Source organism: Paenibacillus pseudetheri (assembly GCF_924513355.1).
GTDB classification, from domain to species: Bacteria; Bacillota; Bacilli; order Paenibacillales; family Paenibacillaceae; genus Paenibacillus_AQ; species Paenibacillus_AQ pseudetheri.
The window spans coordinates 1-115,343 of the sequence record NZ_CAKMAB010000007.1 but is presented as its reverse complement, the minus strand read 5'-3'; the positions used below and the strand labels follow the sequence as shown (position 1 = coordinate 115,343).

The following is a 115,343-nucleotide window of genomic DNA, read 5'->3' as shown; positions in this document are numbered from 1 at the left end:
TCATACGTACCTTAAGCCAGGCGGCAGCTTTATTTTTTCAGTGGAGCATCCCATTTTTACTTCTCGAAATGAACAGGACTGGTACGTGGATGACCAAGGTAATCGTCTCCATTGGCCTGTAGATCATTATCAGTCTGAGGGATTGCGTGAAACGACCTTCTTAACAGAAAATGTGATTAAATATCATCGTACAATCTCAACCTACTTCAATGACTTGATTGGAGCCGGATTTGCTATCAAAGCAGTCAAAGAACCTAAACCTTCTGATGAAATGAGCAATGATCCGTGGATGAAGGACGAGGATCGCAGACCAATGTTCCTGATTATTATAGCTGAAAAAGAAAAATCATCTCATTAACATGAGTATTGTTTGAATATAGAAATAAGGGCTATCCTCGTAGTAGTTTATTTACTACAGGGATAGCCCTATTTTCAAAATATAAGAAAGTACTCGTTTCACGCAATACATTCTCGCAAAAACGCTTACCGTCCTTTAGGGACGCTGTAGGCGTTTTTGCTTGTTGATGCAACTTACCTCTATATCATACTTGAGTTCTGCTGTGTACACGGTACTGTCTAGGGGACATGCCAAAACGACTTCGGAATACACGGTGAAAATAAGTATAATTCGCGAAACCGCAAGTTTCCGCTACTTGCTCCAGCGGCATCGGACTGAAGGTGATTCGTTCTCTTGCCATCTCTAGCCGGACATCATTTACATATTTGATAATACTGGTCCCGAAGGCCTCCTTAAATAAATGAACGGCACGGGAGACGGAAATATCTACATGTGCGGCAACATCCTCCAACAGAAAAGGTAAGGTTGCATGCTCCTCAACATATTGCTTCATTCGGTAAGCTAGATAGCCTTTAGGCGTAATCGCTGGCTGATCTGTAATGAGTCTGTCGATTTCCATACATAGGATTTGCAGATAACAGGCAGATATCGCTGGTGAGAAATCGGAAAGACGTCTGTGCTCAAGAATCAGCTGACGAAATAAGCCGAGGAAATTCTCACTAAGTGGCACACTTAAGAGTGAGGGTCTCTGAGCACGTTCCCACCATTCAACAATCCAAGTTCCTTCACAAAAAATATGATAATCTCCGCTTTCGATCCGCGGTTTACCTACAGGATACTCTTCCTTATCAATGATTAAATAGTAAGGATCATTAGGAGCAAACAGCATGATATCGCCGCTCTCCACTGGAGTCATCACACCGTCGATCATTGCTCGGCTTCGGCCCTCTGTTTGCAGACGAATTAAATAGTTCTGATTTCCATGGCTATGTGACATATGAAAAGGTTTGCGGTGAAAGGAAAATCCAGCGGATAAAACGTGACAGGTAGTTGATTGGGTCATGTGTCCTCCTTGACGTTTAGAAATGATAATCAGATTGTTCATGTTTTAATCATATTATTCATTTTATTATATACGCTTTCATATTACTATGTACCTAAGCAATAAAGAAAGAAATCGACCATCCACGCTATACGGAGACGATATTAGCTATGCAAACAAGAATGGCAGTTGAAGGAAACTAACGGGAATCAGATTAGTCAATTCTGCAACAGCATTATTGTTCAAGTGAAAGCTGCTGTTGATCTCTTTGGGGACGAGCAGCAGAAAGAAGTTTAAATGAATTAGTAAGCCAACCCTAAACCCATTGGAGTGATTAGAAAATGCTGAAGATAGGTCTGCAATTGTACACGCTTAGAGAAGAACTGGAACAGGATTTTGAAGGAACACTGCGTAAGGTAGCAGCCCTTGGATATAAAGGCGTAGAGTTTTTCCACTATTTCGGTCGTACCGCAGCAGAAGTTAAACAACTGCTAAATGAGCTTGGACTGGTCGCACTCGGCGCACATCGTCCATATGACGCATTGTTGAATGATACAGAAGCAGAGATCTCTTACAATCTTGAGATTGGAAATCCCAATTTGATTGTTCCTTATTTGTCAGAAGAACAACGTAACTATGAAGAGGTTGCCGCGAATCTGAAGGTTATTGGAGAAAAGTGCAAAGCGGGCGGAGCAGTTCTTCTGTATCACAATCATGATTTCGAGTTAACAGATAAGTTTGTTGATAGTGACCGCACTGCTTTTGATGGATTGTTTGAAGAGGTGCCGGCTGACCTGTTGCAAGTGGAAATGGATACTTGCTGGGTACATCATGCAGGCTATGATCCAGTTGAATATATTAATAAATACGCAGGTCGACTGCCGATCATCCATCTGAAGGATTTGAAGAAAAATGAAGACGGCTCTCCGGAAACTGTTGTACTAGGTGAAGGTGAAGTGAATCTTACTGCAATTTTAAATGCAGCTGTACAGGCAAATGTGGAGTGGGCGGTAGTAGAGCAGGATTTCTGCAGTCGTTCACCATTAGAAAGTGTAGAAGATAGTTTGAAATGGGTAAAAGCATACGCAAATCAAGGAGGAAAAGTTAATGTCTAATAAGTTGAAAATTGCTATTGTAGGTTGCGGTGGAATCGCAAATGGAAAACATATGCCAAGTTTATCACGTCAGAAGGATGCTGAAATGGTAGCTTTCTGTGATATCGTTGAAGAACGTGCACAAAAAGCAGCCAAGACTTATGGAGTTGAAGGTGCTGCAGTTTATACGGATTACACCGAGCTTTTGAAAGCTGGCGGATTTGATATTGTTCATGTCTGCACACCGAATGACAGTCACTCCGTGATTACTGTAGCTGCTTTGGAAGCTGGCAATCATGTAATGTGTGAAAAGCCTATGGCTAAGACCACAGCTCAAGCACAAGAAATGCTAGATGCTGCCAAACGTACGGGCAAGAAACTGTCTGTCGCTTACCAGAATCGTTATCGTTCGGATAGTGAGTACCTCAAAGCGGTTTGCGAAAACGGCGAGCTGGGTGAAATTTATTATGCAAAAGCAATCGCGCTGCGTCGTCGTGCAGTTCCTACTTGGGGCGTATTCCTAGATGAAGAGAAACAAGGTGGCGGTCCACTGATCGATATCGGAACTCATGCACTTGATCTTACTTTATGGATGATGGACAATTATAAACCACGCAGTGTTATGGGATCGGCTTTCCATAAGTTGGGTAACCGCCAAAACGGTGGTAACGCATTTGGTCCTTGGGATCCAGAACAATTTAAAGTAGAAGATTCTGCTTTTGGATTTATTACCATGGAAAACGGTGCTATAATTGTATTGGAATCCAGCTGGGCGCTTAATGTATCTGAGTATCGAGAAGCTCAAACGCTTCTGGCAGGTACAGAGGGTGGTGCGGATATGAAGGACGGACTGCGCCTAAACGGTGACCGTGGTGGACGTCTGTATGAGACCAAAGTAGATTTGTCTGCTGGCGGTGTAGCTTTCTATGACGGAGGTCAAGAGAGTGAATCCGATCGAGAAGCTCGCCTATGGCTTGAAGCGGTTAGAGATGATAAGGACCCAGTAGTTAAACCTGAACAGGCCCTCGTCGTAACTCAAATCTTGGAAGCTATTTATGAATCTTCCCGTACAGGTCGCGCTGTCTATTTTGACGGCACATCAGATAATTAATTAGGAAATAGGAGTGGAAGTCATGAGCTCAAACATACATTCCGTAGTCATTGTTGGCTTTGGAGGAATGGGGAAGTATCACGCAGAATTGATTAAGGAGAATAATTCCCTTGAAGTGGTAGGAACATACGACGTGCTTGAAGCACGTCGTACGGACTCCGCCAAAGCTGGCTACAAGGTATATGAGAGTTATGAAGAAGTATTAGCAGATCCTGCAGTTGAGATTGTTCTTATTGCCACACCAAATGATGTGCACAAAGAAATTGCTGTACGAGCTCTGCAAGCTGGCAAACATGTTATTTGTGAGAAGCCGGTCGCTATGTCGAAGGAAGAGCTTCAAGAAATGCTGGCCGCTGCAGATGCAGCAGGACGTGTATTCATGGTTCACCAGAATAGACGTTGGGATGAGGACTTCTTAACGATCAAAAAAATGTACGATCAAGAAATCATCGGTTCTTTGTTCCAGATCGAATCCCGTGTACACGGAGCAAATGGTATTCCTGGCGACTGGCGTCATGTGAAGGCACAGGGTGGAGGTATGCTGCTGGATTGGGGCGTTCATTTATTGGACCAGCTCTTATTTATGATCGATAGCAAAGTCACTAGTGTGAGCAGCAGTCTGAGCTTTATTCTTGGCAATGATGTGGATGATGGTTTTGAAGCTATTCTGCAGTTTGAGAATGGAATTAAAGCTATCGTTGAGGTGGGTACAACCAACTTTATTACGCTGCCTAGATGGTATGTGAAGGGTATTGAAGGAACGGGAATTATCGAGGATTGGTCTTTGACTGGACGTTTAGTCACTAGAAACAATGAAGGCCAAAAGATTGAGCCTAAACCTATTCGCGCAGGTGTAGGATTAACTAAAACGATGGCGCCTCCTTCGGAAGGAGCTACCATTACAGAAGCTTTACCTCAACCTGCGGCTCTAAGCTCTAGCTTCTATGACAATTTCGCAGCCGTTATTGAGGGAACTGCAGAGCCAATCGTTAAGAATTCCGAAGTATTGCGTGTTCAGAATTTGATTGAGGCTATTTTTGAATCTGCTGAGAAGAATCAAGTGCTGAAAGACTTCGATATGTATGGTGAAGGTAAGTAAACTATTTGCAAAAGAGGTGACTTACAATGAAACTTGGAGTATTTATGGTCTTGTTTGGCGGTCGCAAGCTGGAGGATGCTCTTGATTATGTAGTGTCCAAAGGATTAAAGGCGGTAGAGATTGGTACAGGAGGTAATCCTGGTAACAGTCACTGTGATCCTAAGATGCTGCTCGAGAATGAGACGGCATTGAAAGAATTCAAACATGCTGTGGAATCCCGTGGATTGACGATCAGTGCACTGAGCTGTCATGGAAATCCGCTACACCCGCAAAAAGAGCTTGCCCAGAAGGATCATGAGGATTTTGTAAATTCGGTCAAATTGGCGCAGAAGCTTGGGGTTCCTGTTGTAAATACATTCTCTGGATGTCCAGGTGATCATGAGGGTGCTAAGTATCCGAACTGGCCGGTAGCGCCATGGCCAAATGATTATCAAGAAATTCTGGATTGGCAATGGGAGAATAAAGTGATTCCTTACTGGACTGAATGGGGAGCCTTTGCCGCAGAGCATGATGTGAAGGTTGGTCTTGAGCTACACGGCGGATTCTCCGTTCACACACCGGGTACTCTACTGCGTTTGAGAGAAGCTGCGGGTGAGGTAATCGGAGCTAACCTTGACCCGAGCCATATGTGGTGGCAAGGAATTGATCCGGTGCAGGCAATTCATATTTTGGGACGCCAAGGCGCAATCCATCATTTCCACGCTAAAGATACAGTTATTGATCCAGTCAATGTCAATATGCATGGCTTAACAGATATGCAATCCTATACCAAAATGCTTGACCGTGCATGGCAGTTCCGTTCGGTTGGTTTTGGACATGATCTTAAGACTTGGGCTGACATTATGAGCGCTCTTCGTTTGGTAGGATATGATTATGTGGTCAGTATTGAACATGAAGATGGATTGATGTCTGTGGAAGAAGGTTTCTCCAAAGCTGTAAGTAATCTTCAACAAGTATTGATTGAGGAGCCACTAGCAGAAATGTGGTGGGTTTAGATTAATTAAGGGTATAGATATAAGAAATGACGTGCGCAAGCACGTCATTTTTCCTGTATTAATAATCTGAATATTAAACCATACAAATTGGAGGACGATCATGCAGCCGATAAAAATACAGAGAGAACATAAACTACAAATTACATCCAGCATTCAGGATTATTTTGAAACGGAGCTGTCTAGCGAAATTGGCCAATTAGCAAGTGAGAATCTTCTTGATTTTATGCTCAAAGAACTCTCACCTTATATTTATAATCAGGCACTGGCAGATGCCCGTAAAGTGATAGAGCAAAAGATGATTTCCATTGAAGAAGAATTGTATGCACTTGAGCAACCACTAACATCTGCTAGAAGATAGTCCGCAACATAATGTATTGTTTACCGCTGATTGGTAATTGTTACGTCTGGATCAGTCTCAGCTTCATAATCTACACCCTCAGTCTCAAATCCAAATAACTGGAAGAACTCCTGTTTGTAGCTTTCTAGATCTGTCAATTCATAGATGTTGTCTGTAGTGAGTTCATCCCAGATTTGAGTCACTTGATTCTGTACATCTGGGGACATCTCCCAGTCATCGATTCGGATACGCCCTTCTTCATCCACAGGGGTCCCTTCGATCGCATAAAGACGTTTTGCAAATAACCGATAGGTTTGCTCAATACAACCTTCATGAAGTCCTTTCTCTTTCATGACTTTGTATAGTGCAGAAGTGTACAGGGGGACGACAGGAATTGCTGAGCTAGACTGTGTGACCAGTCCTTTCGTAACTGCTACATAGGCTCGACCGTCTATACTAGATAGTTCATCATTAAGAGTGTGTGCTGTTAATTCTAGATGATCTTTTGCAAGTCCAATCGTTCCCTTCCGATATACAGACTGGGTGATTTCCGGCCCGATATATGAGAATGCAATGGTGGTAGCATGATCCGCCAAAGCTCCGGCTTGATGAAGAGCTTCAATCCAAAGCTGCCAATCGTCACCACCCATCACTCGAATGGTATCATCGATTTCCTTGTCTGTAGCGGGCTCAATAGAAATTTGACTGACTTCACCCGTATGAAAGTTTACGGTTTTATTCGTGTAGGTATCTCCTATAGGTTTAATAACGGAGTTATAAACTTCACCCGTCACAGGATCTGTTCGACGGGCAGAAGCAACGCTGTAGATGACAAGATCAACTTGTCCCAATTCACTGCGAATCAGCTGTATGGTTCTATCCTTAGTTTCCTTGGAGAAGGCATCACCGGTTACGCTGTAGGATTGAAGACCAGCTTTCTCTGCAAGTTCCTCAAAGGCTGCTGAATTGTACCATCCAGCAGAGGCTGTACGGGCTCCGTTGCTGCCGCTCTGGCGGTAGACGCCTACTGTGCTGGCTCGAGCCCCAAAGGCGGCTGTAATCCGTGAGGCGAGGCCATATCCTGTAGAGGCGCCAATGACAAGCACCTTGCGTGGTCCTTTGATCTCGGGTTGTGTCTGGATATATTCGATTTGCCGCTCTACTTGACGAGCGCAACCATGCGGATGTGCGGTAGTACAGATAAAGCCGCGTGTTCTAGGTTTAATAATCATGTTAATCGTTTCCTCTCTTTCATGAAAAGCGGGCTAATGAGACTCGTTTGTTCTAATTTTAACAATTTTCAATCAAATGGAGAAGGATTGTTTATCGTTTGATACTTATTTCATTATGGTGGTGAGATTTTGGAGAGCTTTACTAAAACAAAATTAACGACAGAGCAACAGAATGATTTGGTAGGTGCTACTTTTGGAAGTCATGTGAGCATTCATCGAAGTACTGAACTGACAGGTGGCTATTTTAACGCAGCATATGACCTTTTATTATCAGATGGAAGAGACATGATTCTAAAGATAGCACCGTCAGCTGAAACAGACACCCTTAGTTACGAGCATGATATTATGTCTGTAGAGGTTGCGGCGATGCGACTGATGAAGTCAAAAGGGACAGTACCTGTGCCTGAGGTATACGCTTATGATAACAGTAAAGAAATGATTTCAAGTGAGTTTTTTTTCATGGAGAAAATAGTTGGCCAGCCCTATAATGAAATTAAGGAAGAGCTAAGCTCGCAGCAGAGAATTAGTATTGAGGAAGAGTTAGGTCGTTATTCCCGTTTAATTAATGAAATTCCTGGTGAGCGTTTCGGATTATTTAGTGCGTCCACACCCGTAAAAGGAACTTCATGGCGGGAAACTTTTAAGCATTTGATAATGAACCTGCTTGAAGATGCACGTCGTTTAAAGGTAGAAATGCCCATTCCGTTAGAAACTGTTGAGGCAGAGATCAAAAGTCGCTTACATGTTATGGACGCAGTCGTTGAGCCTCGTCTAATACATTGGGATTTATGGGATGGCAATGTGTTTGTGCGAGAGGGCCGCATTGTTGCATTGATTGATTGGGAACGGGCACTTTGGGGCGATCCACTTATGGAATATTATTTTCGCTATATTGAGAATTCAGAGCATTTCTGCAGAGGTTACGGGAATAGCTTCGACAGCCCAAATGAACATGCCCGTAAAAAACTCTACGACTTATATATCGACTTAATTTACTTCATCGAGTGTTATTCGCGTAAGTACGATAGCCAAGGCCACCTTGAGTGGGCGCATGATAATCTGCTTGAGGGCTGGAAGCGGTTCATGAATTAACACATATTTGACACAACTACAACATGAAAGATAGGGAGACTGAACAAGAGTAGGGGAGAATTCTTATATTTGAACGGCTGAGTGTACATATTTATACCGTAAGTTTGCTGTAGCCGCTGTCGATATTACGTTTTTTTCACGATCATTTATGCACAAAAAGCGTTGTTTACTGATGCACATGACCACGTAACTTTTGCTTTGGTTGTATTATTCGTGTATATTTTGATAGTGGGGTTTAGAATCATGGCAGTATTCCTTCCATACCATTTATTGTTTTTAGCAGTACCTAGTAGTTCTTCATTATTCTCTATTTGCGTATTTTAAAGAGGAACTATCGTACCTATTGAGCACGCAATAATTAGATCTAGTACTAAAGTGTGAGGCTAGCCGTATTTTTTTCAGAAAAATCTTGACTAGAACCCTTAAAACTAGATAAAATAATACTTATTGCTTACAACATGCTGAGAATCATTATCATAATTGACGAGGAAATGAGAGGGTGACAAGATGGAGCGCCTTTTAGAGGTAAAAGACTTAGCGATATCATTCAAAACACACGGCGGAGAGGTACAAGCGATCCGTGGTGTTAGCTTCCATGTAGATAAAGGTGAAACTCTAGCGATTGTTGGGGAGTCAGGTTCCGGTAAAAGTGTAACCTCACAAGCGGTTATGAAGCTAGTTCCTACTCCACCAGGAGAATATAAACGCGGACAGATTCTGTTCGATGGACAAGATTTGATTGGCAAGACAGAGAAGCAGATGCAGAAAATCCGCGGTAAAGAGATCGGTATGATCTTCCAAGATCCGATGACCTCTCTGAACCCAATGATGAAGGTCGGCAGACAAATTACTGAAGTGCTGCTTAAACATGAGAACATCTCCAAGGCTGATGCGAATAAACGTGGGATTGAGCTCCTCAATCTTGTAGGTATTCCTTCTCCAGAACGTCGCTTTAATCAATATCCACATGAATTCAGTGGTGGTATGCGTCAACGTGTTGTTATTGCAATGGCACTTGCTGCGAACCCTAAACTTCTGATTGCGGATGAGCCGACTACTGCGCTCGACGTAACCATCCAAGCACAAATCCTTGATTTGATGAAGGAATTGCAGAAGAAGATTGATACGGCTATTATTTTTATCACCCATGATCTCGGGGTTGTAGCAAGAATGGCAGATCGTGTAGCTGTAATGTATGCCGGACAAATTGTGGAAATGGGAACAGCGGAAGAGATCTTCTACGATCCAAGACACCCATACACTTGGGGCTTGCTAGCTTCCATGCCAAGTCTAGAGAGCAAAGGATCTTTGCTAACAGCAATTCCTGGTACTCCTCCAGATTTGATCAAACCGCCTAAGGGCGATGCTTTTGCACTACGTAGCACATACGCTATGCAAATCGATATGGAGAAAGAGCCTCCAATGTATAAGGTTTCGGATACCCATATGGTGAAGTCTTGGCTAATGCATCCGATGGCTCCTAAGGTGGAACCGCCGGCAGTTGTTAAGAATAGACAGCGTGTGCTTAAGAACGCTTATCCAGAGCCAGTTCTGGTACAAGAAGGCGCTAATTAAACAGATTATTTTACGTGAAAATATAAAAGGAAACGTCAGGCCATTTCGATGGCTTGGCGTTTTTTTCATGTGTATGAATGTTTATTATTATTTAAATAAATATGAATTAATACGAACTTAATTAAATGAAAGGATTGACTATTACGGATACCTTATGGGTACCCGATGTTATCCAATTGACGAATGGCAAATACTATATGTATTACAATGCTTGTAAAGGGGATTCCCCGTTGTCTGCACTCGGCATAGCTGTGTCGGACAATATTGAGGAACCTTATAAGAATAAGGGCGTCATTCTGAAGTCAGGTATGATAGGCAAGGGTGAGGATGGAAATGATGCCACTCAAAAGCCGAATGTAGTAGATCCGGAAGTGTTCTTTGATAAAGAAAGAAAGCTGTGGATGGTCTATGGCTCTTACTCCGGTGGTATTTTTATTATGGAATTAGATGCTAATACAGGTTTCCCACTACCAGATCAAGGTTATGGCAAAAAGCTCCTGGGTACGAATCATGCTCGGATAGAAGCTCCATATATGCTATACAGTCCGGAAACGGATTACTACTATTTGTTCCTATCCTTCGGTGGTCTGGCAGCAGACGGTGGATATAACATCCGTGTAGCTCGTTCAAAGGCACCTGATGGACCTTTCGAAGATTCTGAGGGTCAGGATATGATTAATGCACAAGGATCTCCTACGGTATTGTTCGATGATCCAGCATATGCTCCTTACGGAGTGAAGCTAATGGGGAATTTCGAATTCCTAAATATGGATGACGAGCTGCCAGTGAGTGGAGAAGGATATGTATCACCAGGCCATAACTCAGCGTTTTATGATGAAGAGAATGGCAAGTATTATCTGATCTTCCATACACGGTTCCCAAATCGTGGAGAAAAGCACGAGGTAAGAGTTCATCAGTGTTTATGAACAGTAAGGGGTGGCCGGTTGTAGCCCCGCACCGCTATGGCGGAGAAACCATAGAGAAATACACAAAAGAGCAAATTTCAGACAAATATAGTCGGAGCTGACTGAATTAACTAAGAGCGGTAAGATCAAAGGAGCGGTAAAGGGGAAATGGAAGCTTATGATGATCATACTGCTAAGCTTACCATTGACGGTTCTACTTATAATGGGGTGTTCCTGAAAGAGTGGAATGAAGCAACATCTAGTAACGTTATGACGTTTACTGCGGTTTCCAAGGAAGGTATCTCTATCTGGGGGAGCCATGTATCAACGATGGAAAATAGGTTTTTTTGAAAATTGGCAATAGAAACGGGGTTCCAATTAGTCCTGAGAATGACTAAGCTGGAACCCCGTTTATGGATGAATGGTCAGTCTTCAAACTTTCGAATCACAATGACAGCATTATGCCCACCGAAACCAAAAGAGTTAGACATGCCTATAGTAAGATCAGATTTTCGCGCAATGTTCGGGACATAATCCAGATCACAGATGGAATCTTTGACCTCCTGATTAATGGTAGGGGGGATAATTCCTTCTTGAATGCTCTTAATCAGGGCTATAGCTTCTAGGCCACCGGCCGCCCCTAAGGCGTGTCCAGTCATTGACTTATTAGCGGTTACGGGAATCTGGTAGGCTTGATCACCGAATAACTTCTTTATCGCAAGGGTCTCAGAGCGGTCACCTACTACTGTACTCGTGGCATGAGCACTAATTACATCCACCTCCTCGGGCTGGATTTTAGCTTCATTTAGGGCCAGCTTCATCGCTTGATATGCACCAATTCCTTCTGGATGGGTGGCGACCATATGATAGGCATCAGAGCTGGCACCATAACCGATAACCTCTCCGTGAATCTTCGCGTTTCTACGCTGCGCATGAGAAAGTGATTCCAGAATAACTATTCCGCCACCTTCACCGATAACAAATCCGTCACGCTCCCCGTCAAAAGGTCGACTCGCCCTAATCGGCTCCTCATTTCGAGTAGATAAGGAGGTGGCATTGCCGAAACTGGCTAAGGAGATTTCAGTAATGGCTGCTTCTGATCCACCAGCAATTACGATGTCGGCACCTCCATAACGGATCAACCGGAAGGCTTCACCGATGGCCGTATTTCCAATAGAGCAGGCAGTTACTGGAGACATTGTAGGACCTAAGGCTCCTAATTTAATGCTGATCATCGCCGCTGCCATATTGGAGATCAGCATGGGAATTAAAGTGGGGCTGACCCGATCTGGTCCACGGTCCTTTAGCACACTTCCTTGCTCCATCAAGGTTTGAATCCCACCAACGCCTGATCCTACATAAACACCGAGACGTTCCTTGTCAATCTTATCAAGCTGTAGACCGGAATGTATCCATGCATCTTCAGCGGCTGCGAGGGCGAACTGACTAAATCTATCCATTCTGCGGGCTTCTTTACGACCAAATCTAGCCTCCGCATCGAAATCATGCACGATTCCCGCGATCTTTGTCTTAAAGTTAGAAGTATCAAATGAAGTGATTGGGGAAATACCCGACTCACCAGAAACTAGACGATCCCAGAATTGCTCTATTGTATTTCCAAGGGGCGAAATTAAGCCCATGCCTGTAATAACTACGCGTTCCATAAAGAACCTCCTCAACTAGTGTATATAGGTATTTTTCCACTTATTTTATCCTATTACAAGTTATCGTTTATCCTAGTATAATTTGTACTATACTAAAGAATGTAACAGAGAGGAGAGGAAGCGTATGGCTAATCAGACGAGATTGCAGGCATTATCAGATTTCTTAAAAGCACGCCGTGCTGCGATCTCACCCAGCTCTGTTGGGCTGCCAGAAGGCACACGCAGGAGAACGCCTGGACTTCGCAGGGAAGAAGTTGCACAGCTAGCGGGGGTAAGCAGTACCTGGTATACGTGGCTGGAACAGGGCCGAGATATTAAAGTATCTTCGTCTGTTCTGGACTGTATTGCGACTGCCCTAAAGTTAACTAATGATGAGCGGAAGTATCTTTTTGCATTAGCACTAGAGACTGGAACAGGGAACGTTCTATTTCAGCAAGAGGAATCCTCAGTAATAAGTCCTTCTCTACAGAAAATTTTACAGGAGCTTAAGACTTGTCCTACGATTATTTCAGACCGACGTTGCGGGATTGTAGGTTGGAATGAGGCTGCAGCACATGTGTTTCTAGATTTCTCCAAACTGCCCATCGAGGAGAGAAACATGATTCGTTTGTTATTTATTCGTAAGGAGTTCAGACGTTTAGCTGTAAATTGGGAACAATTCGTAAGTGGTTATCTATCCATCTTCAGAGCTTATTACGGACAATATGTAGAGGATCGTTGGTATGATGAATTTATAGAGGAATTAAAGGGTCTGCATCCAGCGTTTAATGAAATGTGGGAACAAAGTCGTGTAAGCTCTGCTCCAGATGTGCTATTGGAATTCAGACATGCCAAAGCAGGGAAAATGTTATTTCATTTAACCTCACTACAGGTTCAAGGCAGCACAGATTTACGTTGTAGTATTTATACGCCTGCCGCAGATTCAAATACTGAAATCAAACTGAAGCAGCTTATGGAGCAACATAAAGAATGACTTAGGTAGAAGTTCATAGAAAAAGCATCTCTAGTTGAATTATTAACTAGAGTTGCTTTACAGAGCATTGTGAAATAAATCTATTAGAAATCTGATGTTGAGATTTCAATAAATCCGAATGTTGTGCCCGAAGGAGTACTTAAAAGTGCTGCGACCAACAGTGCATGAACTTGAAGTGTAAGACTATTGAATGCTGGAAGATTAATGAGTGGCTATATTCTTTTTATTGGCGTGTTTACTTCCATAGATTCTGTACAATATCAATCCGAACAGCATACCGATAAATGACATCACGGAAATTGTTAAATAAAGGACCTTACCGCCAAAGGCTTCATATAATGCTCCACCTGCATAAGAGGCGAGAATTCCTGATACACCGAAGAACAGTAGCGCCAACACAGTTTGACCCGTAGCACGCCATTCCACAGGCACAATACTATATAGATACTGAATAGCTGCAGAGTAGAATACCGGGAAGGTAAGGATTTGTAGAATCTGTAGATAAGCTAATAAATGCGGATCCAAAATCCAGGCCGAAATAAAGAATCGAAGAAAATAAAAGGCTCCAGAAATCGAAATAATGATTAGCTCTTTTCCTTTGCGCAGCCACCAAAAGCTTAAGGCGAACACAATAATTTCACTCATTGCGGCGATAAAGAACGATTGACCAACTAATTCAGGACTGCCACCAAGCTCGCGAATATAAACTCCAAGGAAGGTATCGTTCATGCGTGCGGGAACGGAGCTAATAAAGATGAGCACTAGAAATAGCAGTGTTTCTTTGTTGCTAAGAAAATGCTTCAGGCTGTCAAGTGTGACCGGTTTACCGGTCACAGGAGCATCTGGCATGAACCAGCTGACTACAAAGCTTGTAAGACTGATCGCGACGAACAGCAAAGCCATCCCTTGTGAACCGAAATAACTCATCACATAACCTGTGAGTAAGGCCATAACACCATACCCCAACGCTCCGTATGTACGAATCGAACCATAGCTAATTCCAGCTGCCTCAGAGATCCGGAAATTCAGGCTTTCAGCTAGCGGGTCGATAGGCATTAAGAAGAAATAGAGCAGCATTGCAAAAAGAATAAGTCGCACGTAGCTGCTAGAATCGAATAAAAAATATCCCGTCACCGCAGAGCATAACAACAGAATTAACAGCACTTTGCGGATCGTTCTTGTTTTGTCGCTGATCATCCCCCATAAGGGTTGAGCAATAATGGTAACAAACCCTCCAGTACCAATAATGAATCCAATTTGCGCCGGGTTAAGACCCTGCTCCCCTAGATAGACTGGCAGAAAAGGAATAAACATAGCTAGTAGTGCGAAATACAAAAAGTTAAACCCTCGTAATAGTGTTGGTGCATTCATAAGTCTCTTTACCTCACGTATTTAATGATATTTGTATAGTGTCAATTTGGTTATTGTATCACGGATGTTGAATGATTAGGATATAAATCTATGATAAAAATATACTATTTTCCCATATGATATATCCATTCAAGGTTCAGTTCATTTTCATAGAATGTTGTATAACCTTGAAAGGAAGTGTTAAGAATGGCGTCAATTATTGATTATGGTTCTACGTTTTTAACTGTTGATGGTCCAGTATTGGCGGTTGGTGTTGGTCAAGGAATAACTACTACCTCTGTATTTCTTGATCCGGCTAATCCTGCAACTTATCGTTCGAGAGTTGAGCTAAAAGCGAGTTTCGGTGTTGATAGTTTTTCATTTACAGATGATATTCGCGTAGATATTTACAGAGGTGCTACAAAAGTATACAGTAGCCCGCTCAATCGATTCTTCGAACCTGGTAACAACCTTCAGATTGTAAATGTGCTTGCTGTGGATGGTGGACTGCCGGGAACCCAAATTTATACACTTGGTGTTCTATTTGCTAATAGTAATAATCCTGGAAGCTTAATTCAAGTAAAAGGCCCAATTACATTCACAGCTACAGCAATTGGTCTATAAGTTAGCTAGCGTATGAATTAACCAAAAGCTGCACCAATTCTCCACAATGGAGAGAGGTGCGGCTTTTGCTGCTATACATATCCCGTCAGCTCACTATAGTGATATAATAACCGCAGTAATAGTATAACTAAAGCAAAATGTAAGGAGAAAAGCCGATGATAAAGCTGGTATCATGGAATGTTAATGGCCTTCGGGCCTGTGTCCAAAAAGGGTTTAATGACTATTTCAAACAAGTAGATGCGGATATTTTCTGTGTTCAAGAAACAAAGCTTCAGGAAGGGCAAATTACACTGGAGCATGGCGAAGAATACGATCAATACTGGAATTACGCAGTGAAAAAGGGCTATTCCGGTACGGCAATATTCACTAAAATCAAGCCGATCTCTGCGAGATATGGGATGGAAGAAGATGAAGAAGCAGAAGGTCGGATCATTACCTTAGAGTTCGAACATTTTTATCTGGTCAACGTCTATACTCCTAATGCCAAACGAGATCTGTCTCGATTGGAATATAGAATGGAATGGGAGGACCGTTTCCGCAATTATCTCTTAGAACTGGACAAGTGTAAACCAGTTGTTGTCTGTGGAGACCTAAACGTTGCCCATGAAGATATTGATATCAAGAATGCAAAGGCTAACCGTGGGAACTCCGGTTTTACGGATGAAGAGAGAGGGAAAATGAGTACACTGCTAGAGTCGGGCTTCATAGATACGTTCAGATATCTTCACCCGGAGCTAGAGGGAGTGTATTCATGGTGGTCTTATATGCCGAAGGTGAGAGAGCGGAATGTGGGCTGGCGAATTGATTATTTCTTAGCTTCTTCTAGACTTGCACTTAATGTAATTGATGCTCAAATTGATTGTCAGATCATGGGTAGTGATCATTGCCCAGTCATGTTGAAGCTAGCTGATTTTTCGGAATAAAAAGTGATATAAGGCCGCTAAGTTCCTGCATAGGACCAAGCGGCCTTTCTTTTATTAATTATACCTATTGTATTCTTCCGATTATATCATCGAATTCAAGCGGTCCCATATTCACATTAATCCGCTGCTTAAGGATTAGCATGTTCTCTAGAATTTTAATATCAAGTGTAATTAAGAAAGGCATTTCAACAAATAGTAAGGACAACTGAAGTTGATCTTCTGCAGACCAAGTAAAGCTGGACATAATCCGGTTCATGAAAGGTTCCAGGAAGAGCGCAAAGCTTTCGAGCCATTGTCCTCGTCCTAATCGAAAGACATTCTTTTCACCAAGTTTAGTTATTAAAGTAACTTCAGCTTCATCATCGTTGAAGGAGATAGAGATGGTAGCTAGTGAAAATTGGTTATCCTCGAGAATATAGGTTATGCCATTACCCATGCCGAAGGAGTATAAAGCTGTGCAGACCTAAATTTTGATTCTCTACCACACTAATAAAGTTGGATATTACGGCTGATGAAATTCCCTGTGCCTATTTTCAATGTATAAACACCATATAAAAGAGAACATTTTTAAACTTCTAAAGGGCTGCTGTTTGAGTCATCGGTATGTAGTCTTTTCTCTGGCCATGAAATAACATGTGAGGTTCGGCTTAATTTCTCATAAAATAGCTGGTCATCTTTTTTGAATACCTTAATGACTAAATGAATAAAGAAAGCTAGATCAGCCAGTAGAACAAAGAGATAAGCGACCGTTCTCAATGGTGAAGATAGAAGCCCCGTCACATCAGAATCGATAACAATAGCGTGAGCTCCAAGCATTACCCAATATAGCAGACCATATCTGATCATAAGAGCCAAGAAAGAAGCCCGATTACCACTGCTCGTAACCCGAATACGTACAATCCATTTGCCTAAGGTCCGCCCACCAGTGAAAGCTGGAATCAGGATAAAGTATATCCCTGTTACAATCCAGAAAGCACTTTTTATATCGAATCCATAAAGTACACCAAACCCAATGATCCACACCATACTGTCGATGAGAAAAGCAATCCCTCTGCGGGTATAGGAGACTCTTTTGGCTGAACGATCGATATTCGTATCCAGCTGTTCTATGCGTGGCAGTAACCCGTTTATCCAGATAGCAATTCGGAATCCGAAGATTCCTCCCAGCGTGTTGGTAATAAGATCATCGACATCAAATAGACGGTAGGGATGATCAAAAAAGCCGTAGATGCCTGTAACCTGAGTGACCTCAAAAGATAACGAAAGTATGAAAGACAAGAGAATACACATTCCCCAGCGTGCTCGAAAATAGTAGCCCAGAAACAATCCAAACGGCACGGTCAAAGCGATGTTAAATATCACCTGTAAAAAAGCAGGCTCACGTAGTAACGACCAATACGTTGAAATCTGATCAGGTATGATCTTAGAGCCATCTATAATATCTTGTATGAATTGAAGAGGGACGAGCTGCATGATACTTCCCGAAGGCGCCAAATTATGTCTTGAGGATGGCATCGGAAGCAAAACGAGAAAATAAGCGTTCATCAGATAGAGCAGCAGTAAGTATAGGATTAAAGCTCTAAGCTTATGGATGTAGCCGTGTCTACGGTATTGAACGATTAGAAAAGGGAGTGTGAAGATCAATGCCGCTATAGGAAACATCATAAAGGCATAAGAAATTGGGAAAAAGTAAGAATGAAACATAAGTCACCTGCCGAATCATTGTTTTTTGTGGAATAATCTAGTCTGCTGCAAACTAGCGTTCCCGGCTCATTATAAAATTTTATGATAGGGAACTCAACTTATTTATTTAGCGCTTCCGGCATACATATGTCTATAGAGGAGCGTGAAGATGATGGAGAAAAAGGTACAGCAGTATTATCGGCTTAAGCAAAAGCAAAAGGAAATCGAAAAAGAATTGGCAGATCTTCGTCAGGACATTCTAAGCTATTGTAGTGAGCAGGGGGCAACTGAGGCTGAAATTGGAAGCTACAAAGTGAAGCTAGTGACGCAAAATCGCAAAGAATATGATGATTTGAAGTTATATGAAACCTTATCAGACCCTGAAGTGTGGCGTATGCTCTCCAAATCAGACCCCGCGAAGGTAGCAAGTTTGACCAAGCTTAACGTAATTTCTGAGGATAAGATTATGCATACCTATTCCTTAAAGACCGTAACATTGCTGCAGGTGGATAAAAAATAAAAGTTTACGTGGCGGTTCCCTTAGTGGGAGCCGTTTTCTTATCCCGAATCGCAACTCTTAGCATTTTGCGTTAAAATAAGAAGTGAAGCTGACCGTCTGCTGTTAAGGAGCTCCGGTGCTTTGGTGCGACAGTAAAGCAACCATAGAGATGGAGGAAGAGAATTCATGAAAGATTTTGATGTCATGTTAGAGAAATATGCGAACCTGGTTGTAAAAGTAGGGGTAAATGTACAACCTGGACAAGTCTTAATGGTGCATGCACCTATTGAAACGGCAGAGCTTACTCGCTTGATTGTAGGTAAAGCCTATGAAGCAGGCGCTAAATATGTAATTGTAGATTGGGACGATGAAGCGACTACACGTATTCGTTACGAAAAAGCCCCAGAAGATTCCTTCGATTACTATCCACAGTGGCAAGCAGAAATGATGGAGAAGTTTGCGGAAGAGAACGGCGCCATCTTACATATTAAAGTACCAGATCCGGAATTATTCAATGGTATTGATTCTTCCAAAGTATCAAGAGCGGTTAAAGCGGCAGCGGTTGCTCGTAAAAACTACTCCAAATATACTCGTAATAGCAAAATTAGTTGGTCCCTCGTCAAGGCTCCAACGCGAGCTTGGGCAAACAAGGTGTTTGCCGATCTCCCTGAGGAAGATCGAGTGGAAGCGATGTGGGAAGCGGTATTCCAGATGAATCGTGTTGGTAGCGAGGATCCAGTTGCCGCGTGGAGAGAACATATCGGTCAATTGAAAGAAAGTCAGGATAGAATGAACGCTAAGCGTTATAAAAGTCTGCATTACCGCGCTCCGGGAACGGATCTGCATGTGGAGCTTCCGGAAGGTCACCTATGGCGTGGCGGTGGCGGTGAGAATGATAAAGGTGTTTATTTTGTGGCTAATATGCCAACGGAAGAGATTTATTCCATGCCCCATCGTACAGGTGTGAACGGTACAGTAAGAAGTACGCTCCCACTTAATCTGAATGGACGTCTGGTAGAAGGCCTTTCATTCACTTTTAAAGATGGAAAAGTAGTAGCCTATGAAGCTGAATCCGGACGTGAGCATCTGACTTCGCTGCTGGCAACGGATGAAGGTGCATCCTATTTAGGAGAAGTGGCTTTAGTGCAGCATGATTCTCCAATCTCTCGCTTGAACCGAATTTTCTACAATACAGGGATTGATGAGAATGCCTCCTGCCATTTCGCGTTGGGAAGTGCCTATCCAGTGAATATCGAGGGTGGAACGAAGCTTTCAAGTGAGGAGCTTGTCGCAAAAGGAGCTAATGTGAGTTTAACGCATGTTGATTTCATGATTGGTTCAGCTGAGCTTGATATTGACGGAGAGTTGGCTGATGGTAAGATTGAACCGGTATTCCGTAAAGGGAATTGGGTGCTGTAAGGTATATATGTAAGGCCGAAGCTCTTTTTTCGAGAGCATTACGGCCTAACAAGGGTATTAACAAAACTCTTAGCTGTTACAATTTCGATATGATCAGGTTTAGTGGGACAATATTTCGCCCTATTTCCATCATATAAAAGATAGTAACCTTCTATTTTCTCAAAAAAACAGCCGTCGCTCTTCTAAGTAGAGAGTCCGGCTGTTTTCTATTGCCTACACTGATTATTTTTATATTGAAAAATAATTAAGGCCCATGGCCTCGCGTACTTCGGACATCGTTTCTTGTGCGATTTCGCGGGCACGCTTAGTTCCGGATAATAAGATATCCTCAACAACCTTGGGTCTGGCAGCATAATAGGAGCGTCGCTCACGCATTGGTTCAATTAGCTGGTCTAGAGCTATCGTGATAAGCTGCTTACAGGCAGAACAGCTTATACTGCCACTTTCGCAGCTATTGTGAATTTCTGGGGCGCCATGCGAACGAACAGCACGATGATAAGCATAAATGGGACAAATATCTGGATGCCCAGGATCATTTTTATGAACACGGGCTGGATCGGTTGTGGCTTTACGGATCTTGAAGGTGATCTCTTCTTTCGTAGAGTCCAGCTCGATAGCATTGCCTAGGCTTTTACTCATTTTAGCGTTGCCGTCTGTTCCTACTAGTCTTGGCGTCTCGCTGATGAGCGCTCTGGGCTCCACAAGGATAGGGCTGTACAGCTCGTTGAATCTACGTACGATTTTGCGGGTCAACTCCAGATGGGGAAGCTGGTCTTCTCCAACAGGAATAATCGTTGCTTTACAAAAGGTTATATCCGCAGCCTGGCTAACTGGATAACCAAGAAAACCGTAGTACAGTTCATCTAAACTGGAGTTTTTCGATTCGGCTTTAATGGTAGGATTGTGCCGCAACGAATTCACAGTGACAAACATGGAGAATAGGACGGTTAGCTCAGCGATCTCAGGAACCATAGATTGAATAAATAGGGTTGCTTTATCTGGATTTATACCTGCTGATAAATAGTCCAGAGTGATTTCATTTAAGTTTTGACCAAGGTGTTGTTGCCGATCAAAGTGAGTCGTTAGGGCTTGAATATCTGCTAGAAACACAAAAGTGTCATATTGCTCCTGTAGAGTCACTCGGTTCTGTAAGCTGCCCACGTAATGGCCAAGGTGCAGCTTTCCGGTCACTCGATCTCCAGTTAATACACGTTCTTTTATCATTTGAATTCCTCCTGTTTTGTCGCTTCTGATTAACATTGAGTCGCCACCACCAGCCATCATCCATGGCCATCACCTCCTTTAAATGACAAAAAAACCTCATCCAATAAGGACGAAGTTGTCGTGGTACCACCTTAAATGATCGCGCCACCACACGTTTCGTTGGCTTTACGATCTTCTCTTACCGGTACGGAGAGGGTCTAAGACAATCTCGATACAGGTCCCTTGATAACGGCGGGAACCCCGGCTTCTCCTACAGCATCCAATCAAGATGGTTCGGAAGAGCAACTCTAAAGGCCATTCGATCAAGCGCTGGACACCGGTTCGCAGCAACCACCGGCTCTCTGAAGTCCATGTTCGATTGTCTACTTACCCTTTGTCAGCGTTGTTCATGATATGTGGATTATTGTAATTCTGAAAAGTGTTAGTGTCAATAGGTGGAAATTAGATAGTGATTCAGTCCAATATATCATTTCAGATTCATAATATAATAATCGTAGGAGCGGGGTGCCCGCAAGTATCACCCTTGCTCAAGCTGCACTTGAATCTGGAAGAGGAAAGAGCGCGGTATGCAATTATAATATGTTTGGTATTAAAGCAGATAAAGCTTACAAAGGTGATTATTGCTTGGCAAAAACGCATGAGGAAGTGGATGGCGTACGTGTATCCACGACTTCAAAATTCCGGAGTTACTCTAGCGTATCAGGATCATTTGCTGATCATTCGAATTTCCTACTAAAAAACAGCCGTTACCGTTTCGCATTATCCAAAGAGAATCCTTATGAGTTTGCAAACGAACTTCAAAGAGCAGGTTATGCAACGGATAGGCCTCGGCTTGACGGCACCTTGAAATTACCTTTGAACAACAAACTCGCGAAATTCCAAGTAGGTATTTCTATATAATAGACATAAAGATGTCTCTATCGTCCGTTTCTCTGTTATATTAACTGTGGTAAATTATGGAGAGTACTTATTTAAATGTCTTAGAAGAAAATGACTAGGGGAGAAATACTTCTTGGAAACTCACTCATCCAAATATCAAATGAAAAAGAGCTATATAATATTATTGCTAGTGTTCATATTAGTTGTTTTAACCGGTTTGCGAATTTTATGGATGGAAACGTTTCATGATCCCAAACAGGCGGCAATTCATAATGGGCAATTCGATTTGCGCAATTGGAATGCAGAAGATGGCAGCATTCTCTTACTTGATGGGGAATGGGAGTTTTATCCCTCGCAATGGTTGATAGATGGTAGTAGTCAGCAACAATTGTTAGGCGATAATGCGCCAAGGCATATTCAGGTACCGGGAGGATGGAGTGAAGTTTTGCATGCTGACATGCCATCTCCATACGGGTATGGCTCTTATCGTTTGCTTCTTTATGTAGACCCGGCGAAGCATCTTAATTATAGTATTCGTGTACCCAGCGTACGCACTGCATCAGAATTATATGTAAACGGTCGATTACTTACTAAATCCGGACAGGTGGCGACAACAAAGGATGAATATATTTCGAAGGATCTACCTTATTCTACAACCTTTACAGCAGATGACAACGGTGTAATCGAACTCGTCATTCAGGCGGCAAATTATGTGGATAGTCGAAGCGGGGGCATTGTCCGATCCATTAAATTTGGTTCAGAAGAAGCCATTGCCAAAGAGATGAGAGCTTCCATTTTTATGCAGTTTTTGGCAGCGATTATATTTATTATGCATGCTGTCTATGCACTTATTTTGTATTTAATAGGAAATAAGGAAAAGAAGCTGCTTTATTTTAGTTTGCTTGCATTCTGTGTAACGATCACGAGTGTCTTTAGTACGGATGAGAAGTTGTTCCATCAGTTGTTTTACATTGGAGTTAATTGGGATTTTAGGCTGACTAATATTGCTTTCGTTATTGCAGCCTATGCTATGCTCCAGTGTACGAATCATCGCGAGCTTCCATATTGGCGTAGGATGTACCCTGTCTATAAAATAATGAATCTAGGGACTGCCGGCATCACGTTGTTTTTAAATCCAACTCAGGTGATCATGCTTTTCCCTATTTATTATGTATTAGGTGGTACTGCTGCAGTTATAACGCTGATTACGATGTTTAAAAAAGTAATTAAAGATTTAAGGAGCAATCTTTTACTGCTTTTTTCTTTTCTTGCGTTGATGAATTATGCTCTTTGGTCGTTAATCTTGCTGGATAGCGGTTTGAGTCTTGTCTACTATCCGTTCGATATGATTATTGCGATGGCTTGTTTAGCCTCTGTATGGTTTAAAGATTATTTTATTATGCATGCGAACACGAAAGAGCTTGCGACAACATTGCAAAGGATGAATGACCATAAAGATCAATTCCTAGCAAATACTTCTCATGAATTTAAAAATCCGCTTCATAGTATTCTTAATATGTCACAATCCGTTTTAAAACGGGAGCGGCATTTGTTGCAGGAAAGGAGTATCAAAGAGCTTGAAACGGTTTTATCTGTAGGACGTCGAATGACATTGATATTAGACGATTTGATTGATGTGATGAGTTTACGGGAAGGCAATCCGCGTATACACAAAAGAGTCATATTTATTCAGCCAATTGTGACCGGAGTACTTGATATGCTGCAATTAAATGCAGAAGTGAAGTCTGTAAAAATTGCAAATCAAATTCCTGAAGATTTTCCTCCAGTAAATGCGGATGAGAACCGGGTTGTTCAAATCGTTTTCAATTTACTTCATAATGCTGTGAAATATACGAATGATGGGGTCATTTCGATTCAAGCTTTTGTAAAGGATGGACGAGCCTATATCGTTATTGCTGATACCGGAATCGGAATGGATGAGAACATGCTTAAGCGACTATTCCGTCCGTACGAGCAAGCCAGTACGAGTGAGACTATGATTGATGGTGGCTTTGGGTTGGGTTTAAGTATAAGCAAGCAACTGGTTGAGCTTCATGGAGGTACGCTAGTTGTGTCCTCTGTTTTAGGAGAGGGCTCAAAATTCACATTTTCATTAAGGCTAGCAGGTTTGGAAGCGGAGGAAGAGAATGATGTGACCAACTCATTTGAACCATTACCATTACAATCCATGCCGATTCAAGAAATAGCCTCCTCAGTGTATATGGAAAAAGTGAAAATTCCGCCAGCTATGAATCAAACAACTTTAATAGAAATGAATCGTGAACGTCCGATTCTATTAGTTGTTGATGATGATCCTGTCAACCTTCAAGTACTTGAAGCCATACTACCACCAGACGAATATGATTTAACGATGGTAACGAGCGGTAAAGAGGCATTAGCTGTACTGGACACTAAGGAATGGGATCTGGTCATCTCCGATATCATGATGCCACAGATGTCCGGTTATGAGCTGACACGAAAGATTCGTGAGCGGTTTACACTCACGGAGCTCCCTGTATTGCTCCTTACCGCAAGAAGCCAACCGAAAGATATTCAGAGCGGTTTTATAGCGGGGGCAAACGATTATGTGACGAAGCCAGTGGAAGCAATAGAAATAAAATCGCGGATCGAGTCGTTAGCTACGATTAAACAATCCGTTCGAGATCAACTGCGATTAGAAGCTGCATGGCTGCAAGCACAAATCCAGCCTCATTTTATATTTAATGCGTTGAATGCTGTAACAGCTTTAAGTGATATTGATTTGGATAAGATGCGTAATTTGCTCGATGAATTCAGCAATTTTCTGAGGAATAAATTTAAATTTCAAAATATGGATGGGCTTGTTCCGATCGAAGAGGAGTTAAGTCTAGTGCGTTCTTATCTATATATTGAAAAGGTTCGGTTTGAAGGAAGGTTACAGGTTATTTGGGAGGTAGATGGCTGCGGGGACATAAAAGTCCCATTTCTTACGATCCAGCCTCTCGTTGAAAATGCGATAAGACATGGCATAATGAAGCGCAATCGTGGAGGAACGATTCTTATTCGGATTTCTGTCTATGAGGCGCATGCAGAGATAACCGTTGAAGACGATGGGGACGGAATAGACGGGGTTCAATTGCAACGAATATTAGAAAGGAAAGCAGATAGTCGTTCAGGCGTCGGATTAATTAATACGGATCAGCGTTTAAAACGGCACTTCGGAACAGGACTCCATATCACAAGTACGCTAGGTACAGGGACAAAGGTAACTTTTCATGTACATAACAGGTTGAATAGCGGGGATAAAGCTAGGTGATAAATAAGTTATTTAATGAGGAGCAACCTTGGCTGCTCTATTCTACAGGGATCTGAAAAAGTCGGCGGGTTGGAATTGTTACTGCGGCTGCTCGGAAATCGTAAGGATAGTGAATTTTTCGAAGGGAAAATAGCCGATATGTTGGAACTTGTAAGTATGATCCAAGGAACTGGTGCGATCAGCGAAGAAACATGTGGAAAGGCGGGAGACGATGAACGCAATACAGGAAGAAGCGCTGGAAGAGATGAAAGCGGCAATTTATGAGTGGTTTGAGGAACAAGAGAAACGAAAGGACGTGGAGGACGCTGTCAAGCGTACCACGCTGCAAGTGGGCATTTTTAACGACATTGTGCTGGATTATCGACCGGGTAGGACTAGCGTTGGCAGTTCGGATTTTAGAAGGAATGCTTCAGGGCGCAAGTCGATGAAGGCGTCTCCTTTTACGCAGGAGGAGGTCTTGCATGAGGTGCAGCCCCGGTTGACGAGCATCGTAAGGGAGAAGTTGGACAAATTGCATACGTCGGCCCTTATCGACTACCGGTTTACCTTGAAGGGAAGATTCGCAACGGCAGACGGACCCGTGAGATTAACGGTGTTTGACATCGTATATGAAGAGAAAAAGCGGCAGCTTCTGGAGCGGGTTGAGTCCTATATCGAGCAAAAACTGGAGAAGGGCGCTTACCCGACAAAGCCGCTAGATACCTTCTTTTTGACACGCCATCTGTTGGACCCATATTTGTTCAACGAACCGGACGTCGGACGGACGATTGCTATATTTGACCGGATTCAGGCGTTGAATAAAGAACGGGTGCAAGCGCTGAGGGAGCATCGAAGCGATATCATTCGAGCTTTAACCCACTGGGCCGAGGAAGTATTCCTACCACGTCACTATGATGTTACCCTTTCCGAATACAGAACCAATGAAAATGGAATCAAGCCGGATACGTCTCTCAAGCATATGGATGAGCCTAACCAGCCTATCGATCTGCTGTTGTACGGCGCTGTGATGATTCTTCGTTACGAGCCAAGCTACAGTAAAGCCAAGGGCATGACTTTTCTGGAACTGGCGAGGCAGCTGGGCAGCGGCAAAGCCGGACGCATGTTGAAGGAAGGTAGCGACAGCTTCGCGCGAGAAGAAGTTCATCTGCGTGACGAGTTGACTGAATGCAAGGCTAACGATGTGTTTTCCATCATTACGGTCGTTATTCGTAAAGAAGAGGCTGGGGCGTACGAACGGGCGATTTCGTTCATTCTCTCCCTACTCCGGAAGGGTTTCCCGAAAAGCTACAAAATCAAGCTAAAATCCAGCGTGAGAGAGGCATTACCCATTAAAGGACTTGCCAAATCGGATACGCATCGTTTTTTCGCGAATGCACTGGCCTATTCCGAGCTGTATCCGTTATTGGAGGAATACGCTCGTGAGGCGATGGAAGAGTTTGTGTGGTACGAGGATACGGAAGGTGAGAAAAGCGTCATGCCGGGCAGTTATGCCGTCTTTGGGCTGGGACTCGCGGACGAGCGCTATTTTCCGTTGGTAGAGATCTACATGGCCCTTGTAGACGAGGAGCATCAGCTGGTGCAGGACAAGTTCACGGCTGTTTTCGCCGAGACCCATGGCATAACCGAACGCTCGATGCCCGCCTTGGTCGCTTGCCTGCGTTGCTCTCATGATTCGCTGAAGCTGAGGATTCAGCCTGAACTGGAAAGTGAAGACAAGCTATCGCTATTGGTGCAGCATGTCGAGGCTTTGCCGGATTACGAGGCGGAACGAGTGCTGTACCCGATTTTTGGCAAGGCGGAGAAGCTGGCTGCATTGGCTCGAAAGGCGCAGGAACCGCGTAAGGAGCTGTTGCTTCGATTGCTAAAGGCAGCGGGACAAGCTTGACGATAGGATAGGGAGGCTATCCTGTGTGAAGATCATTTGCAAATTTGCATACCACGTCGACAAACCTTGAGAAGACGATCGAAGCATTAAGAGCGTTAAGCGAAGGAGCATGCCGCGGCAGCTCCTTTTACTTTTTTCGCCGCTAGCCCCGTTACGATGAACCGTATCACAAGTAGAGGTAAGTTTTTTGAAGAAAAACTCACAGGAGCCTGTGTTTACAGCAAGCCTAGTGGCGGTATCTATTTAGTACAAAGAGACGATTGCTTGTACGCCGATTACGTCTTGGAGTTGGGAAGGGAAGACTAGCTGGGGGTAGCGTAATGAAGTCTTGTTGGGTTTTGAAGATTCGTATATTCAGCTCTCCCGAAACTAAAAAAAGCTCACCCGACATTCGGGTGAACTTTTTTATAGAGTGTTTAATAATTATTGGGACACAGATACTTCACTCATTAGAGCATGTACATTTTGGTCGGGGTCATGAAAGAACGTCAATGTAGAAGCAGCGATGTTAAAAATGATAGTAGGTATCTAGGTCACAGGACTCGACTCATGTGGAGTGATTAATATTGATGGTTCTGAAAGAATAGATGAGATGTGACAGTATCGCTCAAAAGTATTGTTTATGTTAGCTGACTTATCGCAGCTGGGAGCTCATCTCGCTGGCATTGAGAAGGTCAGGGGTTTTATCCCCCTAGGGTCCATAGAAGCGAAAAAGACATGACTGGATAATCGGTCATGTCTTTTTCACTTTGAATCTACCACTTAATGATCAGAAACCCTCTAATACAATTTTTCCAATAGAGGTCCCGGATTCTAGTCTATAACCATGAAATGGAGGATGAACAATTTTTTCATGGGCGTATAATTAAAACCTCAACTTTCGCAGCATAAATCTCCAAACAAATCCCAACCAATAAGGAAGGGGTTCTTAAAAGAGTGAACTTATGGTTCCACTAATTATTTATTTAAAATGTTGTCCTCTAAAACAGCATATTTATCGCCATACTGCTTAATGATATGCTGTTCTCCCCAATTACATAGAGAAGTCAAAATGTCGCTTAAACTATCACCATACTCACTAAGCTCATATTCCACTTTGGGTGGGACCTGATTGTATACGATCCGGTTGATAATTCCATCGGCCTCAAGTTCACGTAGTTGCTGGGTTAACATTTTTTGAGTAATTCCGGGCATTAACTGCTTTAACTCGGACGTGCGTTTTTTGCCATGAGTTAAATGACACAGAATTACGCATTTCCATTTTCCTCCAATCACTTCGAGTGTGGCCTCAACGGATATATTGTATTTTTTCTTGATAGTTGTCATGATATCCTCCAATGTATGGGTACCTTTTAGTACCTATGGTACTTTTAAGTGCGTACTATTGATTTTGTCCGATTTTATCTATCATAACATTTATCGTTCTTTTTTTATAGAATGTTATAATTTTAAGTGGTCAGTCCCAAAAAAGAAAATACAAATAAAAACCGTTTCTATAACCCCCCCGTCTTAATCTATGAGAGGTTTAGGAGAGGGGGCTAAGGAAGGATATGACGATGACTAATGCAGAAATGAAGAAGGTAACGATTCTTGATTCTCGGAGCGAGACGGATTTCTACGATTCTATATTGGTACATAGAGAACAATTATACAGTATTGCCTACAGCTACTTGCGTAACCGGAATGATGCGCTTGAAGCGATGCAGGAAATGACTTGCCGGGCCTGGATCAAAAGAAAAACGTTAAAGGATCCAAAAGCGTTTAAATCATGGATCATTCGGATCCTGATTTTTGTCTGTATAGATGAACAAAGACGTAGAAAGCGTTCTATGCCGCTTGTAGACGAGAGAATAGGAGAGCGGATTACGCACATTGGCCATCATCGGATGGAAATGTTGTGGGCACTCGAACAGGTTAAACCCAAGTATCGCCATGTGCTGCTGCTTAAATACTACAACGATATGACCTTACATGAGATTGCTAACATTCTGGATAAACCTGAAGGAACGGTCAAGACATGGCAGCATAAAGGCCTCAAGCAGTTAAGAACGATCATTAAGAATCGGGGTGATTGGATCCATGAATAGTCAGGAGGAGCTTGCCATGTTAATCGATGCTGAACGGATCCCACAGGAGCACAAAATGGAGAGTGCAGCCGCACAAATCTATGCCATTCAAGCAGGACTCGAACTAGGTAAAAAGCGCGGAAAAAAGCTAATGTTCGCTAAAAGCACGATGGCCGTACTGACTGCTGCTGTTTTGATCGCAGGATTACTCTTCTTCAATCCAACCCAATTGATGCCACAACAAGCCTCTACAAGTATTAAATCAAGTGATTGGGGTGTGCTGGAATCTTTTAAGAAAGTAGCTTCGTCTGACATTGATGCTCTTACTTTAGAGTCAGCGATCCGTAATGATTACGTGCAGATCGTGAATAAAAGTACTGAGAAAAATGGGTATAAGATCACTCTGAATGCTGTGATCGCTGATGAAAATAAAATTATAATGCTGTATACAGGGACTACAAGCGATGGGCAGGAAATTTACAGCGTGAATAGTGTGTGGCTGACAGATGCTGTAACAGGGCAGAGCATAATAGATGAAAATGGCTATAGAAAAGGAATGGGGTCACATGCTGAGGATAGTATTTATACATGGCTTGGAAAAACGATTTATCCACTAGATAAGAATAAAGCATTTCCAAAAGAGGTGGTTGCTAATTTTCAGATTGCGTCAGTGGATCCAGGAATGCTAGCAAAACCAAAAACGGGAACGAATCTAGCTGAGATGCGCTATTCTGATCGTTTAAAGGTGAGCTTCGCTATTGATCCAAAATTCTGGGAACAGAAGACCGAGACAGTAGTATTAAATCAGCCTTTTATGATTGATGGGCATGAAGTGAATCTTGCACAAGTGGAGATTTCTCCATTAAGTATAGTAGTCAAATATACGCTTAGTGAGGATTTAAAGACTAATTGGGAGATCAGGAATGAGTTATTTGGAAAGACCCCCAGTGAGCTTACATCGCAGGTTGGGAAGCACGAAGTGGAAAATAATTCGATTGGTGGAAGGGGTAGTGAGGATGGATTCACAAGCTACTTTAGCAGCAACGTATTGGATCATCCGAAATCTATTCGTTTGAAGCTTGATGCGGGGCCTGATCGCGACAAAAATGCGTATATTGATATTCTGAAAAAATGAGCAACAAGTGATGAGAGTGAGAATGTGCTGGAATTCGTAATGCAGAAAAAGGTCCGCTGACAGCGACCTTTTTTTGTTTTCTAGAAGATTAAATATGATTATAAAGTCCTTTTTTTAAATAGTGCTATAATAGCTCTTTGAGTGTTCTGAGCTGTATTTTGATCTAGATGAACTAGGGGTGATAGATTTGAGCGTAATCCGTATGGAAAACGTAACTAAGAAATATGAGAATACTTTGATTTTTCGAGATATATATTTTCGAGTTAGCAAGGGTGAACGGATTGGGTTAATCGGACGAAATGGTGCGGGGAAGTCTACTGTTTTTAAACTGATGATGGGAAAAGAGGAGCCAACGGCAGGGAAAGTAGAGTTAGATCCCAATGTGAAGATCAGTTATTTCTCTCAATTCTCGGAGCTTTCCGGGTCCTTGTCTGTACAGCAAGAGTTAGAATTGTGCTTTGAGCAGGTAGCGCTTATCGAACAGGAGCTTAACCAAATCGGGGAACAGCTTGGACAAGTGACGGATGATGACCAGATGAATACTCTTTTAGAGCGGCAAGCGGCGCTTTTTGAACAAATGGATCATTTGGATGGCTGGAACGTATCCGTCGAAATCAACACGGTTCTGACCAAGTTGGGCTTCAATGAAAGATCACGGCATCAACCTGTTGATGAGTTATCAGGAGGCTGGAGGAACCGTGCGGCACTGGCCAAAGTCTTAATTGAAATGCCCGACGTCGTATTGCTCGATGAGCCTACTAACTTTTTGGATATCGAAGGGATCGTATGGTTGGAGCAGTGGCTGCACCGTTTTAATGGGGCGATGATTCTCGTCTCCCATGACCGGCAATTTATTGACAGAGTAGTCACGCGGACGATAGAAATTGAGAATTATCATTTTCAGGAATATGAAGGCAATTACACCGACTATGTTCGTAAAAAGAAGATGCGCAAAAAGGTGCTTGATCGTCAATTCGAGTGGGAAGAAGAGATTCTACTTATGGAGTCGGAAGCGATTGAAACCCGCGGGAACAAAAAGTCCTCGAAGGATCGTCTATCACGTAAACTGACAGATATGAAAAAACGTGTGGAGCCTCATCCAGTGAACGTACTGATTACCGATATCTACAGCAATTTACGGTTTCCGGACAAGCTTGGTGAAGTGAAGGGAATTGGACAAAGCTATGATGGTAGGGCGATATTCCAGAACATTAGCTTCGATATTCAAAAGGAAGATCGGATAGCTATTGTGGGGCCTAACGGAAGCGGGAAGTCGACGCTCATAAAGGTATTGACTGGGCATGAAGAGCCTGAAACGGGTGGTGTGAATTGGGAACGTGGGGTCAGTTACGCGTACTTCAATCAGATGTGGGACGAACTCGATGTTAAGGATACAGTCAGTCATGCCGTAAATGTGTATGGGCTGGGACTCGATGCTCCGCGGAAAAAAGTGAACAAATTTCTATCGATGCTACAATTCTCGGAAATGGATCTGAGCAAAACGATCGGCAGTCTGTCAGGTGGACAGCAGGCCAGAGTAGCGTTAGCGAAATGCCTTCTCTCTGGCGCGGCTGTCATTATTTTGGATGAGCCAACAAATCATTTGGATTTGACTAGTATTCAGGTGATGGAGCAGGCACTCATTCATTTCCCGGGAGCCGTAGTTACCGTCAGTCATGACCGCTTCTTCATCGATAAAATAGCAACGAAAATGCTTACCTTCGATCCTGAAGCAGGAATCACTGAACAGAATGTTTAGGATTATGCAGGTAGTCGGATGATCATGGTCATCCCTTCACCTACTTGACTGATGATTTCAATCCCATAGGCTTCACCAAAATGAAATTGAATACGATCATGAACATTTTTTATACCAATATGATCTTCATCTAGGGTGTCTGATGGTTGAGAGAGACGAAGACGTAACTGTTTAAGTTTCTCTTCATCGATACCAATTCCGTTATCTCTAACGATAATTAGCATATCATCCCCCGAAACGTAATTGTTGGATTTTTACATACAGCCGGACGTGTTCGAATTCTTCTCGCAGGGTTACGGTTATCTTTCCGGTCTGGATATGAATCCGAAACAATCTACCTACCATCCCCACCATTTCGCCAATCTCTCTTTGCCCATTAATGATGGCTTTCATTTGAATAGATTCAAGTACATTTGCAAGGAAGTGTGGATTGATTTGGCTTTTAAGGGCGCCATACTGAGCTACTTTTTGCTGTGCTTTGGCCATTGAAGATCTCTCAATATAATTTTGCAGGTCCTTCATCATTTTACGGATGCCATTATACAGAACACCAAACTCATCTTGACGATCACTATACAAATCCACATCGAAATTCCCCATCCCCACTAGCTTGACCTTACGGCTTAAGAGAATAATGGGCTTAGTGACACGCTCCGATAGGATATACATGAATAAGATTGCAGTGACAAGCGACAAAAGCGCTAAGGTTAAAATAATTTTCCCGAGAAAAGTGGCCTACTTTGTCATTTCTTTCTCATCAATATACTGAATGACCTTCCAGTTGGAATAGGGAGACGTAACAAAGAATTGATTGCTGAGACTTAAGGAGGCGGGTCCGTGTTAGAAGATTATGATCCTCTAATGGAATATGCTGTCGGAGTGGATATCGGGGGAACGAAAATTAATGCTGGACTCGTTACTCCACATGGGGACGTAGTACATACTGTAAGTCTGAGCACAAAGGCTGGGTTCACGAAGACCGTGGACCGAGCTATTCAGGCTATTCAAAAGCTAATGAATGAAGTTACAGCGATGCATGCAGGTATTCAGTTTAAAGGGATTGGTGTAGGAACGGCAGGACAAATCGATTGGGAGGCGGGGAGTATTCGCTCAGCCTCTGATCTTATTCCTGGCTATGCTGGGCCAGCTTTGAAAGCGTTGCTTCAGACTCAGTTCCAGCTTCCGGTAATCGTAGATAATGACGTGAATGTACTAGCATTAACAGAGAAATATTTAGGTTCTTGTATAGGTGTATAAGATTGTATCTGTCTTGCACTTGGAACGGGTGTAGGTTGAGCAATTATTGTAGAAGGTCGCCTTGTTCATGGTTCTTGGGGCACAGCCTACCATTTGATAACTTAGACTCACGAGAAGTGATAACGAGATGGAGGGAAGGAGAGCCTCTAGCTAGAGAAGTAATGGAAGAAACAATCGCTGCGCTTGGAGCTGCTATCGCTTCTTTTATTCATATTTTTAACCCTAAGGTCATTGTCATTCGGGGTGGAGTGGCTGAAGCAGGAGAGCTTTATCTAAATCTCTTGATTAAATAGAATAATTTACCGATAATGTTAAAGGGGATGAGAGTAAAGGTCAAATCTTTCTGGGGTCCCTAATCCGTTTATAAGGAGTGATGATGTTTGATTACCAACAACACCACAATGAAGTCCGAGAGAGGTCAGTATTCGTAAGGAAGAACACCTCTCAATGACTACGGGAGGCACTATCGGAAATGATGACTTTAATGAACATGGTACGGGGAATAGCGAACGATCTACCTGCCAAAGAGATGATCAAGTATTGGAATCATGAGCCTGGAACTTTGAAGCTGGTGAGAGCAAGTAGCAATTTTATTTATACGTTTCAATGGAATAGTAAGCACTATTATTTAAGGTTTACTCACGAAGAGGATAATAGCGCAGAGAATATTCAGGCTGAACTAGACTTTATGATGTACTTATTGGAGCAGGGCTATGAGACCGTAGCGCCAGTACGATCCAAGCAAGGGAAGTGGATTGAGACCCTTTCAACTGGAAATGGCAAATATCACGGGGTTGTTTTTGAACAAGCCCAAGGGGAGTACGTTCCACTTGAAGAGATGTCGGAGCTGCAGTTTCAACATTGGGGTCAAACGCTCGCGAGATTGCATAATTTATCCGAAACTTATGCTCCGAGCACACCCGCGCGTAAAAGCTGGGTCGATTCGCTTCAATTTATTTTATCTGTATTAAGAAGACACCCCGAGGAGCATAAAGCGCTTAAGGAATATGAACGAATTGAGGCGTGGCTAAGTGAGCTCTCTTTTGGCGTAGGACATACGGGGCTTATCCATTTTGATTTTGAGACAGACAATATCTTTTATATGAAAGAGAAATCTCGATATAGTGCGATCGACTTTGATGACTCTATGTATCACTGGTTTGCGATGGATATCACATCAGCGTTAAGAGATCTATCCAAACAGAATGATGATGAGAGCAAGAGGAACATCAATCTTTTTATTAATGGCTATAGATCTGTAAAGCGGCTGGATGATAAATATATCAAGCTATTGCCAGAATTCCAAAGATTCTCTGACTTATATGGATTCGCTAGGTTGCTTCGGAGTTTTGAGAATTTGGACGTTTCTATTTGTCCGGAATGGGCACTACAGCTTAAATCAAAATTAGATGGCGTCTGTGATCGTATTCGGGATGGCTTTCATCCTCATATGGTGCTGAAGACAATCACTGAGAATAACTGGTATGCCTGTACGCAATTAGAGGTGCCCAATGAGCAAAAGACGGTTTTTCCTGTACCGATGGTCTATTGGTTGGCAGAATCGGCTTATTGCGGAATGAATCCGTTGGCATTATACGCAGATGAAGAATTGGTAGGCTTCTCAGTATACGCCGTAGATCCTAAGGACGGAAGTTATTGGATTATGGCTTTTATGATTGATCGGAAATATCAGAATAGAGGCTTCGGTAGAACTGGAATGGATGCCTTGATTCGATATATAAAAGCCGAACATCACTGCGACAAAATCGTTATTGGGCATCGAATAGAGAACGAACGTGCTTCGAACTTATATACATCCCTTGGATTCGTTGAAGTGAGCAGGGATGAGGATGAAGTTGTACGAGAGTTAATAGTGTGAAGAGAAAAGGGGCCGTTCCCAAAGTAGGTTTTTACTACTTGGGAGCGGCTCTTTTCTTGTTATATTGAAGCTCCAATTCTAGCTCTTCATAAAAAGAAGAATTACCGCTTGTATAATCTCTTAATATTAATCTGTCGGTTACTATTTCCACGAATGTTACACTCCTAGTCTAAGTTTTAAATGTTCTTCAGTTGCTATAGCCAAATACGATTACATAGACTCTGTAAGGCTTACTCTGTAATTTCTTGTAGATCCATGTAATTTCCTTTATTTTTCATAATATTTACACATTATAAAATATAAGCTTAACAACCTTCCATTTTTAGCTACTAAAATAGTGGAATTGTGATACAGTAGTAGTGGTTTATTTACTAGAGGGGGATTTTGGAAAATGAAAGCTATTAAATGGAGCATTGCAGCAGTACTAGCAGTATCTATGTATGGTCCAATTCATACAGTGAAGGCTGCAGATGCGAATAGCACAAATGTAGTGAACGAACAGTCGAATTCTAGCACGGAAGATTTGATTTTTCAAATGGATTATACGGAAATGACCGTTGGTGACAAGGTTCCGGTGCAGATTTTTGCAAAAGGTCCTGATGGCTCATCCGAACGTGTTCCACTGTCTCAGGCAGATATGGTAATTGAGAAGCCTTACTTATTGCAAAAGCTACCTGATGGTTCAATTAAAGCATTAGCTGTTGGTGAAACAAAAGTAACCGTACGTTCAGGATCAGCTTCCAAAACTCTAAGTGTTTCTATCAGTGCTGACAAGTATATCGATAAAGCTGTAATAATAAGTGGCACGATGTATTTGCCTGTCCAATCCGTATTCAAGAGCTTGGGCGCTTCTGTTCAGGCTAATACAGCCACTAAGACATTTAGTATTCGTCTGGGAGATTTGCCGATTCAGCTTCAACTAGGTAGCGATATTGCTATGGTGAATGGGAATAAGGTGAAAATGAATGGTAAAGTGCAGACTGTGGATGGAGTGGCAGTATTCCCTTCGACCCTGTTAAAAACTGCATTGGGAGCAGTGCTGGACTTCACTGGTCCTTATGAGACTATGAATATCTATTTCGGCAAAGCAGAGTTATTTGCACACACGAAAAATACGTTTAATATACTCAAAAAACAGTCTCAAGGAGATCTCGCTAAGCTGATTGGGAAGACCTATTGGTTCAACCAGTTTGACTCCGACTATAAATTCCAAAAAGCAACGATTGTTGATATTCTAGTGAACGACGATAATGAGTTTGCGATCTCTTTTCAATTATCATCAGGTAAAGTTGTGAATACTTATGATATGGAATACGATCAGGTCACTCGCGTTCTGGGAACCAAAGAGTATTTCTTTACGTCTGATCCTACCAAAATCTATAAATGGTCGAATGCGACATGGGCCAAAATCAAGGCAGGTACAATTTCGACAGGGATGACGAAGCAGCAAGTGGAGCTAAGCTGGGGCACTCCAGTCAATAAATCAAGTCTTTCCGGCAGTGGGATTAAAGTGGAGACTTGGCAGTATGAAAATTATAATTACGTTACCTTTACAAATGGTGTTGTCTCCATGATTTATACGAATTAATATAAGATGCACATCAAATAAAGGACGCCTTCAGGTTCGTCACCGGGCGTCCTTTTCATATATTCGAACACCTCGTCATTGATTTAGTCATAGAGCCTGTCTCTGAAGCATATCTTTTGGAAGAAGCACTTTCAGAATGAAGTGTTGACTATTTGTTGACCGAAAAGAGGGGTTTATTCATGGCAAAGTCAAAACGTGGACATGCACTGTGGAGTTTACCATCCAGGGGTAGGGGTACTTGTCCGGTCTGTCAGAGCACACGGATCAAACTGCTTTATCCAAAAAGAAAAACGGACGGATCAGTCGTTAAGGTTTGCAAGCGTTGTGACAAGGCACCACAGACGAAAGTGGATGCAGTGTTGGTGTAAAAGAGTAACGCAAGGATGCCTAGTTGCAGCTATATGCATATTGCATGTAGGTACAACTAGGCATCCTTATTTTAAAATATAATTATTTCAACGTACGATGAATGACCTGATCACGTCTAGGACCTACAGAAACTGTAGAAATACGTATTCCAATAGACGTTTCAATAAAGTCTACGTAACTTTTAGCTTGCTCTGGCAGATCGTCGAAGTTCGTGATATGGGAAATATCGCAGTTCCAGCCAGATAAATACGTTATTATCGGTTTTGCTGTGTTTAGTTTATTTGTTGCTGGAAACTTGTCGGTGATTTCCCCATTTTCAAGCTCATAGGCAACGCAAACCGGAATCTCATTTAAATAACCAAGAACATCCAAATTGGTTAACACAACCTCAGTTGCACCTTGCATCAAGCAGCCATAACGTGTAGCTACGGCATCAAACCAGCCCATACGTCTAGGACGGCCGGTTGTTGCTCCAAATTCCCCAGCATCTCCACCTCGTGTGCGAAGTTCATCCGCTACAGGGCCTTCTAATTCAGATACAAAAGGTCCGGCGCCAACACAACTGGAATATGCCTTCGTTACAGCGATAACATTCGTGATGGCAGCCGCAGGAAGACCCGCGCCGACAGGTGCGTATCCGGCAAGTGTTGATGAAGAGGTAGAGTAAGGATATATACCGTGATCGGGATCACGCAGAGCGCCTAATTGCCCTTCAAGTAGAATCGTTTCTCCTTTTGCATAAGCTTCTTGCAGTATTTCTGTTGTATTGGCAACGTATGGCGCCAATTGCGCAGCTTCCTTTTGCAACTGAGCCATTAATTCCGAGACTTGGATAGGGGCTTTCTTATATAAATATTTTAGCAATACATTTTTTGAAGCGAGTAATTGTTCAAGACGTTTCTCAAGTCGGGCGGGATCAAACAAATCCGCAACTTGTATGCCGAGCTTTGCATATTTATCTGAGTAGAATGGCGCTATCCCTCGTTTGGTTGAACCAAACCCTTGTGACCCAAGTCGTTCCTCTTCCAGCTCATCAAACAAACGATGGATCGAGAGTACGATTTGAGCACGTTCAGATACGTACAACTTCGGCTTTGGAACCCCTCTATCTGCTAATGCTTGTAATTCCTTTACTAATACTTCTGTATCTAGAGCTGTTCCTGGTCCAATAATGTTTGTAACTGAAGGGTAAAATACACCAGAAGGCAGCATATGAAGCGAAAATTTTCCATACTGGTTAATGATAGTATGCCCGGCATTACTTCCACCTTGAAAACGAACTACATAGGATGATTGAGCGGCTAGTACATCTGTCATCTTACCTTTGCCTTCATCTCCCCAGTTAGCTCCTACAATTGCGATTACGGTCACGTGATTACCTCCCAAGCTTGTGATTGGCTACAGGTCTAAGTATAATGCTAGATATAACATTAGAAAAATTGATATATGTAATATCTATTATAAGGTGAGGTAATGACTTGGGAATGGACATCAACTTGGAATGGTATCGCTCTTTTTATTGGGTAGCACAAACAGGCAGCTTAACTGCGGCAGCAGAACGGTTGAATATCACACAACCCGCGGTGAGTCACACGATTAAGCAATTGGAAGAAAAGATGGGCGGCCCCTTATTTTTCCGTACCTCTAGAGGGGTGGATCTAACAACAGAAGGAAAAGTACTGCTCCGATTCATTGTTCAAGCCTTTCAGAATGTGGAGATGGGAGAGCGAGCGATTGCTGAAATGAACAACTTAAATAGCGGTGAGATTCATATCGGTGCAAGTGATACCCTCTGCAAATATTACTTGTTATCTTATCTCGAGCAATATCATGAACAATATCCTAACGTACGTATTCATATTACGAATCGAACAACACCGGAAACGCTCACGCTTTTAAAAGAAGGCAAAATTGATTTCGGCATCGTAAGCTTACCGGCATCTGACAAGCAGATTGAATTTCGTAAGAGTACACGGCTCCAAGATTGTCTTGTAGGAGGCAAGGGCTTCCGTCATTTAGCGGATAATACGATGCCGATTTCAAACATCAAGCAGTACCCGTTGTTGTTCCTGGAGCCAGGAGGCAGCACAAGAAAGTATATCGATGGGTTTCTTGCCTCCAATCATGTGACGATAACACCAGAGTTTGAACTAGGCAGTGTAGATCTTCTTGTTCAGTTCGCTTTACGTGGCTTTGGTCTAGCCTTTGTTATTAGTGATTATGTAAGGGAAGAATTAAAAAGTGGGGAGCTTGTAGAAATCCCTTTAGATCCTCCATTTCCAGAGCGTAACATCGGGATAGCGACGCTTCGAGGGGTTCCACTTTCTGCTGCATCAAAGTCCTTTCTAACCTTATTGGACTAAATTAAATCGGATGCGGGATCATACACATGAGGAGGAGGCTAAGCTATGAGTGATTTGCTTGGTCGGCTACGTAGGGGATACGGGAAAAAGCTGCGTGCACTTCACACCTGGAACGGCTGGATCGTCGTGATATTGGCCTTAACTGGGCTTGTGCTAGTAGGCGGTTTCTGGCGAGGTTTCCTTGGCGAAGGCAGGGTATGGATTAAAGGCTTGCATATTGTGGTAGGAATCGCATCTATCCTTCCAGTGATCTATTATCTTCTGCTGGCCAGTAAACATTGGAAACAGCTAAAGGAAAAACCTTGGCAGCGGTTCAATGTACTTGTTGTGCTCTTCCTGTTGCTTGGGTGGTTCGTTTCTGGCGTATTGTTATGGCAGTTTCGTATGGTAGGACCGCAAGTATCTAATCTTGCATTGGCCGTTCATGATGTCCTGACATGGATTGGACTGCCTTACATTATCTATCACTCATTGACTCGTGTGAAGTGGTTGAAGGAGCCGAATCGTCGGACCATCAAGAGCGAGGGGAGTGCCATTACAACATCTCAGAATACTCCGCAGCTAGTCTATACACGTAGAGCTTTCATTCGTGGGACGATCGGAGTAGGGCTTGCCCTTACAATCGGACCTTCATTTGTAAAATGGTTAGGCAGCTCGATTGGAAACATCGGCGGTAGCGAAACGATCGATAAATTAATCGAGAATGATCGGAATCAGCTGTTGCCAGCACCACAGCCACTGGCGGCATCGTCACCGCCTCTTGGAGGTGGGTCGCAGGGTCAATTCCGTGTTTATACTGTAACCCCTATTCCTAAGTTCACGAACAATAATTGGTCCTTTAAGTTGGATGGTCTTGTTGATCAGAGCTTTACATGGAATTGGGAGCAATTCGTTCAATTGCAACGGACGGTTCAAGTGAGTGATTTTCACTGCGTGACAGGTTGGTCCGTCTACAAGAATACCTGGGAGGGCATCAAGCTGAAGGATCTACTACAACTGGCTGGTGTGAAGTCCACTGCAAAGACAGTGAAGTTCTACTCAGGGGATGGGGTATATACAGATACTCTTACGCTGGAACAAGCGGATATGGACGATGTAATGGTCGCGGTTATGCATGATGGGAAACCGATTCCGAACGATCTCGGTGGACCGGTTCGGCTAATTGTCCCCAAAATGTTCGCTTACAAATCAGTGAAGTGGCTGAACCGGATTGAACTGATCGAGGGAGAGCATACAGGATATTGGGAGCAACGTGGCTATTCGAATGATGCTTGGGTATAAATGAGATTTTAACCTTAATGGGCTTTGGGCCTGTTAAGGTTTTTTTGTGATTAGGGATGTAATCATAGAAATACTTCCATATATATAGAAGTGAATCAACGAGGGGCAGAGATCATCTGCGGAAATTTAGTTTTTTTGTAAATAAAAGGAGTATGGTGAGTTAGTTTCTGATAAAATAAAGCAAATGATGGAAAAAGTTACCGGATCGGTTAGGGAGGTGTTTATGTTGAACGGTGCGAGATCCGTAAAGCTATTAGGACTTATAGTTGGCGTGGTGTTACTGAATATTATCGTTTTGTCACCAGGGTTAATAGGGGTCGAAATTGGGGGAGTAAGCGTTCTAGAGACTTCCTTTGGCGTGACATTAGTAGTGATCAGTCTTCTTGTTGTCCTTTATGGAAGTTATAATTTGCTGTTCAAAGCTTCGGTGGTTCAACCTGTAAAAGAGATAAAGACGCATGAGGATTATATAGCAGCGCTCACGCAATACAGAAATGTAAAGGTGCTGAAGAAGGACATTACGCTGGCTTTGGATCAGGTCACTCGAATGGAAAAGAAGAAAAACACGTTAATGGTTGTCCTTGGTCAGAGATTTGAGCAGTCGGAGCTAAGCTTTAAGAAGTTTGGTGCGGTCAGTTATGAAGTTGAGAAGCTTTTCTATCTGAATATCCGAGGGATACTTAATAAGTTAAGTGTTTTTGACGCTTCGGAATTCTCCCTTTTTGCCAGTCAGAAGAGACCTGCGCAGTTCTCAGATAAATTGGTGCAGAAAAAAACAGCGCTATACAATGAATACTTAACTTATGTAACAGGTTATCTCGGTGCAAACGAAGAGATTTTGCTGAAGTTAGATCAATTACTTCTCGAAATATCACTACTAGACAGTACGAATTATAAAGATGTTGAAGATATGCCTTGTATGAAGGAGATCGATGAATTGATCAAACAGACGAAATTCTATAAGCAATGAAAGGAAGATGCGAATGGCTAGGAAAGGGAGAACATTTTTAGTCCTCGGGATTATAACAGTGGTCGTTTTTGCTCTTGTGTACTTTGGGATCACCTTAACATCTAATTTAGGCAAAACCACTACTGAGGTTTCGTCAGAAGATGCAGGAAAGCGACTGGAAAAACTTTATAAAAAAATTAACGTAAATATCGCGGAGCAAGTTAAAGGACAAATCGACCTTGATCCTGTAGCGATTGGTGATTCCTTGCCGGATATTTCTAAATTTCCTATATCAGTAACCAATACAACGGATAGCTTTGTCGAAATCTTTTCATCCACAGAGAAATCTGGAACGGGTAATGATGGATGGCTTAATGAAGTGGCGACAGATTTTAATAGTTCCAATATAGAAGTGAACGGATTACCTGTTTCAGTAAAAATTCGCAATATTGCTTCAGGAACAGCGACGGATTACATAAGGTCTGGTAAATATATTCCAGATGCGTTTACACCATCCAATGAGTTATGGGGTGAGATGGTAAAAGCGAACGGAATGAATACGCAGCTTATAACCAATCGTCTTATTGGTAATGTAGCCGGTATTGTCACGAATAAAACGAAATATGATGAGTTAGTAGAAAAGTATGGTTCTTTAAACGTCAAAACGATTACTGATGCAATAGCGAATAATGAATTATCTATGGGGTACACAGATCCTTTTGCCAGCTCAACAGGTTTGAACTTTCTTGTGACTGCACTTGGGACGTTTGACAGCTCTGATTTGCTTGGAGAGCAAGCGGTTCAGGGCTTTGAGAAATTCCAAGCGAATGTACCTTTTATCGCATCGACTACTTTACAAATGCGTGATGCGGCTAAAACGGGGAAGCTGGATGCTTTTGTATTAGAGTACCAAATTTACGCAAATGCACCCGAACTAAAGGGTAGTTATGTATTTACTCCTTTTGGTGTAAGGCATGACAGCCCCCTTTACGCATTAGGTGATCTTCCACAAGAGAAGCTGGACATTATTAAGAAATTCGCGGAGTTTGTTGAACAGGATAAGTATCAGCGTTTGGGTGAGGAAAAAGGTTTTAATGGATTGAATGACTATCATTCGGAGGTTAATCCAGTGGATGGCAGTCTTTTATCCTCGGCCCAAAAGCTGTGGAAGGAGAAGAAAAACGGCAATAAACCCATTGCGGCAGTATTTGTAGCTGATGTCTCAGGTAGCATGAACGGTGAGCCTTTAAATCGTTTAAAGCAATCATTATTAACAGGACAGAAATACTTAGGCAAAGATAATAGTATTGGTTTTGTTTCCTACTCCGATAACGTTACGATAAATCTTCCAATTGGCAAATATGACACGAATCAGCAGTCGATGTTTGTTGGAGCGATAGATAGTCTTCAGGCAAATGGGGGGACAGCGACTTTTGATGGAATTGTGGTGGCACTCAAAATGCTTCAAGACGAAATGAAGATAAACCCGGAAATCAAACCTTTAATCTTTGTATTAAGTGATGGAGAGACGAATGAAGGTCATTCACTAAATGATATCAGAGGCTTAATTGAAACCTACAAAATTCCGATTTACACCATTGGCTACAACGCGAATATTAAAGCACTGGAGAGCATTTCAAGTATTAATGAAGCGGCTAACATCAACGCGGATACAGACGACGTAGTCTATAAAATCGGAAACCTGCTTAATGTTCAAATGTAAGTTACAACTTTTAGGAGGGATTCTATGTCTTTTACGATGGAAGTGGTAAGTCCGGAGAAATTGAAATCAGCGATTGAAGAACAGGTTAAACCTGAGCCACAGGAAGTAACGCAACTGAAGGAAATGGCGATAACCAATGTCTCGACGATTTTGGAGCTGGATTTAGAATCCTTGGATAAACGAAAAGAAGTGTTGCAATCCATAGACAGCTTCGGGATGAGCACCATGAGATCGTCTTCAGACAAGAACTCTCTTTTACAAGTTTCTGTAGGAAATTTATCGAAAACAGGGGATGAAGGCGGGCAAGTAGCTAAAGGGTTAACGGAACTAAACCTCCAGTTGAAAGATTTAGACCCAAGCGCAGTGGATTTTGCCAAAAGTGGTCTTCTAGGGAAGTTCTTTAACCCATTGCGGAGTTATTTTGCGAAGTATCAAAAAGCAGATGCTGTAATCTCAGATATTATCATTTCTTTAGATAAAGGCAAAACCGTATTGAGAAATGATAACACTACATTAGAGTTTGAGCAGCAATCGCTTAGAGAGCTCACTAAAAAACTGCAGAAAGAGATTCAGCTAGGAATGTTGATGGATCAGGAGATTGAGGCTCAGCTAGATGCAGCCAAGCTACGTAATGAGTCTGAAGAAAGAGTAAAGTTCATAACGGAGGAGGTATTGTTTCCTCTGCGGCAGCGTGTGATGGATCTGCAACAGATGCTGGTAGTAAATCAGCAGGGAATTATGGCGATTGAAGTAGTCATACGGAATAATAAAGAGCTAATCAGAGGGGTGGACAGAGCTAGAAATGTTACGGTTTCTGCCCTGAAAATCTCCGTTACAGTGGCCAGTGCACTCTATAATCAACGAATTGTTTTGAAAAAGATTGAACTCCTAAATCAAACGACCAACACGCTAATAAGCGGCACCTCAAAAATGTTGAAAGATCAGGGGGCGGCGATCCATAAGCAATCCCTAGAATCTAGCATTTCAGTAGATACATTAAAACAGGCATTTACAGATGTGCTATCCGCTTTAGATTCAATAAGTACGTATAAGCAGGAAGCTCTTCCTAAAATGCGTGAAACCATTAACCAGTTCAGAGAGCTGGCAGATAGCGGAGAACAGCAGATTGTGCGGCTCGAGAAGGGGAATAAGCTGGGCTTGTAGCTGTTGCGAGTCTAAACCCATCCTAGCCTTTAGTCTGGTAAGACTCCGGTCCTAAGACTGTTTTGAGACTTCTCTTTCTCACGTATAATGAGATTAATTGATAACGTGAGAGGAAGGACATAAGAAATGAACGATAAGTTGTATACAATGCCGATCGGAGCGTTAGATTCCATGCAGATTCCCGTAGAATCGAAATCACAAGCTAAACCCGGCAAACGTCGAACGAGTCCCAAGACCTATCGGAGTATTTTGTATTTTATAATCTCTTTGCCGATTACGATTGTATATTTCGTGTTTATGGTGACAGGATTAGCATTATCAATTGCTTTAACACCAATTTTCATCGGTATACCCTTGTTTTTCGCAGTAGCTAAAGGATTAGATTACATCGTACGATTTGAGCAAGATTTAGTAAGATCATTGCTGGATATTCCTAGACCGATTGAAGAGCGTAGAACGGATATGAAGCAAGAGGGAGCGGGCTTCCTGCAACGAATGAAGTTAGGTTTCGATGGTGCAAAGTTTGCACGTAACATCATGCTAATTATGGGACGGTTCGTATCAAGCATCATCTTCTTTTCACTAACGATAACCGTGGTAGCGGCTGCACTTGGTCTAATTACACTACCTGTGCTTCATCAGATTTTCTTGCAGACGATGGATTTGAACATTTTGGAGAACAGTGTGTTTGCCTTATTTAATATCGACTGGACATTATCTCAGCAATATATTTCTTATGTTGTAGCGGGACTCGTCGTTGCTGTGATCGCAACTTGGGTGATTAAATCGTTGATGGATGTACAGCGTAGAATGTTGTTTGTATCCTACGAGGAAGAACGTCAGTATTAAATGGAAAGAAGCGTAGCTCTTCGAGAGTTACGCTTCTTATACTTTTATCTCAATCTAGTTCGTAGCTCAATAAGTTATTAAGCTTCTAAACAGTAGGCTTGTAGCTGCTTGCGCTTTTCAGCAGTCATGCCGAATTCCTGTTCGAGGAAAGCCTCTACACTCTTATATCGCTCGTCAATGGCAGAGAAAATGGCTTCCATGAATTCACGGCGTAATATAAGCGCAGCCATAACAGTATCGACTTCCTTCGGTGACAGATGCTGTGAAGCTTGCTTTTTTATTTGCTCATTCAAAGGACCAAGTGTCTGATTGGAGAGCAAATAGTCTTCTATAATCGTCTCTCTAGGAACCCCAAGTGCTAGGAAAATAAATGCTGATCCAACGCCAGTGCGATCTCTTCCACCGGCACAATGATGCAGAATACTAAATTCATCTGGAAGCATAATGGTTGCCATAAGTCGCTTAAAGGAAGGGTTATTAAAGGCCATATCCAAATACATATTAACTAGAAAGTCTGTCGTAAAATGTTCAAGAAATCCAGAACGAACCACATCTCTCATGTCTCCAGGAACCTCTTGCTTTAGAGCAGGTACACAAATGTTATTGACTCCTGGAATGACTGGATCTGGTTTTAAACGAACTTCTTCTATTCCTCGATAATCAAATATGGTTTTAATTCCAAGTGATTTAAAGAGCTTTAAATCTTGCTCGGTCATTCCTGTTAATTCGGCTGATCGGAAAAACAAACCATATTTGACTCTACGGCCATCTGAGGTGGTATATCCGCCCATATCTCGGAAATTGAGGACGCCTTTAAAGGGGAGAACACGATGCTTAGAATTTGTTGTTTCAAGTTTCTGGTTCATTTTTGTACCACCTTTGGTTAGTTATTGAATAGGCTATTCTAAAAAGTAGAAAGGGTGTCGCTTACAAACTATATCCTTGAGTAGTTAACGAATAAAGTCATCTAACATTTTATTTAAATCTTCAGCAACCCAATTAATTTCACGATAGGAATCAAAATTACTCATGACGACGATTAAGTTCTCGGTCTCTGGATCTCTAAGAATAAAAGAGGAATAGCCAAATATATTTCCACCATGACCCACTAGATTAATTGGATTGTGATATACAAACCAACCATACGCGTAACTTAATTTATTCTCTTCCATGAGAACTTTTGGGCTAAACATAATGTCAAGAGATTCCTTGGAGACTAATTTATCCGTGTAAAGAGCTTGATCCCATAAAAAGAGATCTTCAACCGTCGAATATAATGCACCTGCTGAGAATGGAACAGACATATCTATTTGATAGGAAGGATCACTATAACGTTGAATCGTACCTTCATACCCTTTAGCATGAGTATCCTCATTGTACTCATTTTTGTCATAACCAGAATTTTTCATGTGAAGTGGTTTGAAAATATTGTTGTTAATATAGTCCGCATAAGATCCTTTCGATACTATTTCAATAATATATCCCAATAAAATATAGTTTGAATTACTATAGCTGAACTGTGTTCCTGGAGTGAAATCAAGCGGTTTTTGTTTGAACGTATCAATGATATCTAATGGGGAGTTATATTTTTGGAAAACAGAAAAGACATTGTCGATTTGTAAATATTCTGGAATTCCTGAAGTGTGTGACAAGAGGTGGTGTAAGGTGATTATATCTCCTTTAGGATAATCGGGGATATATTTATCCAGAGGATCATTCACATTAACTAAACCTTGTTCTTGAAGTTTAAGAATGCTAAGTGCTGTAAATTGCTTGGACAATGAAGCTATTCTATAAATCGTGTTAGGCGTGTTGGGAATATCTTTTTCAAAATTGGCTTTACCGTAACCTTTGCTAATCCAGATGTCTCCTTTTTTAGCCATTAGAACAGAACCGTTAAATTTCTTTTCAGTAAGATATTTGTCTACCTGTGCCTCTAAATCGATATTTGTCTTTCTTGAAATGATGACTTCAGGCTCAGATGAGCAAGCAGAAAGTAAGCAAAGAGTTAGTAACATAATTCCAATCTTTTTCAAATGAATGATCATGAATAGAACTCCCATTCTTTTATTATTCTTTGAAAATTATGTACTTCGTAGTTTACTATTACGTTACTAATGACTTGAGGTTTCTATAAAAAATAAATGTTAGACGTATATAGGAATTAAAGAAATCTTAAGATTTCTTTAATGAATACCCCACTAAATAACCTTCCTAAGTTCGGTATAATGACGGATATCGATACTGTAGATGGGGGAGAAGGGCGTGAATACTAAGAAAGAAAGGATGTTAAGTACTTTTGCATGGGTAATGTTCATTGTGTATTTACTAGTACTTGTGAGGATTGTTTTGTTCAAAGATACGCAGATATATAATCTTTTTGTTATGATTGGACATGGCCAGAGGGTCTTGAATATCATCCCATTTGCATCGACATTTGAAATGATGAGAACTATAGGGCTTTTGCATAATCTTCAAAATATTGCTGGGAATTTTGCAGTGTTTTTTCCAATGGGAATATTTATACCTTTGTTAATGAATAAGGGATTTAAACAAACAGTCGTCATAGTGATTGGCATTAGCGTGAGTATTGAGGTAGTTCAGTACATTTTGGCTATTGGAATCAGCGATATCGACGATGTTATATTAAATACAGTAGGGGCCATCGTGGGTTGGTCCGTATTTCAATACATAAAGGGCAAAATAAAAAGAACGTTTATATTCAGAGTGGTTATCGTAGGGATGATGATCGTATTTGGATTCGTGGGTATCTTTGCTATTTTGACGACAGAAACAAGGTTGTTCCAGATCACTCCTAAAAAAGTAACAGTGACTAATCCTGAGTTAATAGACGGTTTAAATTATGGAAGCATTTATATCACCGGAAAGCTTATGAGTTTCTATGCTCCGGAATTAACGATAGAGAAGGCTATACAGAATCAAAATCAGATAAGAGAGACAATTAGAATGGAACTGGATCAGGAGACAAGAATAATACTTGAACATGTTGAGAGTACGTACTTTTTTGACATTATTACTAGTGAAAAATACATGTACTCTTCATTAACCTATGACGAATTTCTCCCCACAGTCGAAAGCTTCAATCGAAAAAATGTTACTATTTGGAGCTCAGAAGGTAAGCATGTTGATACGATGATAATTATTAATCCATGATAAAATCATCGCAAAATATAACCCCCATCCAGAAATAAACTGCTTCCTGTTGTATAGTTATTGGTCATCAAATAAATCGTTGTATGTGCTGCTTGGTCTGCATAGCCAACCCTGCCAAGGATATTCATATGACATTTACCCGAATCGGTGCCAATTTACAGCTAATGCTTTTTCCAGACTCTCAATTGCACCGTTACAAGCAGCATAGGAGGCACGTCTGCAAGTGGTAGTTAGCAAATGTGCCAGACATCAGAACAATAGAGTCCATAGGGTTTAGATGTGGGATCGCGTATTTCACAACATTATATTGCGGCCAGAACTTTGCATTAAAGCAGCTATGAGCAATCTCTAAGCAACTCTTCTTCATTTTGATTATTTAGTGTTTAGCAGTAGCGAGTCCGATCTCTGCCCAACTATCGAGCATACATTATATAAAGTAGTAAAAGTATACTATTCTAATTTGAAGTTCACTTGTGAAAAAATGTTCGTAATCCCATATAAATCCTGTATAATGAGAGTTGTGAAAACGTTTGAACAACAGATCAGGGGGGGTTCTATGCATTCAAGTGGAATATTTAAATGGAGCATTTGGGGGCTTGTTGCATTAATTTTGTTAGCGCTTTCGGGATGCAGTAGGAGAGGGGATTTAAATGAAATTGTTGCTACATCAACCCCTAATCCAACGATAAGTAATACTACTCAGGCATCGGAGAGCCCAAACGTTGGGGTTGTGGCAAAAGGTACTGTGCACAAAGATAAACTAGGTGAGCGGAGAATATTTGTTTATTTGCCTGCTGGGTATGAAACCGACGGTGAGCGTTATTCTGTAGTGTATATGCATGATGGGCAGAATGTTTTCAATACAAATACTAGCTCCTTCGGCAAAGAATGGTTAGTAGAGGAGAATATTGACCAGCTAGTTGCGGATAAGAAAATGGAGAAGGTTATTGTAGTGGCTGTCGCATCAAGTAACGGCTCAGAACGCGGAAAGGAGTATGTCCCTTTTCCGGAGGAGTCTATTCCTACTGATGGAACAAGTGCAGAGCAATTTACCCAATATTTTATTAATACGGTTATTCCCTATATCGATGGTGCTTATCGGACCATTCCCGATCGGGATCATCGAATGATTATGGGATCGTCATTTGGTGCTATTCAGGCATTGTGGATGGGATATCAACATCCTGAGACCTTTTCATCGATAGGCGCTTTATCCCCTGCCACTTGGGTAAGCAATGGGATGTTAATGAGGAAATTGGTAACGATAACCGGCAAACCTGATCTAAAGATTTGGCTCGACATGGGTGTTGCCGAAGGTATGCCTATTGATCCACTTCTGGATATATTGCAATCGAAGGGATTTGTACTTGGGAAAGACTTATTTTTTCAGATGGATCCTCTAGGGACACATGATGAGAAGTCCTGGAACAGACGTGTACATAGTCCGTTACTCATGTTCGCAGGGAAAGAGGCAGGACAACCGACAAAGCTTGAAGTAAGTGACTATCTGTTCTTATTCAACCCAGAAGCTGCCAATATCCGTCTGAACCCAGTAGTAACGATGGATAATGGAATGGATTATACAGTTTCTGAAGGTGTTGAATATCAAGTGCTTAATCCTGAAGTGGGGCAGGTAGATAAGACCGGTAGGGTGAACTTCCTAAAGCCGGAATCTTTGAATGTAAATGTGAACTTTGAAGGTGTCACCATAGAGCATCAAGTAAACTATGAGCATTATGTAAAAGTGCTGAAGTTCTATCTGAAATCTATGGTAACAGAGGAGCAAGGGGATGGGATCCTAATCCACCTGAAGTCTTCCGCAGAAAAATTAAAAACAACAACGAAGTATTTCTCAGAACTGGTACAATCCGTAGAAAATATGGGTATCTATAAAATTAAGGAAGTTCAGGAGGATTCAATACTTATAGTCTTTAGTAAAAAGTAAATTTATTAAAAAAAGCCCAAAAGATATATGGGCTTTTTTTGTTTCTTATCGCAAAATATAACCCCCATCAGGAAATAGGGTGCTTCCCGTAGTATAGTTATTAGTCATCAAATAAATGGTTGTATGTGCTGCTTCGTCGGCATGTCCTACCCTGCCAAGGATATTCATATTCGTATATTCATCGTAAGACTTGTCTCTAGTTTCTTGTTCTGCTCCTACCCAATTAAAGTTGGTATGAATGGTGCCTGGGGAGATGACATTTACTCGAATCGGAGCTAACTCTACAGCCAATGCTTTTCCCAGACTCTCAATCGCGCCGTTACAAGCTGCATAGGAGGCACCGTCTGCAAGTGGTCGTTGGCCGAATGCGCCAGACATCAGAACAATGGAGCCTTTAGGATTAATATATGGGATCGCGTATTTCACAGCATTATATTGAGGCCAGAACTTTGCATTAAAGCAACTATGAGCAATCTCTAAGCTTGAAGTAATCGGTCCTCTAACATAGGAGGCGCCGGGAGTAAACAAATGATCGAAGTTGCCGATTTTTTCAAAAAAAGACTTTAATTCTTCTTCATTTTGATTATCTAGTGAATGAGTCTCGGTAGATTCGAGCCCTAGAAATTGTTGAGCTTTAGCTAGTTTATCTTGAGAACGACCGGCGATAATGACCGCTGCACCTTGAGCAACAGCTTGTTTGGCGGTAGCTAGACCGATCCCCGAACTGCCACCGATGATGACGACGCGTTGATTTTTTAATGAAATAGTAGACATGTGTATCTTCTCCGTTCATAGTGGAATGTACTTATTTATTTCTGTTTTTTATTATTAGCTATAAAATAATGTCTGCACAGTACGCACTTTTTTCGTACTAGGTACGATTATTCGTACTAGCTGTGAAATAGAATAGCTATCGAAAGAGATGATCACATGGATTTACTGGAGCCGAGATTGGCTGGAGTGCTTACAACGCTTGATAAGATTGGTGGAAAGTGGAAGCCGCTCATTTTATTTATTTTATTGATAGATGGTACCAAACGATTTGGCGAACTCAGGCGGATTATTCCAGATGTCTCTCAAGGGACATTAACTAAGCAACTACGGGAGCTTGAAGAGGATCAACTTATCGATCGAGTTAGTTTTCATGAGCTTCCACTGAGAGTGGAGTACAGTATTTCAGAACATGGCAAATCGCTGATTACTGTTTTGGATAGCATGTGTGGCTGGGGTAGGAGGCATCAGGAGTATCTAAATAATACAAATAAGTAGGAGGGCGAACCTTATAATAAATGCTATTTTGCAGGACCCAACAGGTCAGGCCTATAAGACGCTGATACAGGTGGCTATGGAAGTGTGTGATGAATTTATTTTGGTCAAGCGTGATCAGATGGAGTTAGAGCCAGAAGGTTATGAACTATTGGAACGGTTACAGCCTTTTCTCAAAGAGATCGTTAAAGATGATTATTGGCCGGGGACTCGGCTTATGGGGCATTATGCAGATGTCTATTTTTTTAGATGTTTACCGGATGCGGTCGATATTCTACTATCCTATTCTACGAGCTTGTACTCATGGGTGCAGACTAGGGTGCCCGATGATCTTTGTTTTTTAAGGCAGGGGCAACCGTGGTTAATCAATACAGCTCATGAGCGAGAAAGCCATATTGTAACTGATGTAGAAGAGGAGCTTAACCGACTAGAAGAGAGTGGATTATTGTTCCGTGACTTATCTGTGTTTTACCCTTAATAAAGATAACAAAGAGACGATGTTTGCCAAAGACAGGGTCTCTTTTTTTTGTCCTGTAAATTCTCTTGTAGACCAACGGAAGGCGCAAGATTGAAGGATCTCAGACTGACCGAAATGGAAGGGGAACTTACGGGATTAATTTGGGATCTTGAACCGATTCCGTCAGGAAATCTGGTGAAGTTATGTGAATCGGAGCTGAACTGGAAGAAATCAACGATGTATACGATGTTAAAAAGACTTGAAGCTAAAGAGATTTTTATAATGACAATGGTGTGGTAGGATCTCTTATCAAAAAGGATGACTTTTATGCAGAGCAGAGCAAGGCGTTTGTGAAGGAAACCTTCGGCGGTTCGTTGCCCAAATTTTTGGCTGCCTTCACAAAAAGCCGGGAATTAAGCGACAGCGAAATTGATGATGTTCTAAGACAAATCCATGAGCATAAGGAGGAGTACCGGTGGATCAGTTTTTTGGACAGCTTTTAAACATGAGCATTACGGGAAGTTATGTAATTGTGTTTATCATCGTGGCACGGCTGTTCTTAAGAAAAGGTTCCCAAAATATTCTCCTATGCCTTATGGTCTGTGGTTTTGTTCCGACTCCTGTGTCCGTTCTCGATTGAGAGTATATTTAGTTTTATCCCATCTGAAGTACAGAACTCACCTCTAAATAAGTTATACACACAAACGCCCCAAATCCAAAATGTAATCAACACATCCGACCAAGCCGTAAATAATAAAATACCCGTACCTATCCCTCTACACCTATTGCACCAAGTGGTATAATCCCTTCAAATCCTTCAGACGCGTGGATTAACATAGGCCAATATATATGGTTGATCGGGATTGCGCTGCTGCTCATTTACAGCATTATTGCCACTGTTCGACTTTCACGAAACTTAAGAGCCGCAACCCCTTTTAAGAATGCTTATTTTCATGATTTCACTCCTAGCTGAAAAATTGGGAATTTCGTTGTATTTGTGTCTCCGTCGGCAAATTGTATTCGGTTTTTCACATACATTTGGCTTATTTACGTTACTGTCGGCAAATTGTATTCGGTTTTTCACATACATTTGGCTTATTACGTTACCGTAGGCAAATTGTATTCGGTTTTTCGCATACATTTGGCTTATTACGTTACCGTCGGCAAATTGTATTCGGTTTTTCGCATACATTTGTCCGTAAGCTCGACTAAAACATGTATTTCGAAGGATTTAAGGTCCGCTCGGTCCGTCATCCCAAAGAGGCGTGTGCTTAATTTAAAACAGGGCTCCCCATTGCCAGCAGTTGAATATAGGCTCATCCCTTGAATTCATTTCACATTTCTCCGCAATCTAGAAATTTTAAAAATTCTATTATAGCAAGCATAAACGCCTTCGGTGTTCTTAATAGGACGGTAGAGTCTAGGCCATTGGCAGACCCAACTGTTTACGAACTTATTCCGAACTACGACAGAGAGTGCATCTAGCTCGACAAGCTCTGCCAGAGCGTACGCCTCTTGAAGACCAACCTGCATTAGATGCAGTACATGTGACACGGATGCACCGCCAGCCCCATTTTCTTTTTTACAATTACGTCACCTGCCGTAAATGTCTCCCTTTATACTGATTTGACAAGTTACAAAATTTTATATATTCAAAGAAAGGTATTGATAATTGTTCTCATATGATTTAATATGATAATGATTCTCATTATCATATACTTAATTCAAAGAATTCATTACTTTGATTCAAAGAAATGATAAATAAAATATAGACGGGGAGATAGAAAATGAATCAGAAAAAATTTTTATTAGCAGGGGTATCAGCAGTGTTAGCTTTGAGTTTGGCAGCTTGCGGTAACAATGAAAAGGACACCGCAGCTTCAGAAAAAAGTGCAAATAATGCTGCAGTAGAAACAGAGGGGACTAACAAAGGAAATGCGGTGGCAGAGGCAGTTGTCACTGAGCAAACTATTACATATTTAGGCAAGGATTATGTATTACCTGCAGATATTCATAATATCGTAGCTGCAAGCCTTGAATCTATGGAAGATGCAGCAATCCTAGGCGTGAAACCAGTAGGTGTACTTGCTATAGCCGATGCCATTCCAGGTTATTTGTCAAAGGAGTTAGCTGGCGCATCTTTAGTGGGGGATAAATTTGCTCCAAGTAATGAAGCAATCCTGCAGCTAGATCCAGACGTTATCTTAGGGTCTTCCAAGTTTGGTGAAGATGTGGCAGGTGCACTTAATAAAATTCAAACGATGATTCCGTATTCACATATTTCTACGAACTGGAAAGATAACTTGCTCTTATTAGGTCAATTATCCGGTAAGACAGCAGAAGCGGAAAAGATTATTAGCGATTATGAATCTAAAGCCGCTAGTGCAAAGGCTGAAATTGGAGAAAAGCTGAAAGATCAATCCATTCTAGTCATTCGTATTCGTCAGGGCAGCATGTGTGTATATCCTGCTGGCGTTTATCTAAATCCGGTTATTTATGAAGACTTGGGCGCTACCATTCCCGAAGTGATCTCTTCTACAAAAGCTCAAGCTGAGCTTTCACTAGAAGCTTTAGCGGAAATTAATCCGGACTATATTTTCTTGCAGTTTGAGACTAGCGAGAACACCGATAATGCAACAGCACTTGATGATTTACTTAAGAATCCGATCTTCAAAAGCGTAAATGCAGTCAAAAACAATCATGTCTTTGTAAATGCAATTGATCCGTTGGTGCAAGGCGGTACGGCTTGGTCTAAAGTAAGATTCCTGGATGCTGCAATTGAAAATCTGTTGAAGTAAAACCGAAGGTGCGATGAATAAGATGAATACAAAAAATTGGAAAGTTATATTGATCCTATCAACTTCTCCATTATTCATCGTATTAGCAATGGTTGTATCCGTCTTATATGGTGTTAAGGATATTGGAATAGTAACAATCTGGCAGGCGATTACACACTTCGATGCAAATAATGTGGACCACAACATTATTATGACATCTAGATTACCGCGTGTAATCGCCGCTTTATTAGTTGGAGCGGCCCTAGCTGTTTCAGGGGCGTTAATGCAAGGCGTTACACGGAATTATCTTGCATCACCATCGATTATGGGAGTAAATGACGGATCGGCATTTGTTATTACGTTGGCTATGGTGTTTTATCCTGGATTATCGAATATTCATATGATTCTTTTATCCATGGTGGGTTCCGCTATCGGAGCGGGTTTGGTTTTCGGATTTGGCTCATTGGTCAAAAACGGCTTATCTCCAGTCAGACTAGCCATTATTGGTACTGTAATTGGTACATTTTTAAGTAGTATTGCCTCAGCAGTAGCGATGTTTTTTCAAGTCTCACAAAATGTTAGCGTTTGGTATAGCTCTAAAATACATACTGTAAATCCAGATATGCTAATATTGTCCATTCCTTTTATAATGGTTGGTCTGCTCTTGGCAGTTAGTATTTCTAAATCTGTAATGGTTGCCTCCCTAGGGGATGAAACGGCAATTAGCTTGGGTCAACGGACAAAATGGGTGAAAATCATCAGTATTTTATCTGTTGTATGTCTGACCGGGACAGCAGTGGCCTTAGTAGGTAAGATTGCCTTTGTAGGTCTAATCATTCCTCATATTACACGTTTTATCGTTGGTATCGACTATCGTTTCATCATTCCTTGCTCAGCAGTCATTGGGGCTGTTTTTTTAGCATTTTGCGATGTCTTAAGCCGTTATATTAACTTTCCGTTTGAGACGCCAATTGGTGTTGTAACAGCCTTTATTGGAATCCCGTTCTTCCTTTATTTAATTCGGATCAAAGGGGGAGAGCAACGTGGATAGAGGCAGAATACAGTTTAGTCGCTATATATTGACGCTACTAGCTTTTATCCTGCTAACACTTGTGGCGGGGTATTTTCATCTAACGAATGGCGCTTTTGATATGTCTGTCCTGGATGTGATAAAAACGCTACTACGAATAGATCCCAATCCTAAATTTGACCTGGTTATTTTTCAATTTCGACTACCTCGGATCATTATTGCTTCATTAGTAGGCATAGGTCTGGGGATGGCTGGAACGGTCATTCAAGGCATTACCCGAAATGGACTGGCTGATCCAGGTATCCTTGGGATTAATGCCGGTGCCGGAGCTGCCATCGTTGCGTTTATGTTTTTCTTTCAGATGTCGGGAGTTACTTTTTTCAAAGAAAGCTGGTTCTCGATACTAGCCATGCCGCTGTTTGGTTTTGTGGGAGGGCTTGCCGCAGTTGTAATTATCTTTATTTTCTCATGGCGGAATGGTGCACTTGATATGCAACGTTTGATATTGACAGGGATCGCGATTAGCAGTGGTTTTGGGGCGTTGTCGTTGTATCTTTCTCTGAAAATGAATGCAAGTGATTATGAAATGGCTGCGGTATGGAGTGTCGGAAGTATTTACAGCGCGAATTGGACTTATATCATAATGATCACACCTTGGGTGCTGATTTTAGGATTTGTTATGTATCGAAAAAGCTATTTGCTCAATTATTTTCAATTGGAGGATTCCAGCACAAAAAGCTTGGGGATCTCCGTAGAAAAAGAAAAGCTGATCTTTCTATTATGCAGTGTGGGGATAGTAAGTGTCTGTGTATCTGTATCCGGTTCAATAGGTTTTATAGGATTGATGGCTCCTCACATCGCTAGAAGATTAGTAGGGATTAATCACCGCTATATTATGTTATCCAGTGCAGTGGTTGGGATGTTTTTGCTTGTAATCTCGGATTATTTTGCCAAAACATTATTTCAGCCAGCAGAGTTACCCGTGGGTATAGTCGTTTCGATTATTGGTATTCCTTATTTCTTATATTTATTAGCAAAGTCAAGAGTGTAGGGGAGAGTGAGCAGCACATATGTCAACACAAGTAGAGCTCGAACATACAGAATCATGGAAGCTAGAATCTCAATATATGGGCTACACGTATGATATAAAAGTCTCAATTCCGAGAGAAGAGGCCCCTGACAATGGATTCCCCGTCTATTACATGCTCGATGGTAATTCACATTTTCAATTAGGTCGGGATGTCGTGAAGTTGCAGTCAAGAAATGCGCCGAAAACTTTGATTGCACCAGCCATCGTGATTGGCATTGGACATTATGGTTCAGATGATGTGGTCTCTAAAAGAAGGTTTTATGATTTCACACCTCCTGCGAAGCAGTATGTATATCCGGATCGATTGAAAAATGCTGATATAGGACCACATGGTGGTGCTGAAAAGTTCCTATCTTTTTTAGAGTTAGAGTTAATGCCCCTGGTCTCTGAAAAATATAATGTAGATCAACAGAAGCAAGTTTTGTTTGGGCACTCTCTAAGCGGGTTATTTGTCCTCTGGACGCTATTCACTCGTGCGGAGCTTTTTCAGTATTATTTGGCCTCTAGCCCCTCGATTTGGTGGAATGATCATGAAATTCTGGCGTATGCGGAGCATTGGTGTAAGTATGGTCAAACGATAAGTTCCGAGAAGAGAAAGCTATTGATCACAGTGGGCAGTGAAGAGACGTTTATGGTCGATGATGCTAAAGGATTATTTTCAAAATTATGTGAGTATTCTTTGCCTGATTTACAGGTTGAGCATTACGTAGCGCCAGATGAAAACCACGCGTCAGTAGTGCCGACCATCATGAGCAGAGCGTTCCGCATGTTGAACCGTTAAGGAAGGGGGTATGATGCAGGATGATGTTAGGAGAACTTATTACTTTCGAACATATGGGGCGACAAATTACTGTGTATCTTCCTAAATCATATGATTTGTTTCCTGAACGAAGCTTCCCCGCGGTTTTCTTACAGGATGGATATTTTTTGTTCAAAGAGGCGACTTCAGCTATAGAGAACGACGTGGAGGAGAGGATTACAGAGCCGGTTATTTTTATCGGAATTGATTCTCAGCTGCGGAATGATGAGTATACACCTTGGGAAATGCCTGCTCTTTTTAAGGATTGGTCCTTTGGGGGCAAGGGTGATGATTATTTGAATTATGTTTATCATGATCTTGTACCCTATATGAAAAGTTCATACCGCATCTCCAACGAGCCGAAGAAATTAGCTTTGGGTGGTGTCTCACTAGGTGGATTAATTAGTCTGTATGCGATGTACAAGACGGAGCCTGTTTTTGATAACTTTATACTCATATCCGCGTCTGTATGGTTTAAAGATTTAATACAATACATGGAGACTTCAAAGTTAGACAGGGAATGCAAAGTCTATATGTATGTAGGTGAACAAGAAGGTATCCAGAAGACTAATGCACAGAAGGACATGGTGGCTAATAGCAAACGTGCTTATGATATTTTAAAAGAGGAGATAGATGGAGCTGATCAGCGGGTGAAGTTTGAGACAGATCCACTGGGCACGCATAATGATATGTTTTTTCTGCAATATTTTCCGAGTAGCATCAGGTTCTTATTTCCCGCAAAATGAATAAAAGGACGAGCAGGAGAGAGTATCCTTGCATCGTCCTATTTATCTGATCACTTCTTTAGTTGCTCTTCTGTAAATTCTCAAGATGTACATCCAGATTATCAAAGGTTTGTGAAATACCTGGCAGCATCCCCATATCAATCACTTGTTGTAACGCTTCTGGAGAAGCGTATTTACCGGTGTTAACCAGCTTCGTTTGACCATTCAGCTCGATAAAATCTAGTTGGACTAGTGTCTCGGGCAGATCTTTTGAAATATTACCTTCTGCATCTGAGAACCCGTCCGTGTAAATAATTTGCTCTGGAATCGAAATTTCCCGGTAAAGCGCCTTGCCCCAAGACTCCATGCCATAAAAATCACCTTGATTCTTATCCTCGCATTTCATGCAATAATGCCAAGTACCCCCTGGACGGAAATCGACATGACATACGGGAAGTGTCCAACCTTTTGGCCCCCACCAATGCTTCAAATGCTCAGCCTCAGAAAAAGCTTTAAAAACTAGCTCACGTGGAGCTTTAAAAATACGCTCTAATATTAGAGTGCTGCCTTCAACTTTGGATACTAGTTGGTTGGTTTGGTTAGAATTTGACATTGGATAAATCCTCCTCGTTTACTTTTCCTTATCTGCTTCCTTGCTTTGTAGCTTCTGCAAATAATCATCCAGTCGATCGTAGCGTTCCTCCCACATATGACGGTAGGATTCTAACCAAGTGTCTAATTCCTTAAAAGGGTCAGGGCGGAGCTTGCAAATGCGCCGATTAGCAACAGCTTGAACTTCAATGAGGCCCGCTTCACTGAGAACACGCAAATGCTTGGACGCTTGAGGCTGCCGCAGCTGAAGATTTTCTGCGATCTCTCCAACGGTTAGGGGATTCTCGCGTAATAGTTCAACGATCTGCATACGATTAGGCTCTGCTAAAGCACTCATTACGTTAGTATTCATAAACAAACATCACTTCGATTCATTGAATTGATTCGGATTTCATATGACGGGCCGTGATGGAGCGACTCAACAGGCCTGCTTTCTTATATTTCCTGTTCATGCTTACAATATACCATTAAGGGAATATTCCTGTAAAGGGATATTTTAAATTTCATTGTATGATAACTTCAAATGTAGGGCATAGTACAAGCATTACGTAGAAATATGTTCCATGATAACCAGTAAACTTTACAAAAAACATAGGAATAGATATAATTAAGTATAACTTATCGGTTTTAGATTTACGCAAGGGGCCTATCGCCAGTAGGCTCCTTTTGTATTTCTTGGCCATGTTACAGGAGGGTGAAGGTCATACACAATGAAAAAATTATGGTTTGTGTTCATTATGGTCCGCATGGGGAGCGTTTAATCCGGCGTGGTGTGCAACTGTCTGAATTAATAGGGGCCCCATTGTTTGTATTAAATGTCGATAGTTCGGACAATGATGAATATAATCAGAGCAAAGAAATGTATATGACGGTCTGGAAACGTCTTGCCGATGAAGCTGGCGCAGAGTTTATCATTCGGAAACGTGAAGGCCGAAAAACAACTGATATTATTGTAGAAGTAGCTGAAAAGAATGAGGTTACACAGATCGTCATTGGACAATCTGCTCAGACTCGATGGCAGGAGCTTACCAAACGCAATTTCATCAATGAACTCATTGGTAAAATGAAAATGATGGATCTGCATGTCGTGGCCGTTCAACGGATGCGCGCCGGACTGGAAGAAACCCATGAGGAAGGTGTAATCGCCTACCTGGTCAAAATCGGGGATGAGTATCAGCTCAGTGATGAACCCAAGGGAGAGTATTCGCTTAAAGGGAAGTTCTTTCACGAATTACACACAGAATTTGAGAACGGTTTATTCAGAATTGAGCAAGAAGATGGAAAGGCTAGATATTTGCATATTTGTGATGGCACATTGACCGATTCTTTATAATCGGGCTTTCCCTTATCAACATTGGGGCCTTGTATATAAGGCCCTACCAATCATATGATCTTTGGCTTTTGGTAAAAAAGTAAGTACTAAAGTTCACAACTTGATAAGCTCAAGTGGAAAAGGAGGACTGCCTTTGCTGCATGTAATCATACTTGTTCCGTTTCTAATGGCCTTAGTAATCGCACTTTTGACCAAGAGAGCATCCAACCTTCATAGAGGATGGCTTGTTTTTCCCGGTTCGCTCGCTTTGTTTGTATATTTTTTAACCCGGCTTCCCGTTATTAAGGGAGGGGATTTGGGATACGAAACCGTTTCATGGATTCCTTCACTAGGCATTGATATGGTTTTCCATCTGGATGGATTAAGTTTACTGTTCGCTTTGTTAATCACTGGAATGGGTAGTCTTGTAATTATCTATTCGATCTATTATCTAGACAAGCGAAAAGAAGCGTTGACCCCTTTTTATATATATTTAATGTTGTTTATGGGAGCGATGCTTGGCGTTGTGCTCTCGGATAACTTGATGGTGCTATACGGTTTTTGGGAATTAACAAGTGTCTCGTCATTTCTGTTGATTGCTTTTTGGCATCGGCGGCAAAAATCGCGGTATGGTGCACTGAAATCTATGTTGATTACCGTATTTGGTGGTTTAGCGATGTTTGCCGGCTTTTTAATGCTGTATGTGATGACAGGCACCTTTAGTATTCGGGAAATTTGGAGCGAGGTTGGCGATATTAGTGGGCATGCGTTGTTTATTCCAGCGATGCTATTAATTCTATTAGGTGCATTCACCAAATCAGCGCAGTTCCCGTTCCATATCTGGCTGCCGGATGCCATGGAGGCACCGACACCCGTCAGCGCATATCTTCACTCGGCAACGATGGTTAAAGCTGGATTGTATCTTGTCGCCCGTTTCAGCCCTATTTTTGCGGGGCAATATGAGTGGTTCTGGATTGTGTCAGGCGTCGGTTTGATCACCTTGATCTATGGTTCGATCCAGGCGATGAAGCAGACGGACCTGAAGGCTCTATTAGCCTATTCAACAATTAGTCAACTTGGACTGATTATGGGATTGCTAGGAATGGGATCGGCAGCGGCATTTTATATAGGGGAAGAAGCTGTCTTTTATACTGCTGCAACAACAGCGGCTATCTTTCATCTTATTAACCATGCCATCTTTAAAGGCTCGTTGTTTATGATGGTCGGTATAGTTGACCATGAGACGGGTACCCGCGACCTGCGAAAGCTGGGCGGACTGATTTCCATTATGCCGGTTACCTTTACGGTAGCGATGATCGGCAGTTTCTCCATGGCTGGTTTGCCGCCATTTTCGGGATTTTTAAGTAAAGAGATGTTTTTTACAGCTGTCCTGAATATCCGAAACTTGGATATATTCTCTATTCCCTCGTTGTTTACGCTCTTCCCGGTTTTGGCCTGGATTGCCAGCGTGTTTACTTTTGCATACAGTATGATTTTGGTATTCCACACCTTTTTCGGAAAATATCAGCCTGAGAAGCTGGACAAAAAACCGCATGAAGCCCCATTAGGACTTCTGCTTGCCCCGTGCCTGCTTGCAGTGCTGTCTATATTTATCGGTTTTTTCCCGAATATATTATCTAATACACTTATTATCCCTGCAATGAATGCTATACACCCTATCTTGCAGACCGGGGAACCTTTTGTTGTGAATATCCATTTCTGGCACGGCTGGACACCAGAAGTATGGATGACACTTGGTGTTGTGATTCTTGGTATTACTGTATACCGAATCTATGGCCGCTTAAGTCTGGTCGATAAAGAATGGGGCAGTGGCTACACTTTAAATCAAGTCTATGACGGAATAATCCGGCTGGTTGAGAAATTGTCTAGATGGGTGACTGGTTCTTATATGACTGGTTCCATGAGACATTATTTAATGTATATTTTCTCCTTCTTGATCGTAACGATCTGCGGTGTCGTCTGGTATTCAGATGGAATTACACTTGGTACGACGGAGTATACTCCTTTTTCTTTGTTTGAAGTTATTGCAGTAATGGTTTTACTTCTAGGTGCTTTAGCTATTCCGTTTGTACGTTCCAGAATAACAGCCATTTTGTTAACAGGAATGGTTGGTTATATGGTTACTTTGCTCTTTGTTCTGTTCAGAGCTCCTGATCTGGCGCTTACGCAAATGATTGTTGAAGTGGTGTCTGTTACACTGTTCCTGCTATGTTTCCGGCATTTGCCTAGGCTGGAAAAAGAGAAGCTCAAACCTCGTGCGCATTTCCTTAAACTAATTATCTCCATCGGGATGGGCGTTACGATGACATTGGTTGCACTTGCTGCTTTAGGCAGTAGTCCGTTCGAATCCATCTCGAAATATTATGTGGAGAATAGCTATACTTTGGGTGGCGGTAAAAATATTGTCAATGTTCTGCTCGTTGATTTCCGCGGCTTTGATACCATGTTTGAAATAACAGTACTAGGCCTCGCCTCACTTGCTATTTATTCCATGATCAAGCTGCAGTTGGATGGAGATGGTACAGCAACCCAACTGAAGAGGGTCGTTCCCTATAATAAGCCTCGTTATTCTCGAAGTGATGATGTGTTACTGCAAGCGGTAGCTAAAGTAGCATTCGTTATCATTCTGATATTTTCGTTGTTTTTATTTTTTGCCGGTCATAATAATCCGGGAGGCGGATTTATTGGAGCTTTGATGGCTTCTGCAGGTTTAGTGCTGCTCGCTATTACTTTTGGAATGGATATGGTTGAGAAGGTGCTGCCTATTAATTATCGTAAGTTAATTGCGATCGGGATTTCGATTGCTTTTCTTACCGGGGTTGGCTCATTTATATACGACGTACCCTTCCTGAGCCAAACGTTTGGATATTTCCAATTGCCGCTTATGGGCAAAACAGAACTAACCACTGCCATGTTCTTTGATCTTGGTGTTTATCTAGCTGTTATTGGTGTCACTATGAATATCATACTTACGATCGGGAGGGATAACTAATGGAGCTTGTTGTTGCCTTGGCGATCGGCGTATTGTTTTCCGTAGGTGTTTATCTAGTCCTTTCCAAAAGCCTGCTACGCATCCTACTGGGTACTAATTTAATTACCCATGGTGTTCATCTACTGCTACTGACAATGTCGGGTCTCAAGACAGGTGCTCCACCATTGCTAGGTGAACAAGCGGAGGCGTATGTAGATCCGTTACCGCAGGCACTCATATTGACCTCTATTGTAATTAGTTTTGGAGTAACAGCATTCTTCATTGTTTTGGCATATCGGACTTACCGTTCGACGGGTACGGATGATGTGGAAGGAACCAAGGAGGAGAGACAATGAACAACTTGTTAGTGCTGCCTCTGCTGATTCCGGCCTTTACGGCAGTTATACTGATTTTTCTAAAAGAACGAGTGGATCTGCAACGTATTATCAGTGCCGTCAGTGTGTTTTTAAATATCTTGGTTGCTGGAATCATTGTGCACCAAGTAAGTACAAAGGGCATCCAGACCCTATACATGGGTGGATGGCTTCCACCTTATGGCATTGTCTTTGTTGCCGATATGTTTGCGGCCTTACTTGTGCTAATCGGTGCTATTGTTGGTGCGGCTTGCCTATTTTTTTCCTTCGCCAGCATTGGGGAAGAAAGAGAACGGTTCTATTACTATCCGTTTTTCCATTTTCTATTAACTGGGGTGTTTGGTTCCTTTCTCACCGGAGATCTGTTTAACTTGTTCGTCTGCTTTGAGGTCCTGTTAGTTGCCTCGTACGCTTTAATTGTACTTGGTGGCTCCAAAGGTCAACTGAGAGAGACGTTAAAATATGTATTAGTTAACGTGATTTCCTCCTCCTTGTTTGTAGCAACGCTCGCTTATTTATATGCCGCGACAGGAACGCTGAATATGGCACATCTATCTATGCGTGTAGCAGAGGCGGGACAAGGCGGTGTAATGAATGTTATTGCGGTCCTGCTGCTGATCGTATTTTCGATAAAGGCAGGTTTGTTGCTCTTTTTCTGGCTTCCGGATTCATATAGCGCACCGCCTGTGGCTGTTAGAGCACTGTTTGGGGCATTGTTAACGAAAGTGGGATTGTATGCAATTACACGTACCTTTACATTGATTTTCATTCAAGAACCGGGACTCACTCATTCACTGATTGCCTGGATGGCGGGAGCGACGATGATCCTTGGTGCAATCGGTGCACTGGCTTACAACGATCTGGGGCGAATTTTTAATTATAATATCATCATCAGTGTTGGATTTATTGCTTTTGGGATATCTGTCGCGACTCAAGATTCGTTAAATGGTGTAGTGTTTTATTTAATGCATGACATGGTTGCCAAAGCATTACTATTCTTCCTGGGCGGGATGATTATCTCAGCATCGGGCACCGACCGCTTAAAAGAAATGGGTGGTTTAATCCGACGCTATCCGTGGACCGGTTGGATGTTTTTTGTACTGATTTTGGCGTTGGTTGGTGTTCCACCACTTAGTGGTTTTGCTGGAAAAGTGATGATGGTACGTAGTGGATTTGGACAGAATCATGTGGCTCTGGCATTAATTGCACTTGCATCAAGCTTCATAGTGTTATATTCCTTGATCAAGGTATTTCAGCAGGTATTCTGGGGTGGCGAGAAAAGGGAAGAACAAGTCAAACCGCTTCATTATAAAGCTATGATGGCACCGGCAGCTGTTCTGTTCGCGATTATAATTCTGATGGGTGTAGGTGCTGAGACGGTAAACGGATATGTCAGCCAAGCTGGAGCCGTACTGGCCGATCCAGCATTATACATTAACGCTGTCATGAAGGAGTAGATACTATGGCTTTTCAACTATTATTGAATTTCATGATAGCATTCCTGTGGATGTTTCTGCACAATGACTGGACTGGGCCACGTTTCGTCATTGGTTTCTTGTTAGGTATACTCATTCTGCTCGGAATGCGGCGCTTTTGGCCCAGATTATATCTTGGAAAAGTGTGGGCGATCATTAAGCTCATCCTGTTGCTGCTGCGGGAGCTGGTCGTTTCAAGTTATGTAGTGGTAAAAGCTGTTCTAAGACCGGAGCCTAATATACGTCCAGCTATCCTCAAATATACTACAGAGCTAAAATCGGATTGGGAAGTGGCAACGTTAATCACGATGCTCTGCCTCACTCCTGGATCGGTAGTGCTTGAGGTTTCGGATGATAATCGGACATTGTATATTCATGCCATGGATGTTGATGACCCCGCACAGTTCAGAGCAAATATCCGTGATACCTTTGAGCGTGCGATATTGGAGGTGACCCGCTAATGATCCACTTTATTCTTATGCTATCAATTACGATCATGGCTCTAGCTATAGGCGTATGTGCTTGGCGTTTGGTGAAAGGACCTTCTTTACCTGACCGAGTCGCTGCACTAGATACGATTGGAATTAATCTGCTAGCAATGGTGGCCGTGTTATCTGTCTTTCTCCAAACGCAGGCTTTTATAGAAATTATTTTGTTGATTGGAATTCTTTCCTTTATTGGAACGACAGCCTTTGCCAGATATATCGAAAAGGGAGTGGTGCTAGAAAATGGAAATGATCAAGACTACAGGTGAGTTGCTGTTTGCCTTGTTAATTCTTATAGGGGCATTGCTTAGCGCCGTAAGTGCTATTGGTTTGATACGGTTACCTGATGTTTATCTAAGATCACATGCTGCCGCGAAGAGTGCCACTCTCGGTGTTTTATGTGTCTTGGTTGGGGCATTTCTGTATTTTGCATTTTTTCAGGATCATATTAGTGCAAAGCTATTACTAGGAATTGTCTTTGTATTTATAACTGCACCTTTATCCGCCCACCTAACTGGTAGAGCGGCATATCGCTCCGGTGTTCCTCATTGGGATCGAAGAATTCAGGATGATTTAAAAGAGGTGCTGGAGAAAGAGCAAGTTATACCGGTAACTCCTGAACGAGATATACCTCAAGAACAAAGGTAGAAGTGTTAGGAATTATCTTGATTTTCAATAACAGCAGCAAAAACTGTAACAAACCCGCGTTTACACGCGGGTTTGTTTTTTATTAAACGGATCACTATTCTGATTTTAATCGTTCAAAGAACCAATATTTTACCTTCTCCAGCGAGCCTGCGTAGGACCCTCGGAAGACACTCAATGTCTGCTTCAGGAATGTCTAATTGAATACCGTAATGGAAACAGTCCTGCTGTTCTCTATTCCATTTTAGAATTCCTTCTAAGTAAATAGGTTCATCCGTAAGATTCATTTCCATACCAATCCGTACCAGGTTATTTTCTGGATTAATGTTGAGGGGTAACGATAAGTGGCAGCCTGTTCGACTAATATTGAACAACACAGCTCTTACAGGCTTAGAAGGCACCTGAATTCCGTTAATACTAAGAATATGAAGATCAAGGGTTACAGGTTCTTTAAGGGTATATCGAAAAGGTTCAGTTCTGCGATTAGTGTTCATATGCTCCTCCATACTTTTCCATCTACTATAAATTATCGACAGTAAAACAGGATTAGTGAAGAGTTATTAAACATAATAAAGTTTCGAAGTTACAAAAGCTGCATACTAATTTTTGATTTTATCGTAACAATGTAAGTATTTCCTTTACAGAATTATCTACAAATGATCTTTCAGGACGGGATTTCATGATCACAGTAAGTCCAATTAATGATATGACTAGTGTCTGCGCTAAACTCTTTGCGTTAATAGCGGGATTAAGCTCACCTGAGCTCAAACCCCGATCAATCGTTTCTTGAAATATTACCGAGAGATACATCTGGTGTTCTCTTGTCAGGATCTCAAATTTCTCATCGTGGGGTGAAAGTTCAACCATCGAATTAATGCAAAAGCATCCCCAGTTCGGATTTTGTCCATATTCTTTTGCCACTATATTTTCGAAAAAGTCACGAAATGCCTCTTTAACAGAAGAATTGTTTTGAAGCTTGTTACGAACATAGGCAGCATGAGAACTCGTATATTTTCGTAACGCAGCTTCAAATAGTCCTTTTTTATCTCCGAAGGTTGAGTAGATGCTAGGCCGCTGAATACCCATTCTTGATGTCAGGTCGCTTAAAGAAGTAGCCTCGAACCCTTTTTCCCAAAATACTTGCATAGCTGCATCCAATGCTTTTTCCTCATCAAATTCACGTGGTCGAGCCATAGAAATTCCCTCTTTTCATATCGAACGGTATGTTATTATTGTATGGTTTGAATATTATTATGTCAATAAGAAATGGACGTATAGATAGTCAGTTTATAACCTTTGTTGTTCTATAAGCTAGTCTCTTGACAGTTATCTTTTTTTAGAGTTATATTTGTCAAACGTAATTACGTACTGATTGGTATGTATTTTATGAATTTGATAAAAGTTAATCTCAGGAGGCGTTATCATTGGGGAAATCTGTTGAGGAATCGAAAACTAGTATAGCGGATCAAACAGACAATAAAGTTGAAAAAGTACAAGGAAGGCTTAGAGCGTCGGAACCAGTGCCTGTATCAATAATATCTCGCAATGTGGCACTTTTATTTTCCATCGCTTGCGGAATAGTTGTTGCTAACATATATTATGCGCAGCCTTTACTGGACGCTATTTCGAACGAGTTTGGTATTTCTCATTCATTCGTTGGACTTGTTATTACAATCACTCAAATTTTTTATGCACTTGGACTGTTATTACTAGTGCCTCTGGGCGATCTATTAAATCGACGTTGGCTGATCTCTGGACAGATGCTGCTATCCGTATTGGCTTTAATTGTCGTTGGTACTGCCACCAGCAGTATAGTGTTATTCATAGGTATAGCAGCGGTTGGGTTTCTTGCCGTAGTGACACAGACGCTCGTTGCGTTCGCCGCAACTTTGGCTGCTCCAGCCGAACGTGGGCGTGTCGTTGGTGTTGTGACAAGTGGAATCGTAATTGGTATTCTACTGGCACGAACTTTCGCTGGCGTATTAATGGATTTAGCAGGTTGGCGTTCTGTCTACCTTGTTTCCGCGATATTAACACTAATCATGGCATGTATATTGTTTCGGGTGTTGCCACATTTTGAGCACAAAAGAGAATCATTATCTTACCTACAGCTGATTCGTTCAATGTTCACGTTGTTTGCTCAGGAACGAACTCTTAGAATCCGTGCTGCACTAGGCATGATGATTTTTATCGCTTTCAGTATATTATGGACGTCTCTAGTATTACCTCTCAGCGCCCCACCGTTTTCTCTTTCACATACTGCGATTGGAGCGTTTGGTCTCGCAGGTGTTGCTGGAGCGTTAGCAGCAGCGCGAGCAGGTCGCCTCGCCGATCGGGGTTTAGGGCAGAAGACCACAGGTGTAGCTTTGATTCTTTTGCTCATATCATGGTTGCCAATAAGTTATGTTCAACATTCGCTTCTTGCATTAATCGTTGGTATTATCCTACTTGATCTTGCAGTACAAGCTGTACATGTCACCAATCAGAGCATGATCCTTACTTTGCGTCCTGAGGCACGCAGTAGGCTTACTGCCGGTTACATGATTTTCTATTCTATTGGCAGCGCCACTGGGTCGATCGCATCTACCAGTATCTATGTTTACTTTGGCTGGAACGGAGTAAGTTTGTTAGGTGCAATGGTGAGTGCTTTGGCTCTTCTTTTTTGGTCATTAACAAAGAAGTAGCCCGAAGGGATGAATATTCATGCGAAAAAATTGTAACGCTGATCTCGTATAATTTGGTGCGATTTCTAAGTCTTAATGCTCTAGCCAGGGCTATAGTTATTTATTTCAACCTGGCCGTGGGAGCAATTCGAAAAGTTTGATTCGTTCGATGTATTGATTACCATTTTTGATAGGCACACGTTTCACCTCTTTGAATGCATGTTGTACTTATAAAACCGTGTTATTGCTTTTAATGTACGTAACCATGATTCCCCCTTGTACATTGTCCACATTTGGTGGATATCCTCTTATCCATTCTATATAAATTGAACCAATAATTTGAAAACTATTGAAAGGAATCTCACAGTTTGAAGGTTTTTAACTGGGTCTTTATGCGATTAGCAATATTTCCAGAGCTCGTCGTAACGAATTGCGCGAATCCCGTTCTGGGCGAAGTACTGCTTGAGCCGTTCGTCTTGGAACAGCCTGCGGTCGGCGTCTCTCTCTCTGGCGATTTGTTCGCCGGAATGCTGCGCGTTTCCGAAATCAAGTATCTCCTCATCCATAAACGTAGGGTGCGTGACTAGGCGATAAATGCCGGAGGGGACGGATTCCAATGCTTGAATGACGTTCAATACGGGATCTTCTCCTTGGCCTGGTCCGTTATAACTAATATCCATACAAACGTTTCTGTAGGACATTAACCCTTCGCTTTCACACCAATTATCGAATAGGTGAGTGAGTCGTTCGTCGATTCGCTCGAAGCCCATATGCGTATCAGCGTAATAAGGTTTGAAGCCCAGCTTTCTGACCGCTTCCAGTTGAGCTTGTAATTCGGCCATCACCTCCGAGATTTCAAATCCCGACGTTTTCCAGTCTGCAGGAGACCGGTGAAAAGTGCCGTCTTCGAGTACTAAGCTCGGAACCTGTTTTGGAGACAATACCGGACCCCAGCGAACACGGTCCCACTCTGCATGCAGGGTGCAATGAAGGCCAATGCAAAATCCATCCTCCTGGGCAAATAGCTTCACGGCGTCCTGTACCGCTATGCCATTTCCCATCAATGAACCATTGCGGAGCTCGCCGTTACGCCACGCCTCGTGGATGGCCTTGTTGGCGGAATAGCTTCCCCCCAAATCGTCGCCTTGCGTGATCAAGTAAATTTCCAGTTTCGGCAATTCATTCAACCTCCGGTTATTTTGTCGTAAATGCGTTCATCCAAAAAGTTCCAATAAAAGATTGCAAGCGATTTCAAGAGATGCTATATTGATAGTAGCACTACCAAAACGTTTTGGAAAGTTTGAGGTTTTTATATGTCTCCCACAATCAAAGATATCGCCAAAGCGGCCGGAGTATCCATTACAACCGTATCACGCGCGCTGAACGGCTACCCCGACGTCAATGAAAAAACGAGAAACCGGATCAAGAAGCTGGCCGAAAAAATGTCCTACCGACCGAATTCTCAGGCACAAAGTCTGGTACTGAAAAAAACGAATACGATCGGCGTCATCATATCGGAGCTTACGCGTGACAGCGTCAAAGCTGCTTTTTCGTTCGAGGTGCTGTGTGGCATTAGCGACCGATCCAGCGAACTGAATTACGATATTATTTTGTTCAGTACGAACCCTAACAAACAAATGAAAAAAACCTATTCGGATCTTTGTCGGGAGCGCAATGTTGACGGTGTCATCCTGAAGGGTTTAAAGACGACCGATCCCTATTTGAGAGAGGTCATCGACCAATCATCGTTCCCCTCCGTGTTAATAGACATCCCTGTCGCCGGCGACGGGGTCGGACACGTCACGACCAATAATGTAAGTGGAGTCAGAGATGCAGTCAGGTATTTGATCCAACTTGGACACCGTAATATTGCTTTCATCAATGGTTATAAAGAAGCGGCTATCTGCGCTGATCGGTTGTCAGGCTACATGCTGGGCTTGCAGGAGGCTGACATCGCCTACGATATCAGCAGGGTTGAAGATGGCCGCTTTTCGGAAGATGGCGGGGCTGCTGCCATTGGCAAAATCCTGTCGCGCCATCCCGAAACGACGGCCGTCGTTTGCTCTAGCGATATTATGGCGCTGGGCGTGATGAAAGAATTGGAGCAGATGGGCAGGGCAATACCCGACTCCATTTCGGTGATCGGCTTTGACGACATTTCTATAGCCTCCTACTCCACACCCAAACTGACCACTGTACGCCAGGAAAAATACGAGATGGGCTACCAAGCGGCGCAAATGCTCATCGACATGATAGAAGGGCGTAAAGTCAATCATAAAATCGTGCTTGAAAACCAGCTCATTATCCGTGAAAGTGCGGATCGTTTGCAAAAAGGCTAAAGACCTTTTTGTAGTCTTTTCCCAAAACGTTTTGGAAAACTCCGTCAGACACCGTTTTAAGGATTTCCTTCGGAAATCTTTAAATAAAACTAACTGAGTAGAAGGGGAGAAATGGACTTATGAAGAGGTTCAAAATGGTATTGATGCTGTGTTTGACCATGGCACTGGGTTTGACAGCATGTGGGTCCAAAAACGAGGGCGGGAACGCAAAGGGGACGCCAAGCTTGTCGGAGGCAAACACCGACAAATCGGTGGAAACTGCTGTACAAGAAAAAGTTGTACTAAAAATTCCGCATTATAAGTCGGGTCAGAACGTAGGGGCAAAATTTTTCCTGCCGCAAGTAGAGCGCTTTAACTCAAAGTATGCTGACAAATATGAAATTAAAATCGAAGAAGTACCGAACGATGATTACAATGACAAAATCAAGCTTCTTTGGCAGCAAAATAAGCTACCCGCGCTCATAGAAAAGGGAGCCAATGAGCTTGTCGTGAGTCTGATTGAGAAGGACGAAATTTATGACCTTAAGCCGTTTTTGGATTCGAAGCCGGAATTGAAAGCGACTCTGATCGAGGATTCCGTTGCATTCAATACAAGAAACGGCAAAATTTACACTATGCCGTCTGCCGTAGTTCGTCCGATCGGCTTGTTCTACAATAAAAAAATGTTCGCAGACGCGGGAATTACGAAACCAATCGCGCAAATGAATTTCGAGGAATTCGATCAAGCGCTTCAAGCGCTTAAGGACAAAGGCATTACACCGCTTTCTCTGATGACAGGGGAAAACGCCTGGACCACAATGCTTCTTGCATCCGCTTTCATGGCCAACGAGCCGGGAGCGGAAGAAGTGCTGAAGAGCAACCGCGCCGACAAGGAATTCGATTATACGAGCCCGATGTGGGTCAAGGCGTTCGGCGAAGTACAAAAATGGCTCAAGGAATACACGACGGACAATGCACTCGGCGCCGCTTACGCTGATTCCGCTAACAACTTCCTGAACGAAAAAACGGCGATTATCGCGAACGGGACTTGGATGGTCGGCGACTTCTCGGATACGACGAAAGCGCCGGAAGGCTTTGACAAGAAGGTCGGCGTTTCCCTGTATCCTGGCGGTATCGGGTTGGCCACGACAGCCGAGTACTCTTGGTGGATTCCGAAGGGGCTGAAACAAGAAGAGACGGAAGCAGCATTAGCATTTATCGAATTCATCCGTTCTCCCGAGGAAATCGAAGCGTATATGGTTGCCGAAGGCGGTCAAGCACCGAACATTAAGACTTCCGCCGATTTTACTTCCAAGCTGAATCCGATTTTGAGCGAGATGAACCAGTCCGTGACCAACGATCTGAAGATGATCGCGCAATCCATGGCGGATGTATGGCCGGATCAGATTGCGTCCAAAGAGTTCAGCGGATATTTACCCCTGCTGGCGCAAGATAAAATGACGCCTGAAGAATTCGCCGAGCATTTAACGAAGAAAGCTCAACAATTCAAAAAATAAGCCGCAACGGATGAGCCCTTCACTGGCAGTGAAAGGGCTCATTGCAGAAAAAGAGGTGAAAAAGTGAAAATCAAGTGGTTGAATGTATGGATTGCGGTGTTCTTGGCGCCTACGGTTCTTGTGCTGGCTTTGTTTTACGTCGTTCCGATCGGCACGGTGCTCGTAACGGGATTTATGGAGTGGGACGGTTTACGCGCCCCCCAATTTAATGGTTTAGATAATTATATCCATCTCATTACGTATGATAACACCTTTTTCATTGCCTTGCGTAACATCCTGCTGTGGTCGCTTATTGCGGCTACGCTGCATGTCGGATTCGGTACGCTAGTTGCGTTCGTATTGTACAAGAAACATATCGGATGGAGATTCGTCCGGGGTGTATTCATGGTGCCGATGGTCATCTCTGCTGCTGCTTGGGCGATTATTTACAAACTGTTCTTCAACGATGAAATCGGCATTTTGAACCATATAATTAGAAGCATCGGTTTTTCGGATTTTCATGTCAATTGGTTTTTCGATTCCCCTGCCTCTTTTTTCGCTATTACGCTCACTTGGCTATTTTATGCGGTATATGTCACCTTGATCGTCTATAACGATTTGATGGCCATTCCCAAGGAAGTTCATGAAGCTGCGCTTTTGGACGGAGCGAACGAGTGGGGTATCATCCGTCACATTAACCTGCCGCTTGTCAAAAAAGCGATCGGAACAGGCATCATATTGTCTGTCACAGCGCGGATATCTGGCTTCGAGGAAGTGGCGCTTACCTCCCGAGGAGGACCGGGCAACGATACCTATAATATAACGCTGATGCTCTATGACGGTATCGTCAATTACAACTACGGATACGCCAACGCTGCAGCGACCGTCATGATTCTGCTTGGTATCCTAGTGCTTCTTTTGATCAACAGGTTGTTCAAGATGAACGAGAGTACTTATTAAGGAGGAGAGCTAATGATAACAAATATCCGAAAATGGCCTGAACTCATTCTCTCCTACAGCGTCATGACGTTTACGGTAGTGGTGTCGATTTTCCCGATTCTATGGATTCTGTTGTCTTCTTTCAAATCGAACAAAGAAATATTGAATGATCCTTTTTCGTTGCCGAAAAAAATCGACTTTAACGCGTATAAGGATGTTTTCACGCAGTACAACTTTTTCGGCTACTTTATGAATTCCATGTTCATTGCAATAGCCTCGACATTGATTGCGCTGTTTATTTACACGATGGCAGGATATATTTTTGGGAAATTCAACTTTCGAGGGAAATCTTTCTTGTTTATCCTTTGTACCATTACGTTGCTCGTACCGGGATACTCACGCGCGCAGCCTATTTTCACGATCATCATGAAACTCGATCTCTATGATACGAAAGCCGCATTGATCCTCGTTTATGCATCGTTCGGAATGGCTCTGGCGTTGTTCATCCTGCGTTTGGCGTTTATCACGATTCCCAAAGATCTTGACGAATCAGCTTTAATTGACGGCGCGGGCTTCTGGCGAATTTTCTGGAATGTGAATATGCCGTTGGCGAAATCGGGCATCTCGACAGCTGGCATTTTGATGTTCTTGAACAATTGGAATGAATACTTTTATGCGCTGATTTTGATGACCAGCGAGAAGAACAGAACGTTGCCGGTAGCACTGGAATTTTTTAACGAAGCATTCTCCTACAATTATACAAGAATGTTCGCTGCGTTATTGATGGTGATTCTCCCAGGGATTTTGATATACGTACTTGTTCAGGAGCAAGTGCAGCAAAGCGTAGCTTCTTCCGGGGTTAAGGGATAATAAACGAATACGAACGAGGTGCAGCAGTGGCATATAGCGTCATAAAAGAAAACGATTTGTTTCTCGTTACGGATTTATTCGGCGATATATCAACTGATTCTACGGAAGGCTTCGGTTTATATACGAAAGATACGCGGTTTCTCAGCCATTTGAAGTTGACCGTTAATGGGGCAAAGCCAATTTTCCTTGCATCCGAGTCTGACCGGAACTATGTCTCGAATATCGTGCTTACGAATCCCGATATCAAAGTTGGAGAAAAGCTATGGCGTGAATCCGTCGAGATTAAGCGGACGCGATTTATCTATAAGGGCATTCTCTATGAAACGATTCGCGCGACCAACTTCAACCCGCATCTTCAACGTTTCAGCATTAAGCTGGAGATCGATGCCGATTTCAAAGATATGTTTATCATTCGCGGATTTCAAGATGGCCAATTCGGACGGAAGACAGGGGTCCGACAGCTGGCGTCGGGGTTTTCTATCGATTACGGTGGGGTGGACGACGTAAAGCGGTCGCTACTCGTCGAATGGATGGAAGCACCGGGCCATGTCACTGTTTCGAATGAAGGAGCGGTGATCGCTTATTATATGGATTTGGAAGCGGGGCAATCGGCATCGATCGAACTGTTCTTTGTTCCGGTCATCAATGAAACCTACCCCCAGCGCCATTCACATGCTGATGCTATACAAGAGCTACAGCGCATGTATGCGGATTGGGAGCAAAGATCGACAGGGGTGGCCAGCAATCATCCGGTTTTCGATAGCCTCTATCGACGGGGTTTGTCGGATATCAGGGCGTTGCTCACGGATCTCGGTTTTGGCTTGTTTCCTGTGGCCGGCTTGCCTTGGTATGCTGTACCGTTCGGACGCGACAGCCTGATCACGGCGTTGCAGTTACTACCTGTTCATCCCGAAATCGCCAAGGGCACGATTATGACGATGGCTCGCTATCAAGGTGAAAAGTCGGATAACTGGCGCGACGAGCAACCGGGAAAAATTATGCATGAGTTACGCGATGGCGAGCTCGCAAATACGAACCAGGTGCCGTTTACACCGTATTATGGTACGGTTGACGCGATGCCACTGTTTCTGATCCTGATCGGTGAATATGTTAAATGGACCGACGATATACAGTTGTTTGAAGAGATGATGCCCAACATCAGGCGGGCGCTGGAATGGATCGATACATGCGGCGATTTGGATGAAAGCAGCTTTGTGACATATAACAAAGAATCCGCCAAAGGTATTACGAATCAGGGGTGGAAGGACTCGTCCAATTCCGTAGTGCATCGCAACGGAGAATATGCGCAAGCTCCAATCGCTCTCGCTGAAGTACAAGGATATGTCTATCAGGCTAAAACGACGATTGCGGAGCTTCTCCGCACGATGAAGCCGTATTCGAACGATAACAAAATGATCGCCTGGTCCAGCAATCTTATCGCCGAAGCTGAGGAGCTGTCGAAGCTGTTCGAGAAGGAATTCTGGGTGGAAAGCGACCGATTTTATGCGCTGGCGCTCGATTGCGGCAGAGAACAGGTTGAAACTGTTACTTCGAATCCTGGACACGTGCTCATGTCCGGCATGCTGAATCCGGATAGGGCAGCAGCAGTCGCCGACAAGCTACTATCAAAGGAAATGTTCAGCGGTTACGGAATTCGGACGATGGCAGAGGGCGAAAAGGGCTACAATCCGATCAGCTATCATAACGGAAGCGTTTGGCCGCACGATAACTCACTGTGTCTAATGGGACTGAATCACGAAGGCTTCCATAAGGAAGCGTTGACCGTTATGGAGGGCTTACTTGCCGCCAGTTCTAGCTTTGAAAATCATCGCCTGCCGGAACTGTTCTGCGGTTATTCTGCGAATAAGGACACGCCGATTCACTATCCTGTCGCATGCTCCCCTCAGGCGTGGGCAGCCGCTACACCTTTCGTGTTTATTGAAGTGATGCTCGGTATGCAGCTTGATTATATGACGCGACAAATATCGCTTCATCCCGTGTTGCCGGTGGGAATGGACTGGCTCTCCGTCCGCAGGCTTCGTCTCGGTAGCGGTGTGCTGGATGTGGACGTTAAACGGCGCAACGAAACATGTGCTTATCACATTTTGGCAAATACGACAGGTTGGACTGTCGTTTCGCATTAAAGAACGAAGTGTTGCAGGCATGCAGGTCGTCGACCAGCGTTTGAAGTACACCCCGTAAGTAGACAATACAAATAATATAAGACGGTTAAGCGGCCTTGGTCCATGGGACTGAGGCCGCTTAGTTTCGCCTGTAGTCGCTCATTTTTGTAAAAATTGATGTAAGTATCCTACAACCCAAATAACTACAAGAGACGGTAAAACTTACCCCAAGCGCGTCCGTTCCTGTTTCGTTGATTTCTTGTTGAAGCATATCACTTGCAATTGCGGTGTTGGCTTCCATAATTACAGCCAAGCACCAACGAATGCCTAGAATACACGATAGAGCTAACTCTCGGTTCTAGTCAATACTTTACTTCATGGTAGTATTTTTATGATCTGAATGTTGACTCTTGACATGAAAAATACAGAGCGACGGGTCCATCCCGTAATGCTCTGTATTCAGCAATCGAATATTACTATTTGTCTATCTGCCCTTACTCGTCCACCACAACCACCGGATTCTCCTCATACAAAAACCAGTCGCTCCAGTTATGGGTTGTCATTTTCATGACATCAATCGTTCGGGTTTGGATTCGTCGGAGGCTTCTATGTCGACGGTATAGTGGTCTTGTGTTTGGTGACTAGTGATTCGCTTGTCGTAACCAGAATCTGGTTACGCCTCTTGTTTTTCACTGAGTTGCCATAAAGCGTCTTCAGATCGCTTATGTCGATTTTCGGCATTTTAGTCTGATCATCGAACTGTAGAACTTTATGTAGCTTGATGATGATCGTCTTTCAATCCTCAGACAGCACGAAACTGTCTAGCTTCTGATATCATCGCATCGATTTTTGCCTTCGTTGCTGCGTCTAAGTCCTTTAGATCGGTGAAATCAGCTGGCGTCTTCTCCGCTGAAATGATGCTCCGCTATACGACGTGACGAAGGTCAAACCAAGAGCCAATATTATAGACCTTTAAAGAGATTTGTTGTTCATGATCATTACAACCTACCTTTTAGAATTATTTTTGTCATTTACTAAACGTCTTTCTAAACATAGCATTTTTTAGATGTTCAAATCTTAATGAAATCTCAATGGATATCTACAATGCATCATCATTAGTTTATTATTAGTTTTCATATTCCGCTTTTCCTCCTATTTACATTTCAACTACTCGGTGATACTATATAGTGGTACTAAGCAATACAGAGTAGCATTGGAGGACTTTAATGGATAACCTTACAGAAATGCTGAAAGGAGTTTTGGAAGGCTGTGTACTTGAAATCATCAGCCGGAAAGAAACCTATGGGTATGAAATCGTAAAAACGCTAAATGCGCTCGGTTTCGAAGATGTTGTTGAAGGAACAGTCTACACCATCTTGATACGGTTAGAAAAAAATAAACTCGTCAATATCGAGAAAAAACCGTCCGAAATAGGACCACCAAGGAAATTTTATAGTCTAAATGAAGAGGGATGGCGGGAACTGTCCATGTTTTGGGAGAAATGGGGATATGTTTCGTCAAGACTTACTCAACTGAAGGAGGATAGCCGTGTATAAGAACATGCTCGCTAAATTTAAAGATTTACGTGAACAAAAAAAGGCTTACAAAGAGTGCGTAAAACGTTCAAAAGCGCTCCCAAACGATTACCGAGAAGTTTACAATATCGCATCGCGTTACATGCTGAACTTCTCATCTAACGATTCTAGCGTCATTAACCTGTTCCCCGAAATGCTCGACATGTTTGAGATGGGAGCTGCTGAAGGTCGAGATGTTCTGGAGATCGTAGGAAATGACGTAATGGCGTTCTGCGACGGGTTACTGGAGGACGTTTCCGCTCAGACTTGGACGGGGAAAATGCGGGCAAAAATGAACGAGTCTATTCACAAAAAACTTGGAAGATAGGGGGGATTAGGATGACATCGAACAATTGGGCGATTGAGGTAATAGGCCTCAAAAAATCCTATAAGAACGTGGAAGTGTTGCGGGGGGTGGACTTCACTGTTCAGAAGGGTTCAACCTTTGCTCTTCTCGGGTCTAACGGTGCAGGTAAAACCACTATGATCAAAATTCTTGCCACCCTGCTCCAGCCTGACAACGGAAGCGCAAAGATTAATGGAGACGATGTAACTAAGCAACCGGAGCAAGTACGTAAGGAAATTAGCCTGACAGGACAAAGCGTCACCGCTGATTATATCCTGACCGGACGTGAGAATCTGCGAATGATGGCCAAACTCCGCCATTTGCCGGATCCTGACAAACAAGCCGAGGAGTTGTTGCGTCGTTTTGACTTGCTCGATGCCGCCGATCGCCGAATCTCCACGTATTCCGGAGGGATGTGTCGGCGCTTGGATTTGGCCATGAGCTTACTGGGGAACCCTTCGGTCATTTTCCTCGATGAGCCGACCACCGGACTTGACCCGCAAGCGCGTCTTGCTATGTGGGAGATGATCAAGGATTTAGCGAGATCGGGTGTCACTGTTTTTCTAACTACGCAGTATTTAGAGGAAGCTGACCATCTAGCCGATCAAATCGCGATCTTACACGAAGGTCATATCGTGGCAAGTGGCAGTCCGGCGGAGCTTAAAAGCAGGTTACCTCGTGGTCATATCGAACTTCGATTCGACAATGAAACAACGCTAAATCAAGCATGCGACCTATTAAAAGAATTCAACGCGACCGCTGATTCGAACAATCTAACGCTCTCCGTCATTACAGACGGAAGTACAAGACATTTGATGCGACTGCTAACGAAAGCAGCGGAAGCTGACATAGAAATTGCCGAGTTTGCCCAGAAACTGCCCTCACTTGAGGATGTTTTTCTCGCAATTGTCACCAGCAAAAAGGAGGGCTCCCGATGAAATTCATTCATTTCCTAGGCGATACCGCCGTCATGAGCGGGCGCGTCATTCGCCATTCCACACGTAGCATCGACACGATTATTACCGTCATCGCCATGCCGATCATGATCATGCTGCTCTTTGTTTACATCTTTGGCGGAGCGATGAACACCGGTGATGTAAGCTATATCAATTATATTGTGCCTGGAATATTGCTCTTTTGCATTGCCAGTGGCGTGGCTTATTCTTCTCTTCGTATCAATAACGATTTAACGAAAGGCATATTCGAGCGTTTCCACTCCATGCCGATTGCAAAAGCCTCCATTCTAGGCGGTCATGTGGTTGCTTCATTGGTTTTTAACGTCATTTCATTGCTTGCCATTTTCCTTGTTGCCTTTGGCATGGGATTTCGGCCGAAAGCGGATATGCTCGGTTGGGTATTAGCCATTGGTATTTTGTTGCTTAGCGTTCTTGCGTTCACTTGGATTGCCGTCACCTTCGGCTTGCTTGCCAAATCATTCGAGGGAGCAGGAGTATTTTCTTACATTTTGATGTTACTTTTATTCGTTAGTTCAGCCTTTGCACCGACCGACAGCATGCCTTCGGCTATCCGCGTATTCGCGGAATATCAGCCCATGACACCGCTTATCGAGAGCATTCGTTCTCTTTTACTCGGAGGGACGGCGGATAAAACTACGCTTGTGGCGGTATTATGGAGTTTGGCGATACTTGGGTTCTTCTGGGCTTCCGCTATGCGAGTGTATAAACGGAGAATGAAATAAACGTAAAAAAGTGCCGGTGGCTTCTCGAAAGAGGGGGGACCGGCTCTTTGTGTGCATAGGCTAATTTTAAGATGTTGGCTGAATGGTGGGGTGAATATTTCTGTGCTATTCTAGAAATATGATTTATATAAAATTTTTGTACATAGAATTAGAAGTACCGGATTTGGCAATTAATTTTAATAGGCGAATGGGGAATGAATAATATTTTTTGAAAATGGGGGAGTAAATTATAGTGATACCAAACGAAGCACAAAACAAAAAACATTGGAAACGGGATATAATTATCTTTCTAAGTAGTCAAACATTTTCGTTATTCGGTTCTGCATTAGTTCAATATGCAATTATGTGGTATGTTACGCTCACAACAAAATCAGGTATGATGATGACATTATTTATTATTTGCGGATTCATTCCTACCTTTTTATTATCACCGTTTGCAGGTGTATGGGCGGACCGTTTCAACCGGAAATATCTTATTATCATAGCAGATGCCATGATTGCCTTTGTCACACTGATTTTAGCCATTACATTTTTACTTGGTTATGATGAGATATGGTTGTTGTTCGCCATTGCTGCAGTCCGTGCGCTCGGAGCTGGGATTCAGACGCCTGCAGTTGGGGCAATATTACCTCAAATCGTGCCAGAGGATAAGCTGACGAAGGTAAACGGGATCAACGGAAGTCTTCAAGCGCTTATGATGTTTGTTGCACCTATCGTAAGTGCGTCATTGCTTACAATGGCAACCATCGAGATTATTTTCTTTATCGATGTTGTCACAGCGGCGATAGCGATCTCTACATTATCTTTCTTTTTGAAAATACCATTGCATAAAAAAGCGGCTGATAAACAAACGACAAGCTATCTGGACGATTTTAAACAGGGTTTAAGCTATATTAAAAACCACAGCTTTCTCAAAATCTTTTTCATTTTTTTCGCCTTTTTCTTCGTATTGATGGCACCGGCTGCATTTTTAACACCACTTCAAGTGACACGCAGCTTTGGAGATGGCTACTGGCGATTAACAGCCATTGAAATTGCTTTTTCTATCGGTATGATGGCTGGCGGAGCAATCATTGCCTCATGGGGCGGTTTTCGAAACAAAGTATATACGATGACTTTCGCTAGCTTAATTATGGGGGTATGTACGTTAGCTTTGGGTATTGTACCTGTTTTTTGGATCTACTTGGTTATGATGGCTATATTCGGCGTAGCTATGCCCGTCTTTAATACACCGACAACCGTAATGCTACAAGAGAAGGTAGATCCGGATTACTTGGGACGCATATTCGGAGTCTTTGGTATGATATCGACTTCCATGATGCCAATCGGAATGCTGATATTCGGTCCGCTCGCAGATGTAATTGAGATTGAATGGCTTCTTGTTGGAACAGGGGTGTTAATTGTAATACTGTCCATTTTCTTCATTCGAAACAAACGTTTAGTTGAAGCTGGGATGCCTTTAATACAGGAAGCATTAAAAGAGTAGGATTTTGCTAGAAGCGTGAACTTGAAACCTTTGCGTAGAGAAAAAAGGAGGCCTGACAATGACTTATTCACAGATCTGGAACAACGCAGAAAATGAAGCTGAAATTCTCTATTTGGAACAGCAGATTGTGGCCATCAAAAAAGAAATAAAACGAGCAAAAGCCGCAGAACAACAGGAGATATTGGATCAAGCGAATCGCAAGCTGGCTGAATTGGAAGCGAAGCTGGATGAGCTAGAGGAGTAGGGGCTAATCGCCCCTTCATTGCATCAATATTTTGACAGCTTGAATATCGGCCTTGCAACCGTGCGAAGCCAATAAGCAAATACGGTCGTTCCGGTCCATGAGGTTCGCTTATTCTGTAGGTATTGATCGTTGATAATATAAGTCCGGGTGGAAGCAGGGCTCTTCAGACCGAACTTTTCCCACTCTGCCGGATCATTCGAACCTCCGAGCTTTTCAAGCATATTTTCTGACGCGATATTTATTTTAGAAGGAATTTGCTCGTAGGCTTCAGTGATTTGCGCATGAAATTCGTCGATCGGATTGCGGCTGGCAAGGCTCTCCAAGTGAATGCCTTCGCGAAGGTAAGAAACGTATGCAAGATGGTCAGCCCAGAATTCGTCGATATAAAAAAGCCGTACCCGCTGCTCCGCTGGGCTCAACGGCTGCTCGCCTTTCAAAATTCGGAGCCGCTCCGCGTATAGAATTCGCCTCTGATCCTCCACCATATCCGAATAACAGTTCAGTTCCTTGTGGATATCGAAGTTTTGGCCCATAACAATCCGCTGAATACTTGTGATCTTGCTGCTGAGCCCCGTCTCTTCAAGAGCCTCATCCTGCCTGGGAGCGCGAACTGCTTTATGGATGCCGAAGCGAAGCAGTAACTCGTCCTCCAAGCTTACATAAAAAACGGAAGCTCCCGGATCGCCTTGGCGACCGGAACGCCCGCGCAGCTGGTCGTCGATCCGCACGCTTTCGTTCACATGGGTGGCAATTACGTACAACCCGCCCAGCTTAGCGATTACCTCTGCTTGCGCGGGGTCGCCGCCGCCGAGCCGGATGTCGACCCCGCGTCCCGCCATATTTGTAGACACCGTCACTGCACCGGTTTCTCCCGCTTTGGCGATGATCCCGGCTTCTTCTGCGTCGTTTTTTGCATTCAAAACATGGCAAGGTACGCCGGCAACCGCTAGCGCCTTCGCCAGCATGTCAGACTCTTCGACGCTTGACGTACCAATGAGAATTGGACGTCCCGTCCTATGGACGGATGAGATTTCTTGTACGAGTGCCTTAAGCTTGGCTTCTTTATGGGTATAAATCCGGTGCAGCTGGTCGATCCGGATGTTTGGCCGGTTCGGCGGAATTTGCAGCACCTGCAGGGCATAAATATCTTCGAAGTCCATTGCGGATGCATGAGCGGTAGCCGTCATTCCGCAAATCTGCGGATACAGGCTGATGAAGTGTTGAATGGTGATCGTCCCGAGAATTTTTCCGCCGGCTATGGAGTACAATCCTTCTTTTGCCGTAAGCGCGGCTTGTAGCCCGTCCGGCAAATACCGGTTCTCCGCCACCCGGCCGGTATATTCTTCGATCAGCTCAATTTTTCCGTCCCGGACGATGTAATCGACGTCTTTCATTAATAACGATTCCGCATGCAGTGCGCAATTTAATGACGTCAGCAAGTGACTGTTATGGCTATCGTACAAATTGCCGCATCCCAGCAGTGATTCCGCTTGCGCAGCGCCTGTTTCATTTAAGTAAACGTTCCGCTGGAACTCGTCGAAGTCGTAATGCTCATCTCGCTTGAGCTGCCGAGCCACTTCTGCGAAACGAAAGCCGTCGCTCCTGGAAGAGGGAGAATCACCGCTGATGACTAGTGGCACTCGCGCTTCGTCGAGAAGCAGCGAATCCGCTTCGTCGACGATGACGTAGTGGAAGGGACGATGTACGGTATCGGCATCGTTTAGTGCAATTGTGTCGCGCAAGTAATCGAATCCCGCTTCTTTGGCCGTAACATAGGTTATATCCTGGGCGTATGCTTCCTGTTTCTCCGACAGGCTCATACCCGCTTGAACCGAGTTTACCGTTAATCCGAGGAAACGATAGATCGGACCCATCCATTCCGCATCCCGTTTGGCTAAATAATCGTTAAAAGTCAGTACATGAATACCTTTGCCAGTCAGTGCATTTAGATATGCAGGCATAACAGCAGACAGTGTTTTTCCTTCACCGGTATGCTGCTCGATCAAGAATCTCTCGTGCAGAGCGATAGCAGCCATGATCTGGACATCGTAAGGATTTAATCCAAGCGTTCTCTTCGCTGCCTCGCAAACTAACGCATAAGCAGCGATAAGCAGCTCATCCAAAGATGTACCTGATTTTGCTTCTTTTTGTAGCCGGAGGGATTCCACTAAAAGCTGCCCATCGTCCCATGCTTCCAAATTCCGTTTTCTGATGAGCACCACTTTGTCCTGATAAACTTTCAGCTTATTATGGGTATCGCGGTCTTTGAATTTTTGCATCAATTTGACGGCTATATTCATTGAAATCTGATCTCCCCTCGGTAGAAATACGCTTAGTTTTGAACAAAATTTGCGCTGATCAGTCGGTTAACAAGTTCTTGGATTCAATCTACCAAAATATTCTATTAAATGCAATTTGGACAAATGATAGAGACTATTAAAACGTGGATGCTTCTAGGTACACTGCAACTATCATCTTCGAATTCTAGTTTGCAGATTGTTTGCAAAAGAACCCAAAAAGGACTGAACAGGGATCTTACTCATCACCTAGTTCAGTCCACAAACTACTTATCCAAATTACTCGCAACTCTTACTCTCCCCCAGTAGCCTCCTTGACTTTTTCAAGAACTGGTTTTACCGTTTTAAAATACAATTTCCCCTTTGTTCATCCTTTATATCCCTATTTGGCAGCTTCTGCTTCTTCATAGATGAGGCACCGAAGAGTCTGATCTGGGTAGCGTAACTCTGCGGTGTAACTGCTGCCGTCTTCGAGCAACATTTTGACCGCTACCATGCCGCGCTTATTATTCACGTCAGTGTCTGTCAGGGAAGCCATGGCGATTTTCCGGGTTTCTCCTTGTCTATCTGTAACTATTTTTGTAGCCTCGTTAATCCAGGTTGCATCCTTTTGGATAGCGATGGCAGCTTCAGCATTGATTGGGGTTCTTGTGAGTGAAAAATTAGCTGCGGTCGTATCTACTACCGTCCGGGTGGAGGGATCAATTATTACAGTATATTGCCAAAATTCCTTACCTTGTCCTCTTAAGGTGTTGGTTTTATAAGGGGTGAATATTACCATCCAGGTCTTTTTCTTTGATAGCATGAATTCTCCTTGGCTTGCTTTTACTTCAAGCTTGGAGACATCAGCTCCGAATATTTTTCGTACACTTGAAGCGGCCATGGCAACGGCGTCGGTCTGGCTCAAACTCCCTGAGTCTGGAGGGGTTACAATATTCCGCTTGGACAAGGCATAGGCCTCCCGGTAGAACCAGTCAATATATTGTAACAGTTCCTCGTCAGTCAATGTCCGATTCGGATACTTGAGCGTGTTTTTCTCCAAGTCAAAATAAAACTCCGCTTGTCCCGATTTTAACGGGAACAGTTGCTTGGGACGAAGGCCGTCATACACATACTGGTCTTCCAATATCAGCCTCCGGTTTATTTCATCCTCGGTCATCTCCCTTCCGATGGTGATAATTTCGTTATTGGGCTTGTCCGCAAAATCATAAATTTGCTGCATTTCTTCTTGGGTCATCAGCTGCTCTAGATCTCTGTTCACAGTAGATACCGGAGCTTCTGCTTCCACTTTTAGTACAGGTGCCTTGCTGCTGGTCAAGGTTAGATTACCCGAGTCTTGTACTGCAGAAATGCTCTTGGCGGCGGTGGTATTCACAAACCCTGGGACAATCAATGCGCTCACCGCCAGCACGCTTCCAGAGAACAAGAGTACAGCGAGTGTAGCGGAAATCTTGTTGTTCTTCATTTAACTTAACCTCCATTGGGATCGGATGATGATGAATCTTCCTAACCTTAATCCAAAGATGTTATAGAGTAGGAGGGCAGTTGTTATAGAGTTGTAAAAAGAGTCTGATGCTAGTTCCCTCGCCGAGGACAGAGTTTAAGGATAGTCTGGCTTTATGCGCTTCAGCAATTTGCCGACATAAGGATAATCCTAGGCCTGCGCCGCCGTATTCACGTGAACGAGCCTGGTCTCCCCGGTAGAACGGTTCAAACACACGTTTAGCCATCTCAGTGGTGATTCCGGTTCCCGTATCACGGATTTCTAGCACGGCTTCTCCATCCAGCTCATAGGCCAGCATGTGGATTTCGCTGCCTTGCTTGGAGGCGTGAATCGCATTCTCAACCAGATTTACCAATAATGAAGCTAGTAAATCGGGATCTCCCCAGACATTTGAAATCGTATGTTGGACATGAAATCTTATGCCAGCCTCCGTCAATTTTGGGCGCTCCGTCTGATGGATAGCTTGAAATAGTTCCGAAATATCCACCTGCTGAAGTGCCAACGGCTGATGCCGGAGGACAGACAAATCCAGCAGCTTGAAGGCCAGATTCTTGAGACGAAGGGTTTCACTAAGAATATAGCCGCCCGCAGTTTGCTGTTCTTCCTGTCCAATATTGGCCGTGGTAAGAAACTCGGCGAACCCCTGCATGCTGGTCAAAGGCGTTCGCAACTCGTGGGCCAAATTATCAACCATCCTTTGTTTCTCTTCAGCCATGTCCGAGAGTTCGGTAACCCGCTGCTCCACGGCCTCCGCCATCCGGTTGAAGTTCAAGGCCAGTTCGCCAAATTCATCTTTGCTGCGCAGCTGCACCCGTTTCGTATAGTCGCCTTCGGCAATTGTTTTGCTGGTCTCTGACAGGAGCTTTAGCGGCTTGCTTAGATGCCGGATTAGAAGATAAAGAAGTAGCAGCAGAACGGGTCCCACGATCCAGTTAATCATTACAAAAAAGCGATTCAGTTCCTGTTGCTTGTTGAAGAGCTCACTGATATCACGCTGATAGACAAGCAGCAAATGCTGGTAAGGAGCAGGAAGCTGAGTGGAGAGCTGAATAGAGCGTTCGTCTGTGGATACAGGCTGATCGCCTTTTCCAAAATTAGATTTCCCAAATTGTCCTTTTTGGGGAGGGTAAATCATTCGGTCGTTCTCCCATAGCTGCAAATAGATCCCCTGCTTACGGTAATAATCGCCATAGGACTCAGCGACGCTGGCCAGTAGAATAGGGGTCAATGCCGTTCCCCGCGCTTGGATAGAATTAAGGTTCTCATAAATATTGTTGGCGATTAACAATTGCTCACTGGATGCTCTCTGCATTTCACTGTCCATGTTTAGCTGCCAGCTTTTTTTCATCACCATAATGACGCTTACATCCAGAGCAGCAATAAAGAGAGCGAGTACCGACAGCAGAATCTTATGCCAGAATCTCATGATTAGCTCTGAACTTCCAGGCGGTAGCCTAGCTTGAAAATGGTTTTGATCCGTTCTTCCCAGCCCAGCTTTTTACGTAGCTGACGGATGTGGACATCCACGGTGCGGGTGTCGCCTTCAAAATCATAGCCCCACGCCAATTCCAGCAGCTTTTCCCTCGACAATGCAATATTCCGGTTACGAATTAATACTTCAAGCAACTCGAATTCTCTAACGGTCAAATCAACCGGTGTCTGATCTACTAAAACTTGCCGTTCCAGGTAACGCACTTCAACATTATCGCAAATGAAGCTGGAAGTGCCTTTTTCACCCCTGCGCAGGACTACATTGATTCTTGCCAGCAATTCAAGAATTTCAAATGGTTTAATGATATAATCATCCGCGCCCAGCTCGAAGCCTTTAATGCGGTCAGCCAAAGAATTCTTGGCGGTGATCAAAATCACTGGAACCTGCATATGTGCAATCCGCTGCATCACCTCAAAACCATCCAGTTCCGGAAGCATAACATCCAGCAGAATCAAATCAGTCTTTTCACGCTCCAGAATTTCGAAAACCTCCGGTCCACGGTAAGCCTTGCTATATGTATGTCCAACCAGCTTGAGATTCATTGTAATTAAATCATTGATCGCTCGTTCATCTTCTACTACCAATATATTTGCCATTTCGTATTTCTCCTCCTAGTACCTTGCTCACTAAGTGCCACTTCAGTTATACACTATATACAACTAGAGGAAGGATTGTCCAGAAGGGTGGTAGTTTCATCAAGCGATAATACCTACTAGAATAGAAAAGCATGTTAAAGAGAGGGTGGCACAAGTGGACAAATAGTATAATCAATGAGGTATGGCCCGAGTGGAATGGAAGGCAGGAGAAACTTTGACTCAGTTAGGGGAGGGCAACGGCAAATATAGCTGTTTATTCGAATATATCGTAGGAGATTCACCTTCAGAGGGGAATTTTGGCTTTTATGAATCGTTTGGGGAAGCGGCAGGAATATTGTCTAGTGCTATCAGATGAAACTCCCGGACTGCTACGGCTTACCTTCTATATTATGAGTTGGGGCAGTCCTATCCGCTATGCACCAAAGAAAAGATCGGGGAATTATACTTGAAACCATATGAACATACATAGATCTCACGCAGGAATTAAATATTCTTAGCGACACCGTTGAGAATATGGAGGGTTCGCTGCGGGTACTGAAGAAACCTATTCTTTTATTAGCGCGGGCTCCCTTTTACTAGTACATAGGTATGATTACAACTTTAAGGTGTAACTCCTGCACAAAGCCCCGTCCCAAGCGGTCTTATAGTCCTTATTCTTCCCCAGTAGCCACCGATTCTCCTCATCACTCCAACTTCTTATCCCTCCACGAACCCCTATGTTCAGTGGGTTCCAACTCTATAAGGTAGGGGTTCGGAGCAGCACGGCGGGAATGCCTTGGAAGATATCCCAGCACCCACGTTGAACCGCTACCCTTGGCTACGCTTAGGAGCACTTAGGGAGCAAGAAGCCCGTAACCGACGGGGCTTGTGTAACAGTGGGGTCAGCGCCAAGGCAAGGTAACCCAAGGTAATCGAGTGAGGTAAAAGGAACGCCAAGAAAGGTATGGGAAGTAAGGTAGCACCTAGAAGGTGTGGATGGGACAAGAACAGGCCGCAACGTTGTTGTTTGCAGCCTGTTGAATGTTGATTGCAAGTCTTCACATTGATTTATCGTCTCTCACTAGCAATGTCACTTCTGCTCTTTGGAGTGACTTCTTCATTGGTCAATTAATTTTTTCCTTTATATGAATGCATTTTTTCAAGTGTATAAAGATATGTTCTGTTGCAGGCATCAGTACTAGCCAAGCTATATTTCTTTTACTCCAGTAATCGGCTAGACTACTTGCCTTTTGAGTAACAGCATTTTCATCGAACAATCGTTTGATTCTGCTTTGTTCAACCTTGTCTACAAACTGTCCTGGCTTCAACATCGATATGATTTGTCTTGTTTTTTTACCAACGAAAGTTTTGTAAGCCAATAATGATTCGAAATTTATACTTGAACTTAACTCGTCAATTTCTTCTTCACTCATCTCATTACCAGAGTGAGTAAATCTAGTATTCATTTTTTTGAACCAATTTCCAGAATAAAGAGCTTGTTGATCATCAGCAACTAGAATACTCATGGTCATATCCTCAAGTCGGGCACTATGCCAAAGATGCCATGCAATCGAGTTTTTCGTATCCGAAAGGTTCACTGGGTACTTTCTGAAGGTTTGTTCGTCCAAATTTTTTATTACGGCATCATGTAATGTTAGTTCGGATAAATTCCCTACGGATGAAGAATGTAACCAAGCATGCAGAGAAAGAAATGATTGAACGGCTTGGGCATGTTCTTGGGGGTTTAACATCATTTCATTTAAAGCCTTAAGATTCTCACTCCAAACCCTTTGTTCTTCCAAGTCCATGGAATCAACACCTCCTCTTGTGACGTTTGTTGAAGATTGCTGCCCTTAGCGCAGCGTGGATTGACTGAATAAATTTATGTATGGCTTGTCCGCTTGGATTTCCAGATTTTATATATATTATATATGAACTAGTACGTTGCCGCCATAACTTTGGTGACAGGAGGCAGCGGAGAAGTTGGACGAGTTGTTGACCAGTGCAGCAGCGGCCTTGCAGACCGTTCAACCCTAGTCCTTTGTCACTGAGTTGGACACCTTAAACCGAACACCAACAAAATCAGTGGCAGTACTTGGTTATGCTTTTACCTGGTTAACTACCACTTGTTGTCACGGGGTGGCAGCGGACGGAAGCCGTAGCAAAGGAGTAGCAGAGCAAGCTTTGTCACGTTGTCACCCAAAGGAACCAATGCAAACCCAAGAATAACAAGGTAACACAACAACAGATAGCCTGGAACAGGGGTCAAAAGGTGACAGCGTGACAAAAGTTAAGCGCAGAGCTGTGGAGAAGGAGCAAGCGGAACTGCCACCACAAGTGACAAAAGGTGATAGTAGGTGGCAGGAGTGACGGAGGTGTGACAGAGGTGTGACAACAATAAGAGAGAAAAACAAATATATATTAATTTTTATTCTCCTAACTAAGCGCTCCGCTTTTTTCCTTACAGGGGGTGTGGCTGAGTAACTCTTTTGATCTTTAGGGTTTAGGTAACGAAAGCAACACGGTCGAGTCGCTGGCTTACTCTTTCTCCTGCTGTATTTGGTGCTGTCGGTTGGACTCTGGGAGGACTCTTGCTCCGGACGGCTCCCGCTCATGACGGTTTTGGCTGTGGGACGGCTATCGTTCTGCTGCATCCAAATCCACTCGTCCGAACCAACGGGTTCCTATTGTGGACGACACAAAATCGGGGGATATAGGGAACGCCAACGAAACGCAAGCGAATTGATCCCAGAGCTACTCTTGCTCCTGCTCTGCACCAAAGGACTCGCAGCACCTGTTTGTGGATGGACGGCGACATGGTGGACGAGCATTCAACGAACACCCGTCCCGACTATTGTACTGTAGCTGGTTCTAGGGTTCTTGGAACTGCTTTCTTCCTATTTTTGTTTGCAAGCTGTTTGCTAGAAGGCACAGAAAAGGCTGCAACAGGTCAATTGCCCATAACCTGTCACAGCCCCCAAACCCGCGTCCCACGCGGCCTCTCAGCTCTTACTCTTCTCCTGTTGCGATAGGATTCCCCCCATAACTAATCCAATCACTCCAACTACCCGCATACAACTTTACATTCCTATACCCAGCTTTTCCAAGCGCGAGCACATTCGGGCAGGCACTTACACCTGAACCGCAGTATACGATAATCTCTTGCTCAGGATCAATCCCCTCATAATGCTCTTTCAGCACCTCAGTTGATTTCCAGCGTCCTTGCTCATCCAGCACTTCTTTCCAGAACTTATTGATCGCCCCAGGAATATGTCCTGCCTTTGGATCAATTGGTTCTTCAAGCCCTTCGTAGCGGCGGGATTCCCGTGAATCAATCAATAGTGCGCCACCGCTCTTAACCACATTTTGCACATCTTCCATGCTAGCAAGCAAGTCTTGCTGGACATCTGCTTCATACTGACTCGAAATCCGCACGGCTTGGTGATCACTGACGGGGAAGGATGCTTTTTTCCAAGCAGAGTAGCCTTCATCCATTACAAACACACGTTCATGCCCTAAATAACGAAGCATCCACCAAAGACGGGAAGCGTAGGCACCACCTTGATCATCATATGCTACAACAATACTTTCTCTGTTAATGCCAACCTTGCTAAGAACGGTGGTTAGCTTCGAGATCTCAGGCAGTGGGTGGCGTCCACCGTGTGCGCTTACTGGAGCGGAGAGTTGTTCTTCTAGATGCAAATAGATTGCGCCAGGAATATGATCTTCCGTATAGGCTTTACGCCCAGCTTCCGGATCTGTGAGTAAAAAACGGCAATCGACTATAACCAGTTCAGGTTCGTATAACCGAGCAAGCAGCCATCGGGTAGAAACGATTGGTTCCATAAAGATACCTTCTTTCTATTAATATGTATGGAGTCATTATAGCGGAAAATAAATGAGGACGCACCTTAAGCTTATAGCTTAAACTGCATCCTCAAGTGATTAGATCAACCGATATCACGAAGGCAAGCTACCAGTGCGTTGTATGGCGCGAACTTGCGCCGGGGTGATAGTCGTGATTGGGTTCTAGTGCTAGATTCTGAACAAAATCAAATCGTTTTTCATCTGTAGAAACCTGATTTTGATGTGCTTATCAGTCTCAGTTCTACCAGTATTATTAGATTTTTCAGAACTATAAAACGAAGAATAACTCAGTGCTAAAAGAAGTTGCCGAAAGTAGTCCAATACTCCGGGTGTAAAGATAATAGTATACCAATGAGTGAAGAGGAGAACCAGATCTAACGACACACTTGGCTCGAAAAGTGTAAGTATGAAATATCAAAGAAAGCGTTGACATTTTTATTGGAGCATTCTTATAATTAGATTTGAAATCGATTACAATCGTTGCTTATTCGCTTCAACTGTTATACGGGTTAGAGAGTTGGGAAGTGATGGAGAGAAATGGAAGGAGGTTTTTTTTATTTGAAAATGAAATCGATTTCAAGAAAAATATAAGTCCAATGGAGTCATATTGCATTGGATGCCTTATTCGCTCAAACTGTTTTATATATTTTAAAAGAGGAAGGAATGAAACATAATTCTATTTTTTTTATCTCGAAAATGAAATCGATTTCAAATATTGAGAGTCGAAAGGAGTCATCTATGCAGTCCATAAGTACATCGGTAAATCGAAAGCGGGGGCATAACAAATATTTCGCGGCGGCCATGGCACTGGTTTTGCTGTTCCCAGTCGTGTTCGGGGGAATGGCACGAGATATCGCTTACGCGCAGGAGACGCCACCGCAGACGCAGACAGACAGCAAGTGGTATCAGAACTTTGAGCATGCCGGAGAGGGGGGGACCTATGGAATTTCTGCGGTCGGCACCTCATCAACGGCGTCGGTTACAGACCGGACACCGGGAGGCGGAAGTCGGGGAAGTGTGCGCCTGATCCAGACGAACGACAATAATCCCGGCGGCGGAGCCTGGAACACCGATATTTACGGATTCACGGTATCGCCGCAGAAGGATACAGTTACCGAAGAGACCTATTATGATGCTTCTGCCTATAGCTATTTAAATTTTTACATTCTGGACGCCGATGTTCATAACCCGAATGTTGTCATCCGGGATGCAGACGGGAAAGAATGGAATGCCAATACGGACCAGGCGCTGTCCGTGAAGGATGAGTGGACGAGGCTTTCGATTCCGCTCGATAAGACAAAACTCGATTTTTCGCGGATTGTCTCCATTTCGCTGGGCGAGTATTGGGGCTGGGGCAACATCTATTATTTTGACGAGATGTACTTTGCCAAATCTGCTGCCGCTTTGCCGCCCGCTTATCCGGATGACGGCTTAGAGCCGTCGGCGCCTGTCATGTACCAGAGCTTCGAACAACCCGGCAGTGATGGCAGGTATGGCTTGGCAGGTCAGGGAACCGCGACGGTCGCCCAGCGTGTCAGTGCGGCTGGTGCTTATTCCTCAAGCTCCGGCAGTCTTAAAATGGTGCAGAATACCTATACGGACGGGGAAGGGAAGGAACGGAACGAAGCCTGGAACACCGGCGTTTATGGAGCCGGAATTAAACCTGAAGGCAGCTTGACCGTATCCGGTGCGACGTATATGGATGCTTCCCCCTTCAGTTATCTGTTGTTCTACGTCAAGGATACAACAGCGGCAGCCGGATCCAGTATTCATGTTGTATTCAAGGATGCCGAAGGCGGGGTCTGGGATACGGAAACAAACGCAGCGGTCAAGACGGAGTCGAAGCAATGGGTGAAAATGACCGTAAAGTTGGACAAATCGAAAATTGATTTGTCCAGATTGCAGCAGATTGAGCTCGGAACGTACTGGGGTTACGGTAATGTGTACTACTACGATGATCTTTATCTGGCCCAGAACGAAACGGATGCTTCGCCTGCCTTTGAGCCAGAGCGCACGGCCTTGTTCAATGATTTCGAGAGCGGAACCGGCTACTCCGCTGGCAGCGCTGCCACCGCCGTATCCTCAGGTGATATAGCCAACGCAGCGGGCATGGCCGGTGTCATGGTCACGACGGGCAAAAATGACTGGCCTTATACGGCCGGGAGTTATTTGAGCGTACAGCCCAAAAAAGGTGGTACGTTCGATGCGTCGGCTTATTCATATCTTGCTTTCTATCTGAAGGACACCCAGGGTAGCAATGGAGTGGAATTCCGCATCAAGGATGCCAACGGGGGCGTCTGGGACACGTGGGGAACCTCCAAATCGACCAAGAATAAATGGGTCAAAATGCAGCTTTCGCTGCAAGGTGCCTCGAAGATTGACCTGACAAAAATTGTATCGGTCGACGTCGGATTTTACAATGCTGGAGTGTATTATCTCGATGATATGTATTTTGCCATGGCCGAAGACGATGTACTGGCCGGTTTCATCAGCGGAACCCAGAATATCGGAGCGGTCTGGTATCAGAATTTCGAGACAAGAGGGCAGGACGGACGGTACGGGATTACGGCCGGTACCGGGGTGAGCACTGCGCTCAGCATGGAGAAGTCGGCGAGTGCATACAACTCTGCGAGCATTCGGGCTGTGCTGTCCCAGGATTCGTCCAACCCTGCCATGAATGGCATAGCCGTCAGGCCGCAGGCACTCGAAGAGTCTCCGGACAAGAACCTGCCATACGATTATCAGCCGGAGTTCGACGCCACTAATTTCAGCCATCTGATCTTTTATGTGTGGGATGAGCAGGGCGGTCAGACGCTGTCCGTACAGTTGAAGGATGCTGGCGGCAAAACGGTAGACTGGCAGACCGGAGAGACGACAGCAGACGGCTGGAATCGGATCGTTATACCTTTGGACAAGGGCGCGAATTTCCAATTTGCACGCCTTAGTGCAGTGACGGTGACACCGGTGAAAGCGGGGACCTATTATTTGGATGAATTTTATTTCGGTAAAAACGAAAGCGCAGGCTTCCCGAATGCCGGCTTTACGCAATTGGTACTGAAGGATGTGAACGGCGAAGCGATGCCCTATTCTAGCAATCTGCCGCTGGGTTCTTTCGAGAAGCAGCAGGACAGAACGTATCTCTCTTTAAACGGGGACTGGAAAAAAGAAAGAACCACCCTAGATTCCAAGCTGTCAGCAGCACCCCGGGACAGTGCCAGAACTGCCGGTCTTGAGGAAGAGGCGGGCGGCAGACAGGAGATTGGTTACAACGACTCTAGCTGGACCGGTAAGACGCTGCCTCTCCCGGAGGATGAGAGCACAGCTTACGAATCGCTGAGCGGGCCGGAGAACAAGAGTGACAAGTCGGGTTATCAGGGCGGGGTATGGTACCGCAAGCATTTTGATGTGAATAGCTCTCTTGCGGGGCAGCCTGCACAGCTTACTTTCCTCGGCGTCAACTATTTTGCAGATGTGTGGATCAATGGACAATATGCGGGCGGGCATCAGGGTGGCTACACGCCATTCGCATTGGACGTTTCCGGTCTATTGAACTACGGCGGCGACAATGTAATCGCTGTGCGGGTCGACAATCCGAAATGGGACACGTTCAATAACGGGGAAATACTGCCGTACGCGACGTCCGACTGGTTCAACTACACAGGAATTCTACGGGACGCCTATGTTGAATTTATGCCGGAAACCTATGTGGTGCGCAGTGATGTGCGTACGCTGGATACGGATGGACAACTGTCGGTCCGCACCTTTCTGAATCATACAGGAAAAACGTTGAAGCAGGTTCAGCTGTCCTATACAGTCTATGAAGCGGAGATCGGAGAGGGTAACCAGCTCAGCGAATATGCGCAGGACCTGACGGGTACGGAAGCTGTTGCGGCACAAGGAAGCATATTTACGGTTCCGGTCAACGGGCAGGCGGTACAAACAATCGAGGTGAAAGTACCTGAGCCGAAGCTGTGGAGTCCGTCTGAACCGAATCTGTATATTTTAAAGGTAGAGCAGAAGACCGGTGGAGCAGTAACGGACACCTTCTATACCCAGTTCGGTATCCGTACATTGGAAGCGGAAGGTGTACAGCTTAAGCTGAACGGAGAGTTGGCACCATTCCTCACCGGGGTCGGTTATACGGAGGACAGTAGTGACAAAGGACCTTCGCTGGATAATGTAACCCGGTACAGCGACCTGCAGAAGATCAGGGAGGAGCTGAAAGCCAATTTCGTCCGAACTGGGCATTTTCCGCACAGCCTGCCAACCTATCAGTATGCCGACCGGATCGGCCTGGCCATCTGGCAGGAAATTCCGGCCTATTGGTTCAGTGGCGAAGCCTTCGACCTGCAGCGTCAGCGGGGCCAGGCTAAGCAAATGATGGAGGAAATGATCTTCAGTAATTACAACCGTCCTTCCGTCTGGTTTGACGGAGTCAGCAATGAGTCAGGCGGGCAGCTGGAGCGTGTCAACTTTATCCAAGAGCTGCGCGACGCTGCACATGCTATCGACGGAACAAGACTGGTTGGCCAGTCGGCCGTGGCGAATCCGTACAAAGGCGTGAGCGACCATTCGCATTCCCCGGCGGATATCATCGGAATGACTATGTATTTCGGCGCCTTTTATGGTGCGAATACTGACTTGGAGACACAGGAGGAAATTGAGGCCATACATGCGTTGCATCCGGGTAAGCCGATTATCGCCACAGAGTACGGCTACTGGTCGGGTGACGAAACCGCCTCGGACACAAGGCAGACGACGCTGTTCACCGGCACCTTCAATGCCTTTGCCCGCACAGCTACCCGGGCGGAGGACGGAACACCGAACCCAGACGGACTACTGAGCGGCGCGGCCTGGTGGACTGCATATAACTGGTATACCAATATTACGGGCCTGCAGACGATGGGCCTGTATCATATGGACCGGACAACACCGAAGCAGGTGAAGGATATTCTGGCGGAACGGTATAACAGGTATAACCGGATTTCGGCTGGAACGCAGCCGAAGCCGGCCGGGATTTCGACTTGGTTCCAGAGCTTTGAGTCGGGCCGGGGTTATTTATCTTCATCCGCTCAGCTGCAGCTGGAATCAGCAGCAGACAGCGCGGCAGGCAACGGCACGAAGAGTCTAAAGATCACAGCCGGTTCCGGAGCGGACGGGACTTATGCCGCATTTGTTCCGCAGGGCGGCGCGATCAACAGCGATCTGACAGGCTACAATTACCTGAACTTCTACGCCAAGGACAGCGTGGGGGACAGACCTCTTTCCATTACGCTCGTGGATGCCGAGGGGCGTTCCTGGACAACGGAGACGGAAGGGAAGACGGTGAAAGATGCATGGACGCGGCTGAGTGTTCCGCTTCTGAAGGCGCAGGGCGTTCCACTGTCCGGCCGGAAGTTGAATACGCTGGCGATTACCCAGATCAGGATCGGCATGAACGCTTCTGAGCAGCTATGGGTCGACAACTTTTTCGCAGCAACCTACAAGACCGGTGCGGAGCCCGCTTCGTATCCTGTAGGTTCCAGTGGCTGGTTCCAGTCTTTTGAGGAGACAGATGTGCAGGTCGGCCAGGGAGTGAATGCCACCGCGATGGTGGACCGGACATTCGGGGTCAATCCTGGAGGAACGGGAAGTGTGAAGCTGGAAGTCACTGGAGACGGCGGCTCACCGGGAGCGGATAAGCAATCTGTCATCATTAAGCCCCAGGGCGGCGCAGCTTCTATAGATGCTTCCGGCTTCAATTATCTGGCCTTCTATGTTAAAGATATGCAGGGATCGAACACCATCCACGTTACCTTTGTGGATACAGACGGCACGGTCTCCGTGAATAACTGGACCGATGTCGGTTCAGTCAAGGGGCAGTGGACGAAAGTGTATCTTCCGCTGATGAAGACCTCTGCGGATATCAGCCGTCTGAAGGAAATCCGATTGTCGGAGTGGAATCCCGGCACTTATTATTTTGACGATCTGTACTTTGCTGAATATCCGTCGGATGAAATTCCCGCCACGTATACGGAAAAAATTCCGGAGAAGAACCGTCCGGAAGGTCAACTCAAGGTGGCAGCGGTCGGCGATAGCATCACAGCGGGAGCTGGGCTGAAATATGCTGGCGTAACGAGTTATCCGGCACAGCTCCAGTCGCTGCTCGGGAGCAACTTTGCCGTCAAGAACTTCGGTGTCAGCGGCCGCACGCTACTAAAGGACGGCGACGATCCATACTGGAACGAAGCAGCATTTGCGGCCAGCCAGACTTATGCTCCAGACGTCGTGGTTATCCAGCTTGGTACCAATGACACGAAATCCTGGAACTGGAAGGAGGGACAGAACCAGTTTCTGAGCAATTATATAGAGCTGATTCAATTGTATCAGGCACTGCCAAGTCATCCGAAGGTCTTTGTTAATCTGCCACCGGCAGTATTCAACGACGATCCGAACGAGGCTTATGGCATTGTCAACTCTGTCCTACAAAACGGGGTCATTCCTCTGATCCGGCAGGCGGCTGAAGCGACAGGCGCAACCCTGATCGACGTGAACGCGGCCACAGCCGGAAGCAGCAGCGACTTCCCGGATAAGATTCATCCGAATCCGAAGGGAGCCTGGACTTTAGCCGATACAGTGGCCAAAGCCATCCGGGGTACACTTTACAGCATCGGGGATACGGAGGTCACCACCTGGAAAGACGGCAAGGCCGGCGCATATTCGATTATGTACGATGATGGTATCTACAAATCCGTTTTACGGTTTGCCGGATTGCATGAAAAATACAACCTGAAAGGAACGCTGGCGCTGATCAGCGGCTGGATCGACAATGCCTATAATGACACTGGTGCTTCCACGGGCACATGGGAGCAGTGGAAAGCGCTGCTGGATAAAGGGATTTTCGATGTAGCAAGCCATACGGTTTCTCACCGCAATCTGACCACGCTCAGCGCGTCAGAGGTGTCCTCCGAGTTCAAGGATTCTGTCGCCCGGATCAAGGAGAAGACCGGTTATAAGCCGGAATCGCTGGCGCTCCCGTACAATACGGGCAATGCGGCGGTTGCGGCGGAAGCAGCCAAGTATTTCGTTGCTGCGCGCCAGGGAGGCAACAATGCCGGCAACGCCAGCAGCACAGAGCAGTATTACAATCTGAGCAGTACAATGGTTGAAAGCACGACAACGGCTGTCCAACTGGATGATTGGACCGACTTTGGTATCGCCAAGGGCAACTGGATGATTCTGACCGGTCATGGCAATGATGGTGAAGGCTGGTCCTCACCTCCGCTCAGCCTGTATGACAATCATTACGGATATGTAGCCCAGCGGAAAGATGCTCTTTGGAACGGTACCTTTGCCGAGGTGAGCAAATATTTGCGTGAAAGACAGAACGCCACAGCTAAGGCTACGAAAGCCGCTTCCGGTGCAATTGAGGTTAAGCTGGAGGGTACACTGGACCCGGCAGTTTACAATGAGCCGCTAACCCTGAGAACGAAGGTTCCGGCCGAGTGGAACGAGGTTACTGTCACACGGGGAGCCACTTCTTATAACCTGAAGCCGGTCCGGGAAGGTGAAGGTGCATTCGTCTATTACGAAGCCATGCCTGGAACGCAAATGCTGGTTATCAGTAAGAAGGGAACGGACACTCCCACTCCTGATGCCGGAACCCCAACACCGGCCCCTTCCGTCTCCGTAGCCGCAACAGACAGTACGAAGTCTGTTCTTGCTCCCGGCACAGCGGAGCTTACGAAGGCGCTCGCCGCCGCTCCGGCAGATGCCAATGGAGTGCGGACGCTTACGTTTAAGGCCGGATCAGCTGTGGGTAAAACAACATTCGAATTGCAGCTACCTGCCTCATATCTGGCCTCGATGAAACAGGTACGGATCCAATTCATTACCCCTGCAGGAAGTCTGCTACTTCCGGGGGATATGTTTGCGGGCACGGCTAAAGACGCGAAGCAGATTGCTGTGTCCGTTAAGCTCGCGGATCTGTCCGGTGCGGATGGGGACGTCAAGCAGGCTGCGGGCAGCCGTCCGGTTGTCGAGCTGGGCGCAGCCGTGGACGGCAACCCTGTCAGCTGGCAGAACAATCTAGCGACCGTTACGTTCCGCACGCCTTACCAGCTTTCCTCCGCCGAAGCGCTCAACCCTTCTCAGCTGACGTTCTGGCAGATCGGGGAAGACGGCAAGGGACAGCCGGTAGTCAGCGGACGATATGACAGCACAGGCAGTGAGATGCTATTCACCACACATCACTTCAGCCGTTATGCAGTTGTCTCAGTCGCCAAGAGTTTCGGCGATCTGGGCCGCTACGGCTGGGCGCAGGCAGCGGTGGAAGCTCTTGCCTCTAAGGGCGCTATCCAGGGAGTCTCACAGCATTCGTATTCGCCTGCTCAAACTATTACCCGCGCAGATGCGGTAGTCATGATTATGCGGCTGTTTGATCTGCAGGCGCAAGCCTCCCATTCCTTTACGGATATAGCGCAGGCTGATTATTACTATGAAGATGTGAATGCTGCCCGGACGCTGGGGATTGTTCGCGGTACGGGCAGTGATGAGTTCCGGCCGAAGCAGCCGGTAACCCGTCAGGAAATGATGATGATGCTGGACAACGCCATGCTTGCGGCAGGCAAGGAACACTCCGTGGGCAGCGGGGAGGCATTGCCGGAATTCAGGGATGCTTCTCAGGTATCCGCTTATGCCAGGGAAAGTGTAGCCCGTGCGGTTTCGGCTGGTTTGTTCCAGGGCTATAACGGTTACTTGCAGCCCGTTTCGCCGATCACGAGGGCGGAAGCTGCTGTTACGCTTTACCGGTTGTACGGAATAATGTACTAGTTGAATTGGCGGGTCGTTTCGGTGAACGTTTTTGCCGGATCCGGCCCGATTATCACTCGAAAGGAAGAGCAGAGATCAGGCATAGCTTATGCGGTGCCTGATTTGCTTTGCCTGAAACCGAAAAGAAATGGAGGCTAGCAATGTTTGTTGAGAAAACAAGTGGATCTGAGGCAGAGGACGAAAGGCTATTGAAATCGATTTCATTGATAGTTATAATGGATTTATTAACCCTCGAAAGTATGTGATCTGATGAAGAATAGCAAAATTATCGATGTTGCCCGGATTGCCAATGTCTCGCCCGCGACGGTATCACGCGTATTGAACGACAGTCCGCTGGTAACTAAGGAAACGCAAAGTAAGGTATTGAAGGCCATTCAGGAATTGAACTATACACCGAACGCCATGGGCAAGCAACTCCGATCCAGGAAGACCATGACTCTGGGCGTCGTCGTACTCGATATCGGGATATCCTATCATGCCGAGATTATCAAGGGAATTGAACAAAGGGCGAACGCAATGAATTACAAAATTCTCATCTGCAACTCGCAAAATGAGAAGGAGAAGGAACTGGAGTATTTGTCGCTGCTTCAGAACCGGACAGTAGATGGCATTATCCTGGTTGCACCGATGCTGAGCGACGAAGAGATCGCGGCCTTCGCTGGTGAAGGGTACACGATTGGGGTTATCGGACGCCGGCTTGGACATCCTAATATTCCCTGCTCCACTACGGATAACTGGAAAATCGGCCGTGATGTTGTCACTCATCTGGCGGCGAACGGGCACCGGAAGATTGCTTTTTTGAACGGCTACGAGGAGGCGCTCGACAGCATCGAGCGGCTGCAAGGGTTCAAGGAGGGGCTGGCTGCGGCGGGACTTCCTTTTCTGTCAACTCTGGTTGAGAAAGGAGAATTCTCCGAAGATGGAGGATATGCAGCTTTCTGTCGGTTATGGGAAGAAAGCGGCGATTTTACAGCGGTTTTTGCCGCCAATGACGAGATGGCATTAGGTGTGTACAAAGCCTGCTCTGAGTATGGCATTGCGATTCCGGACCGCATGGCGGTGGTGGGTGTCGACAATATCCGGATTACAAACTATGTATCGCCTAAGATCAGCTCAGTCGAACAGCCGCTGTACGAGTTGGGAGCGCTGCTGGCGGACAAGGTTATCGATCAGATCAACGGCAATCTCCAGCAGGGTCAAAGAAATTTTATGATCGATTCCAGGCTGATTGTCAAAGGTTCTTCGCAAAAAGGGGCTGATTTGAAATGAATGCCCACCTACGGGGCTGGAATGACACTATCCTTTGGTGGGGGAATCATGCATGAAAATGCCGCATAGAAAGGTAGAACGCTACTTCGGGAAGTTTTTTTCCGTAATGGTAGTCACGATTTTTCTGACAATTTCCATCCTGTCCATCATTCTTTATATGAATTTTGAGAAAATTGCGCTCCGCCAATCCTATGATCAGACGATGGATAGTCTGGCGCAGACGACTCAGGAAGCCTCCGTGATGGCTGTGACCGCCGCCACGTTCGCCAAGCAGATTTACAGCGATCAGAATGTCGCCAATCTGCTTAATTTTCCCGATGTCAGTGCGCTGGACATCGCCGTTTCCATCCGGCAGTTGACCAATTACCGTGAAACCTCGCCATTTATCGAGTCTATCTATGTTTACAATGCCGAGGCACGCACCTTCTATGTCACTTCTGATATGAACGTACCTTCAGTGTTCAGCGAGGCGGAATTTTACGATCAGGAGCTGCGCAACATGCTCCAGAATGTAAACGTTTACAACACGCTAATGCCGATTCCTCGCAAGTTGAGGATCGATGGGCTCGTCGGAAACATCGCTGAGCGGGAACGCGATACGTATACTTTTTTGCTATATGACACGCTCAGCAAGAAGTCGCGGAAGAATGCGGTCGTCGTCAACATCAAGGAGACGCACCTACATAAGCATATCGACGGTTCTTTAACGAATGATCCGACGAATACCTTTCTGATCGACGAAAACGGCACACTTGTCACGAACAGCTGGAAGACGCCGATGCTGAGCAGCCTTAAGGGCACGACGTATATAGACCGGATATTGCGAGATCCGGAGGGTTCCGGGTATTTTGCCGCTGAGGTCGATCATGTCAAATCTCTGATCACCTACAGCAGGTCTGACTATCTAGGCTGGAGGTATATACGCATTGTGCCTTATTCAGTAATCAGCCAGAATATCGACAGTATGCGGACCAAGACAATGATCGTTGCCGGAGGCATCCTGCTCGCCGGACTTGTGCTGTCTTCTCTGCTGTCCCGTCGGATTTTCAGCGGGCTCAACCACAAGCTCTCCCGGCTAGGTAAGCTGGAGACAGAGCAGCGGGAGAGTGTCCAGGCCATGCGCATGGATTATCTCCGCAGCCTGTTGAAGGGATATACACAGATGAACGCCCGGCATGCATCCGACCGGTTTGAACGGTACAGCATTCCGCTGGATCCTTTACAACCTGTCCGTGTCCTGCTGATCATGGTAGACGATCACCTGCTATTCGTGAACCGATACAAAGCGGAGGACCGCAAGCTGCTGATCTACGGAGTGCTCAACATTGTCCAAGAGCTGTTCGCTGCCGCTGGCATTCCCGCCACCGCAGCGGATATCGGGGATGAACAGGCGGCGGTGCTGCTTCAGATGTCCGGCGATGCCGAAGGTGACCGGGAGCGGTGCAAGGAGTCTGCTTCCTGGATTCAGACGGCGGTCAGCGAATATTTAAAGCTGTCAGTCACTGTTTCCTCGAGCCTGAGCGGCCCGAGTATTGAAGCGGTGCACGCCTTGTATCAGCAGGCGGTGGAAGCCTCATACAGCTGGGTGTTCAGCGGAGCCGGCAGCCATATCGAAGCCGAGGAAGTGGAACAGAACAAGACCAAACGTTATGAATATCCACTGCATAAAGAGAAGCAGATGATTGATGAGCTAATGCTGGGGCGGATAGCTGATGTAAGGCAGCTGTTCCGCGAGATCATTGTAGATACGGCTGCTTATACCTATATTTCCTACCAGTTTGCCGTTTCACATCTGACCTTTGCGCTGCAGAACGCGCTGAGGATTATCCGGTCACATTCACTGACGAACGAGGACTGGGAGTTCATTAATCTGCAGCTGTATATGCCGCACTCCCGGACTGAGACGATGGAGCAGTTCATTGAACGTTGTATGTCCCTATTTGATCAGTTGGAGAATCAGATGAATGAACGGAAGAAGAGCCGGCAGGATGAATTGCCGGGCCGGATCAAAAAAATTCTCGATGAACGTTATGCCGATCCGAATCTTTCTCTGGACATGCTGGCAGAGGAGCTTGGCATGTCCGCCACCTATATCGGGCGCGTGTTCAAACAGCATACGCTGCAGACGATACTAGGTTATATCCAGAAGGTGCGGATGAGCAGAGTGCGCGAGCTGCTGCTGCAAACGGATGCTCCCGTCGGAGAAATCGCAGAACGCGCCGGCTTCTCGAACAGCCCGTACTTTTTCAAAGCGTTCAAGAAGTACAACGGTGTAACGCCTGCGGAATACCGCAGAACGGGCCGGGGGCGAACAGATGATGACGGCGAAGAAGCAGGCATTGCAGCAGATTAGAAGAGAAGGCGACCTATGGCGGTAAAATCGCGCAGGATCGCCTTTTTTAACGTACAGAGGTAGCAAATAAGCAGTCAGTTCGGAAAAAATTAGTCTGCTTTTTAAGCAAAAAGTGAGTCATATCGCATATGGTAAGTTGCCCGGAAAGAGGCTGTCTCCTAGTATTGACCTTGAAGCCGGAAGTACCGGCGGAATATTCCAAACAGAAGGAGAAGGAGGCTGATTCGATGTCCGGAAAGGGCGGGATCATCCGGGAACTGCGTCAGAGCAAGACGCTCCTGCTGATGATTGCACCAACAATTGTGTTTTTCATTGTATTTAGTTACATCCCGATGATTGGCGTGTATTACGCCTTTACGAAGTTTGATTTTGACGGGGGGCTGTTTGGAAGCCAGTTTGTCGGGATGGAGAATTTCAATTTCCTGTTTAAGACAGGAGTACTGTGGAATCTGACCAAGAATACCGTACTGTATAATCTGGCGTTCATTTTACTGGGCAATATCATGCAGATTATTTGTGCCGTATTCCTTGCTCAACTGTCCGGCAAGCTGTTTAAGAAGACGGCCCAATCGCTTATGTTTCTTCCCTATTTTCTGTCCTGGGTGCTGGTAGGCGCGTTCGTCTACAACCTGTTCTCAGACCTCGGGGTAGTCAACAGCGTACTTAAGCAGATTGGACTTCATCCCTATGATTTCTACCTGCATACGGCGCCTTGGAAGTTCATTATTGTGTTCTTTAATATCTGGAAAGGGCTCGGCTACGGCACAGTCATTTATTTGGCAGCCATTATGGCGATCAGCGATGAATATTACGAGGCGGCGAAAATCGACGGGGCGACTATTTTTCAGCAAATCCGCAATATCACCCTGCCGTTGCTGAAACCTACCTTCATCCTGCTGATTCTGTTCAGCCTAGGCAGCATTATGAAGGGGCAATTCGATCTGTTCTATCAGATTATCGGCAGCAACGGTATGCTGTACGATGCCACAGACATTATCGACACGTATGTGTTCCGTTCCCTGACGGTCAATTTTGACATCGGGATGGGTACGGCAGCCGGCCTGTATCAATCCTTTTTCGGCTTCGCCTTGATCATGATCGTCAATTTCATCATCCGTAAGACGAACAAGGACTACTCCTTGTTCTAGAAAGGAGGTATACGCTTGAGTACTCAAGTCAATCAACTGGCCAAAGCGGATGCCTTCAAGGGCAGCCGGATCAAGCAGGATAAGGAAACCATAGTTTTTAATATCATCGGCTACACACTGTTGACATTCGTTTCCCTGATCTGTCTCATCCCCTTCTGGCTGATTGTCGCCGGTTCTTTTACCGATGAGCTGGAGATTATCTCAAAAGGCTTTCAATTTTTCCCGAACACGCTCTCGTTTGAGGCTTATAAGTCCGTATTCAGTACGCCGGAGCAAATTTACCGGGCTTACGGTGTAACGATCGGTGTGACCATCGCCGGCTCACTGCTGGGCATTTTCCTGACCTCGATGGCTGGATATGTCCTCTCCCGCAAGGATTTCGCAATGCGCAACGGCATTTCGTTCTTTATTTACTTCACGACTTTGTTCAGCGGCGGCCTAATTCCCTGGTATATTCTCATGACCAAAAATTTGGGGCTCAAAGACAGCTATTGGGCGCTGATTCTGCCTCCGCTGTTGAGTGCCTGGAACATTATCCTGATGCGCAGCTTCATGAAGTCGATCCCTGAATCCATTGTAGAGTCCGCCAAAATTGATGGCGCCGGTGATTTCAAGATCTACCAGAGACTGATTCTGCCGCTGTCGACGCCTGGACTCGCCACAATCGGGCTGTTTCTCGCACTCGGCTACTGGAACGACTGGTTCAATGCCAATATGTTCATTACATCGGATAGTAAATATCCGCTGCAATTCCTGCTCTATAAAATCCTGTCCAGCGCAGCGGTGCTGCAGACGAACAACGGGGCCTACCTGGCCGCTAATGTCGTGCCGCCGACGGAAACACTCAAAATGGCCGTTGCTGTGGTGGCGACAGGGCCAATTATCCTGCTGTATCCTTTCGTCCAACGCTACTTCGTGAAAGGGCTTACTGTTGGAGCGGTCAAAGGTTAGAACCGGCTTGCCGGCTAACATAGTGTTTTTTTTATAAGTAATAAAGGGCAAGGTCAGACAGGCTCGAAGCATTTAGCACATTAATTGAGGAGGAATCAAGTTGGGAAAAATCAAAAAAAGATGGACACTGCTCGTCTCGATCTCCATGCTGGCATCGTTGCTGGCAGGCTGCGGCGGATCGAATAACGGTGCGGCGGAAAAGAACAATCCGGCTACGTCCGGAGGCAATGCCAGTCCATCGGCAAGTGAGGCCACATCGTCGAAGGAACCGCTCAAAAAGGTAAAGCTGACCTGGTATCTGGTCGGCGATACGCATAAGGATATGGACAAGGTGTTGGCCGAATGGAACAAAATGCTGGAAAAAGACCTGAACACTACGGTCGATCTCAAGTTTACCACCTGGAACGACTGGCAGACTAAATATAATCTGCTGCTAACCTCCGGTGAGAAGATCGACATGATCTTCGCATCGAGCTGGGCAGATTTCTACAAGCTGTCCAAGCAGGGGGCGTTCCTGGATCTGACGAATCTGCTCCCTGAATATGCACCGGAAACCTGGGGCAATGTGCCGAAGGATGACTGGGGCTCCGTCACGGTCGGCGGCGGTATTTACGCGGTGCCGAATACGGTTCCGGAATACACTCCAGCCGGCTACGTCTACCGGGAGGACTGGCGCAAGGAATTGGGCCTGCCGGAGTTCACCGACCTGAATTCGATTGAGGCTTACATGGATGCCGTGAAGACGAAGAAGCATGTTACCCCGATCAATGGCTTGGTCTATGATAACGTGAAATTCCTATCCCAATACTGGAATGATTTCCAGATGATTGGCGGAAGTGAGGTGATCGCGGCCACTTCTTACGATACTCCGCGGGACATTCAAATCGTACCGTTTACCGACAAGTACGAAGCTTGGGTCAAGAAGATGAAGGAGTGGGCAGACAAGGGCTACTGGAACAAAAACTCGCTGTCCTCGAAGCAAGAAGCCGGCGATTTCATCAAGACCGGACAAGGAGCGATCTACTGGCGCAACCCGTCCAGCGCCGGAGGCTTTATTAATGAGGTGAAGTCCAAAAAACTGAATATGGAAATCAGCTACTTCCCATTCACCCGGTTCCACAATTATGTACTTCCGACGCTGCCAAGCTCGAACGCGATGGCTGTTCCGAAGAGCTCGGAGAATCCGGAGCGCACGCTGATGGTGCTCGATAAGCTTCGCAACGACCCTGTTTACTTTGATCTGATGACCTATGGGATCGAAGGCAAGCACTGGGCCAAGGGCAAGGACGCCAAAACGATTGTCATTCCGGCACCGGGTGTCGATCTCAATGTGACGCCGCGTTTCGATATCGCAAGCTGGGGCTGGCGCTATGAGCCCAACATGCTGAAAGAAGAAGGAGGCTGGGATGGCCTCGATAAGCTGAAGGAAGAATTCAAGCCGATCAGCAAACCGGATATTTTCGGACCGATTTATATGGATTATGATCCGGTTAAAACCGAGCTTGCAGCGGTCAACCAAGTGTTTGAGCAATACGGCAAGCCGCTGATGCTCGGGCTGATACCTGATGTGGACGCTGCACTCAAGACCTACCGCGACAAGCTGAAAAGTGCCGGTATCGAAAAACTCCTGACTTATGTGAAGGAACAATCGAATCAGTTTTTTGACGAAAAAGGAATTAAATAGAGCTTGAAATTATGAGGAACAGCGGCGGAGGCAATTTCGCCGCTGTTCCAGTTCCTATTCAGAAAAGAAAGGGGAATGTGGCAAAGCAGCAGATTACGGGATCTGCTCTGGACCGAGTCGAAGTCCGGCGAGGCGCGGTAAGAATCACCAGCAGCGGAGGTATGGACAGCGTGACCCCTATCGTCTTCCGCAAGCCGGATGGCGGGTACATGGCGGTAGTGGTCAACTGTACTGACCACCGTGATCTGGACTTCCGACTGCTCTACGAAGGCTGGCAGTTCACAGCGTCTCTGCCAGCTGGGATAGCCGGGACCTATTGCTGGGTGGCTGTACTGGACTAATCCCACGTTGTCGTCACATTTGCTGTTAACACTATAAGGGCATTTTGAGAAGTTCATATTATTCAGGGAGAGTGAACTGTTATGGCAATCAAAAAAATGCTGACTCTGGCAACTGTTCTGGCCATTAGCGTGCCCATGGGGGCGGTGTCCGCACCGCAACAGGCGCAGGCTGCAGGGGAAACCGTACAGGTATGGCTGTCCAACCCCAACACAAATACTTGGTTGGCAAGACAATCGGATGTCAAGTTCTCTGCGTCCAGCGCAGGTGCAGACTATACGATTACTGTCAATGAAGGAAGCACCTATCAGACGATGGACGGTTTTGGAGCTTCACTCACAGATTCATCCAGCTGGCTGCTGCAAAACAAACTGTCTACAGCCAAAAGAACCGAGGTCATGAATCAGCTGTTCAGCGCCAACGGCATCAACATCAGCGCCCTCCGCCAGCCAATCGGCGCGAGTGACTTCAACTGGGAGATGTGGACCTATGATGATACGAGCGGGAACAGTGATGATATGAACCTGAGCGCTTTCTCGCTCTGGCGGGAAGATGCCTATATCCGCCCTATGCTTAATCAGGCCTACAACGTTAATCCGGGCCGGATCAAGCTGTTCGCCGCCCCGTGGAGTCCGCCGGCCTGGATGAAGACGCAAAAAAGCCTCTACGGCGACACGGGCGGCACACTGCGTACCGATAGCTATGATGCCTATGCCAATTATCTGGTGAAATATCTGCAGCAGTATGCCGCACTTGGAACGCCGGTCTATGACCTTTCCCTGCAGAATGAACCGAAATTTGCCCCTCACTATCCCGGACTGCTAATGTCGGCCAGTGAACAAAGCAATTTGATCAATGTGCTGGGCCCGAAGCTGGCACAGAACGGGCTTAACACTCAAATTATGGCCTATGACCATAACTATGACGATATCAGCTACGCCTCGTCGGTGCTGGGATCTAGCGCATCTGACTATACACAGGGCAGTGCTTTTCATTATTATTCGGCCCTCAGCCATTCTAACCTGACCACGTTGCATAACCAGTATCCGGCCAAACGGATCTGGTTCACGGAAGGCGGCAGCGGAACGTGGATTGGCGGCGGCACGAATATGGGAATGTTCCAGGATCTGATGATGCATATGATCCGCTTCCCCAGAAACTGGGCAAAGTCCTATATCATGTGGAATGTTGCGCTGGATCAGAATGGCGGCCCCGCGCTCGTCGGAATTGATGCTGCCAACCGCGGCTTGCTGACCATCCGGTCTGACACTATGGACTCAGTGACCTACAACCCGCAATTTTACGGTCTGGGGCACAGCAGCAAATTTGTCGACCTGAATGCGTCCCGCATCGATTCGAACACGTTTCAGGACAGCATGGAGGACGTAGCCTATAAGAATCCGGACGGCACCATTGCTCTTGTGCTGTCCAACCGGCTCTCCAGCGCTAAGACCGTCAAGATTCAGTGGAATTCGCAGTCATTCACGTACATGGTTCCTGCCGGAGGCGCGATCACGTTCAAATGGTCGTCCACCTCGGCACCGGTGACCGGCGGCACCTATAAGATCTTGAGCAAAGCAAGTGAAATGTCCCTGGATGTGACTGGCGTTTCTACGGCGGATGGAGCGCTTGTCCAGCAATGGGAGTATACAGGCGGAAATAACCAGCGGTGGACGATCTGCGATGCAGGAAGTGGGTATGTCAACATCGTTAACGCAGCCAGCGGCAAAGCCCTGGATGTAATAAACGGCTCCACCACGGACGGTGCGGGCGTTCAGCAGTGGGCGCTTACCGGTACGGGAGGAAATAATCAGCAGTGGAAGCTTGAAGCTGCAGGTGGGGGCTATTATAAGATTGTGAATAAGAATAGCGGCAAAGTGCTGGATATTCCAGGCACTTCAACCATGAACGGTACCAAAATCCAGCAGTGGTCTTATACTGGAGCGGACAATCAGTTATTCTTCTTTGTAGCACCGTAAGGTTTGATTTGAATGTCAAAAAGCCCGACAAGCGCGGGCTTTTTGGTGTGTGTATGAAGACTGGATATACAGTTTAAGACTGCCATCCCCAGACTTGAGCTCATCAGGATTTCCGGCTGCTTTGCGAAGGATGGCTTGGTCTTTTTCTATCCCTATGTTTGTAGCATCAGTTAAATGAGAATAATTTCTCTGGCATCTTACTGTAGACTTTTTCATTCTGATCTTATAATAACTCTACCTCAATTGTGGTATTTATGTATATTACCTTTTAGGGGATTAATCTATTAAAAGGAGTAACCTGGGCTCTAGCTCCAGATTGCTCCTTTCTTGTTGAATGGAAATGTTAGATCAAGCGATATCCCGCAGGCAAAGTGCCGCTGCTGCGGATATTGCGAATCTGTTCGAGAGTTAATCTTTGATTAGTTGAAATAATGGATTCCACATCATTACCGGAAATGAAGTCGTCCAAATCACGGATGCTGTGGTTTCCACGAAGTACACGGAAGTTCCCTCTAAACACCCCTAAAGTTTTCTTCATTGTAAACGGTCAAGCGTGGGTTAGTCTGAGATACATGAACTTCTTTTTTCATTTGTCAGTCCTCCTTTGTTATTTAATCTATGTTCATTTCAATTTATGGTTTGGAAGATAGTCTAATAGAAAGCCCTTATTTTGCGTAATCCATAATTTCGGGCTTTACATCAACAATATATTAGTGTACTATTCAACTATAACACCGACACATTAAAACGAACTCATCAATAATCATAAGATGGCAGGGAGGATTACCATGAAGCAGGGAAGTAACGAACGCATGCAGGATTCAATCGTGCTGCAAATGAATGGGGTAAGTAAGATCATTAAAGGGAAATCCATTGTGGATAAGCTGACATTTGATATCCGTAAGGGAGAAATTGTTGGGCTATTGGGACCCAATGGTGCAGGGAAGACAACAACGATCCGGATGATGACAGGTCTAATACGGATGAGTGAAGGCGATGTGATCGTTCAAGGTCACAGTGTTAAGAATGATTTTAATAAAGCTATTGGACATATTGGAGCGATTATTGAAAATCCAGAGTTCTATCCGTATATGACAGGGCTTGATAATCTAAAGCAATACCAGAGAATGACAGATAATATTGAGGCCGGTAGAATTGAAGAGGTTGTGGAATTGGTAGGACTTCAGGAAGCAATGAATAAGAAAGTGAAGGCCTATTCGCTGGGTATGCGTCAACGTCTTGGGATTGCTCAGGCGTTACTGAACCGACCCAAGTTATTGATTCTAGATGAACCTACGAACGGTCTTGACCCAGCAGGAATACGAGAAATGCGTGATTATATGCGTAGGATTGCAGATGTTGAAGGGATTTCTATTCTAATCTCCAGCCACCTGCTGACTGAAATCGAACAAATTTGTCATCGTGCCATCGTGATTCAGAACGGCAAGCTGGTGACCGTTACAGCGATTGGAGGGGATCAGGAAGCAGCTGCAGAAGTGAAACTAACGATTCGCGTAGCCTCAGTTGAATCCGCAATAATCCTCTTGGGAAGGTTAGAATACGCAGAACTATTAACTATGGACAGTGCTCGTTCTGAGGTGACGGTAAGTCTGCATGACAGTAAAGTGCCAGAGCTAGTGTCTGCTTTTAGTGATAAAGGGGTAGGCATTTTCCGGATTACAGAGAATAAACAAAGCTTAGAAGAAGATTTCTTGAAATGGACTGGAGGGAACCGCATTGCGTAGCTTTAATAATTTGGTGGTTAATGAATGGCTCAAGCTCTCGAAGAAACGTACGTTTTTTGTGCCTTACCTGATATTAATTCTATTATCCCTGCTATTAGGTTACATTGTTCATTCTGCCTCACCTAATATGTTTGGATCAGCTTATGATTTTTCAGCAATGATGCTGCTTTCCCAAGGGATTGGGCAAGTGATTACCATTCTCGCAATCATCGGAACAGCGGGTATTGTCTCAAAAGAATATAGTCAGGGTACCATCAAATTCCTTCTAATCCGTGCGAGAAGTCGTACAGCAATACTTGCGTCTAAATATGCTGTTGTGTTGATTTACGCGTTCTCAGTGGCAGTTGTCGGCATGTTGGCGGTTTTTGCATCAGGCGCTTTGTGGTTTGGCTTGAGTGGTGGTGAAGCTGGTATTCGTGAGATGTTAACCAGTTTAATGTATAACTCAGTTAGTACAGTTGTATATTCAACACTTGCTTTTATGATCGGGATTTTGACAACATCTACGGGTGTTACAATTGGTGCTACAATGTTTATGCTGATGATAGACAAATTGGTTATTTTTCGTGAATTTTATAAATATGTATTATTCCCAAACCTAAATTTAGCTGCTTATGAAGGTGGAGGAGCACCTATACCTGGAATGACGCTGACCTTTTCCATTGTAATGCTGATCTTATACTCAGTTGTCTTTCTACTCATAGGCTTCTCCGTCTTTAGACGAAGGGATGTTGCTTAATCATGACAATCGAATTTGATAACAACCTGCCGATTTATATTCAGATCATGAATTACATTAAAGGAGAAATCGTCACAGGTAAGTTAAAACCAGGAGATAAAATTCTCTCGGTGCGGGAGCTTGCCAATGAACTGCAGATTAATCCGAATACAGTACAAAGAACCTTTCAGGAACTGGAGCGTGAAGAAATCGTGGAGACCCGGCGTGGAATGGGAAGATACGTCACTAGTAATGAAGATACTATTTTGACCATCAAAAAAGAAATGGCAAAGGATGTACTAGATCGTTTCATTCGTGGCATGCAGGACCTTGGTTTTCAAGGTGAAGATATTTTAGCAGCGGTAGCAGAGAATATCCGAAACAAGGATACAGAATAGGGGGATAAGCAGGTTGGAAAATATACTTGAGGTTCATAACGTTACAAAAAAATATAGATCCAAGCATGCCCTCCGCGGAGTATCCTTTAATCTGAATGCGGGTAAGATCACGGGACTGCTGGGTAGTAACGGCAGCGGTAAAAGTACACTTATGAAAATCATCGCCGGGCTGACACAGCCTACTTCCGGTCGTGTATCCATTATTGGAGGGGCTGTAGGCATAGATAGTAAAGCAGTAGTGTCATTTATGCCCGATAAGCCGCTTACAGAATCCTGGATGAATGTTAAGGATGCTCTAAAGTTCCAAAGTGATTTCTATCCGGATTTTGATCAGACTAAGGCTTCTCGAATGTTGGAGTTTATGAAGCTAAGAGCTCAAGATAAGGTAAAGGATTTGTCCAAAGGGATGAATGAACGTCTACAGCTTACACTTGCTTTATCGCGCCGAGCTAGCCTGTATTTACTGGATGAGCCAATCGGTGGTGTTGATCCAGTAGCTAGAACTAAAATTCTTAACGCGTTAGTAGAGTTTTATGAAGAGGACAGCACTATTCTCCTTTCTACTCATTTAGTATCGGATATCGAGCGGATCTTTGATGATGTGATTTTTATAAAAGAGGGAGAAATTGTGATGCATACTGCGGTAGAAGATATCCGGCTGCGCCAAGGTAAAAGCATAGACGAACTGTTCAGAGAGGTGTACGCAGAATGCTAAAGCTAGTGAAGTATGATTTTAGACAAGATAGGGATAAGTTTCTTGCTGTTTTTGTAATCGTAATTCTAGCGCAGATTGGGTTAGGGTTTACCAAATTACATGACTATGAAAGATTTACTATGAATGCTATAACTTATGTTATTGCAGGAATGATCCTTCTTGTCATGGCAGCACGAACCTTTTTTCATAATATAAATTCCTATAATCGTCGTCTAGTGCCTATAAGAACCCTAAATACAGTCCTTTCTCCATTAGTGCTCTATTTAGTTTTGTTACTGGGTATTATATTCGTAGCTTTGATCCATTTAGGTGTCTATATCTCGATGTATTCTACTTCATTTCTTCCGGAAAATTTCTGGACAGTGGGTTCACTAGTTCTCTTGCAAGTATATTGGTTTTCCGGTTATATGATGCTTACATTAATGTTCGCCATTACGGTTGCACGAAGCATAAAATTTAAGGGCCGAGTATGGATTGGGCTGGCTACTGCGTATTTGTTACAGAATGGAGTATCCTATTTGGAGAATTTGTTCTTCAAAAGTAACTTCACTGCCTGGGAAAGTTTATTCCAGTTTGAGATTATAAATGAGTCAGATATTCCAAATGGAATACAGCTTATACAGGGTCATGTGAATCTAGGTCCTATGTTGTTTGAATTAGTGATTGCAGTTCTTCTTATTGCAGCCATCATCAAGCTCGTTAAGAAAAGAGTGGAGTCCTAGCAAATGTGATATAGATTTGAGAACGGAGGCAGAGCGATTAAGCTTTGTCTTCGTTTTTATGTGACGGATTGTAATATGAAGTGCGACAGCTGCTAAGAGAATAAAAAAATAGCCCATGACTGATTCGTGTAGAATGAAGTTACCACACCACCCCTACATAAGGAGAATCAGAACATGAACTACACTCATTTTAGCATAATCGAACGTAGTCAGCTAGAAATCTTGCATCGTTTGGAATGGACCAACCGAGAGATTGGTAAAAAGCTTGGAAGACACCACT

104 protein-coding genes, 1 tRNA gene, 1 pseudogene and 1 other annotated feature (1 of these 107 running past the window's edge) are annotated in these 115,343 nt (G+C 44.3%); of the genes and pseudogenes, 78 read left to right on the top strand and 28 right to left on the bottom strand.

Annotated features, from left to right (window positions below; all coding sequences use genetic code 11):
* A protein-coding gene (locus L1028_RS08710) for a class I SAM-dependent methyltransferase (protein ID WP_234533056.1) crosses the window boundary here: on the top strand, positions 1-358 show its end. 386 nt of this gene lie to the left of the window's left edge; the window shows 358 of its 744 coding nt (coding positions 387-744); its start codon lies off the left edge, out of view; its stop codon occupies positions 356-358.
* A 184-nt stretch (positions 359-542) separates the two neighbouring features.
* Here L1028_RS08710 and L1028_RS08705 read toward each other — a convergent pair whose 3' ends face one another.
* Entirely contained in the window at positions 543-1,361 is an 819-nt protein-coding gene (locus L1028_RS08705; RefSeq protein WP_234533054.1) for an AraC family transcriptional regulator, read from the bottom strand.
* 320 nt (positions 1,362-1,681) lie between these two features.
* On the opposite strand from L1028_RS08705, the gene L1028_RS08700 reads away from it, so the two are divergent.
* The 5 genes from L1028_RS08700 (at position 1,682) to L1028_RS08680 (ending at position 5,997) form a co-directional block, all read left to right on the top strand.
* Complete coding sequence (locus tag L1028_RS08700; protein WP_234533052.1) at positions 1,682-2,455, top strand: sugar phosphate isomerase/epimerase family protein; 774 nt, start codon at positions 1,682-1,684, stop codon at positions 2,453-2,455.
* The gene (locus L1028_RS08695; protein ID WP_234533050.1) at positions 2,448-3,545 is read left to right on the top strand and encodes a Gfo/Idh/MocA family protein; all 1,098 of its coding nucleotides are present in this window, start codon (positions 2,448-2,450) and stop codon (positions 3,543-3,545) included. The genes L1028_RS08700 and L1028_RS08695 overlap by 8 nt, the downstream gene beginning before the upstream one ends.
* A gap of 22 nt (positions 3,546-3,567) precedes the next feature.
* A complete protein-coding gene (locus L1028_RS08690) occupies positions 3,568-4,644 on the top strand; it encodes a Gfo/Idh/MocA family protein (protein ID WP_234533049.1) in 1,077 nt (358 codons plus the stop codon).
* A gap of 26 nt (positions 4,645-4,670) precedes the next feature.
* On the top strand, positions 4,671-5,639 hold the full coding sequence (locus tag L1028_RS08685) for a sugar phosphate isomerase/epimerase family protein (RefSeq protein ID WP_234533048.1): 969 nt from the start codon (positions 4,671-4,673) through the stop codon (positions 5,637-5,639).
* 100 nt (positions 5,640-5,739) lie between these two features.
* Positions 5,740-5,997 carry a DUF2164 domain-containing protein gene (locus tag L1028_RS08680; RefSeq protein WP_042187544.1) on the top strand — a complete coding sequence of 86 codons (258 nt, stop codon included), beginning with the start codon at positions 5,740-5,742 and terminating at the stop codon, positions 5,995-5,997.
* A 20-nt stretch (positions 5,998-6,017) separates the two neighbouring features.
* Here the strand turns inward: L1028_RS08680 and fabV are convergent, their stop codons facing one another.
* Positions 6,018-7,208 (bottom strand): enoyl-ACP reductase FabV, encoded by a 1,191-nt coding sequence (fabV, locus tag L1028_RS08675; RefSeq protein ID WP_234533047.1) that lies wholly within the window; start codon positions 7,206-7,208, stop codon positions 6,018-6,020.
* A 129-nt stretch (positions 7,209-7,337) separates the two neighbouring features.
* Between fabV and L1028_RS08670 the strand changes: the two genes are divergently transcribed.
* The 4 genes from L1028_RS08670 to L1028_RS31650 all read left to right on the top strand — a co-directional run bounded on the left by L1028_RS08670 (position 7,338) and on the right by L1028_RS31650 (position 11,131).
* Positions 7,338-8,300, top strand: coding sequence for a phosphotransferase family protein (locus L1028_RS08670; protein WP_234533046.1), 963 nt, complete (start codon positions 7,338-7,340; stop codon positions 8,298-8,300).
* Between the two features lie 507 nt (positions 8,301-8,807).
* Positions 8,808-9,875: an ABC transporter ATP-binding protein gene (locus tag L1028_RS08665; protein WP_042187548.1), complete on the top strand. Its 1,068-nt coding sequence runs from the start codon at positions 8,808-8,810 to the stop codon at positions 9,873-9,875.
* Between the two features lie 125 nt (positions 9,876-10,000).
* Positions 10,001-10,801 carry a family 43 glycosylhydrolase gene (locus tag L1028_RS08660; protein ID WP_423803029.1) on the top strand — a complete coding sequence of 267 codons (801 nt, stop codon included), beginning with the start codon at positions 10,001-10,003 and terminating at the stop codon, positions 10,799-10,801.
* Positions 10,802-10,948: 147 nt separating this feature from the next.
* Entirely contained in the window at positions 10,949-11,131 is a 183-nt protein-coding gene (locus L1028_RS31650; RefSeq protein WP_423803028.1) for a lipocalin-like domain-containing protein, read from the top strand.
* Positions 11,132-11,205: 74 nt separating this feature from the next.
* Here L1028_RS31650 and fabF read toward each other — a convergent pair whose 3' ends face one another.
* Positions 11,206-12,444 carry a beta-ketoacyl-ACP synthase II gene (fabF, locus tag L1028_RS08655; protein WP_234533045.1) on the bottom strand — a complete coding sequence of 413 codons (1,239 nt, stop codon included), beginning with the start codon at positions 12,442-12,444 and terminating at the stop codon, positions 11,206-11,208.
* Between the two features lie 124 nt (positions 12,445-12,568).
* Between fabF and L1028_RS08650 the strand changes: the two genes are divergently transcribed.
* Entirely contained in the window at positions 12,569-13,417 is an 849-nt protein-coding gene (locus L1028_RS08650) for a helix-turn-helix transcriptional regulator (RefSeq protein ID WP_234533044.1), read from the top strand.
* Positions 13,418-13,618: 201 nt separating this feature from the next.
* Here L1028_RS08650 and L1028_RS08645 read toward each other — a convergent pair whose 3' ends face one another.
* Positions 13,619-14,788 (bottom strand): MFS transporter, encoded by a 1,170-nt coding sequence (locus L1028_RS08645; protein ID WP_042187555.1) that lies wholly within the window; start codon positions 14,786-14,788, stop codon positions 13,619-13,621.
* A gap of 186 nt (positions 14,789-14,974) precedes the next feature.
* On the opposite strand from L1028_RS08645, the gene L1028_RS08640 reads away from it, so the two are divergent.
* A complete protein-coding gene (locus L1028_RS08640; protein WP_234533043.1) occupies positions 14,975-15,391 on the top strand; it encodes a Clp protease/crotonase-like domain-containing protein in 417 nt (138 codons plus the stop codon).
* A gap of 158 nt (positions 15,392-15,549) precedes the next feature.
* Positions 15,550-16,314 (top strand): exodeoxyribonuclease III, encoded by a 765-nt coding sequence (locus L1028_RS08635; RefSeq protein ID WP_234533182.1) that lies wholly within the window; start codon positions 15,550-15,552, stop codon positions 16,312-16,314.
* 64 nt (positions 16,315-16,378) lie between these two features.
* Here the strand turns inward: L1028_RS08635 and L1028_RS08630 are convergent, their stop codons facing one another.
* Both L1028_RS08630 and L1028_RS08625 read right to left on the bottom strand, forming a co-directional pair.
* Positions 16,379-16,750 carry a hypothetical protein gene (locus tag L1028_RS08630; RefSeq protein WP_234533041.1) on the bottom strand — a complete coding sequence of 124 codons (372 nt, stop codon included), beginning with the start codon at positions 16,748-16,750 and terminating at the stop codon, positions 16,379-16,381.
* A gap of 131 nt (positions 16,751-16,881) precedes the next feature.
* Positions 16,882-18,018, bottom strand: coding sequence for a VanZ family protein (locus tag L1028_RS08625; RefSeq protein WP_234533039.1), 1,137 nt, complete (start codon positions 18,016-18,018; stop codon positions 16,882-16,884).
* Positions 18,019-18,169: 151 nt separating this feature from the next.
* Between L1028_RS08625 and L1028_RS08620 the strand changes: the two genes are divergently transcribed.
* On the top strand, positions 18,170-18,517 hold the full coding sequence (locus tag L1028_RS08620; protein ID WP_060622398.1) for a hypothetical protein: 348 nt from the start codon (positions 18,170-18,172) through the stop codon (positions 18,515-18,517).
* Positions 18,518-18,682: 165 nt separating this feature from the next.
* Positions 18,683-19,915 (top strand): aminopeptidase, encoded by a 1,233-nt coding sequence (locus L1028_RS08615; protein WP_234533037.1) that lies wholly within the window; start codon positions 18,683-18,685, stop codon positions 19,913-19,915.
* A gap of 228 nt (positions 19,916-20,143) precedes the next feature.
* Here L1028_RS08615 and trpS read toward each other — a convergent pair whose 3' ends face one another.
* Positions 20,144-21,139, bottom strand: a complete 996-nt coding sequence (trpS, locus tag L1028_RS08610; protein WP_234533035.1) for a tryptophan--tRNA ligase — start codon at positions 21,137-21,139, stop codon at positions 20,144-20,146.
* 102 nt (positions 21,140-21,241) lie between these two features.
* Positions 21,242-21,528, bottom strand: a binding site (T-box leader).
* A 115-nt stretch (positions 21,529-21,643) separates the two neighbouring features.
* On the opposite strand from trpS, the gene L1028_RS08605 reads away from it, so the two are divergent.
* From L1028_RS08605 to L1028_RS08585, 5 genes are all read left to right on the top strand, one after another.
* Complete coding sequence (locus tag L1028_RS08605) at positions 21,644-22,039, top strand: glycoside hydrolase family 73 protein (protein WP_234533033.1); 396 nt, start codon at positions 21,644-21,646, stop codon at positions 22,037-22,039.
* Between the two features lie 139 nt (positions 22,040-22,178).
* Positions 22,179-25,313 carry a hybrid sensor histidine kinase/response regulator gene (locus tag L1028_RS08600; RefSeq protein WP_234533031.1) on the top strand — a complete coding sequence of 1,045 codons (3,135 nt, stop codon included), beginning with the start codon at positions 22,179-22,181 and terminating at the stop codon, positions 25,311-25,313.
* Between the two features lie 15 nt (positions 25,314-25,328).
* Entirely contained in the window at positions 25,329-25,577 is a 249-nt protein-coding gene (locus L1028_RS08595; RefSeq protein WP_234533191.1) for a hypothetical protein, read from the top strand.
* On the top strand, positions 25,525-27,198 hold the full coding sequence (locus L1028_RS08590; protein ID WP_234533028.1) for a DUF6138 family protein: 1,674 nt from the start codon (positions 25,525-25,527) through the stop codon (positions 27,196-27,198). The genes L1028_RS08595 and L1028_RS08590 overlap by 53 nt, the downstream gene beginning before the upstream one ends.
* A gap of 634 nt (positions 27,199-27,832) precedes the next feature.
* Positions 27,833-27,899, top strand: a tRNA-Ala gene (locus L1028_RS08585).
* Between the two features lie 256 nt (positions 27,900-28,155).
* On the opposite strand, the gene L1028_RS08580 is transcribed toward L1028_RS08585, so the two are convergent.
* Positions 28,156-28,524, bottom strand: a complete 369-nt coding sequence (locus tag L1028_RS08580; protein WP_042187569.1) for a winged helix-turn-helix transcriptional regulator — start codon at positions 28,522-28,524, stop codon at positions 28,156-28,158.
* A 224-nt stretch (positions 28,525-28,748) separates the two neighbouring features.
* Here L1028_RS08580 and L1028_RS08575 point away from each other — a divergent pair, with 224 nt between their 5' ends.
* From L1028_RS08575 to L1028_RS08565, 3 genes are all read left to right on the top strand, one after another.
* Positions 28,749-29,285: a sigma-70 family RNA polymerase sigma factor gene (locus L1028_RS08575; protein ID WP_234533027.1), complete on the top strand. Its 537-nt coding sequence runs from the start codon at positions 28,749-28,751 to the stop codon at positions 29,283-29,285.
* Positions 29,286-29,301: 16 nt separating this feature from the next.
* A complete protein-coding gene (locus L1028_RS08570; protein ID WP_234533026.1) occupies positions 29,302-30,399 on the top strand; it encodes a DUF4179 domain-containing protein in 1,098 nt (365 codons plus the stop codon).
* A gap of 187 nt (positions 30,400-30,586) precedes the next feature.
* Positions 30,587-32,158, top strand: a complete 1,572-nt coding sequence (locus L1028_RS08565; protein ID WP_234533025.1) for an ABC-F family ATP-binding cassette domain-containing protein — start codon at positions 30,587-30,589, stop codon at positions 32,156-32,158.
* Positions 32,159-32,160: 2 nt separating this feature from the next.
* On the opposite strand, the gene L1028_RS08560 is transcribed toward L1028_RS08565, so the two are convergent.
* Together L1028_RS08560 and L1028_RS08555 are read right to left on the bottom strand one after the other, a co-directional pair.
* A complete protein-coding gene (locus L1028_RS08560) occupies positions 32,161-32,382 on the bottom strand; it encodes a sensor histidine kinase (RefSeq protein WP_234533024.1) in 222 nt (73 codons plus the stop codon).
* A gap of 1 nt (position 32,383) precedes the next feature.
* Entirely contained in the window at positions 32,384-32,827 is a 444-nt protein-coding gene (locus tag L1028_RS08555) for a sensor histidine kinase (protein ID WP_234533023.1), read from the bottom strand.
* Positions 32,828-32,995: 168 nt separating this feature from the next.
* Here L1028_RS08555 and L1028_RS08550 point away from each other — a divergent pair, with 168 nt between their 5' ends.
* The 5 genes from L1028_RS08550 to L1028_RS08530 all read left to right on the top strand — a co-directional run bounded on the left by L1028_RS08550 (position 32,996) and on the right by L1028_RS08530 (position 37,250).
* A complete protein-coding gene (locus L1028_RS08550) occupies positions 32,996-33,415 on the top strand; it encodes an ROK family protein (RefSeq protein ID WP_234533022.1) in 420 nt (139 codons plus the stop codon).
* Positions 33,400-33,708: an ROK family protein gene (locus L1028_RS08545; RefSeq protein WP_341482506.1), complete on the top strand. Its 309-nt coding sequence runs from the start codon at positions 33,400-33,402 to the stop codon at positions 33,706-33,708. The genes L1028_RS08550 and L1028_RS08545 overlap by 16 nt, the downstream gene beginning before the upstream one ends.
* A 179-nt stretch (positions 33,709-33,887) precedes the next feature.
* On the top strand, positions 33,888-35,294 hold the full coding sequence (locus L1028_RS08540; protein ID WP_234533020.1) for a GNAT family N-acetyltransferase: 1,407 nt from the start codon (positions 33,888-33,890) through the stop codon (positions 35,292-35,294).
* Between the two features lie 391 nt (positions 35,295-35,685).
* Positions 35,686-36,882 carry a copper amine oxidase N-terminal domain-containing protein gene (locus L1028_RS08535; protein WP_234533019.1) on the top strand — a complete coding sequence of 399 codons (1,197 nt, stop codon included), beginning with the start codon at positions 35,686-35,688 and terminating at the stop codon, positions 36,880-36,882.
* Positions 36,883-37,061: 179 nt separating this feature from the next.
* Positions 37,062-37,250, top strand: a complete 189-nt coding sequence (locus tag L1028_RS08530; RefSeq protein ID WP_076121390.1) for a hypothetical protein — start codon at positions 37,062-37,064, stop codon at positions 37,248-37,250.
* Positions 37,251-37,332: 82 nt separating this feature from the next.
* On the opposite strand, the gene L1028_RS08525 is transcribed toward L1028_RS08530, so the two are convergent.
* Positions 37,333-38,622, bottom strand: a complete 1,290-nt coding sequence (locus L1028_RS08525) for an adenylosuccinate synthase (protein ID WP_234533017.1) — start codon at positions 38,620-38,622, stop codon at positions 37,333-37,335.
* Positions 38,623-38,735: 113 nt separating this feature from the next.
* Between L1028_RS08525 and L1028_RS08520 the strand changes: the two genes are divergently transcribed.
* From L1028_RS08520 to L1028_RS08495, 6 genes are all read left to right on the top strand, one after another.
* A complete protein-coding gene (locus L1028_RS08520; protein WP_234533015.1) occupies positions 38,736-39,614 on the top strand; it encodes a LysR family transcriptional regulator in 879 nt (292 codons plus the stop codon).
* A gap of 45 nt (positions 39,615-39,659) precedes the next feature.
* Entirely contained in the window at positions 39,660-40,895 is a 1,236-nt protein-coding gene (locus L1028_RS08515; protein ID WP_234533014.1) for a molybdopterin-dependent oxidoreductase, read from the top strand.
* A 184-nt stretch (positions 40,896-41,079) separates the two neighbouring features.
* Complete coding sequence (locus L1028_RS08510) at positions 41,080-41,865, top strand: hypothetical protein (RefSeq protein WP_234533012.1); 786 nt, start codon at positions 41,080-41,082, stop codon at positions 41,863-41,865.
* A gap of 13 nt (positions 41,866-41,878) precedes the next feature.
* Positions 41,879-43,567, top strand: a complete 1,689-nt coding sequence (locus L1028_RS08505) for a vWA domain-containing protein (RefSeq protein ID WP_076282826.1) — start codon at positions 41,879-41,881, stop codon at positions 43,565-43,567.
* A gap of 24 nt (positions 43,568-43,591) precedes the next feature.
* A complete protein-coding gene (locus tag L1028_RS08500; RefSeq protein ID WP_234533010.1) occupies positions 43,592-44,731 on the top strand; it encodes a toxic anion resistance protein in 1,140 nt (379 codons plus the stop codon).
* Between the two features lie 126 nt (positions 44,732-44,857).
* Positions 44,858-45,580, top strand: a complete 723-nt coding sequence (locus L1028_RS08495) for a sensor domain-containing protein (RefSeq protein WP_234533008.1) — start codon at positions 44,858-44,860, stop codon at positions 45,578-45,580.
* Positions 45,581-45,657: 77 nt separating this feature from the next.
* On the opposite strand, the gene L1028_RS08490 is transcribed toward L1028_RS08495, so the two are convergent.
* Both L1028_RS08490 and L1028_RS08485 read right to left on the bottom strand, forming a co-directional pair.
* Positions 45,658-46,446, bottom strand: coding sequence for a tyrosine-protein phosphatase (locus L1028_RS08490; RefSeq protein ID WP_234533005.1), 789 nt, complete (start codon positions 46,444-46,446; stop codon positions 45,658-45,660).
* Between the two features lie 84 nt (positions 46,447-46,530).
* Positions 46,531-47,628 carry a serine hydrolase domain-containing protein gene (locus L1028_RS08485; RefSeq protein WP_234533004.1) on the bottom strand — a complete coding sequence of 366 codons (1,098 nt, stop codon included), beginning with the start codon at positions 47,626-47,628 and terminating at the stop codon, positions 46,531-46,533.
* A 217-nt stretch (positions 47,629-47,845) separates the two neighbouring features.
* Here L1028_RS08485 and L1028_RS08480 point away from each other — a divergent pair, with 217 nt between their 5' ends.
* Positions 47,846-48,754 carry a VanZ family protein gene (locus L1028_RS08480; protein WP_234533002.1) on the top strand — a complete coding sequence of 303 codons (909 nt, stop codon included), beginning with the start codon at positions 47,846-47,848 and terminating at the stop codon, positions 48,752-48,754.
* Positions 48,755-48,759: 5 nt separating this feature from the next.
* On the opposite strand, the pseudogene L1028_RS08475 reads toward L1028_RS08480, so the two are convergent.
* Positions 48,760-49,103 (bottom strand): annotated as a pseudogene (locus L1028_RS08475) (SDR family oxidoreductase); the annotation flags it as partial.
* A 207-nt stretch (positions 49,104-49,310) separates the two neighbouring features.
* On the opposite strand from L1028_RS08475, the gene L1028_RS08470 reads away from it, so the two are divergent.
* Positions 49,311-50,699 carry an alpha/beta hydrolase gene (locus tag L1028_RS08470; RefSeq protein WP_234533001.1) on the top strand — a complete coding sequence of 463 codons (1,389 nt, stop codon included), beginning with the start codon at positions 49,311-49,313 and terminating at the stop codon, positions 50,697-50,699.
* Positions 50,700-50,744: 45 nt separating this feature from the next.
* Here L1028_RS08470 and L1028_RS08465 read toward each other — a convergent pair whose 3' ends face one another.
* A complete protein-coding gene (locus L1028_RS08465) occupies positions 50,745-51,473 on the bottom strand; it encodes an SDR family oxidoreductase (protein ID WP_234533000.1) in 729 nt (242 codons plus the stop codon).
* A 156-nt stretch (positions 51,474-51,629) separates the two neighbouring features.
* On the opposite strand from L1028_RS08465, the gene L1028_RS08460 reads away from it, so the two are divergent.
* The 4 genes from L1028_RS08460 to L1028_RS31185 all read left to right on the top strand — a co-directional run bounded on the left by L1028_RS08460 (position 51,630) and on the right by L1028_RS31185 (position 52,925).
* Positions 51,630-51,968: a winged helix-turn-helix transcriptional regulator gene (locus L1028_RS08460; protein WP_234532999.1), complete on the top strand. Its 339-nt coding sequence runs from the start codon at positions 51,630-51,632 to the stop codon at positions 51,966-51,968.
* Positions 51,969-51,996: 28 nt separating this feature from the next.
* Positions 51,997-52,443: a hypothetical protein gene (locus tag L1028_RS08455; protein ID WP_234532998.1), complete on the top strand. Its 447-nt coding sequence runs from the start codon at positions 51,997-51,999 to the stop codon at positions 52,441-52,443.
* A 90-nt stretch (positions 52,444-52,533) separates the two neighbouring features.
* On the top strand, positions 52,534-52,722 hold the full coding sequence (locus L1028_RS31190; RefSeq protein ID WP_253074706.1) for a BlaI/MecI/CopY family transcriptional regulator: 189 nt from the start codon (positions 52,534-52,536) through the stop codon (positions 52,720-52,722).
* On the top strand, positions 52,716-52,925 hold the full coding sequence (locus L1028_RS31185) for a BlaI/MecI/CopY family transcriptional regulator (protein WP_253074705.1): 210 nt from the start codon (positions 52,716-52,718) through the stop codon (positions 52,923-52,925). Before L1028_RS31190 ends, L1028_RS31185 begins: the two co-directional genes overlap by 7 nt.
* 826 nt (positions 52,926-53,751) lie before the next feature.
* On the opposite strand, the gene L1028_RS08445 is transcribed toward L1028_RS31185, so the two are convergent.
* Entirely contained in the window at positions 53,752-53,976 is a 225-nt protein-coding gene (locus L1028_RS08445) for a hypothetical protein (protein ID WP_234532997.1), read from the bottom strand.
* A 233-nt stretch (positions 53,977-54,209) separates the two neighbouring features.
* Here L1028_RS08445 and L1028_RS08440 point away from each other — a divergent pair, with 233 nt between their 5' ends.
* Genes L1028_RS08440 through L1028_RS08420 form a run of 5 tightly spaced genes read left to right on the top strand, consistent with a single transcriptional unit; the run spans position 54,210 to position 58,864 of the window.
* Entirely contained in the window at positions 54,210-55,220 is a 1,011-nt protein-coding gene (locus tag L1028_RS08440) for an ABC transporter substrate-binding protein (protein ID WP_234532996.1), read from the top strand.
* 13 nt (positions 55,221-55,233) lie between these two features.
* A complete protein-coding gene (locus tag L1028_RS08435) occupies positions 55,234-56,250 on the top strand; it encodes a FecCD family ABC transporter permease (protein ID WP_234532995.1) in 1,017 nt (338 codons plus the stop codon).
* Entirely contained in the window at positions 56,243-57,280 is a 1,038-nt protein-coding gene (locus L1028_RS08430) for a FecCD family ABC transporter permease (RefSeq protein WP_234532994.1), read from the top strand. Before L1028_RS08435 ends, L1028_RS08430 begins: the two co-directional genes overlap by 8 nt.
* 19 nt (positions 57,281-57,299) lie before the next feature.
* On the top strand, positions 57,300-58,100 hold the full coding sequence (locus tag L1028_RS08425) for an alpha/beta hydrolase (RefSeq protein ID WP_234532993.1): 801 nt from the start codon (positions 57,300-57,302) through the stop codon (positions 58,098-58,100).
* A gap of 20 nt (positions 58,101-58,120) precedes the next feature.
* Complete coding sequence (locus tag L1028_RS08420) at positions 58,121-58,864, top strand: alpha/beta hydrolase (protein WP_234532990.1); 744 nt, start codon at positions 58,121-58,123, stop codon at positions 58,862-58,864.
* 58 nt (positions 58,865-58,922) lie between these two features.
* On the opposite strand, the gene L1028_RS08415 is transcribed toward L1028_RS08420, so the two are convergent.
* Both L1028_RS08415 and L1028_RS08410 read right to left on the bottom strand, forming a co-directional pair.
* On the bottom strand, positions 58,923-59,456 hold the full coding sequence (locus tag L1028_RS08415) for an SRPBCC domain-containing protein (protein WP_234532989.1): 534 nt from the start codon (positions 59,454-59,456) through the stop codon (positions 58,923-58,925).
* 18 nt (positions 59,457-59,474) lie between these two features.
* The gene (locus tag L1028_RS08410; protein ID WP_234532986.1) at positions 59,475-59,807 is read right to left on the bottom strand and encodes an ArsR/SmtB family transcription factor; all 333 of its coding nucleotides are present in this window, start codon (positions 59,805-59,807) and stop codon (positions 59,475-59,477) included.
* Positions 59,808-60,149: 342 nt separating this feature from the next.
* Here L1028_RS08410 and L1028_RS08405 point away from each other — a divergent pair, with 342 nt between their 5' ends.
* The 7 genes from L1028_RS08405 to mnhG all read left to right on the top strand — a co-directional run bounded on the left by L1028_RS08405 (position 60,150) and on the right by mnhG (position 66,741).
* Complete coding sequence (locus L1028_RS08405) at positions 60,150-60,788, top strand: universal stress protein (RefSeq protein ID WP_234532984.1); 639 nt, start codon at positions 60,150-60,152, stop codon at positions 60,786-60,788.
* A 127-nt stretch (positions 60,789-60,915) separates the two neighbouring features.
* Positions 60,916-63,780 carry a Na+/H+ antiporter subunit A gene (locus L1028_RS08400; protein WP_234533181.1) on the top strand — a complete coding sequence of 955 codons (2,865 nt, stop codon included), beginning with the start codon at positions 60,916-60,918 and terminating at the stop codon, positions 63,778-63,780.
* Entirely contained in the window at positions 63,780-64,115 is a 336-nt protein-coding gene (locus L1028_RS08395) for a Na(+)/H(+) antiporter subunit C (protein WP_234532983.1), read from the top strand. The genes L1028_RS08400 and L1028_RS08395 overlap by 1 nt, the downstream gene beginning before the upstream one ends.
* Entirely contained in the window at positions 64,112-65,590 is a 1,479-nt protein-coding gene (locus L1028_RS08390; RefSeq protein ID WP_234532981.1) for a Na+/H+ antiporter subunit D, read from the top strand. The genes L1028_RS08395 and L1028_RS08390 overlap by 4 nt, the downstream gene beginning before the upstream one ends.
* 5 nt (positions 65,591-65,595) lie before the next feature.
* Positions 65,596-66,069 (top strand): Na+/H+ antiporter subunit E, encoded by a 474-nt coding sequence (locus tag L1028_RS08385; protein WP_234532979.1) that lies wholly within the window; start codon positions 65,596-65,598, stop codon positions 66,067-66,069.
* Entirely contained in the window at positions 66,069-66,362 is a 294-nt protein-coding gene (locus L1028_RS08380; RefSeq protein ID WP_042187626.1) for a Na(+)/H(+) antiporter subunit F1, read from the top strand. The genes L1028_RS08385 and L1028_RS08380 overlap by 1 nt, the downstream gene beginning before the upstream one ends.
* Complete coding sequence (gene mnhG / locus L1028_RS08375; protein WP_234532978.1) at positions 66,337-66,741, top strand: monovalent cation/H(+) antiporter subunit G; 405 nt, start codon at positions 66,337-66,339, stop codon at positions 66,739-66,741. Before L1028_RS08380 ends, mnhG begins: the two co-directional genes overlap by 26 nt.
* Positions 66,742-66,854: 113 nt before the next feature.
* Here the strand turns inward: mnhG and L1028_RS08370 are convergent, their stop codons facing one another.
* The gene (locus tag L1028_RS08370) at positions 66,855-67,232 is read right to left on the bottom strand and encodes a PilZ domain-containing protein (RefSeq protein WP_234532977.1); all 378 of its coding nucleotides are present in this window, start codon (positions 67,230-67,232) and stop codon (positions 66,855-66,857) included.
* Between the two features lie 118 nt (positions 67,233-67,350).
* Positions 67,351-67,932 (bottom strand): TetR/AcrR family transcriptional regulator, encoded by a 582-nt coding sequence (locus L1028_RS08365; protein ID WP_234532976.1) that lies wholly within the window; start codon positions 67,930-67,932, stop codon positions 67,351-67,353.
* Between the two features lie 326 nt (positions 67,933-68,258).
* Here L1028_RS08365 and L1028_RS08360 point away from each other — a divergent pair, with 326 nt between their 5' ends.
* Positions 68,259-69,422 carry an MFS transporter gene (locus tag L1028_RS08360; protein WP_234533180.1) on the top strand — a complete coding sequence of 388 codons (1,164 nt, stop codon included), beginning with the start codon at positions 68,259-68,261 and terminating at the stop codon, positions 69,420-69,422.
* A 377-nt stretch (positions 69,423-69,799) separates the two neighbouring features.
* Here L1028_RS08360 and L1028_RS08355 read toward each other — a convergent pair whose 3' ends face one another.
* Positions 69,800-70,579 (bottom strand): ChbG/HpnK family deacetylase, encoded by a 780-nt coding sequence (locus tag L1028_RS08355; RefSeq protein ID WP_234532975.1) that lies wholly within the window; start codon positions 70,577-70,579, stop codon positions 69,800-69,802.
* Positions 70,580-70,714: 135 nt separating this feature from the next.
* Between L1028_RS08355 and L1028_RS08350 the strand changes: the two genes are divergently transcribed.
* From L1028_RS08350 to L1028_RS08300, 11 genes are all read left to right on the top strand, one after another.
* On the top strand, positions 70,715-71,740 hold the full coding sequence (locus L1028_RS08350; protein WP_234532974.1) for a LacI family DNA-binding transcriptional regulator: 1,026 nt from the start codon (positions 70,715-70,717) through the stop codon (positions 71,738-71,740).
* A 119-nt stretch (positions 71,741-71,859) separates the two neighbouring features.
* Positions 71,860-73,236: an ABC transporter substrate-binding protein gene (locus L1028_RS08345; protein ID WP_234532973.1), complete on the top strand. Its 1,377-nt coding sequence runs from the start codon at positions 71,860-71,862 to the stop codon at positions 73,234-73,236.
* A 63-nt stretch (positions 73,237-73,299) separates the two neighbouring features.
* Entirely contained in the window at positions 73,300-74,175 is an 876-nt protein-coding gene (locus L1028_RS08340; RefSeq protein ID WP_234532972.1) for a carbohydrate ABC transporter permease, read from the top strand.
* Between the two features lie 12 nt (positions 74,176-74,187).
* Complete coding sequence (locus tag L1028_RS08335; RefSeq protein WP_234532970.1) at positions 74,188-75,024, top strand: carbohydrate ABC transporter permease; 837 nt, start codon at positions 74,188-74,190, stop codon at positions 75,022-75,024.
* Positions 75,025-75,050: 26 nt separating this feature from the next.
* Positions 75,051-77,168, top strand: a complete 2,118-nt coding sequence (locus L1028_RS08330) for an amylo-alpha-1,6-glucosidase (protein WP_234532967.1) — start codon at positions 75,051-75,053, stop codon at positions 77,166-77,168.
* 1,205 nt (positions 77,169-78,373) lie between these two features.
* Positions 78,374-78,703 (top strand): PadR family transcriptional regulator, encoded by a 330-nt coding sequence (locus L1028_RS08325; protein ID WP_234532965.1) that lies wholly within the window; start codon positions 78,374-78,376, stop codon positions 78,701-78,703.
* Positions 78,696-79,049: a DUF1048 domain-containing protein gene (locus tag L1028_RS08320; protein ID WP_082651129.1), complete on the top strand. Its 354-nt coding sequence runs from the start codon at positions 78,696-78,698 to the stop codon at positions 79,047-79,049. The genes L1028_RS08325 and L1028_RS08320 overlap by 8 nt, the downstream gene beginning before the upstream one ends.
* An 11-nt stretch (positions 79,050-79,060) precedes the next feature.
* Positions 79,061-80,005 (top strand): ATP-binding cassette domain-containing protein, encoded by a 945-nt coding sequence (locus L1028_RS08315; protein WP_234532964.1) that lies wholly within the window; start codon positions 79,061-79,063, stop codon positions 80,003-80,005.
* Complete coding sequence (locus tag L1028_RS08310; RefSeq protein WP_234532961.1) at positions 80,002-80,766, top strand: ABC transporter permease; 765 nt, start codon at positions 80,002-80,004, stop codon at positions 80,764-80,766. Before L1028_RS08315 ends, L1028_RS08310 begins: the two co-directional genes overlap by 4 nt.
* Positions 80,767-80,998: 232 nt before the next feature.
* Positions 80,999-82,252 carry an MFS transporter gene (locus tag L1028_RS08305; RefSeq protein ID WP_234532959.1) on the top strand — a complete coding sequence of 418 codons (1,254 nt, stop codon included), beginning with the start codon at positions 80,999-81,001 and terminating at the stop codon, positions 82,250-82,252.
* 58 nt (positions 82,253-82,310) lie between these two features.
* Positions 82,311-82,496 carry a hypothetical protein gene (locus L1028_RS08300; RefSeq protein WP_234532957.1) on the top strand — a complete coding sequence of 62 codons (186 nt, stop codon included), beginning with the start codon at positions 82,311-82,313 and terminating at the stop codon, positions 82,494-82,496.
* A gap of 23 nt (positions 82,497-82,519) precedes the next feature.
* Here the strand turns inward: L1028_RS08300 and L1028_RS08295 are convergent, their stop codons facing one another.
* The 4 genes from L1028_RS08295 to L1028_RS08280 form a co-directional block, all read right to left on the bottom strand.
* Entirely contained in the window at positions 82,520-84,796 is a 2,277-nt protein-coding gene (locus tag L1028_RS08295) for a preprotein translocase subunit SecA (RefSeq protein WP_234532955.1), read from the bottom strand.
* Positions 84,797-85,175: 379 nt separating this feature from the next.
* On the bottom strand, positions 85,176-86,258 hold the full coding sequence (locus L1028_RS08290) for a hypothetical protein (protein WP_234532953.1): 1,083 nt from the start codon (positions 86,256-86,258) through the stop codon (positions 85,176-85,178).
* A 61-nt stretch (positions 86,259-86,319) separates the two neighbouring features.
* Positions 86,320-87,723: a sensor histidine kinase gene (locus L1028_RS08285; protein WP_234532952.1), complete on the bottom strand. Its 1,404-nt coding sequence runs from the start codon at positions 87,721-87,723 to the stop codon at positions 86,320-86,322.
* A gap of 2 nt (positions 87,724-87,725) precedes the next feature.
* Entirely contained in the window at positions 87,726-88,385 is a 660-nt protein-coding gene (locus L1028_RS08280) for a response regulator transcription factor (RefSeq protein WP_234532949.1), read from the bottom strand.
* Between the two features lie 190 nt (positions 88,386-88,575).
* Here L1028_RS08280 and L1028_RS08275 point away from each other — a divergent pair, with 190 nt between their 5' ends.
* Positions 88,576-88,740 (top strand): hypothetical protein, encoded by a 165-nt coding sequence (locus L1028_RS08275; RefSeq protein ID WP_234532947.1) that lies wholly within the window; start codon positions 88,576-88,578, stop codon positions 88,738-88,740.
* Between the two features lie 748 nt (positions 88,741-89,488).
* Here the strand turns inward: L1028_RS08275 and L1028_RS08270 are convergent.
* Entirely contained in the window at positions 89,489-90,172 is a 684-nt protein-coding gene (locus L1028_RS08270; protein ID WP_234532946.1) for a DinB family protein, read from the bottom strand.
* Positions 90,173-91,373: 1,201 nt separating this feature from the next.
* Positions 91,374-92,210, bottom strand: coding sequence for a sulfurtransferase (locus tag L1028_RS08265; protein WP_234532942.1), 837 nt, complete (start codon positions 92,208-92,210; stop codon positions 91,374-91,376).
* Between the two features lie 633 nt (positions 92,211-92,843).
* Between L1028_RS08265 and L1028_RS08260 the strand changes: the two genes are divergently transcribed.
* The 8 genes from L1028_RS08260 (at position 92,844) to L1028_RS08225 (ending at position 110,765) form a co-directional block, all read left to right on the top strand.
* The gene (locus L1028_RS08260) at positions 92,844-101,042 is read left to right on the top strand and encodes an S-layer homology domain-containing protein (protein ID WP_234532940.1); all 8,199 of its coding nucleotides are present in this window, start codon (positions 92,844-92,846) and stop codon (positions 101,040-101,042) included.
* Between the two features lie 249 nt (positions 101,043-101,291).
* A complete protein-coding gene (locus L1028_RS08255; protein ID WP_234532938.1) occupies positions 101,292-102,311 on the top strand; it encodes a LacI family DNA-binding transcriptional regulator in 1,020 nt (339 codons plus the stop codon).
* A gap of 52 nt (positions 102,312-102,363) precedes the next feature.
* Positions 102,364-104,664 (top strand): AraC family transcriptional regulator, encoded by a 2,301-nt coding sequence (locus L1028_RS08250; RefSeq protein ID WP_234532936.1) that lies wholly within the window; start codon positions 102,364-102,366, stop codon positions 104,662-104,664.
* A 227-nt stretch (positions 104,665-104,891) separates the two neighbouring features.
* The gene (locus L1028_RS08245) at positions 104,892-105,812 is read left to right on the top strand and encodes an ABC transporter permease (protein ID WP_234532934.1); all 921 of its coding nucleotides are present in this window, start codon (positions 104,892-104,894) and stop codon (positions 105,810-105,812) included.
* 15 nt (positions 105,813-105,827) lie between these two features.
* Positions 105,828-106,763: a carbohydrate ABC transporter permease gene (locus L1028_RS08240; protein ID WP_234532932.1), complete on the top strand. Its 936-nt coding sequence runs from the start codon at positions 105,828-105,830 to the stop codon at positions 106,761-106,763.
* A gap of 100 nt (positions 106,764-106,863) precedes the next feature.
* Positions 106,864-108,447, top strand: coding sequence for an extracellular solute-binding protein (locus L1028_RS08235; RefSeq protein ID WP_341482504.1), 1,584 nt, complete (start codon positions 106,864-106,866; stop codon positions 108,445-108,447).
* An 11-nt stretch (positions 108,448-108,458) separates the two neighbouring features.
* Entirely contained in the window at positions 108,459-108,788 is a 330-nt protein-coding gene (locus L1028_RS08230; protein WP_234532930.1) for a glycoside hydrolase family 30 beta sandwich domain-containing protein, read from the top strand.
* A gap of 81 nt (positions 108,789-108,869) precedes the next feature.
* Positions 108,870-110,765, top strand: a complete 1,896-nt coding sequence (locus tag L1028_RS08225; protein WP_234532928.1) for an RICIN domain-containing protein — start codon at positions 108,870-108,872, stop codon at positions 110,763-110,765.
* Positions 110,766-111,108: 343 nt separating this feature from the next.
* Here the strand turns inward: L1028_RS08225 and L1028_RS08220 are convergent, their stop codons facing one another.
* Complete coding sequence (locus L1028_RS08220; RefSeq protein WP_423803027.1) at positions 111,109-111,303, bottom strand: hypothetical protein; 195 nt, start codon at positions 111,301-111,303, stop codon at positions 111,109-111,111.
* 250 nt (positions 111,304-111,553) lie between these two features.
* Between L1028_RS08220 and L1028_RS08215 the strand changes: the two genes are divergently transcribed.
* The 5 genes from L1028_RS08215 to L1028_RS08195 are packed head-to-tail and all read left to right on the top strand — an operon-like array spanning position 111,554 to position 115,063.
* The gene (locus L1028_RS08215) at positions 111,554-112,510 is read left to right on the top strand and encodes an ABC transporter ATP-binding protein (RefSeq protein ID WP_234532926.1); all 957 of its coding nucleotides are present in this window, start codon (positions 111,554-111,556) and stop codon (positions 112,508-112,510) included.
* Complete coding sequence (locus L1028_RS08210; RefSeq protein WP_234532924.1) at positions 112,503-113,249, top strand: ABC transporter permease; 747 nt, start codon at positions 112,503-112,505, stop codon at positions 113,247-113,249. The genes L1028_RS08215 and L1028_RS08210 overlap by 8 nt, the downstream gene beginning before the upstream one ends.
* Positions 113,250-113,251: 2 nt before the next feature.
* Positions 113,252-113,626 carry a GntR family transcriptional regulator gene (locus tag L1028_RS08205; RefSeq protein ID WP_234532923.1) on the top strand — a complete coding sequence of 125 codons (375 nt, stop codon included), beginning with the start codon at positions 113,252-113,254 and terminating at the stop codon, positions 113,624-113,626.
* A 13-nt stretch (positions 113,627-113,639) separates the two neighbouring features.
* A complete protein-coding gene (locus tag L1028_RS08200; RefSeq protein ID WP_234532921.1) occupies positions 113,640-114,341 on the top strand; it encodes an ABC transporter ATP-binding protein in 702 nt (233 codons plus the stop codon).
* A complete protein-coding gene (locus tag L1028_RS08195) occupies positions 114,335-115,063 on the top strand; it encodes a hypothetical protein (RefSeq protein ID WP_234532920.1) in 729 nt (242 codons plus the stop codon). The genes L1028_RS08200 and L1028_RS08195 overlap by 7 nt, the downstream gene beginning before the upstream one ends.
* Positions 115,064-115,343: the final 280 nt, after the last annotated feature.

Excerpts from the sequence above, each read along its gene's own strand:
- L1028_RS08510 (WP_234533012.1), top strand. The coding sequence starts at position 41,080 with ATGATGGAAAAAGTTACCGGATCGGTTAGGGAGGTGTTTATGTTGAAC.
- L1028_RS08420 (WP_234532990.1), top strand. The coding sequence starts at position 58,121 with ATGATGTTAGGAGAACTTATTACTTTCGAACATATGGGGCGACAAATT.
- L1028_RS08425 (WP_234532993.1), top strand. The coding sequence starts at position 57,300 with ATGTCAACACAAGTAGAGCTCGAACATACAGAATCATGGAAGCTAGAA.
- L1028_RS08570 (WP_234533026.1), top strand. The coding sequence starts at position 29,302 with ATGTTAATCGATGCTGAACGGATCCCACAGGAGCACAAAATGGAGAGT.
- L1028_RS08385 (WP_234532979.1), top strand. The coding sequence starts at position 65,596 with ATGGCTTTTCAACTATTATTGAATTTCATGATAGCATTCCTGTGGATG.
- trpS (WP_234533035.1), bottom strand. The coding sequence starts at position 21,139 with ATGATAAAAGAACGTGTATTAACTGGAGATCGAGTGACCGGAAAGCTG.
- L1028_RS08630 (WP_234533041.1), bottom strand. The coding sequence starts at position 16,750 with ATGGGTAATGGCATAACCTATATTCTCGAGGATAACCAATTTTCACTA.
- L1028_RS08575 (WP_234533027.1), top strand. The coding sequence starts at position 28,749 with ATGACGATGACTAATGCAGAAATGAAGAAGGTAACGATTCTTGATTCT.
- L1028_RS08540 (WP_234533020.1), top strand. The coding sequence starts at position 33,888 with ATGATGACTTTAATGAACATGGTACGGGGAATAGCGAACGATCTACCT.
- fabF (WP_234533045.1), bottom strand. The coding sequence starts at position 12,444 with ATGGAACGCGTAGTTATTACAGGCATGGGCTTAATTTCGCCCCTTGGA.
- L1028_RS08370 (WP_234532977.1), bottom strand. The coding sequence starts at position 67,232 with ATGAACACTAATCGCAGAACTGAACCTTTTCGATATACCCTTAAAGAA.
- L1028_RS08440 (WP_234532996.1), top strand. The coding sequence starts at position 54,210 with ATGAATCAGAAAAAATTTTTATTAGCAGGGGTATCAGCAGTGTTAGCT.
- L1028_RS08485 (WP_234533004.1), bottom strand. The coding sequence starts at position 47,628 with ATGATCATTCATTTGAAAAAGATTGGAATTATGTTACTAACTCTTTGC.
- L1028_RS08270 (WP_234532946.1), bottom strand. The coding sequence starts at position 90,172 with ATGGACTTGGAAGAACAAAGGGTTTGGAGTGAGAATCTTAAGGCTTTA.
- L1028_RS08595 (WP_234533191.1), top strand. The coding sequence starts at position 25,329 with ATGAGGAGCAACCTTGGCTGCTCTATTCTACAGGGATCTGAAAAAGTC.
- L1028_RS08335 (WP_234532970.1), top strand. The coding sequence starts at position 74,188 with ATGATAACAAATATCCGAAAATGGCCTGAACTCATTCTCTCCTACAGC.
- L1028_RS08300 (WP_234532957.1), top strand. The coding sequence starts at position 82,311 with ATGACTTATTCACAGATCTGGAACAACGCAGAAAATGAAGCTGAAATT.
- L1028_RS08390 (WP_234532981.1), top strand. The coding sequence starts at position 64,112 with ATGAACAACTTGTTAGTGCTGCCTCTGCTGATTCCGGCCTTTACGGCA.
- L1028_RS08245 (WP_234532934.1), top strand. The coding sequence starts at position 104,892 with ATGTCCGGAAAGGGCGGGATCATCCGGGAACTGCGTCAGAGCAAGACG.
- L1028_RS08225 (WP_234532928.1), top strand. The coding sequence starts at position 108,870 with ATGGCAATCAAAAAAATGCTGACTCTGGCAACTGTTCTGGCCATTAGC.
- L1028_RS08285 (WP_234532952.1), bottom strand. The coding sequence starts at position 87,723 with ATGAGATTCTGGCATAAGATTCTGCTGTCGGTACTCGCTCTCTTTATT.
- L1028_RS08220 (WP_423803027.1), bottom strand. The coding sequence starts at position 111,303 with ATGAAGAAAACTTTAGGGGTGTTTAGAGGGAACTTCCGTGTACTTCGT.
- L1028_RS08325 (WP_234532965.1), top strand. The coding sequence starts at position 78,374 with ATGGATAACCTTACAGAAATGCTGAAAGGAGTTTTGGAAGGCTGTGTA.
- L1028_RS08520 (WP_234533015.1), top strand. The coding sequence starts at position 38,736 with ATGGACATCAACTTGGAATGGTATCGCTCTTTTTATTGGGTAGCACAA.
- L1028_RS08435 (WP_234532995.1), top strand. The coding sequence starts at position 55,234 with ATGAATAAGATGAATACAAAAAATTGGAAAGTTATATTGATCCTATCA.
- L1028_RS08315 (WP_234532964.1), top strand. The coding sequence starts at position 79,061 with ATGACATCGAACAATTGGGCGATTGAGGTAATAGGCCTCAAAAAATCC.
- L1028_RS08410 (WP_234532986.1), bottom strand. The coding sequence starts at position 59,807 with ATGAATACTAACGTAATGAGTGCTTTAGCAGAGCCTAATCGTATGCAG.
- L1028_RS08345 (WP_234532973.1), top strand. The coding sequence starts at position 71,860 with ATGAAGAGGTTCAAAATGGTATTGATGCTGTGTTTGACCATGGCACTG.
- L1028_RS08690 (WP_234533049.1), top strand. The coding sequence starts at position 3,568 with ATGAGCTCAAACATACATTCCGTAGTCATTGTTGGCTTTGGAGGAATG.
- L1028_RS08530 (WP_076121390.1), top strand. The coding sequence starts at position 37,062 with ATGGCAAAGTCAAAACGTGGACATGCACTGTGGAGTTTACCATCCAGG.
- L1028_RS08590 (WP_234533028.1), top strand. The coding sequence starts at position 25,525 with ATGAACGCAATACAGGAAGAAGCGCTGGAAGAGATGAAAGCGGCAATT.
- L1028_RS08560 (WP_234533024.1), bottom strand. The coding sequence starts at position 32,382 with ATGCTAATTATCGTTAGAGATAACGGAATTGGTATCGATGAAGAGAAA.
- L1028_RS08665 (WP_042187548.1), top strand. The coding sequence starts at position 8,808 with ATGGAGCGCCTTTTAGAGGTAAAAGACTTAGCGATATCATTCAAAACA.
- fabV (WP_234533047.1), bottom strand. The coding sequence starts at position 7,208 with ATGATTATTAAACCTAGAACACGCGGCTTTATCTGTACTACCGCACAT.
- L1028_RS08625 (WP_234533039.1), bottom strand. The coding sequence starts at position 18,018 with ATGTTTCATTCTTACTTTTTCCCAATTTCTTATGCCTTTATGATGTTT.
- L1028_RS08470 (WP_234533001.1), top strand. The coding sequence starts at position 49,311 with ATGCATTCAAGTGGAATATTTAAATGGAGCATTTGGGGGCTTGTTGCA.
- L1028_RS08465 (WP_234533000.1), bottom strand. The coding sequence starts at position 51,473 with ATGTCTACTATTTCATTAAAAAATCAACGCGTCGTCATCATCGGTGGC.
- L1028_RS08350 (WP_234532974.1), top strand. The coding sequence starts at position 70,715 with ATGTCTCCCACAATCAAAGATATCGCCAAAGCGGCCGGAGTATCCATT.
- L1028_RS08205 (WP_234532923.1), top strand. The coding sequence starts at position 113,252 with ATGACAATCGAATTTGATAACAACCTGCCGATTTATATTCAGATCATG.
- mnhG (WP_234532978.1), top strand. The coding sequence starts at position 66,337 with ATGGAAATGATCAAGACTACAGGTGAGTTGCTGTTTGCCTTGTTAATT.
- L1028_RS31650 (WP_423803028.1), top strand. The coding sequence starts at position 10,949 with ATGGAAGCTTATGATGATCATACTGCTAAGCTTACCATTGACGGTTCT.
- L1028_RS08515 (WP_234533014.1), top strand. The coding sequence starts at position 39,660 with ATGAGTGATTTGCTTGGTCGGCTACGTAGGGGATACGGGAAAAAGCTG.
- L1028_RS08265 (WP_234532942.1), bottom strand. The coding sequence starts at position 92,210 with ATGGAACCAATCGTTTCTACCCGATGGCTGCTTGCTCGGTTATACGAA.
- L1028_RS08580 (WP_042187569.1), bottom strand. The coding sequence starts at position 28,524 with ATGACAACTATCAAGAAAAAATACAATATATCCGTTGAGGCCACACTC.
- L1028_RS08600 (WP_234533031.1), top strand. The coding sequence starts at position 22,179 with ATGAAAAAGAGCTATATAATATTATTGCTAGTGTTCATATTAGTTGTT.
- L1028_RS08500 (WP_234533010.1), top strand. The coding sequence starts at position 43,592 with ATGTCTTTTACGATGGAAGTGGTAAGTCCGGAGAAATTGAAATCAGCG.
- L1028_RS08310 (WP_234532961.1), top strand. The coding sequence starts at position 80,002 with ATGAAATTCATTCATTTCCTAGGCGATACCGCCGTCATGAGCGGGCGC.
- L1028_RS08490 (WP_234533005.1), bottom strand. The coding sequence starts at position 46,446 with ATGAACCAGAAACTTGAAACAACAAATTCTAAGCATCGTGTTCTCCCC.
- L1028_RS08650 (WP_234533044.1), top strand. The coding sequence starts at position 12,569 with ATGGCTAATCAGACGAGATTGCAGGCATTATCAGATTTCTTAAAAGCA.
- L1028_RS08505 (WP_076282826.1), top strand. The coding sequence starts at position 41,879 with ATGGCTAGGAAAGGGAGAACATTTTTAGTCCTCGGGATTATAACAGTG.
- L1028_RS08695 (WP_234533050.1), top strand. The coding sequence starts at position 2,448 with ATGTCTAATAAGTTGAAAATTGCTATTGTAGGTTGCGGTGGAATCGCA.
- L1028_RS08365 (WP_234532976.1), bottom strand. The coding sequence starts at position 67,932 with ATGGCTCGACCACGTGAATTTGATGAGGAAAAAGCATTGGATGCAGCT.
- L1028_RS08495 (WP_234533008.1), top strand. The coding sequence starts at position 44,858 with ATGAACGATAAGTTGTATACAATGCCGATCGGAGCGTTAGATTCCATG.
- L1028_RS08685 (WP_234533048.1), top strand. The coding sequence starts at position 4,671 with ATGAAACTTGGAGTATTTATGGTCTTGTTTGGCGGTCGCAAGCTGGAG.
- L1028_RS08395 (WP_234532983.1), top strand. The coding sequence starts at position 63,780 with ATGGAGCTTGTTGTTGCCTTGGCGATCGGCGTATTGTTTTCCGTAGGT.
- L1028_RS08620 (WP_060622398.1), top strand. The coding sequence starts at position 18,170 with ATGGAGAAAAAGGTACAGCAGTATTATCGGCTTAAGCAAAAGCAAAAG.
- L1028_RS08660 (WP_423803029.1), top strand. The coding sequence starts at position 10,001 with ATGAAAGGATTGACTATTACGGATACCTTATGGGTACCCGATGTTATC.
- L1028_RS08195 (WP_234532920.1), top strand. The coding sequence starts at position 114,335 with ATGCTAAAGCTAGTGAAGTATGATTTTAGACAAGATAGGGATAAGTTT.
- L1028_RS08250 (WP_234532936.1), top strand. The coding sequence starts at position 102,364 with ATGAAAATGCCGCATAGAAAGGTAGAACGCTACTTCGGGAAGTTTTTT.
- L1028_RS08415 (WP_234532989.1), bottom strand. The coding sequence starts at position 59,456 with ATGTCAAATTCTAACCAAACCAACCAACTAGTATCCAAAGTTGAAGGC.
- L1028_RS08535 (WP_234533019.1), top strand. The coding sequence starts at position 35,686 with ATGAAAGCTATTAAATGGAGCATTGCAGCAGTACTAGCAGTATCTATG.
- L1028_RS08380 (WP_042187626.1), top strand. The coding sequence starts at position 66,069 with ATGATCCACTTTATTCTTATGCTATCAATTACGATCATGGCTCTAGCT.
- L1028_RS08295 (WP_234532955.1), bottom strand. The coding sequence starts at position 84,796 with ATGAATATAGCCGTCAAATTGATGCAAAAATTCAAAGACCGCGATACC.
- L1028_RS08230 (WP_234532930.1), top strand. The coding sequence starts at position 108,459 with ATGAGGAACAGCGGCGGAGGCAATTTCGCCGCTGTTCCAGTTCCTATT.
- L1028_RS08290 (WP_234532953.1), bottom strand. The coding sequence starts at position 86,258 with ATGAAGAACAACAAGATTTCCGCTACACTCGCTGTACTCTTGTTCTCT.
- L1028_RS08280 (WP_234532949.1), bottom strand. The coding sequence starts at position 88,385 with ATGGCAAATATATTGGTAGTAGAAGATGAACGAGCGATCAATGATTTA.
- L1028_RS08705 (WP_234533054.1), bottom strand. The coding sequence starts at position 1,361 with ATGACCCAATCAACTACCTGTCACGTTTTATCCGCTGGATTTTCCTTT.
- L1028_RS08680 (WP_042187544.1), top strand. The coding sequence starts at position 5,740 with ATGCAGCCGATAAAAATACAGAGAGAACATAAACTACAAATTACATCC.
- L1028_RS08700 (WP_234533052.1), top strand. The coding sequence starts at position 1,682 with ATGCTGAAGATAGGTCTGCAATTGTACACGCTTAGAGAAGAACTGGAA.
- L1028_RS08555 (WP_234533023.1), bottom strand. The coding sequence starts at position 32,827 with ATGTATATCCTATCGGAGCGTGTCACTAAGCCCATTATTCTCTTAAGC.
- L1028_RS08615 (WP_234533037.1), top strand. The coding sequence starts at position 18,683 with ATGAAAGATTTTGATGTCATGTTAGAGAAATATGCGAACCTGGTTGTA.
- L1028_RS08640 (WP_234533043.1), top strand. The coding sequence starts at position 14,975 with ATGGCGTCAATTATTGATTATGGTTCTACGTTTTTAACTGTTGATGGT.
- L1028_RS08215 (WP_234532926.1), top strand. The coding sequence starts at position 111,554 with ATGAAGCAGGGAAGTAACGAACGCATGCAGGATTCAATCGTGCTGCAA.
- L1028_RS08460 (WP_234532999.1), top strand. The coding sequence starts at position 51,630 with ATGGATTTACTGGAGCCGAGATTGGCTGGAGTGCTTACAACGCTTGAT.
- L1028_RS08645 (WP_042187555.1), bottom strand. The coding sequence starts at position 14,788 with ATGAATGCACCAACACTATTACGAGGGTTTAACTTTTTGTATTTCGCA.
- L1028_RS08255 (WP_234532938.1), top strand. The coding sequence starts at position 101,292 with ATGAAGAATAGCAAAATTATCGATGTTGCCCGGATTGCCAATGTCTCG.